Annotated in this window: 98 protein-coding genes and 1 pseudogene (1 of these 99 running past the window's edge); 43 read left to right on the top strand and 56 right to left on the bottom strand. The window is 70.6% G+C overall.

Annotated features, from left to right (window positions below; translation table 11 throughout):
- Positions 1-879: the final stretch of an AfsR/SARP family transcriptional regulator gene (locus FXO23_RS21030; RefSeq protein WP_158887088.1), read on the top strand. The gene continues 2166 nt to the left of window position 1, outside the view; the window shows 879 of its 3045 coding nt (coding positions 2167-3045); its start codon lies beyond the left edge, outside the window; the stop codon is at positions 877-879.
- On the opposite strand, the gene FXO23_RS21025 is transcribed toward FXO23_RS21030, so the two are convergent.
- Complete coding sequence (locus FXO23_RS21025) at positions 851-2656, bottom strand: elongation factor G (RefSeq protein WP_158887087.1); 1806 nt, start codon at positions 2654-2656, stop codon at positions 851-853. The genes FXO23_RS21030 and FXO23_RS21025 overlap by 29 nt on opposite strands.
- A gap of 250 nt (positions 2657-2906) precedes the next feature.
- Here FXO23_RS21025 and FXO23_RS21020 point away from each other — a divergent pair, with 250 nt between their 5' ends.
- A complete protein-coding gene (locus tag FXO23_RS21020; protein ID WP_158887086.1) occupies positions 2907-3116 on the top strand; it encodes a hypothetical protein in 210 nt (69 codons plus the stop codon).
- Entirely contained in the window at positions 3113-4951 is a 1839-nt protein-coding gene (locus FXO23_RS21015) for an HEXXH motif domain-containing protein (RefSeq protein ID WP_158887085.1), read from the top strand. Before FXO23_RS21020 ends, FXO23_RS21015 begins: the two co-directional genes overlap by 4 nt.
- A 111-nt stretch (positions 4952-5062) precedes the next feature.
- Here the strand turns inward: FXO23_RS21015 and fxsT are convergent, their stop codons facing one another.
- The 7 genes from fxsT to FXO23_RS20980 all read right to left on the bottom strand — a co-directional run bounded on the left by fxsT (position 5063) and on the right by FXO23_RS20980 (position 15428).
- Positions 5063-9544 (bottom strand): FxSxx-COOH system tetratricopeptide repeat protein, encoded by a 4482-nt coding sequence (gene fxsT, locus FXO23_RS21010; RefSeq protein ID WP_158887084.1) that lies wholly within the window; start codon positions 9542-9544, stop codon positions 5063-5065.
- Complete coding sequence (locus tag FXO23_RS21005) at positions 9541-10602, bottom strand: AAA family ATPase (RefSeq protein ID WP_158887083.1); 1062 nt, start codon at positions 10600-10602, stop codon at positions 9541-9543. The genes fxsT and FXO23_RS21005 overlap by 4 nt, the downstream gene beginning before the upstream one ends.
- Positions 10599-12101 (bottom strand): VMAP-C domain-containing protein, encoded by a 1503-nt coding sequence (locus FXO23_RS21000; RefSeq protein WP_158887082.1) that lies wholly within the window; start codon positions 12099-12101, stop codon positions 10599-10601. The genes FXO23_RS21005 and FXO23_RS21000 overlap by 4 nt, the downstream gene beginning before the upstream one ends.
- Before the next feature lie 182 nt (positions 12102-12283).
- Complete coding sequence (locus tag FXO23_RS20995; protein WP_246257620.1) at positions 12284-13243, bottom strand: effector-associated domain 2-containing protein; 960 nt, start codon at positions 13241-13243, stop codon at positions 12284-12286.
- A 96-nt stretch (positions 13244-13339) separates the two neighbouring features.
- A complete protein-coding gene (locus tag FXO23_RS20990; protein ID WP_158887080.1) occupies positions 13340-13819 on the bottom strand; it encodes an OsmC family protein in 480 nt (159 codons plus the stop codon).
- 11 nt (positions 13820-13830) lie between these two features.
- A complete protein-coding gene (locus FXO23_RS20985) occupies positions 13831-14610 on the bottom strand; it encodes an isocitrate lyase/PEP mutase family protein (protein ID WP_158887079.1) in 780 nt (259 codons plus the stop codon).
- Positions 14607-15428, bottom strand: coding sequence for a cytochrome P450 family protein (locus FXO23_RS20980; RefSeq protein WP_158887078.1), 822 nt, complete (start codon positions 15426-15428; stop codon positions 14607-14609). The genes FXO23_RS20985 and FXO23_RS20980 overlap by 4 nt, the downstream gene beginning before the upstream one ends.
- 63 nt (positions 15429-15491) lie before the next feature.
- On the opposite strand from FXO23_RS20980, the gene FXO23_RS20975 reads away from it, so the two are divergent.
- Positions 15492-16199, top strand: coding sequence for an ArsR/SmtB family transcription factor (locus FXO23_RS20975; protein ID WP_246257611.1), 708 nt, complete (start codon positions 15492-15494; stop codon positions 16197-16199).
- A gap of 197 nt (positions 16200-16396) precedes the next feature.
- A complete protein-coding gene (locus tag FXO23_RS20970) occupies positions 16397-17035 on the top strand; it encodes a DUF4360 domain-containing protein (RefSeq protein WP_158887076.1) in 639 nt (212 codons plus the stop codon).
- A 68-nt stretch (positions 17036-17103) separates the two neighbouring features.
- Here FXO23_RS20970 and FXO23_RS20965 read toward each other — a convergent pair whose 3' ends face one another.
- Both FXO23_RS20965 and FXO23_RS20960 read right to left on the bottom strand, forming a co-directional pair.
- On the bottom strand, positions 17104-18435 hold the full coding sequence (locus tag FXO23_RS20965) for an APC family permease (RefSeq protein WP_218952113.1): 1332 nt from the start codon (positions 18433-18435) through the stop codon (positions 17104-17106).
- Entirely contained in the window at positions 18432-19313 is an 882-nt protein-coding gene (locus FXO23_RS20960; RefSeq protein WP_158887075.1) for a carbon-nitrogen hydrolase family protein, read from the bottom strand. Before FXO23_RS20960 ends, FXO23_RS20965 begins: the two co-directional genes overlap by 4 nt.
- Before the next feature lie 106 nt (positions 19314-19419).
- On the opposite strand from FXO23_RS20960, the gene FXO23_RS20955 reads away from it, so the two are divergent.
- From FXO23_RS20955 to FXO23_RS20940, 4 genes are all read left to right on the top strand, one after another.
- Positions 19420-20157, top strand: coding sequence for a FadR/GntR family transcriptional regulator (locus tag FXO23_RS20955; protein WP_158887074.1), 738 nt, complete (start codon positions 19420-19422; stop codon positions 20155-20157).
- A 4-nt stretch (positions 20158-20161) separates the two neighbouring features.
- A complete protein-coding gene (locus FXO23_RS20950) occupies positions 20162-20893 on the top strand; it encodes an IclR family transcriptional regulator (RefSeq protein WP_158887073.1) in 732 nt (243 codons plus the stop codon).
- 152 nt (positions 20894-21045) lie between these two features.
- Entirely contained in the window at positions 21046-21867 is an 822-nt protein-coding gene (locus tag FXO23_RS20945; protein ID WP_158887072.1) for a S1 family peptidase, read from the top strand.
- 97 nt (positions 21868-21964) lie between these two features.
- Positions 21965-22387, top strand: coding sequence for a VOC family protein (locus tag FXO23_RS20940; RefSeq protein ID WP_158887071.1), 423 nt, complete (start codon positions 21965-21967; stop codon positions 22385-22387).
- Positions 22388-22462: 75 nt separating this feature from the next.
- Here the strand turns inward: FXO23_RS20940 and FXO23_RS20935 are convergent, their stop codons facing one another.
- Positions 22463-23740: an aminotransferase family protein gene (locus FXO23_RS20935; RefSeq protein ID WP_246257609.1), complete on the bottom strand. Its 1278-nt coding sequence runs from the start codon at positions 23738-23740 to the stop codon at positions 22463-22465.
- Between the two features lie 133 nt (positions 23741-23873).
- Between FXO23_RS20935 and FXO23_RS20930 the strand changes: the two genes are divergently transcribed.
- Positions 23874-24815 (top strand): ribose-phosphate diphosphokinase, encoded by a 942-nt coding sequence (locus tag FXO23_RS20930; RefSeq protein WP_158887070.1) that lies wholly within the window; start codon positions 23874-23876, stop codon positions 24813-24815.
- Positions 24816-25153: 338 nt separating this feature from the next.
- Here the strand turns inward: FXO23_RS20930 and FXO23_RS20925 are convergent, their stop codons facing one another.
- Complete coding sequence (locus FXO23_RS20925) at positions 25154-25585, bottom strand: nuclear transport factor 2 family protein (protein WP_246257606.1); 432 nt, start codon at positions 25583-25585, stop codon at positions 25154-25156.
- Positions 25586-25759: 174 nt separating this feature from the next.
- Between FXO23_RS20925 and FXO23_RS20920 the strand changes: the two genes are divergently transcribed.
- Both FXO23_RS20920 and FXO23_RS20915 read left to right on the top strand, forming a co-directional pair.
- Positions 25760-26611, top strand: a complete 852-nt coding sequence (locus tag FXO23_RS20920) for a helix-turn-helix domain-containing protein (RefSeq protein WP_179956826.1) — start codon at positions 25760-25762, stop codon at positions 26609-26611.
- Between the two features lie 11 nt (positions 26612-26622).
- Positions 26623-26820 (top strand): DUF397 domain-containing protein, encoded by a 198-nt coding sequence (locus FXO23_RS20915; protein WP_158887068.1) that lies wholly within the window; start codon positions 26623-26625, stop codon positions 26818-26820.
- On the opposite strand, the gene FXO23_RS20910 is transcribed toward FXO23_RS20915, so the two are convergent.
- The 10 genes from FXO23_RS20910 to FXO23_RS20865 all read right to left on the bottom strand — a co-directional run bounded on the left by FXO23_RS20910 (position 26817) and on the right by FXO23_RS20865 (position 39322).
- Positions 26817-27983: an acyl-CoA dehydrogenase family protein gene (locus FXO23_RS20910; protein WP_158887067.1), complete on the bottom strand. Its 1167-nt coding sequence runs from the start codon at positions 27981-27983 to the stop codon at positions 26817-26819. The genes FXO23_RS20915 and FXO23_RS20910 overlap by 4 nt on opposite strands.
- On the bottom strand, positions 27983-29161 hold the full coding sequence (locus FXO23_RS20905; protein WP_158887066.1) for a CaiB/BaiF CoA transferase family protein: 1179 nt from the start codon (positions 29159-29161) through the stop codon (positions 27983-27985). The genes FXO23_RS20910 and FXO23_RS20905 overlap by 1 nt, the downstream gene beginning before the upstream one ends.
- An 86-nt stretch (positions 29162-29247) precedes the next feature.
- Positions 29248-30690: a M20/M25/M40 family metallo-hydrolase gene (locus FXO23_RS20900; RefSeq protein ID WP_158887065.1), complete on the bottom strand. Its 1443-nt coding sequence runs from the start codon at positions 30688-30690 to the stop codon at positions 29248-29250.
- Between the two features lie 144 nt (positions 30691-30834).
- On the bottom strand, positions 30835-31788 hold the full coding sequence (locus FXO23_RS20895; RefSeq protein ID WP_158887064.1) for an ornithine cyclodeaminase family protein: 954 nt from the start codon (positions 31786-31788) through the stop codon (positions 30835-30837).
- Positions 31785-32495: a GntR family transcriptional regulator gene (locus FXO23_RS20890; RefSeq protein WP_218952112.1), complete on the bottom strand. Its 711-nt coding sequence runs from the start codon at positions 32493-32495 to the stop codon at positions 31785-31787. Before FXO23_RS20890 ends, FXO23_RS20895 begins: the two co-directional genes overlap by 4 nt.
- Before the next feature lie 5 nt (positions 32496-32500).
- Entirely contained in the window at positions 32501-33292 is a 792-nt protein-coding gene (locus FXO23_RS20885) for an SDR family NAD(P)-dependent oxidoreductase (protein ID WP_158887063.1), read from the bottom strand.
- Between the two features lie 2 nt (positions 33293-33294).
- On the bottom strand, positions 33295-35043 hold the full coding sequence (locus FXO23_RS20880; RefSeq protein WP_246257603.1) for a hydantoinase B/oxoprolinase family protein: 1749 nt from the start codon (positions 35041-35043) through the stop codon (positions 33295-33297).
- On the bottom strand, positions 35040-37103 hold the full coding sequence (locus FXO23_RS20875; RefSeq protein ID WP_179956825.1) for a hydantoinase/oxoprolinase family protein: 2064 nt from the start codon (positions 37101-37103) through the stop codon (positions 35040-35042). The genes FXO23_RS20880 and FXO23_RS20875 overlap by 4 nt, the downstream gene beginning before the upstream one ends.
- The gene (locus tag FXO23_RS20870) at positions 37100-38731 is read right to left on the bottom strand and encodes a thiamine pyrophosphate-binding protein (RefSeq protein ID WP_158887062.1); all 1632 of its coding nucleotides are present in this window, start codon (positions 38729-38731) and stop codon (positions 37100-37102) included. Before FXO23_RS20870 ends, FXO23_RS20875 begins: the two co-directional genes overlap by 4 nt.
- Before the next feature lie 123 nt (positions 38732-38854).
- A complete protein-coding gene (locus FXO23_RS20865; RefSeq protein WP_158887061.1) occupies positions 38855-39322 on the bottom strand; it encodes a MarR family winged helix-turn-helix transcriptional regulator in 468 nt (155 codons plus the stop codon).
- An 81-nt stretch (positions 39323-39403) separates the two neighbouring features.
- On the opposite strand from FXO23_RS20865, the gene FXO23_RS20860 reads away from it, so the two are divergent.
- Positions 39404-39814 carry a nitroreductase family deazaflavin-dependent oxidoreductase gene (locus tag FXO23_RS20860; protein ID WP_158887060.1) on the top strand — a complete coding sequence of 137 codons (411 nt, stop codon included), beginning with the start codon at positions 39404-39406 and terminating at the stop codon, positions 39812-39814.
- A gap of 12 nt (positions 39815-39826) precedes the next feature.
- Here FXO23_RS20860 and FXO23_RS20855 read toward each other — a convergent pair whose 3' ends face one another.
- The 3 genes from FXO23_RS20855 to FXO23_RS20845 are packed head-to-tail and all read right to left on the bottom strand — an operon-like array spanning position 39827 to position 42612.
- Positions 39827-40444, bottom strand: coding sequence for a pyridoxamine 5'-phosphate oxidase family protein (locus tag FXO23_RS20855; protein ID WP_158887059.1), 618 nt, complete (start codon positions 40442-40444; stop codon positions 39827-39829).
- Positions 40445-40459: 15 nt separating this feature from the next.
- On the bottom strand, positions 40460-41614 hold the full coding sequence (locus FXO23_RS20850) for an NAD(P)/FAD-dependent oxidoreductase (protein ID WP_158887058.1): 1155 nt from the start codon (positions 41612-41614) through the stop codon (positions 40460-40462).
- Positions 41611-42612, bottom strand: a complete 1002-nt coding sequence (locus FXO23_RS20845) for a glutathione S-transferase family protein (RefSeq protein ID WP_158887057.1) — start codon at positions 42610-42612, stop codon at positions 41611-41613. Before FXO23_RS20845 ends, FXO23_RS20850 begins: the two co-directional genes overlap by 4 nt.
- A gap of 89 nt (positions 42613-42701) precedes the next feature.
- Here FXO23_RS20845 and FXO23_RS20840 point away from each other — a divergent pair, with 89 nt between their 5' ends.
- Positions 42702-44069, top strand: coding sequence for a WS/DGAT/MGAT family O-acyltransferase (locus tag FXO23_RS20840; protein WP_158887056.1), 1368 nt, complete (start codon positions 42702-42704; stop codon positions 44067-44069).
- A 447-nt stretch (positions 44070-44516) separates the two neighbouring features.
- On the opposite strand, the gene FXO23_RS20835 is transcribed toward FXO23_RS20840, so the two are convergent.
- Positions 44517-45515 (bottom strand): PQQ-dependent sugar dehydrogenase, encoded by a 999-nt coding sequence (locus FXO23_RS20835; protein ID WP_158887055.1) that lies wholly within the window; start codon positions 45513-45515, stop codon positions 44517-44519.
- Between the two features lie 328 nt (positions 45516-45843).
- On the opposite strand from FXO23_RS20835, the gene pqqA reads away from it, so the two are divergent.
- The 5 genes from pqqA to pqqB are packed head-to-tail and all read left to right on the top strand — an operon-like array spanning position 45844 to position 48933.
- Positions 45844-45942: a pyrroloquinoline quinone precursor peptide PqqA gene (gene pqqA / locus FXO23_RS20830; RefSeq protein ID WP_158887054.1), complete on the top strand. Its 99-nt coding sequence runs from the start codon at positions 45844-45846 to the stop codon at positions 45940-45942.
- A 60-nt stretch (positions 45943-46002) separates the two neighbouring features.
- Positions 46003-46704, top strand: a complete 702-nt coding sequence (pqqC, locus tag FXO23_RS20825) for a pyrroloquinoline-quinone synthase PqqC (protein ID WP_158887053.1) — start codon at positions 46003-46005, stop codon at positions 46702-46704.
- Entirely contained in the window at positions 46701-46973 is a 273-nt protein-coding gene (gene pqqD, locus FXO23_RS20820; protein ID WP_158887052.1) for a pyrroloquinoline quinone biosynthesis peptide chaperone PqqD, read from the top strand. Before pqqC ends, pqqD begins: the two co-directional genes overlap by 4 nt.
- On the top strand, positions 46964-48043 hold the full coding sequence (gene pqqE, locus FXO23_RS20815; RefSeq protein WP_158887051.1) for a pyrroloquinoline quinone biosynthesis protein PqqE: 1080 nt from the start codon (positions 46964-46966) through the stop codon (positions 48041-48043). Before pqqD ends, pqqE begins: the two co-directional genes overlap by 10 nt.
- Positions 48040-48933: a pyrroloquinoline quinone biosynthesis protein PqqB gene (gene pqqB / locus FXO23_RS20810; protein WP_158887050.1), complete on the top strand. Its 894-nt coding sequence runs from the start codon at positions 48040-48042 to the stop codon at positions 48931-48933. Before pqqE ends, pqqB begins: the two co-directional genes overlap by 4 nt.
- Positions 48934-49067: 134 nt before the next feature.
- On the opposite strand, the gene FXO23_RS20805 is transcribed toward pqqB, so the two are convergent.
- Genes FXO23_RS20805 through FXO23_RS20795 form a run of 3 tightly spaced genes read right to left on the bottom strand, consistent with a single transcriptional unit; the run spans position 49068 to position 52437 of the window.
- Complete coding sequence (locus FXO23_RS20805) at positions 49068-50042, bottom strand: aldo/keto reductase (protein WP_158887049.1); 975 nt, start codon at positions 50040-50042, stop codon at positions 49068-49070.
- Positions 50043-50101: 59 nt separating this feature from the next.
- Positions 50102-51511 carry an amidase gene (locus FXO23_RS20800; RefSeq protein ID WP_158887048.1) on the bottom strand — a complete coding sequence of 470 codons (1410 nt, stop codon included), beginning with the start codon at positions 51509-51511 and terminating at the stop codon, positions 50102-50104.
- An 8-nt stretch (positions 51512-51519) separates the two neighbouring features.
- On the bottom strand, positions 51520-52437 hold the full coding sequence (locus FXO23_RS20795) for a D-2-hydroxyacid dehydrogenase (RefSeq protein WP_158887156.1): 918 nt from the start codon (positions 52435-52437) through the stop codon (positions 51520-51522).
- Positions 52438-52601: 164 nt separating this feature from the next.
- Between FXO23_RS20795 and FXO23_RS20790 the strand changes: the two genes are divergently transcribed.
- The 3 genes from FXO23_RS20790 to FXO23_RS20780 all read left to right on the top strand — a co-directional run bounded on the left by FXO23_RS20790 (position 52602) and on the right by FXO23_RS20780 (position 54923).
- Positions 52602-53342, top strand: a complete 741-nt coding sequence (locus FXO23_RS20790) for a maleate cis-trans isomerase family protein (protein WP_158887047.1) — start codon at positions 52602-52604, stop codon at positions 53340-53342.
- A 63-nt stretch (positions 53343-53405) separates the two neighbouring features.
- Positions 53406-54125, top strand: coding sequence for a maleate cis-trans isomerase family protein (locus FXO23_RS20785; protein ID WP_158887046.1), 720 nt, complete (start codon positions 53406-53408; stop codon positions 54123-54125).
- A gap of 3 nt (positions 54126-54128) precedes the next feature.
- A complete protein-coding gene (locus FXO23_RS20780) occupies positions 54129-54923 on the top strand; it encodes a GntR family transcriptional regulator (RefSeq protein ID WP_158887045.1) in 795 nt (264 codons plus the stop codon).
- A gap of 629 nt (positions 54924-55552) precedes the next feature.
- On the opposite strand, the gene FXO23_RS20775 is transcribed toward FXO23_RS20780, so the two are convergent.
- The 4 genes from FXO23_RS20775 to FXO23_RS20760 form a co-directional block, all read right to left on the bottom strand.
- Entirely contained in the window at positions 55553-59890 is a 4338-nt protein-coding gene (locus FXO23_RS20775) for a cation-translocating P-type ATPase (RefSeq protein WP_158887044.1), read from the bottom strand.
- A 71-nt stretch (positions 59891-59961) separates the two neighbouring features.
- On the bottom strand, positions 59962-60369 hold the full coding sequence (locus FXO23_RS20770; protein ID WP_158887043.1) for a nuclear transport factor 2 family protein: 408 nt from the start codon (positions 60367-60369) through the stop codon (positions 59962-59964).
- Between the two features lie 48 nt (positions 60370-60417).
- Complete coding sequence (locus tag FXO23_RS20765; RefSeq protein WP_158887042.1) at positions 60418-61476, bottom strand: tartrate dehydrogenase; 1059 nt, start codon at positions 61474-61476, stop codon at positions 60418-60420.
- Positions 61473-62936: an NAD-dependent succinate-semialdehyde dehydrogenase gene (locus FXO23_RS20760; RefSeq protein WP_158887041.1), complete on the bottom strand. Its 1464-nt coding sequence runs from the start codon at positions 62934-62936 to the stop codon at positions 61473-61475. The genes FXO23_RS20765 and FXO23_RS20760 overlap by 4 nt, the downstream gene beginning before the upstream one ends.
- 117 nt (positions 62937-63053) lie before the next feature.
- Between FXO23_RS20760 and FXO23_RS20755 the strand changes: the two genes are divergently transcribed.
- The 5 genes from FXO23_RS20755 to FXO23_RS51630 all read left to right on the top strand — a co-directional run bounded on the left by FXO23_RS20755 (position 63054) and on the right by FXO23_RS51630 (position 68667).
- Positions 63054-64307 (top strand): aspartate aminotransferase family protein, encoded by a 1254-nt coding sequence (locus FXO23_RS20755; RefSeq protein ID WP_158887040.1) that lies wholly within the window; start codon positions 63054-63056, stop codon positions 64305-64307.
- Between the two features lie 15 nt (positions 64308-64322).
- A complete protein-coding gene (locus tag FXO23_RS20750; RefSeq protein ID WP_158887039.1) occupies positions 64323-64823 on the top strand; it encodes a DUF3830 family protein in 501 nt (166 codons plus the stop codon).
- Positions 64824-64972: 149 nt separating this feature from the next.
- The gene (locus FXO23_RS20745; RefSeq protein WP_158887038.1) at positions 64973-66361 is read left to right on the top strand and encodes an FAD-binding oxidoreductase; all 1389 of its coding nucleotides are present in this window, start codon (positions 64973-64975) and stop codon (positions 66359-66361) included.
- A gap of 7 nt (positions 66362-66368) precedes the next feature.
- Positions 66369-67922 carry an acetolactate synthase large subunit gene (locus FXO23_RS20740; RefSeq protein WP_158887037.1) on the top strand — a complete coding sequence of 518 codons (1554 nt, stop codon included), beginning with the start codon at positions 66369-66371 and terminating at the stop codon, positions 67920-67922.
- Between the two features lie 97 nt (positions 67923-68019).
- Positions 68020-68667, top strand: coding sequence for an arsenate reductase/protein-tyrosine-phosphatase family protein (locus FXO23_RS51630; RefSeq protein WP_158887036.1), 648 nt, complete (start codon positions 68020-68022; stop codon positions 68665-68667).
- Between the two features lie 10 nt (positions 68668-68677).
- Here FXO23_RS51630 and FXO23_RS20730 read toward each other — a convergent pair whose 3' ends face one another.
- The 8 genes from FXO23_RS20730 to FXO23_RS20695 all read right to left on the bottom strand — a co-directional run bounded on the left by FXO23_RS20730 (position 68678) and on the right by FXO23_RS20695 (position 76760).
- Positions 68678-69880 (bottom strand): eCIS core domain-containing protein, encoded by a 1203-nt coding sequence (locus tag FXO23_RS20730; RefSeq protein ID WP_218952111.1) that lies wholly within the window; start codon positions 69878-69880, stop codon positions 68678-68680.
- Positions 69881-70120: 240 nt separating this feature from the next.
- Positions 70121-70873 (bottom strand): endonuclease/exonuclease/phosphatase family protein, encoded by a 753-nt coding sequence (locus FXO23_RS20725; RefSeq protein ID WP_158887035.1) that lies wholly within the window; start codon positions 70871-70873, stop codon positions 70121-70123.
- Positions 70874-70885: 12 nt separating this feature from the next.
- Complete coding sequence (locus tag FXO23_RS20720) at positions 70886-71206, bottom strand: helix-turn-helix domain-containing protein (protein ID WP_158887034.1); 321 nt, start codon at positions 71204-71206, stop codon at positions 70886-70888.
- Positions 71187-71552 (bottom strand): hypothetical protein, encoded by a 366-nt coding sequence (locus FXO23_RS20715; RefSeq protein ID WP_158887033.1) that lies wholly within the window; start codon positions 71550-71552, stop codon positions 71187-71189. Before FXO23_RS20715 ends, FXO23_RS20720 begins: the two co-directional genes overlap by 20 nt.
- Entirely contained in the window at positions 71549-71863 is a 315-nt protein-coding gene (locus FXO23_RS20710; protein WP_246257600.1) for a hypothetical protein, read from the bottom strand. Before FXO23_RS20710 ends, FXO23_RS20715 begins: the two co-directional genes overlap by 4 nt.
- 116 nt (positions 71864-71979) lie before the next feature.
- The gene (locus FXO23_RS20705; RefSeq protein WP_158887032.1) at positions 71980-73179 is read right to left on the bottom strand and encodes a helix-turn-helix domain-containing protein; all 1200 of its coding nucleotides are present in this window, start codon (positions 73177-73179) and stop codon (positions 71980-71982) included.
- A gap of 179 nt (positions 73180-73358) precedes the next feature.
- Complete coding sequence (locus FXO23_RS20700) at positions 73359-75530, bottom strand: 3-hydroxyacyl-CoA dehydrogenase NAD-binding domain-containing protein (protein ID WP_158887031.1); 2172 nt, start codon at positions 75528-75530, stop codon at positions 73359-73361.
- A gap of 18 nt (positions 75531-75548) precedes the next feature.
- Positions 75549-76760: an acetyl-CoA C-acetyltransferase gene (locus FXO23_RS20695; RefSeq protein WP_158887030.1), complete on the bottom strand. Its 1212-nt coding sequence runs from the start codon at positions 76758-76760 to the stop codon at positions 75549-75551.
- A gap of 113 nt (positions 76761-76873) precedes the next feature.
- Between FXO23_RS20695 and FXO23_RS20690 the strand changes: the two genes are divergently transcribed.
- From FXO23_RS20690 to FXO23_RS20670, 5 genes are all read left to right on the top strand, one after another.
- Complete coding sequence (locus FXO23_RS20690) at positions 76874-78079, top strand: TetR/AcrR family transcriptional regulator (protein WP_158887029.1); 1206 nt, start codon at positions 76874-76876, stop codon at positions 78077-78079.
- Between the two features lie 217 nt (positions 78080-78296).
- Positions 78297-79592: an acyl-CoA dehydrogenase family protein gene (locus FXO23_RS20685; RefSeq protein WP_158887028.1), complete on the top strand. Its 1296-nt coding sequence runs from the start codon at positions 78297-78299 to the stop codon at positions 79590-79592.
- Between the two features lie 31 nt (positions 79593-79623).
- Positions 79624-80832: an acyl-CoA dehydrogenase family protein gene (locus tag FXO23_RS20680; protein ID WP_158887027.1), complete on the top strand. Its 1209-nt coding sequence runs from the start codon at positions 79624-79626 to the stop codon at positions 80830-80832.
- A 236-nt stretch (positions 80833-81068) separates the two neighbouring features.
- Positions 81069-81599 carry a hypothetical protein gene (locus FXO23_RS20675; protein ID WP_158887026.1) on the top strand — a complete coding sequence of 177 codons (531 nt, stop codon included), beginning with the start codon at positions 81069-81071 and terminating at the stop codon, positions 81597-81599.
- Positions 81600-81760: 161 nt separating this feature from the next.
- Positions 81761-82765, top strand: a complete 1005-nt coding sequence (locus FXO23_RS20670) for an MASE1 domain-containing protein (protein WP_158887025.1) — start codon at positions 81761-81763, stop codon at positions 82763-82765.
- Here FXO23_RS20670 and FXO23_RS20665 read toward each other — a convergent pair.
- From FXO23_RS20665 to FXO23_RS20625, 9 genes are all read right to left on the bottom strand, one after another.
- Complete coding sequence (locus tag FXO23_RS20665) at positions 82762-83271, bottom strand: MarR family winged helix-turn-helix transcriptional regulator (protein ID WP_246257597.1); 510 nt, start codon at positions 83269-83271, stop codon at positions 82762-82764. The genes FXO23_RS20670 and FXO23_RS20665 overlap by 4 nt on opposite strands.
- A 351-nt stretch (positions 83272-83622) precedes the next feature.
- Positions 83623-84681, bottom strand: coding sequence for an alpha/beta fold hydrolase (locus FXO23_RS20660; protein WP_158887023.1), 1059 nt, complete (start codon positions 84679-84681; stop codon positions 83623-83625).
- Between the two features lie 138 nt (positions 84682-84819).
- The gene (locus tag FXO23_RS20655; RefSeq protein ID WP_158887022.1) at positions 84820-85686 is read right to left on the bottom strand and encodes an SDR family oxidoreductase; all 867 of its coding nucleotides are present in this window, start codon (positions 85684-85686) and stop codon (positions 84820-84822) included.
- 105 nt (positions 85687-85791) lie between these two features.
- The gene (locus tag FXO23_RS20650) at positions 85792-86304 is read right to left on the bottom strand and encodes a GNAT family N-acetyltransferase (RefSeq protein ID WP_158887021.1); all 513 of its coding nucleotides are present in this window, start codon (positions 86302-86304) and stop codon (positions 85792-85794) included.
- Positions 86301-86810 (bottom strand): M24 family metallopeptidase, encoded by a 510-nt coding sequence (locus FXO23_RS20645; RefSeq protein WP_158887020.1) that lies wholly within the window; start codon positions 86808-86810, stop codon positions 86301-86303. The genes FXO23_RS20650 and FXO23_RS20645 overlap by 4 nt, the downstream gene beginning before the upstream one ends.
- A gap of 55 nt (positions 86811-86865) precedes the next feature.
- Positions 86866-88017, bottom strand: a complete 1152-nt coding sequence (locus tag FXO23_RS20640; RefSeq protein ID WP_158887019.1) for an acyl-CoA dehydrogenase family protein — start codon at positions 88015-88017, stop codon at positions 86866-86868.
- Positions 88017-89999, bottom strand: coding sequence for an acetyl-CoA carboxylase biotin carboxylase subunit (locus tag FXO23_RS20635; RefSeq protein WP_158887018.1), 1983 nt, complete (start codon positions 89997-89999; stop codon positions 88017-88019). The genes FXO23_RS20640 and FXO23_RS20635 overlap by 1 nt, the downstream gene beginning before the upstream one ends.
- Before the next feature lie 5 nt (positions 90000-90004).
- The gene (locus FXO23_RS20630; protein WP_158887017.1) at positions 90005-91618 is read right to left on the bottom strand and encodes a carboxyl transferase domain-containing protein; all 1614 of its coding nucleotides are present in this window, start codon (positions 91616-91618) and stop codon (positions 90005-90007) included.
- Between the two features lie 106 nt (positions 91619-91724).
- Positions 91725-92534: an SGNH/GDSL hydrolase family protein gene (locus tag FXO23_RS20625; RefSeq protein ID WP_158887016.1), complete on the bottom strand. Its 810-nt coding sequence runs from the start codon at positions 92532-92534 to the stop codon at positions 91725-91727.
- A gap of 148 nt (positions 92535-92682) precedes the next feature.
- On the opposite strand from FXO23_RS20625, the gene FXO23_RS20620 reads away from it, so the two are divergent.
- Both FXO23_RS20620 and FXO23_RS20615 read left to right on the top strand, forming a co-directional pair.
- Positions 92683-93309, top strand: a complete 627-nt coding sequence (locus tag FXO23_RS20620; RefSeq protein ID WP_179956824.1) for an SACE_7040 family transcriptional regulator — start codon at positions 92683-92685, stop codon at positions 93307-93309.
- A 7-nt stretch (positions 93310-93316) separates the two neighbouring features.
- On the top strand, positions 93317-93817 hold the full coding sequence (locus FXO23_RS20615; RefSeq protein ID WP_158887014.1) for a hypothetical protein: 501 nt from the start codon (positions 93317-93319) through the stop codon (positions 93815-93817).
- A gap of 76 nt (positions 93818-93893) precedes the next feature.
- Here the strand turns inward: FXO23_RS20615 and metX are convergent, their stop codons facing one another.
- Positions 93894-95021: a homoserine O-acetyltransferase MetX gene (gene metX / locus FXO23_RS20610; protein ID WP_158887013.1), complete on the bottom strand. Its 1128-nt coding sequence runs from the start codon at positions 95019-95021 to the stop codon at positions 93894-93896.
- A 14-nt stretch (positions 95022-95035) separates the two neighbouring features.
- Positions 95036-96352: a bifunctional o-acetylhomoserine/o-acetylserine sulfhydrylase gene (locus FXO23_RS20605; protein WP_158887012.1), complete on the bottom strand. Its 1317-nt coding sequence runs from the start codon at positions 96350-96352 to the stop codon at positions 95036-95038.
- Positions 96353-96575: 223 nt separating this feature from the next.
- Between FXO23_RS20605 and rdmE the strand changes: the two genes are divergently transcribed.
- The gene (gene rdmE / locus FXO23_RS20600) at positions 96576-98168 is read left to right on the top strand and encodes an aklavinone 12-hydroxylase RdmE (protein WP_158887011.1); all 1593 of its coding nucleotides are present in this window, start codon (positions 96576-96578) and stop codon (positions 98166-98168) included.
- Between the two features lie 76 nt (positions 98169-98244).
- Here the strand turns inward: rdmE and FXO23_RS20595 are convergent, their stop codons facing one another.
- On the bottom strand, positions 98245-98631 hold the full coding sequence (locus FXO23_RS20595) for a glyoxalase superfamily protein (protein ID WP_158887010.1): 387 nt from the start codon (positions 98629-98631) through the stop codon (positions 98245-98247).
- Positions 98632-98704: 73 nt separating this feature from the next.
- Here FXO23_RS20595 and FXO23_RS20590 point away from each other — a divergent pair, with 73 nt between their 5' ends.
- The 3 genes from FXO23_RS20590 to FXO23_RS20580 are packed head-to-tail and all read left to right on the top strand — an operon-like array spanning position 98705 to position 101063.
- Positions 98705-99061: a PadR family transcriptional regulator gene (locus FXO23_RS20590; RefSeq protein WP_158887009.1), complete on the top strand. Its 357-nt coding sequence runs from the start codon at positions 98705-98707 to the stop codon at positions 99059-99061.
- The gene (locus FXO23_RS20585; RefSeq protein ID WP_158887008.1) at positions 99058-99507 is read left to right on the top strand and encodes a VOC family protein; all 450 of its coding nucleotides are present in this window, start codon (positions 99058-99060) and stop codon (positions 99505-99507) included. Before FXO23_RS20590 ends, FXO23_RS20585 begins: the two co-directional genes overlap by 4 nt.
- The gene (locus FXO23_RS20580) at positions 99507-101063 is read left to right on the top strand and encodes a PucR family transcriptional regulator (RefSeq protein WP_158887007.1); all 1557 of its coding nucleotides are present in this window, start codon (positions 99507-99509) and stop codon (positions 101061-101063) included. The genes FXO23_RS20585 and FXO23_RS20580 overlap by 1 nt, the downstream gene beginning before the upstream one ends.
- A 42-nt stretch (positions 101064-101105) precedes the next feature.
- Here the strand turns inward: FXO23_RS20580 and FXO23_RS20575 are convergent, their stop codons facing one another.
- Positions 101106-102050 carry a zinc-binding dehydrogenase gene (locus FXO23_RS20575; RefSeq protein ID WP_158887006.1) on the bottom strand — a complete coding sequence of 315 codons (945 nt, stop codon included), beginning with the start codon at positions 102048-102050 and terminating at the stop codon, positions 101106-101108.
- A gap of 194 nt (positions 102051-102244) precedes the next feature.
- Here FXO23_RS20575 and ald point away from each other — a divergent pair, with 194 nt between their 5' ends.
- From ald to FXO23_RS20550, 5 genes and pseudogenes are all read left to right on the top strand, one after another.
- Positions 102245-103360: an alanine dehydrogenase gene (ald, locus tag FXO23_RS20570; RefSeq protein WP_158887005.1), complete on the top strand. Its 1116-nt coding sequence runs from the start codon at positions 102245-102247 to the stop codon at positions 103358-103360.
- A 765-nt stretch (positions 103361-104125) separates the two neighbouring features.
- Positions 104126-105241 carry an ABC transporter ATP-binding protein gene (locus tag FXO23_RS20565; protein ID WP_158887004.1) on the top strand — a complete coding sequence of 372 codons (1116 nt, stop codon included), beginning with the start codon at positions 104126-104128 and terminating at the stop codon, positions 105239-105241.
- 2 nt (positions 105242-105243) lie between these two features.
- Positions 105244-106128, top strand: a complete 885-nt coding sequence (locus tag FXO23_RS20560) for an ABC-2 transporter permease (protein WP_158887153.1) — start codon at positions 105244-105246, stop codon at positions 106126-106128.
- A gap of 58 nt (positions 106129-106186) precedes the next feature.
- Positions 106187-109981: an ABC transporter ATP-binding protein gene (locus tag FXO23_RS20555; protein ID WP_158887003.1), complete on the top strand. Its 3795-nt coding sequence runs from the start codon at positions 106187-106189 to the stop codon at positions 109979-109981.
- Positions 109978-110586: pseudogene (locus FXO23_RS20550) on the top strand (DUF4291 domain-containing protein). The gene FXO23_RS20555 and the pseudogene FXO23_RS20550 overlap by 4 nt, the downstream one beginning before the upstream one ends.
- A gap of 25 nt (positions 110587-110611) precedes the next feature.
- Here the strand turns inward: FXO23_RS20550 and FXO23_RS20545 are convergent.
- Both FXO23_RS20545 and FXO23_RS20540 read right to left on the bottom strand, forming a co-directional pair.
- Positions 110612-111079, bottom strand: coding sequence for a hypothetical protein (locus FXO23_RS20545; RefSeq protein ID WP_158887002.1), 468 nt, complete (start codon positions 111077-111079; stop codon positions 110612-110614).
- Between the two features lie 6 nt (positions 111080-111085).
- On the bottom strand, positions 111086-114911 hold a 3826-nt coding region (locus tag FXO23_RS20540), incomplete at its 5' end, for an RHS repeat-associated core domain-containing protein (RefSeq protein ID WP_158887001.1).

The following is a 114911-nucleotide window of genomic DNA, read 5'->3' as shown; positions in this document are numbered from 1 at the left end:
ACGCTGTTCGGCCCGGACGGCTGGGCGCAGGCGTTCAAGCGGCTCGGCCAGGGCCTGACCCATCTGTTCGGCGGCGAAATAGCCGAGGCCGAAACGGAATTCCGCGCGGGCGCCGACGGGTTCCGCGCGGCCGGGGACCGCTGGGGCGTCGCCAACGCGCTCGACCACCTGGCCGGGCTCGCCGACTGGCGCGGCGACCGGTCCGGTTTCCGCGCGCTGATGGACGAGGCGCTCACCCTGGTCGAACGGCTGGGCGGGGCCGAGGACACCGCCGAACTGCTGTGCCGCCGGGCGAGCGGGCTCGCGCGCGGCGGCGATTTCCCGGCCGCACGAGCGGATTTCGAGCGCGCGGCGGCGTTCGCGCGCCGGGTCGGCACCCCGGACACCCTGGCCGAGGCCGAGCGCGGGCTCGGCGAGGTCGCCCGCCTCGAAGGCGATCTGCCCGGCGCCGCGCGCCGGTTCGAAGGGGTCCTGCGCGGCGAACCGAGCCCGTCGGTGAACGCCGAGGCGACCCGCGCCCGCGCGTTCCTCGGCCTGGGCCGGGTCGCCGAAGCGCGGGGAGATTCCGCGTCCGCGCGCACGCGGTACCTGCGGGCGCGGGCCCTCGCGGTCGCCAACCGGAACTTCCCGGTCGTGGCCGAGGCGGTGGAGTGCCTCGCGGGGCTCGCCGCGGACGGCGAGGAGGCCGCGCTGCTGTTCGGCGCGGCCGCCGCCCTGCGCGGCACGGCGGTGGCCGGTGACCCGGACCTCGAGCGGAGCACCGGCCGGATCCGGGCCCGCATCGGCGAACCGGCGTACGCCGCGGCCTTCGCCCGCGGCGCGGCGCTGTCCCGCGAGGACGCGCTCGCCCTCACCGACGTTCCGGAACCCGGCCGGTGACCGGGCGGAATCCGGCCGCCTGGGTCAGCAGGACCGCTTCGCCCCGGGCCAGCTTCGGCAACGCGCGTTCCAGCTCGGCGACCCGCTCCGCCGGGAGCACCCCGGTCAATACGCCGGTTTCCGGTTCCACCACCGCTTTCCCGGGGGTGGCGCCGAGTTCGGTGAGTTTCGCCAGCACCGCGGAAACCGTGTCCGAAGGCAGTTCCAGCTCGTACCGGCTGACCGGTTCGTACACCCGGGTCCCGGCCGCGCGCAGCGCCCGTTCCAGCACGATCGGGGTGAGCGCGCGGAAATCCCCGGCGACGCTGACCGGGGCCGCGTACCCGGACCGGATCAGCGTCACCACGCAGTCGGTGACCTCCCAGCCGTGCGGGCCCCGCCGCAGGGTGCGGTGGACCGTTTCCTCGATCGCCGTGCGGAACGCCGCAGGCAGCGAACCCGGTTCGACCTCGAGCCGGTAGCGGATCCCGGAATCCACCGGGCCCGGTTCCACCCGGAGCCCGATCGTGGCCCAGTGGAAGTTCGGGCCCCGTTTGGCTATCTCGTGGACCGATTCGCCGGTGCCCACGGGTTTCTCCAGGTATCGGGTCCGGGTGTCGGCGAAGTCGACGTCGACGCCGAACTCGTCGGCCAGCCGCGAGGACAGCACCTGCAGCTGCACTTCCCCGTACAGCAGCGCGGAAAGCTCGCCGTCGTCCGCCCGCGATTCGATGAGCGGATCCTGCTCGGCGAGGTCGCGCAGCGCGGCGGCGAGTTTCGGCGCGTCCGCCGGATTCCGCGCGCGGACCAGGGTCCGCAGCGTCGGCCGCGCGAACTGCTCCGCGCCCGGTGGTTCGCCGGGATCGCCCAGCCGGTCGCCGATCCGGATCTCGGCGAGCCCGTGCAGCCGCGCGATGTCTCCGGCGACCACCCGGGACGCCCGGACCGTGGCGCCGTTTTCGGGCACCCCGATCGCGGTCACCTTGCCGCGGTACGCGCGCACCTCGCCGGAGCCGGTCCACCGGTACCAGGTGAGCGGCTGCCGGAGGCCCAGCGCGCCGGAGAACAGCCGCGCATACGCGACCTTCTCGCCGGAGGCGGTGCGTTCGATCTTGAACACCGTCCCGGTCGGCCTCCCGCCGGACCCGCTGGTCGCGGGCAGCAGTTCGCGGATCCCGCGCAGCAGCTCGCGCACGCCCGCACCGGTGAGCGCCGAGCCGAAGAAAACCGGATGCACCAGGCACTTCCGCGTCTGCGCGCGCAGTTCGTCCCGGAGTTCCGGATCGTCGAGCCAGGCTCGATCGTCCACAGAGGACTCTCGTGGTACTCCGCCGACGGCGAGCACACCGGGCGTGAGCCGGGCGGCGATGTCGTCCAGCAGCGCGCCGTACCGCGTACCGGGACGATCGGTCTTGTTGACGAACAGCAGTGCCGGGATCCGCAGCCGGAGCAGCGTGCGCATCAGCACGCGCGTCCGCGCCCGCACCCCGTCGATCGCCGAGACGACCAGCACGGCGCCGTCGAGCACCCCCAGCGCGCGTTCCACCTCGGCGATGAAATCGGCGTGGCCCGGAGTGTCGATCAGGTTGACCTTCCGGCCGTCGAGCGGGAAGGAGACCACACCGGAGCGGATGGTGATTCCCCGGCGGCGCTCCAGTTCCATCGAGTCGGTGCGGGTGTCGCCGCCGTCCACACTGCCGAGTTTCGCGATGGCGCCCGTGTCGAACAGCAGGCGCTCGGTCAGGCTGGTCTTCCCCGCGTCAACATGCGCGAGAATCCCGATGTTCAAGATGTCCATTCGTCCCCGGAAGAGTCGTCGAGTGATCCGTGCTGAAGACCGCTGACGACTGGCGCATTCGGGGACTCCTCGTTCGGACGAATGGGGCAACGACATCCCGGTAACCGGGATTCCGGCGCACGGTAGCACCGCGGTACTCCGCCGGTCAGCCGATTTATCCGCGCTCGGAGTATTTCGTCACGTACCGGAGTCCGGCATCATGGAACGTATTCACCCGGTTACGGCCGGGACACGCAGAGGGGCGGGCCAGGTGACCAGTCAGGGATTACACGGAATACGTTCGGAACTGCTCGACCTGAGCCCGGTTACGCTCGGCGAATTGCGGCGGCTTTCCGCGCCCGAACTGACCAGCGCGATCCAGATCGCGCTCGCGGCGGTGGCGGAAGGCAGCTACGACGACGTGCAGGGCCAGCGAAGGATGCCGCTCGCCGCGACCGGGTCGCCGGGTATCGCCGGTTGACCCGGCAGGAGCCGGGAACCGGGCCGCCGAACGGGCTGGACCGGCATACGCTGCCGTCCGAGGTCTTCCACGCGCTCTGCGCCGGCCCGGTGCCGCCCGAGTCGCTGGCGGTGCTGCGCTCGGCCGAGTACAGCAGGCGCAAGCTCCTGCTCCGGACCCTGCTGGACCTGCTCGCCGACGCCCCGGACGCGGCGGGCCCGTTGACCGGCCCCGAAGACGCCTGGCGGGTACTCGCCCTGGCCGACCGGCGTGCGCCGGAGATCGCCGAAGACGTGCTGATGTACCCGACCGTGGGCGTCTGGGCCGCTCGCGTGGTGGCCCGGCTGATCGGCGCGGAAACCAGTCCCACTCCACTGTGGACGGAGATCGGTTACCTGCATTCGCTGGCGGCGGCCGCGGCGATCCGCGCGAACGTCCCGTGCGCGGTGCGCGTGCCCGTCCTCTACGGGGCGATCAACCTGCCGACCCTCGGGCAGCTCCGGGTGCCCACCGATTTCCCGGTGGGGACGGCGGAGCTGGCGCACGGCGCGGACGGGGTGCGGCTGCGGGCCGGTTCCGTCTCGCTCGCATTCCCCTTGTCCGGGGAAACCTTTCTGTTCCGGCCCACCCGGTCGCACACCAGCACCTGGCGGGGCCTCGCGCTGCGGGTACGCGTCGACGACACCGATCCGTACCGGGAATACTCGTCCGCCCTGCCACCGGCCCGGCTGGGCGGCAGCGAGTTCGCGGAATGGGGCAAGCTGCTGGACGAGGCGTGGCGGATCCTCACCGAACGGCATTCCGCCTACGCCGCCGAGATCGCGGCCTGCCTGAACACGCTGGTGCCCACCGATCCGGCGGGCGGGCTCGTCGCGGCCTCCGCGTCCTCGGCGTTCGGCGCCGTTCTCCTTTCCCCCAAGGCATCCGCCCCGCACCTCGCGGAAACCCTGGTGCACGAGATCCAGCACGCCAAGCTCAACGCGTTGCTGGGCCTGGTGGTGCTGGTCAAGGGCGCCCGGGACCCGGTCTGCTACGCCCCCTGGCTGGACGAGCCGCGGCCCTCGACCGGCCTGCTGCACGGGGTCTACGCGTTCACCAGCGTGGTCGAGTTCTACCGGACGCAGCGTGCGCAGGCCGACCAGGCGGAGGCGCGGGCGGCGCAGTTCCTGTTCGCCTACCGCCGCGCGCAGGTGCGCGAAGCCCTCGCGGAACTCGCGCGGGCCCCCGGGCTCACCGAACTGGGCCGCTCGTTCGTCGCCGTGGCCGGTGACCGGATCGCCCGCTGCGCGGCTGACCCCGTCGACGCCGATCTGCTGGACGTGGTGACCGAGGTGACCGCCGACCACCGGGCCGGTTGGCTGCTGCGCCACCGGCGCCCCGACGACCGCGCGATCCACGAGCTGGCCTCGGCGTGGCTGCGCGGCCATCCGGCGCCGCGGCTCCCGGAGTTCGCGGTGACGCCGAACCAGCGCCGCGTGCACCATGCCGCGCGGGCCACCCTGCTGGAGACGAACGCGGTGGCCCCGACCGAGTTCGCGCAACTCGCGAGCCGGGAACACACCCGGCTCCCCCGCGGCGACCTCGCCTACGCCCAGGGCGACCACACCGCGGCGGCCGCCGCCTACACCGAACGCATCGCCGCCGATCCGGCGGACGGCCAGGCCTGGATCGGGCTCGGCCTCTGCCTGCGCGCCCGGGGCGAAGCGGTCCCGGCCCGCGCGCTCCTCGAGCTGCCGGACGTCACCGTCGCCGTGCACGAACGCCTCCGCGGCCTGACCGCCGCCGAGGTCGACCCGATCCCGCTCGCCCGCTGGCTGGGCGAACGGCTCCAGGTCGTGAGCCGACCGGCTGGTTAGCCCCTGTCTTCGATCCCGATGGGTCAAACTGGGGGTCGTGAGTGTTCAGACCGGTTCCAACCGGCCCAAACACTCACGACCCGCCCCACGACGGAGGACCGAAGACGGGCGCTAGAGCTGCATGGTGTCGGTGTCGCAGTCGGCGCGGACCAGGCGTTCGGCGGAAACCGTGGCCGGGTGTTCGGCGCCGAGCACCTCGCGGAAGCTGCTGGTGGTCTTGGTGTGCAGGATCGCCGCCTCGTCGCTGCGGCCGAGCTGGTTGAGATCCAGGGAGCGGTTGAGGGCCACGGCCAGGGTCGACGGGTGCCGGGCGCCCAGCACCCGCTCCGACCGCTCCAGGGTGTCCTCGTCCATCTCGCCCGCCTCGGCGACCTCGCCCACCTCGGCGAGATCGCTGGCCAGGTTCGTCGCGACCACCAGGGTGAACGGGTGGTCGGCGCCGAGGTTCTCGCGCAGCCCTTGGTACACCGACTTGTTGATCTCCTGGGCCGCGTCCACCCGTCCCATCAGCCGCAGCGTCACGGCCAGGTTGGACGCGGCGATCAGGGTGAAGGGGTGCTGCTTGCCCCGGATCTCGCCGAACAGCTCGAAACTGCGCTCGGCCAGATCGCGCGACTTGGTCAGCTCGCCGCCGTGCCGCAGGTCCGCGGCCAGCCCCATCATCGCGGTGACGGTGTCCAGGCTCCCGTCGCCGTACCGCCGCCGGTACCGGTCGAGGCATTCCTCGGCGAGGTTCCGCGCGTCCTCGTGCAGGCCCGCCTTCCGCTTGGCGACGGCGAGGTTGCGGATTCCGCCGATCGTGTTCGGGTGGTCCTCGCCCAGGATCACCCGCTGCCGGTTGAGGGTGTCCTCCTGCAGCCGCGCCGCCTCGACGTACAGCCCGCACTCGCGCCGGTCGAGGGCGACGGCGTTGAGCGTGAGCAGCGTGGTCCGGTGGTTCTCCCCGAGCACGAAAGCGTTGCGCTGCAAGGTGTCCTCGTCGAGCCTGCGCGCCTCGAAGAAGTCGCCGACCAGCCGCAGGCAGCCCGCCAGGTTCGTGGCGTACTCCAGAGTGGCCGGATCGTCGTCGCCGAGGATGACCCGGGCGCGCTCGAAGACGTCCTTCTGGGTCTCCATCTCCCGGTGGAACAGGCCCTGCGACCGGAAGTCCGCGGCCACGGTGTCACCCATGCGCAGCACGGCCTCGTGGTCCTCGCCGAGCCGGTCCCGCAGCAGGTCGAAGGTCCGCTGGTTGAGTTCCTGCGCCTCGTTGATCCGGCCCATCCGCCGCAGCGAGACCCCGCACAGGCGGGCCAGGCCGAGGGTGTTCTCCTCGTTCTCGCCGAAGTTCTCCCGCCAGACCTCGAGCCCGCGCTGCGCGACGTCCCGGGCCCCGGCGAAGTCCCCGGCGTTGAGCAGGTACCGGACCAGGTTGATGATCAGGGTCCGGACCCACGGGTCCCGGCAGTGCAGCGCCAGCGACGTGGTCATGTGCGGGAGCAGTTCGGCGTACCGCGGCCAGTTCGGGGTGGCCTCCGGGTCGCCCGGGTCGCCGTTGACCAGGAGGATGTGCACCGCGTGCCGCATCCGGTCCTGGTCCTCGTCGCTCAACTGGTTCTTCAGCACGGCCTGCACCAGGCGGTGCAACTGGAACGTGTTGGTGCGGTAGTCGATCTTCGCCAGGCTGTACCGGCTGATCTCGCGGACCGCGCGGTTGAGCTTGATCGGGTCGCGGAACGCCTCGTTCAGCGCGTCCGGCACCGGCGCGTCGCGCACCCCGGTGAACAGGCTTCGCGAAATCGGCTCCGGTCCGAAGAAGGCGCACAGCTGCAGCAGTTCCAGCGCGGCCGGATGCTCGGCGCGCAGGCGGGACAGCGGCACGTTCCAGGCCGCCGCCACCGGCAGCCGGTAGTCCGACGGCGCGCCGGTCTCCAGCAGTTCGGTGCGGTTCTGCTCCAGCAGTTGCACGTACTCGTCGGTGGGCATCCCGGTCTGGGCGCGCCAGGACGCGGCCTGTTCGATGGCCAGCGGCAGGTCGCCGAGCACCGAGGCCAGTTGGTCGGCGTCCTCGTCGCTGATCTCCCCGCCGCGGCGGCGCAGCAGTTCCTTGCTCTCCTCGCGGGTGAACAGGTCGACCTCGACCGTGCGCGCGACCCCGGCCCACTGCGAGTTGCGGGAGGTGACCACGATGTGCCCGGACCCGGCCGGGAAGAACTGGCTCACCGCTTCCGGGCGGTCGGCGTTGTCGAAGACCAGGAGCCACCGGCTGAACGGTTCGCCCTTGCGCAACGCCTCGAGGACGGCGGGGACCGCGGTCTCCGCCGAACCGGCCGCGGACACCCCGATCTTCTTCGCCAGCTCCACGAAACTGCTTCGGATCTGCGCGGAATGCTCGGCCGGAATCCACCAGATCACGTCGTACTCACCGGCGTGCTGGTAGATGTATTCGACGACGGTCTGGGATTTGCCCACACCGCCCATCCCGTGCAGCGCCTCCGGAAGCACCGCCGTGGTACCCGGCGTCTGCAGCCGGTCCCGCAATCGTTCCAGCAAATCCTCGCGGCCGACGAAGTCCGGATTGCGCAGCGGAATGGCGCCCCAGATCTGCGGCTGACTCGCGCCACTGCGCCTGACTTCTACCGACAATGGGGAAACAGGCGTGCTCACTTCGTCTCCTCCGGATGAGCCCGGAGCGTGTTCGACACCGGGTGTGGACGGTAGTTCTGTTGCGGTCAACGAAAAATCCTCAGCCGAATCGGGTACGCCTGGCGACGGCCGCCCGGTAGGCTGAACCGATTTCTGTACCGATTCAGAGGCGCCGCTCGCGCCTACTGTAGCGTGGATCACTCCGGCTTTGGGATCGGCCTGAACAATCCGTCGCCGGAGCCGCTGACCACGTTTTGAATAACGACCGCTCAGCGCCCGGAAGACGGCTTCCTGGACGCGCAGATGCGGCAGATTCTCCTCGGACACCTCGGGGAGATCGGTGCTGTCCGGATCGCCGAGGGCGTCCCGGAAGTTGCGCAGCACCGCGGACGCCCGGCCGGAGTGTTCGGAAATGATGCGGGCGACCCGCACGGTGTTGTCCCGGCGCTCCCGCGCCAGCAATTCCTCGCGCACCCCGTCGTGGAATTCGTAGGCCACCGCGGTGGAGTCATCGGCGGCCGCGCGCCGCTCGGTCCGCCGCAGCAGGCCGCCGAGGAGCACTTCGGCCAGGGTGGCCAGGCTCGACCCCGGCAGCAGCACCCGTTGCACCAGTTGCATCATCGGCATGTTCAGCGGCGCCGCGGCCAGCAATCCGGCGAGCTGGAACGCCTGCACCGACGCGATCGTCCGGAACCGCAGCACCCGCCCGCGCGGGGTGTCCGGCTCGGGCAGTTTCTCGTCCAGTTCCGCGGATTCCGCCTCGAGATCGTGATCCGGGCGGACCCGCACCGCGGTCAGCTCCACCCGCCCCATGCGCAGCCCGGTCACCAGCCCCGCCCAGCTCGACAGCCATTCCGGGGCGAGACCGAGCACCGGGACCACCACGCCGTTTCCCGGATCGGCGAGCGGCAACCGGTGCGGGGTCTCCACCCGCAGTTCCGCGTTCGCCACCCCGGGCGCGGCCGCGCTCAGCCGGAGCCGGTGCGGGGACAGCGCGCCCCAGTGCCACAACCGCTGCGGCAGCATGTGCACCAGCGCGACCGGCATGACCTTCGCCCATTTCGCGGTGAGCCGGGTCGCCGCGCCGGCGCGCCAGGCCGGGCCGACCGCGTCGGTCAGCACCAGCACGATCCGCCGCCCGGTGGTGTCCACCAGGTCGCGCCAGTTCCGGGTCATCCCGCTGGGCCCCTCGCACCGCAGCACGAGTTTGTCGTCGTCGGGCTGATCGCAGTCGAGCACGCAGGTGCGCACGTTCCGGAACGCGCCCTGGCGTTCCAGCACCGCGCGGAACTCGCTCACGGTGTGCCGCCAGATCTCCATCGACGCCGAGGTGTCCACCACCAGCACGACCTCGAACCGGTGCCACGGCGCCGGCCGCCACTGGGGAATCCACATCCGGTCCTGCGCGGCGCGGTCCGCGGTGCCCTCCTCGTCGAGCACCTGGCGCCACGGGGAGGGCGAAGTCTTGTTGAACGGCCGCAACGACCGCGCGATCAGCCGCGAGTCCGGCAGGTCCGGCACCGTCGGCCAGGCCAGCGGCGCGGTCTGCTCGGCCATTCCGGCCTCGGCCTCGACCGCCCGTGCCCGCTTCGGGGCGCCGACCGTCCAGTTCTGCCATTTCCGCGCCGCCACCCCGGGTCCGCCGTCCTGGGCGTCCGTGGCGGCCCGGCTCTCGGCGCCGTCGGTTTCCCCGGGTTCCCCCGGCTCCTCCGCCGGATATTCCGGTTCCGCGGTGGTCCCGGCCACCGGTGGCTCCGGCGGAGGTTCCGGCGGCATTGGCGTTTCCCCCGGCGGGCGCAGCGAACGCGCCAGCCACAGCGCGTCCCGCACCTCCCGCCAGTCCAGATCCTCGGTGCCGATCCGCTCCGCAGCCGGGTGAGCGGGCTCGGAGTGTTGCAGCACAAGGGAATCCACCCGTGCCGCGAAAGGGGGCGGCACGGGGTTCCCGTCGGCGGCCGGCCGGCTCATCCCGGCTCCGTGGTGGACAAGGGATGCCAGATGGCCTTGAGCAGATCCTTCCACTCGTCGTCGCTCTGGTAGGCGCCCGAGGTGGCCAGTTCGGTGGCCAGGTGCACGGCGTTGAGCAACTGATCCGACGCCAGGCCGCCGAGTTCCGCGCTGCGCTCCAGGAAGTCCTGGATCAACCGGGCGATGTCGACCTTGTCCGCACCGCCGAACTGGGCCGCCACCATCGCGCCGAGCTGCTCGAAGTCCGGCGGCTCCACCCGGAAGTTGAGGCAGCGCCGGAGGAACGCCGGTGGAAACTCGCGCTCCCCGTTGCTGGTGATGATCACTATGGGGAACGACCGGCACCGGACCACCCCGTCGCGCACCATCGCGCTGCCGTGCCGGTCGTGGGTGAGCACCGAGACCTCGGACTGCCGCTTCGCCAGCCGGACCAGCTCCGGGATGTCGTACTCCCCTTCTTCGAAGACGTTCAGCAGATCGTTCGGCAGATCGATGTCGCTCTTGTCCAGCTCGTCGATCAGCAGGACCCGAGGCGTGTCGTACGGCAACAGCGCGGTCCCGAGCGGGCCCAGGTGCACGTAGTCGCCGATGTCCGGCGCCCCGGGACCCTCCCCGCGGGCGCCGGCGTCCTGCACGCGCCCGATCGCGTCGTACAGGTACAGCCCGTCCTTGAGCGTGCTGCGGCTGGTGATCGGCCACCGCAGCACCGGACCGAGCCCCAGTTCCCGGGCGATCAGGTAGGCCAGGCAGGACTTCCCGGTGCCGGGTCGCCCGGTCACCAGCAGCGGCCGCCGCAGGTACAGCGCCGCGTTGACCATCGCGACCTCACCGCGGTAGGGCCGCCGCCCGTTGTTCCGCATCTTGCCGATCCGGCGATCGCTCTCGCCGCCGTCGTCGGCGGGCCGGTCCGCGGCGCCCTCCCCGCCGAACCGGCGCCAGGGCGGGGCCTCGGGCAGCCGGGGCGTGCCCTCCCCGGAGGGCCATCCGGTGCCGCGGTACACCCGCCAGTCCGCGGGGGTGCTCAGGTCGACCGGTTTCCCGTCACCGTTGCTGTTCATGTGCGGACCACCCCCTCGGGCGGCGCGGGATCCCGCGGCACGACCACCCGCTCCGGGTCGTCCCACAACACGGTCAGGTGGTTGCCGACGTGCGCGGTGTCCGGCCCGCCCTCGAACGCGTTGGCCCGGACGTACCGGACGCGCTCCAGCACGTTGCCGGGCGCCTCCTCGTGCAGCAGCTTGGCCACCGTCTGGGTGAACTCCGCCAACCGGCAGTCCTGGCGGTGCCAGAAGATCACCGGGATTCCCGCCCGCAGCCCGACGAGCACCTGATCGCGCCCGGTGCCGTCACCCGCCGGCGGTTCGCCGAGGACCAGGGAGACCAGCCGGCCTTCCCGGGCGAACACCGAAGTCAGGGTGCGCAGGCCGTCCTCGTCGCGGGCCGGGTGGCAGTAGTTCGACTCGACCGCGATCGTTCCGTCCTCTTCCAGCTGGTGATTGAGCTCCTTCCACCGGCTCCGCCAGGAGCGGTGCCATTTCCCGGCCTTCATCCGTTCCAGGCTGCGGATGGCGACCGGGAACCGGCAGCCGACCGGTTCCGGTACCGATGAATCGGTCTCCCACTGCCACTGGTCCACGTCCAGGTTGAGCAAATCACTCGAAAGAACGAATTCGACGCAGATCTCCGGTTCGTACTGCGCCCAGTTGGCCTCGGTCGCCTCGGCCAGTTCCGCGACCCGGTATTTGATCTCGTCCAGGGGGCCGACGAAATCGGGGCCGTGCTCGGGATACCAGCCCTGCGTCACGTCCAGCTGGGTCCAGTGGGACAGCCGGAAACGATCCCCCGACGGCCCGTCCAGTTGCAGCAGCAGCACCAGGTACGCCTGGGATCGCGGCGGCGGCGCGGGCATCGGCACGTGCACGAACTTCCGGCGCACCGCCTGCAGTTCGTTGACCACGCCGAACCGGGTCGCCTGCCGATCCGCCCACCGGCGCAGTTCCGAGGCCAGGTCCAGCCGGACACGGGTGGCCAGGTACTCCACGAAGACCAGCGGTTTGGGCAGGCCGTCCGGATCCGCGTTCAGCGTCTCCAGCAACAGGAAGACCTCGGGAAACGTGGTCTGCCCGAGCAGGCCGGGCGCCCCCGGGCCGGCCACGAACCGGTAGATGTCGCCGATGTCCGGGACGACCACCCCGCGCAGGAGTTCGAAGAGCAGATCGCGTTCGTCGTCCGGCCACATCTCCAGCGCGGTCATCTGCGTGATGATCGCCCGGACCCGTCGCATCGGCTTCGAACCCTGCTCGATCCGGTCCAGAACCTCGCGCAACGCCGTCAACCCGTTCGGGCGCTGGCGGCACGCCTCCACGATGCCGTAGAGATGCCGTACCGCGATCGGGTGCTCCTCCACCGGCAGATGCGCGCCGAGCATTCCGGAGAGCATCCGGACCACGAAATTCCGATCGCCGACTTCAGCCAGGCAGGACAATTCTCGCAACGCCTCAACCAGCGGCCATAACGCATCGTGGCCGCTGCCGTTCGAGCCGTCCGCGGTCGTCATCCGTGGTTCCCTCCTGGGGGGCCTAGGCATGGTAGCGATCACCACGGCGTCCCGGCGAGGAGTTGCGCTATAGAGTCCGTCAATCGTTGTAACGCCGGTAATTCCGTTCCGGCGGCGGTGGGGATTTCGCTCGGTTCCCCGCGAGATCGTGGGCTGCGCACAATGGTCCACAAACATGGCCGTCACCAGGAACTTCCCGGGTAAACCTGGGAAATCGTCTTGATCAGTCGGCGCACCGGCAACGACTCCTCGCCTTCGATCCGCGTGATCAAACCGACCAGCTCGGCGAGCCCGCCGTCGTAGTCCAAACAGGTGTTGAGCATTTCCATCACATGCATTCGCCGGCCGGGGTGCTCGCGGATCGCACCGGAAACGGCCGGGCGCAACAACCGGATGAGCGCCCGCCGGGACTCGGTCGCGGCGACGCATGGTACGGATTCGAGTGCGTCGACCACCCGGAAATACTCCGAAGCAGGGGGAGAATCCCTCGAACGGCCGATATCGGGGTCGAATTTCGCACGCAGCGCCGGATAGTAGGTGGCGACCACGTCGAGCGGAATCATCCAGCAGACCTTCGCGGCCGGATCGGTGAGCGCCGCGACGAGGATCCCGGCCACCCGGTCCCGCGCGTCGACCGCGCCCGCGCCGGAAAACCCCCGCACGATCGGCGAACCGGTCGGGCCCAGGCCGTCGAGCTGGACCCATTCGCCCCGGGGGCCGCCCCGGCCGAGCACCCGGGATTCCGCCCACACCGCCGCTCCGCCGCCGTGCGGGTAGCCGCGGGCGCGCAGCAGGTCGCCGGGGGCCACGGCGGACGTGCCCAGTGCGGCGGGCCGGGCGCCCGGCGCCGGATCCGCCGCCAGTTCCAGCACGGCGACGTCGCCGCCGTCCTCGGTCACCGGCGCCCAGTACTCGACGGTCGCCGGAACGCGTTTCTCCCCGCTGTCCGGGAAATCGACCGACACCTCGTCGACCGGGCGCGGTCCGCGCGAATCGATGCCGAGCACACCGGCGACGACGTGCGCGCAGGTGAGCACGCGCCGTTCCGCCACGAGCACCCCCGCTCCCCCCACGACATCCCCATCCCGGTCCAGGACGCGTGCCTGCCACCCGCCCGCTCGATCGGTTCGCCCGTTCGCCATGTACGGGCGATCGGGTGACCTCTCTTCCCTGTTACTGGATGGAGAAAGGAAAGCAAAAGGAAAGTTCGGGTTACACCGCCGATACTGGTGCTGTTCCTAGATCGATTTCGCCGGGGATCGGAACTCCGGCTCGTGCTCGACCGGGAAGTTGACCGAGCGCGCGATGAAGCATTTCGCCGACGCCTTCTCGTGGAGTTCCCCGGCCTTCGCCGCCATCGCCGGGTCGGCCAGGGTCACCACCGGCCGCAGCACGACCCGGGTGAACCGGCCGCTGCCCCCGGCCGAGTCCATCGCCATGGTCCCGAGCGGATTGTCGGTGTACGCGGTGACGACGACCCCGGCCAGCGCCGCCAGGTGCAGGTACCACAGCATGTGGCATTCCGACAGCGCGGCGACGAGCAGTTCCTCGGGGTTCCAGCGGGTCGCGTCGCCGCGCAGGGCGGGATCGGACGAGGCCGGGATCGGCGGTTTGCCGTCGGCGCGGATCTCGTGGGCGCGGTCGAAGTCACGGACCCCGGTGGTGCCCGGGCCCCGGTTTCCCCGCCACTCCACGGTGAGCCGGTACTCGTGATTCATTGATCGTCTCCTCAGTCCCCGATGAGTCGCTGGATTTCGGCATAGGAAGGGATGTCCGCCGGAACCGGTGCGCCGTCGCGGAAGGCCGCGGCGGCGGTGACCGCGGCGTGCACGCTCGCCCGGAACAGCAGGGATCCCGTGCTGACCCGCCGCACGCCGAGTTCGGCCAACCGGCCCGCGGTGTGCCGGCCGGGGAGGAAGAGCACGTTGAGCGGCGCGGGAATCTCGGTGACGAACACGCGAATGTCCCGTTCGTCGGCGACTCCGGGCACGAAGATGCCGTCGGCCCCGGCCGCGAGGTAGCGCTCGGCCCGGGTGAGCGTGGTGCCCGGATCGCCCTCGCCGAGCCAGTAGGTGTCGACGCGCGCGTTGACGAACAGGTCCGGGGCCCGGGACCTGACCGCCGCGATCAGTTCGGCCTGGCGCCCCGGATCGGCGAGCGTCCCGCCGGGGCGGCCGTCCTCGAGGTTGATCCCGGCGGCCCCGAGCCCGGCCAGTTCGGCGGCCAGGTCCCCGACCTCGGCCGGATCGGCGCTGAACCCGGCCTCGATGTCCAGCGAGAACAGGCAGCCCAGCCGGGCGAGCCGGTGGGCGAGCGCGACCGTCTCGTCCCGCGCCAGCCCTTCCCCGTCGGGCACGCCGCCCGCCGCGGCGACCCCGAGGCTGGTGGTGGCGATCGCGGGGAAGCCGTGCGCGACGAGTGCCGCCGCCGAGACGAAGTCCCAGGCGTTGGGCAGCAGCAACGGTTTCTCGCCGTGGTGCAGGGCGCGGAACTCCTCGGCATTACTCATCGGGCACACACCAGCAGGGCGGCGGGCATCCGCAGATTCGGCGAAGGCTCGTACTCGATCTCCGCCTCGACCAGTTCGCACGCGCCCACGACATCGAGGATGCCGCAAGCGAGCGCGATGGCGTGGCCGCGGCCGGGGCACCGGTGCGATCCGGCGCCGAACGCCAGCCCGCCCGCGGCCAGCTCGACCGTCACCACGGTCCCGCCCGCCTCCCGGCGGGTGCGCCGCACCGGCGGATCGCGCCGCAACGTCTCGGCCACGACCTCGTCGACGGGAATCCCAGGGGCACGCAGCAGGGCGAGCGCCGCGTTGCCGACCAGCCCGGCGGTCGCGTCGCAGGCCTGCACGAGCAGCCCGGCCAGCGCGGCGGCCCGCTCGTCGGCGACCCCGCCCGCGGCTTCGACCAGCCGCCCGACCGCCCGGTCCGCGCCGATTCCGGTTTCGGCACCGGGGTGGTACGCCCGCGCGACCTCGGCCACCATCGCGCCGGTGACCCCGGTCATGCCCAGGGCCTCGGCGAGGACCTCGACGGGCACGGTCCGGGCGACCTCGGCCATCAGGTCGATCGGCCTTCCCCCAGCAGAACCCACCACGGCGGTGGCGCGGGCGAAGGCCTGGGCGCGGAGCGGCGCGGCATCGGCGACCCGGGCCAGCGCGGCGGTGGCCAGGGAGCGCCGCCGCGCATGGCCGGTCCCGTTGGAGAAGCGGGCGACGTTCGCGCGCAGCCAGGCGATGCCACCGGGTTCGGCGGCCGCGGGTACGGCGGGTACGAGATGAGCCGGGTCTTCGAGGAGGACGCGGGGGTCGGTGCGGTGCATGCGGCCACGGTAGGGGCGGGTCGTTTCGGTGGCCGCCGAAACGTCGGCGGGCAGAATGGACCGGTGACCACCCGCAGCGTCGAGCTCGCCCGCCTCGCCGGGCTGCTCGCCGACCCCACCCGCGCCGAGTTCTGCCTCGCGCTGCTCGACGGCCGCGCGTGGACCGCGGGGGAACTGGCCGCGCACGCGGGCGTCGCGCCGTCGACCGCGACCGAGCACCTGCACCGGCTCACCGAGGGCGGCCTGCTGGTCCAGCGGAAGCAGGGCCGCCACCGGTACGTCCAGCTCGCCGGGCCGCGGGTCGCCGAACTGCTCGAAGACCTCATCAGCCACCTCGGCCCGGTGCGGGAGAAACCGCGGTCCCTGCGCTCGGCCACCGCCGGGGCCGCGCTGGCCCGGGGGCGGACCTGCTACGACCACCTCGCCGGTCGCCTCGGGGTGGCGATCACCGACGCGATGACCCGGGCCGGGCTGCTCAACCAGGCCGACGGGTTCGCGCTCACCGGCGCGGGCCTGGACTGGCTGACCGGGCCGCTGGGCATCGAGCCCGGGAGCCTGCGTTCCGGCCGCCGGCCGCTGGCCCGCGCGTGCCTCGACTGGACCGAGCGGCGCTCGCACCTCGCCGGAACGTCCGGGGCGCGGCTCTGCGCGCGGCTGAAGGACAACGGCTGGGTGGTCCGCGTCGGCAGCGGGCGGGCGGTCCGGCTCACCCGGGAAGGCGAGTCGGCGTTACGCGATCTGCTCGATCTTGATTCCGCGGAACTGAATTGATCCGATCAATCAACGAATCCTGTTGACAATTCACACATCCCATTCACCAAAGCAATTTGTAACGAAGACATAAACTGTTAAAACGTTGCTCCTCCCGGCGTGCGAGTTGCTCCGTTCAGTGGGCCTTCGAAAGCGAAGCTCGACTTACCGTGTTGACACCTGCGAGCAGCTTCGAATTATTCCGGAAAGGAGCCCCCATGCTCACCGCGATCGCCGCGGCCGGCCTGGCCCTGTCCACCCTGACCGCACCGGCGGCGAGTTCCTGGCCGGCCGATCCGCCCCCGGACAAGATCGTCATCGATGTCGTCACCGTGAACGGTTCGGGCTGCCGGCCCGGCACGGCCGCGGTCGCCGTCTCCTCCGACAACACCTCCTTCACCGTGACCTACAGCGAGTTCCTGGCCCAGGTCGGTGTCGGCGCCAAACCGACCGACTTCCGGAAGAACTGCCAGCTGAACCTGCGCACGCACGTTCCCCAGGGGTTCACCTACGCGATCGCCCAGGCCGACTACCGCGGCTTCGCCAGCCTGCAGAAGGGCGCCACCGCCCTGGAACGAGCGAACTACTACTTCTCGGGAATGTCCCCGACCGCCTATATCTCGCACCCCTTGAAGGGCCCGTTCGCCGACGACTGGCAGAACACCGACAAGACCGACATCGCCCAGGTGATCTGGAAGCCTTGCGGCGAGGAACGCAATTTCAACATCAACACCGAGCTGCGCGTGGACGCGGGCACCTCGGACCCGAAGAAGACGACGAGTTTCATCACCATGGACTCGACCGACGGGAACATCAGGACCACGTACCACTTCGCGTGGAAGAAGTGCCCCAAGTAACCGATTGACGGGGGTCGTGAGTGTTCCGTCCGGTGCTGACCGGTCCGAACACTCACGACCCCGTTGTTTCAGCCCACCTTTTCCAGACCTGGTTCCGCGAAGGTCAGTTCCGGCGGCGGGACCCGGAAGAACCGGGTGAGCCAGGCCAGGTAGGCCACGCCGAGCGCCAGCCAGACCAGGCCCAGCACCAGCGCGGCGCCGTCCAGGTTGGCCAGCAGCCACACGTTCACCAGCGCGCCGATCGCCGGGCAGACCACAGTGGACAGAACCGGGCCGCGATGCCGGACGTACCGGGCGATCACGCTCAGGTTGACGAAGGTGAAGGCGGTGAACGCGCCGAAGTTGATGAACGACGTCGACGTGGACACGTCCAGCCCGAGCGCGATCAGGCCCACCCCGCCGGTCAGCGCGATCGCCACCGCCGGGGTGCGGAACCTCGGCTGCAGCACCCCGAACACCCGGCGCGGCAGCACCCCGTCCCGGCCCATCGCGTACAGCAGCCGGGACGCGCCCGCCTGCGCGGCCAGCCCGGCGGCGAACTGGGCGATCACCAGCCCCGCGAGCACGATCGCGGCGAAGAGGTTCCCGCCCAGGGCGACCGCGATCTCGAATCCGGCCGAGGACTCGTCGGTGAACGCGGCGCCGGGATGCACGAGCTGGACGGCGTAGGCCAGCACCACGAAGATCCCGCCGCCGATGAGCGCGCTGAGCACGATCGCGCGCGGGATCGTGCGGGCGGGATCGTGCGTCTCCTCGGTGAGCGTGGTGACCGCGTCGAACCCGAGGAACGAGTACGCGGCCAGCGCGGCGCCCGCGGAGATCGTGGCCACCGACGAACCCTGGTGGACGAACGGCGTCGCGCTGACCAGCGTTCCGCCGCCCGCGAGCACCTGGCGCACCGAGAGCGCGATGAAGAAGCCGACCACCAGGATCTGCCCGGCCATCAACAGGAAGTTGGCCTTCGCGGCCACCCGGATGCCCAGCACGTTCAGGACCGTGGTCAGCACGATGTACCCGATCAGCCAGGTCCAGCGCGGGACCCCGGGGAACTGCGCCGAGAGGTACGCCGTGCCGATCAGCCAGATGACCATCGGCAGGAAGAAGTAGTCCAGCAGCACGGCCCAGCCGACCAGGAAACCGAGCCGCGAATCGAGCGCGCGCCGGACGTAGGTGTAGGCCGATCCGGCGACCGGGTACGCCGCGGCCATCTTCCCGTAGCTGGCCGCGGTGAACAGCACGGCGACCAGCGCGAGGAGGTACGCCGTGGGCACGGTCCCGTCCGTCGCGCCGGCGACCACCCCGAACGTGCCGAGCACGATCAGCGGGGTCATCAGCCCGACGCCGAACAGCACCACCCCGCCGAGCCGCAACTGCCGGACCAGGCCGGGCTGGTCGCTCACCGGTCACCACCTCCCTGCGGATGCCACCGTGCCGGGTCGATTCTTCCTTGGTACAGCGGAAGTTCCACCGGCGAGTCGGCATCGGTGAACTGGTCCCACATCCGGTTCACCCCGGCGGTCCCCTCGGCGCGCACCCGGGAAACCTCGGCCAGGTCGAGCACATCGGTCAGCACGGCCGGTTCGTCCCCGGCGGTCTCGGCGCGGACCCGGCCCTCCGGATCGACGATCAGGCTCTGCCCGGTGCCGACCGGACCGGCGGTGTTCACGCTGACCACGAAGACCTGGTTGATGATCGCGTTCGCGCGGGCGAGCACCAGTTCCTGTTCGCGGTCCGGAGAGGTGGTGTGCACCGGGTTGATCACGACCTCGGCGCCGAGCCACGCGACGTGCCGGGTCAGCTCGGGGAACCACGAGTCGTAGCAGATCGCGAAGCCGACCCGCCCGGCCTCGGGCAGTTCGAAAACCACGAACCGGTCGCCCGGGGTGTACCGCTCGTACGGGCGCCACGGGAAGATCTTGCGGTAGGAGGCCACCAGCTCGCCCTCCGGGGAGAACGCGAGCGCGGTGTTGAAAACCTCGCCGCCCGCGCCGCGTTCGCACACGGTGCCCGGCACCAGCCAGACCTTCAGGTCACCGGCCAGCTCCGCGAGTCTGCGCGTTCGCGGGCCGGGGATGGGCTCGGCCGCGTCCCGGAGCCGTTCCCACTGCTCGGCGGGGGTGCCGCTGACCCCGCACAGATGCAGTTCCGGGTAGACGATCAGGCGCGTTTCCCCCTGCTGGGCCAGCAGGTTCGCCACTTCGGCGGGAAAGAGGTCCAGCGCCTGACCGGCGGGCAAGGCGGCCTGCTGGACGAGCGCGACGGGCAGTGGGCGCGGCATCGGTTACCTCCTGGCGACAGGTGAACAGAAAATAGTTCACTTTGATCACTTATACAAGAGTGCTCAAAATGACCTGTTTACGGACAGGGGTCGTAGAGTGGGCACCATGGCTGGTGTCGCCGAACTCGCAGCCGGCCTCAGCGCTCCCGCGCTGACCGGCATTCGAAGACTGTCCGCTTTGGACACCGTGCGCGCGCGGATCGCGATGGCCGTCGAGCTGGGCCTGCTCGTGCCCGGCGAACGGCTGCCGCCGAACGCGGACATCGCGCGGGCGCTCGACGTCGGTGAGATCACCGTGCGCCGGGCCCTGGTCTCGCTGTGCGAGGACGGGGTCCTGATGCGCAAGCGGGGGCGCGGCGGCGGCACCATGGTCGCCTCCGAACCGGCCCGCGGCAGGGTGCGCGAGATGGCCGCCTACCAGGAGGCGACGCAGGAGGTGCACGAGCTGATCGACCATCGGCTCGCGCTGGAATGCGGGCTCATCCACCTGGCCGCGGTCCGCGGCGAACCGGACCGGCTGGACGGGCTGCGCGATCTGGTGCGGCGGATGGACACCGCCACGAGCTGGGCCGAGTTCCACGAACTGGACGCGGAATTCCACCTCGCCGCGGCGGCCACGAGCGAACTCGCCTCGGCGCTGAAGCCGTACGCCGCCGTCCTGCGCGAGCTGTACCGCTACTTCTTGCCCTATCCGGTGGAATACCTGCACGAATCCAACACCGAACACGCCCAGCTGGTGGACGCGCTGGCCGCGCGCGATCCGGCCGCCGCGGTACGGATCGCCAGTGCCCACGTGGAAACCCTGCACGAAAGCATGTTCGTCGGGCTGGTGGGCAAGGGTTGACTCGGTGAGCACGGAAGAAACCGCGGCCCGCGAACATCGCACCGTTTCGCGGGTCACCACGATCCTGGAGGCCGTGGCCGCCGAACCCGGCGGGGTGCGGCTCGGCGTGCTCGCCGGGGCGCTGGACGCCCCGAAATCCTCGGTGCACGGGCTGGTCAAGGGGTTGGTGGCCACCGGATACCTGCGCGAACACGACGGCGGCTACCTGATCGGGCCCGCGTTGGCGGCGCTGCTGTCCACCGGGCGGCCCTCCCTGGTCGACGCGGCGCGCCCGGCGCTGGAGGAACTGCACGAGCGGTTCGACGAGACCGTGATGCTCGCGGCCCTGGTCGGCAGTTCCGTGGTGTACCTGGACACGATCGAATCGACCCGGCTGATCCGGTACTCGGCGCCGCGGCGCCGGCGGCGCCCGGTGTACCCCACCTCGTCCGGGAAGAGCCTGCTCGCGAATCTGGGCGAACGCCGGATCGACGCCTATTTGCGGGAACATTTTCCCGATCCCATTCGGGCCGCCGAAGTGGCCGCGGAATTGGCGCGAGTGCGGGCGGACGGAGTGGCGTTCAATCGCGGTGAGACCGCGCCGGATGTGTCCGCGGCGGCGAGTGTGGTGCGCGAGCACGGGCGGGTCGCGGCCAGTATCGCGGTGGCCGGTCCGAGCACCCGGATGGCCGCGAAACTCGACGTGATCGCGGTGGCGGTGCGCGAGGCCGCGGCCGGGGTGTCCCGCGCGCTGTGATCACGCGAATACGCGTTATTCATTCTGGTAAACGGGAAAATGGCAACTGGTAACGGGCGCCGACTTTCGTCGGGTACCAGGATTCGGTCATAACTCGCACCCTTCTTCACCAAGGCCGGCGAAAAGCGTCGGCAGGTGGGAGGAGATATCGGATGAGGACACGTTCTCTCGTCGCCGGTGTGCTGGCGGGTGCGGCCGCCGTGCTCGGCATGATCGCCCCTGCGTCGGCCGCGCAGCCGGGTGCCGGTGCGCAGCCGTTGATCGTGGGCGGTGAGGACGCGACGGAAACCTACAGCTTCATGGGCTCCATGCAGACCACCGACGGCGACCACAACTGCGGTGCGTCGCTGATCAACTCCGAGTGGCTGGTCACCGCCGCGCACTGCGTGACCGACCCGTCCACCAACAAGCCGCACGACCCGAGCCAGTGGCAGTACCGGATCGGCACCACCGACCGCACCCAGGGCGGCGAGGTGGCCAAGGTGGACAAGTTCATCGCGCACGAGAAGTGGGACTGGAACGGGCCCGGCCAGTACGACATCGCGGTGGCGCACCTGGCCGCGCCGGTCAAGGCGGCGCCGATCGAGATCGGCAAGTCGCCGGCGCCGGGCGCCGACGTGCGGGAGATCGGCTGGGGCCTGACCTGCCCGAACCGCGGCTGCGGGGACGCCCCGGTCAAGCTGCAGCAGCTCGACACCAAGATCGCCGAGGACGCGAAGTGCGGTTCGCAGTACGACGCGGAGAGCGAACTGTGCATGGACAACAAGGGCGGCAAGGCCAGCGCCTGCTACGGCGACTCGGGCGGCCCGGCGGTGGTCAAGGACGGCGACAAGTGGACGCTCGTCGGCGCGACCAGCCGGGGCCAGACCGCGAGCTGCCCGGAGAAGGAAGGCATCTACACCGACGTTACGGCCTACACCGACTGGATCTCGCAGCAAACCGGTAAGCAGGCCGGTACGGCACAGCGCGGCTAGCTGGTTCCGTATCGGTCGCAGGCGGTGGATGCCCTCCCACACCCGGGCATCCACCGCCTGTCCCATTTCTGTCGGTGTGCCGGGTTACCGTCCCGGCATGGCTTATGACTTCCAGGTCGTCATCGACTCCGCGGACCCGCACACCCTCGCCGACTGGTGGGCCGAGGCGCTCGGCTGGGCGGTGGAGCCCACCGACGAGGCGTTCATCCGCCGGATGGTCGCCGAGGGCCACGCCGCCGAGGACGACACCACGACCCACCACGGCAAGCTCGTCTGGGCGGTGGGCGCGGCGATCCGCCATCCGGAGTCCGGGCGGCGGATCCTGTTCATGCGCGTGCCGGAGCCGAAGACGGTGAAGAACCGGGTCCACCTGGACGTGTCCGTCGGCGCGGACAACCAGGAGGCCGAGCTGACCCGCCTGACCGGCCTGGGCGCGAAGTTCTCGCACCGGGGCAGTCAGGGCCCGTACACCTGGATCACGCTCACCGACCCCGAGGGCAACGAACTCTGCCTGACCTAGCCGGGCGGAGTCGTGAGTGTTTGGACCGGTTCCAACCGGCCGGAACACTCACGACCCCCACTTCGGCTTGCTCGCCTAGAGGTCGGCTCGCAGCCGGTCGAGGCTCGCGGGGATCGCGGTGGCGAGCAGGTCCAGCTCGGGCTCGCCCGCGATCAGGGGCGGGGAGAGCGCGATGCCCTTCGCCAGCGGGCGGACCAGCACGCCCTCCGCGCGCAGGGCGCGCTGCCACCGCTGCGGTGCGCCGGGGTTCGCCTCGAGCACGTCCGGCGCCAGGTCGACGCCCGCGACGAACCCGAGCCCGGACCGAACGTCCCCGACGAGAGCGTGGTCGGAGAGCCCGGAAAGCGCGTCGGCCAGCGGTTTCTCCAGTTCCCGCCCGCGCGGGATGAGGCCCTCGCGTTCGTAGATGTCCAGCGCGGCGAGGCCCGCGGCGCACGCGGCCGGGTGTCCCGCGTAGGTCGGGCCGTGCCGCAGCACCGGCGCGCCCGGCTCCCCGGTGAAGAACGGTTCGGCGACGTGCGGCGCCACGATCGTCGCGCCGAGCGGCACGGTTCCGCCGGTGATGCCCTTCGCCACGGTGATCAGATCCGGTTCGACCTGCCACCGGTCGACCCCGAACCAGGTGCCCAGCCGCCCGAATCCGGTGATGACGCAGTCGGCGACGAACAGCACGCCGTGGCGGCGGCAGATCTGGGCGACCGCGTCGACGTACCCGTCCGGCGGCAGCAGCACCCCACCGGCCCCGATCACCGGCTCGCAGAAGAAGGCCGCGACCCGGTCCGCGCCGAGCCGCTGGATCTCGGCCTCCAGCGCGGCCGCGTCGTCGTGCGGAACGTGCGAGAAGCCACCGGGCAACGGCCCGATCCCGGTGCCGTTGGCCGCGATCCCGCCGACCGCGGTGCCGAACCCGTGCGTGCCGTGGTAACCCTGCGTCCGCCCGATGACGTGCGTCTTCTCCGGCTCGCCGCGTTGCACGAAGTACGCGCGGGCGATCTTCACCGCGGTGTCGATCGCGTCGCCGCCACCGGACACGAAGAAGACCTTGGAGTCCCGGACCGGCGCGAGCGCGGCGACCCGCTCGGCGAGTGCGAGCGCGGGTTCGTTGGCGTAGTAGCCGAAGATGCCGTACGCGTCCAGGGTGCGCAGCTGGCGCCCGACGGCCTCCGCGATCTCCGCCCGGCCGTGGCCGAAGTTGGCGTACCAGAGCGACGCCGTCGCGTCGAAGTACCGCTCGCCCGCGGTGTCCCAGACGTAGGACCCTTCGCCGCGCGTGAGCACGAACCGGTCCCCGTCGACCGCACCCATGTCCGCGAACGGATGCCACAACGGGTTCGTCGATTGTGCCGTCGTCATCGGTGTTCCTCCTCGGCTTCGGGCGATCATGGTCTATCGTCGCGCACGAGGGCGCCGATCATGAACACTCCATCGTGCACAGAATCGGCGCGAGGATTGGCCAATCCGGCCCTACCGACGAACGGGAGATCCCGTGCGGGAAATCGTCATCTTCAGCGGTTCGGCGCACCAGGAACTGGCGGAGGAGATCTGCGGCCACCTCGACGTGCCGCTCTCCCCGACCCGGGTGACGCGTTTCGCCAACGACTGCCTCGAGGTGCAGTTGCAGGCCAACTGCCGCGAGCGGGACGTGTTCCTGATCCAGCCGCTGGTGCCGCCGGTGCAGGAGAACCTGGTCGAACTGCTGCTCATGCTGGACGCCGCGCGGGGCGCGTCGGCCGCGCGCACCACCGTGGTGATGCCGCATTTCGCCTACGCGCGGTCGGACAAGAAGGACGCGCCGCGGATCTCCATCGGCGGGCGGCTGGTCGCCGATCTGCTGGTCACCGCGGGCGCGGACCGGGTGCTCACGATGACCCTGCACGCGCCGCAGGTGCACGGTTTCTTCAGCGTGCCGGTGGATCACCTGCACGCGCTGAGCGAACTCGCCGAGCACTTCCGCGGCCGCGACCTGAGCGACACGGTCGTGGTGTCGCCGGATCTGGGCAACGCGAAGGCCGCGTCCGCGTTCGCGCGTCGCCTGGGCGTGCCGGTGGCCGCGGGCGCGAAGCAGCGGTTCGCCGACGACAAGGTGGCGATCAGTTCGATCATCGGCGACGTCGAGGGCCGGGACGTGATCGTGCTCGACGACGAGATCGCCCGGGGCAGCACGATCATCGAACTGCTGGACCGGCTCCGGGAACAGAACGTGAAGTCGATCCGGGTCGCCTGCACGCACGGCCTGTTCGCCGCCGGAGCCCTGGACCGCATCGGCGGCCAGGCGGACGTGCTGGAGATCGTGTGCACGAACACCGTGCCGATCCCCGCCGAGAAGCGCTCGCCGAAACTCGAGGTGCTGTCCGTGGCCTCCGCCCTGGCCGAAGCCATGAGCCGCATCCACAACGGGGAATCCGTGAGTTCGCTGTTCCACGACTGAGCCCGCGAGTCGACTCGGAGTAGCTCCCCCAATGTGGCTTTCGGGGCGTTGAGGGTTACGAACGCCGCATTGGGTACACGGCTTGCCGGGGACCCGGCACTTTGGGAGAAGAGTGCCCTCGTTGCATGCGCAAGCACCCGCACTTCGCCGACGAAGTGCGCCCCCACCCGGTACCGAAGTCCCCCAATGTGGCATTGGGGGCGTTGAAGGTACCCAACGCCGCATTGGGGACATCCGAACACCACCGCAGAAGCCCTGCCGAGAAAACCGCACTCGGGCACGCGAGTTCCCCGTTCCGGTCGCCCGAGTCCCGCATTTCGGTCGCGCGAGTTCCCCGTTCAGGTAGCCGCGAGCGTCGCCGCAACGGCGGCGGGATCCCAGTAGTAGGGCCGGAACTCGGTCACCAGGCCGTCCCGGACCGTGTTCAGCTGCAGCAGTGTCGTGTCGATCGCCCGGCCGGTCGCGCGGGCGGTGAAGCACACCCGGAGGAACACCGCGATCCGGTCACCCTCGGCCACCTGCCGCTGGTCCAGGAAGTCGATGGACGCCCACGCGTCGCTCATCGCACCCAGGAACCGCTCGATGCCCGCGTGCCCGCGCCAGATCCCGCCATAGGGCAGACCCGGCTGGGAATACAGCACCACCTCCGGATCCAGGCAGGCCGCGATACCGCCGAAGTCCGCCCTGCCGGGCCCGCCCGCGGCCACGTAGTCCCGTTCGGCCGCATAGAAGCGGTCCAGCACCGCCATCGCGTCACTCGCCAGCGTCATGTGCCCAGCCAACCCGATTCCCGCCAGAAGAACCGGCGCTTTTCGGACCTGTACTTCGGTCCGGGGAGCCGAAAGTGGCAGCACTTTCGGGTTTCTGTACGGAATACCGGAAATTCCGGTTCTGTCGGGGGTGGATGAAACAATGGGCCACCCTTGCACAGAGAGGTTTCTGCGTTGTCCGGAAAGAGCAACACCAATCGGAACAAGCGCCGCCTGGGACGCAAACTCCGCGAGATGCGGGAACGCGCCGACATGACCTTGAACGAAGCCGCGGCCAGACTCGACAAGACCCGCACCAGCATGCACCGGATCGAAACCGGCGAGACCCTGGCCGACGTGCACCTGATCCGCACCATGATGGACATCTACGACGAGCGCGACGACAGCCTACTCGACCTTTCCCGCGCGGCCAGGAAACGGGGCTGGTGGTACCCCTACCTCGGCCCCACCACCGAACCCAGCTATGTCGAAGACGAGGCAGCGGCCAGCCGCGTGTTGTCCTTCGCGGTGACCACCATTCCCGGACTGCTGCAGACCGAGGACTACACCCGCGCGCTCTTCGCCGGTTTACACAATTCCTTGCGGGAATCGCGAGTCGAGGACCTGGTGACCGTGCGACGGATTCGCCAGGAACGCTTGTCCGACGAGGAAAACCCGCTGCACGTGCACGCGGTGATCGACGAGTTGGCGCTGCTCCGGCAGGTGGGCGGGCGCGAGGTGATGCGCGACCAGTTACGGCACCTGATCGAGATGGCCAACCTGCCGACGGTGACACTCCAGGTGCTTCCGTCACGCCTCGGCGCGCACAGCTCCATGGAAGGCGCGTTCACCGTGCTGAGCTTCCCCGAACCCGACGAACCCGATGTGCAGTACGTGAGCTACCGAGGCGGCAGAGCGCGCATTGATAAACCCGATCGGGTGAGAGAGACTAGATTGGTCTTCGATCACCTGAGCGCGATCGCCTTGGCTCCGGAGGAGTCGGCCCGGCCGCTCGAGGAGGTGATCGCCGAACGGTACGACGCCTGAAGGGAACGGCAATGCCAGCAGCCGCCGATCTGACCACTGCGGTATGGCGCAAGAGCAGCCGGTCCAGCGCCATCTCAGATCAAGACGAATGCGTCGAGGTGGCGTTCGTCGAGCCTGCCGTCGCGGTGCGGGATTCCAAGCGGCCCGAGGGTGGCGCGCTCGTCCTCCCGGCCGCCGCGTGGCGGCACTTCGTCCGCGCGCTGGCCTAGTACGACTTGGGCAACCCCAGCACGTGCTGGGAGACGTAGTTCAGCACCATCTCCTGGCTCACCGGGGCGATCCGCATCAGCCGCGCCTCCCGGAAATAGCGTTCCACGTGGTATTCCTTCGAATACCCCATCCCGCCGAGCGTCTGCAGCGCACGATCGGTGGCCTGGAAGGCCGCGTCGGCGCACAGGTACTTCGCCGTGTTCGCCTCCGCACCGCAGGACATCCCGTTGTCGTACCGCCACGCCGCCTGCCGGGCCGCCAGCCGCGCCGCGTCCAGCCGCATCCACGCGTCCGCCAGCGGGAACGCGATGCCCTGGTTCTTCCCGATCGGCCGACCGAACACCTCGCGCTGCCGCGCGTACTCCGCCGCCCGCTCCAGCGCGACCCGCCCGATCCCCAGCGCCTCGTGGGCGAGCAGGATGCGCTCCGGGTTCAGCCCGTCCAGCAGGTACCGGAACCCCGCGCCCTCCTCGCCGATCCGCGCCGTCGCGGGCACCCGCAGCCCGTCCAGGAACACCTCGTTGGACGCCACCGCGTTGCGCCCCATCTTCGGGATCGGGCGAATGTCCACAGCGGACGGATCGAGATCGGCCAGGAACAGGGTCATCCCGTCGGTGGGCTTGGCGACCTCGTCGCGCGGGGTGGTCCGGGTCAGCAGCACGATCTTCTGCGCGTCCCCGGCCTTGGTGATCCACACCTTCCGCCCGTCGATCACGTAGTCGTCGCCGTCGCGCCGGGCGAACGTGGTCACCCGCGTGGTGTCGGTCCCCGCGTTCGGCTCGGTGACGCCGAAGCACACGTGCAGGCTGCCGTCCACCACTCCGGGCAGCACTTCCGCGCGCAGCCGGGGCGTGCCGTGCTTGACGATCGTGTTGATGCCGAAGATCGTCAGGTGCATCGTCGAGCAGCCGTTCATCGCCGCCCCGGACGCGGCGACCTCCTCCAGCAGGATCGCCGCCTCGGCGACGCCGAGCCCGCCCCCGCCGTACTCCTCCGGGATCGCGATGCCCAGCCATCCGGCGTCGGCGAACGCCCGGTAGAAATCCCAGGGAAACTCGTGCTTCTCGTCCTTTTCGGACCAGTAGTCGTCGCCGAACTTCCCGGCGAGTTCGGCGACCGCCGCCTGGATCGCCCGCTGGTCCTCGGTGAGCCGGAAATCCATCAGTCCTCCCCGAATTCGGCGATTTCCGCCGCGCTGTAGCCGATCTCGGCGAGCACCTCGGCGGTGTGCTGCCCCAGCATCGGCGGCGGCGCGGACGGCCGGGCCGGGGTTTCCGAGGCCTTCACCGGGAACCCGGTGCCGTAGTAGGTGCCCACCCCCGGATGCGGCAGTTGCACGATCTGCTCGCGCTCGGCGGCCCACGGATCGGCGTACACCTCGTCGATCGTGCTGATCGGACCGGCGGGAATGCTGGCCGCGTCGAACGTCTTCAGCCAGTCCGCGACGGTCCTGGTGACCAGGACCTCGGAGAGCAGCCGGTTCAGCTCCTCCCGGTGCGCCGCGCGATCGGCGTTGCGGGCGAACCGCGGATCCTCGGCGATGTCCAGTCCGAGCACCGCGCAGAACACCCGCCAGAGCTTCTCGCTGCCGACCGCGATGATCAGCCAGCCGTCGGAGGCCGGATACGCCTGGTACGGCACGATGCTCGGATGCGCCGAGCCCATCCGCCGGGGCCGCTCGGCGTCGTAGAACGTGGCGCCCGCCGCGTACACGTGCCACGCGAGTTGCGCGTCGAGCAGCGACACGTCCAGGTACTGCCCGCGGCCGGTGGTGTGCCGCGCCTGCAACGCCATCAGCACCGCGATGATCGCCCAGGTGCCCGCGTTGAGGTCCGCGACCGGCAGGCCGACCTTCGCGGGCGCGCCGTCCGGCTCCCCGGTCAGCCCCATCACGCCGCCCATGCCCTGCGCCACCAGGTCGTATCCCGGCCGGTCGCGGTACGGGCCGGTCTGCCCGAACCCGGTGATCGAGACGTGGATCAGCCGCGGGTTCAACTCGGCGAGCGAGTCGTACCCGAGCCCCCACTTCTCCAGGGTGCCCGGCCGGAAGTTCTCCACCAGCACGTCGGCGCGGGCCACCAGGCGGCGGACCGCCTCGCGCCCGCGCTCGCTCTTCAGGTCGAGCACGATCCCGCGCTTGTTCCGGTTGGCGGCGAGGAAGTACACCGCCTCCCCGGCCTCGCCCACGAACGGCGGCCCCCACAGCCGGGTGTCGTCGCCGTGCCCCGGCGGTTCCACCTTGATGACGTCCGCACCCATCTCGCCGAGGTACTGCGTGCAGTACGGCCCGGCCAGGATCCGGGAGAGGTCGAGCACCCGCAGGCCGTCCAGCGGTCGCACCGGCCGATCACCTCCTGTTCGTATATACGAACGCAAGTTCGTGACTCAGAACGAGGCTAGCAGGAGGTGATCGGCCCGCGGCGTGCTCAGGGTGCGGGTATCGGGAAACTCACCGGGCTGCGGCGCCCGGTCCGGTCGATCGCCCGGACGCCGAAGAACACGTTGTCCTTGGACAGCGGCACCGAGTACGCGGTGACGTCACCGACCGGAATCCGGTGGGTCCAGTCCGCGGCCGTGGTGGGCCGCCACACCACCTCGTACCCGGCGAGATCGGCCTCGGCGCCGCGCTCCCAGACCAGCTCGGTGGCGTTGGTCAGCGCGCTCGTGCGGATCCTGACCCCCTTCGGCGTGCCCGGCGCGTTCGCGAGCGACCACAGCACGGCGGCGTTGACCCGGGTGACCCCGGCCAGGTAAGGGAAATCGCAGAACTCGATCAGGTCGCCGTACTGGATTCCGTTCTCCACCCGGACGTCCTGGTGCTGGTGCGCGTAGTTCTCGTGCGGTTCGGTGAACCGGGCCGCCGGGAAACCCTGTTGCAGGAACGGAATGTGGTCGCCGCCGCGCAGGTAGCGGTCCCGCCGGTAGACGACCCGCACGGTCATCCCGGTCACGCCGTTCGAAGCCACGTCCACGGCGAACCGGGCCAGCTGCCGGGAAGGCGAATCGTTCTCCCCGCCCACCGACTGCCGGGTCGCGGCCTGCTCCGGGGTTTCCGAGGTCGGCACGCCTTCGGCGAACAGCCGCACCACGCCCGGCTCGCGGGTGCCGTCGTCCGCGGTCGGGCTGCCGACGATGTCGTTGGTGAACATCGCCTGCACGTCGCTGCCCGCGCCCTTGAGTTCCTTGGCGAGGTGCGCGGCGCCGTAGAGCCCCTGCTCCTCCCCGGCGACCGCGACGAACAGGATCGTCGCCTCGGGGGCGCGGGTGGCCATGATCCGCGCCATCTCCAGCACCGCGGCCACCCCGGACGCGTCGTCGTCGGCGCCGGGCGCGTCGCTCGTGGCGTTCATCGGATCGCCGCACCGCGAGTCGTAGTGCCCGGAGACGACGTAGATCCGGCCGGGCGAACCGGTTCCGCGCAGGGTGGCGAGGACGTTGGTGATCCGCGTCGGCTCCGGGACGCGGGGCGACGGGGGCTGGATGAACGACTGCTGCCGCACGGTCATCCGCCCGCCGGAAGCCGCCGCGTAGCGCTGCATCTCGGCGAACAGCCAGTCCCGGGCGGCGCCGATGCCGCGCACCGGGTCGGTCTGGCTGGACAGCGTGTGCCGGGTCCCGAAGGACACCAGCTTGCGCACGGTCGCCTCGAGGCGGCGCGGGTCGACCTCGGCGAGGATGCGGCGCAGTTCCTTGTCCGGGGTTTGCTTGCGGATCCGCTCACCCGGCCCGTCGGGCCAGTCGCGGCCGCCGGTGAGTTCCGCGGGCTCGGCGGTGGCCGCCGGGGTGACGGCGGTGGCCGCCCCGAGGGCGGCGGAGGCGGTGAGGAAGGTTCGTCTGGTCGTGCCGGTTTTGCCAGGATTTTCGGACATTCTTCGGGTTGTACGCCGGTCCCCCGGCCACGTCCAGAGACGTCCGTAGGGTCGCGGGGTTCCTCCTCCCCATGTGTCATGAGGGGACCCCTCCAGACAAATTTTGTCCGGAGGGGTCCCCTCATGACAGTCGCCGAGGAGGGGTCAGGGGTGGGCGTGGACGACGGCCCAGGCGGCGGCCGCGTCCTGCACGCCCACGCCGGTGCTGTTGTAGAAGAGGATGTCCCGCGACCGCACCCGGGCGGTGGCCTTGCCGAGCAGCACCTCGCCCAGCTGCACCAGATCCGGCTCCCGCAGCAGCCCGGCGGACAAGGCGTCGATCACCGGGCCCGCGTGGGTGACCGCGGTTTCCGCGTGGTCCACGGCGATCGCGTTCGCCCGGGCCAGCACGCTCCGGTCGACCTCGCGGCGGTGCGCTTCGAACGAACCGACGGAGAGCACCGTGCAGCCCGGCGCGAGATCCTCGGCGCCCAGCACCGGCTCGGTGCTCGTCGTGCACAGCGCGATCAGATCGGCGCCGCGCACCGCGTCCGCGACACCGGCGACGGGTTCGACCTCGAACCCGAGTTCCTCGGTCAGCGCCGCCGCCGCGGCCACTCGCCGCGATTCGCTCCGCCCGCAGATCCGGACGCGACGGGGTTTGCGCACCGCGGCCAGCGTCCGCACGTGCGCGACGCCCTGCGCCCCGCAGCCGATCACGGCCAGGTCGTCGGCATCCGGATTGGCCAGGACGTCCGCCGCGACCGCGCTCGCCGCCGAGGTCCGGATCGTGGTGATCGCGCCGCCGTCGAGCACGGCCACCGGCACCCCGGTTTCCGGGTCCAGCACGATGATCAGGCCGTTGATGCTCGCCAGCCCGCGCCCCGCGTTGCCCGGGTTGAAGCTGATGAACTTGCACACCGGACCGGTGTCCGCGGACACCCGCGCGGTGTAGGTGAGCGTCCGCGAACCGTCCTCGGCGGGCATCATGGTCTTCTCCGGCATCCGCGCGGATCCGCTGCCCAGCGCGGCGAACGCGCGCCGCTGCGATTCGATCGCCCGGGGCACGTCGAGCACGGCCTGGATGTCGGCGGCGCTGTAGAAGCGCGGCGAGTTCATGGGCCCGCCCTCCGTTCGTAGGCCGCGAGCAGCTGCTTTTCGGCGGCTCGCAGGTACGCCTCCAGCGCGCGTTCGGCGAGATCGAACCGGCCCCGGTCGAGGTGGCTCACGATCCGCTGGTGGCGTTTGATGTAGGGCTCGAAGAACGCCCGCGTGTGCTCGGCGAGCACGAAGAACAGCCGGGTCTCGGCGAGCACCTGGCGCGCGGTCGCGCTGATCCGCTCGCTTCCGGCCAGATCGGCGACGGCCTGGTGGAAGTGCATGCTCGCGGTGCCGACCGCCCGCCACTGTTCGGCCTCGGCCGCGCTCCGGCCGTCCGCGACCGCGAGCGCCAGCGCGGAGGTGTCCACGTGTTCGCGCTCGGCGGCCTGCCGGATCGCCGCGCCTTCGATCATCCGGCGGGCCTGGTAGAGATCCCGGATGTCGGCCGCGGTCAGCTCGCGGACGAACACCCCGCGGTTGAGTTCGTGCACGGCGAGCCGCTCGTGCGCGAGCAGCTGGAACGCCTCGCGCAACGTGTTGCGCGAGACCCCGAGTGCGGCGCCGATCGCGGGTTCGGAAAGCCTGGTGCCGGGCGGGAAAACGCCCTCGGTGATCTGGCGGCGCAGGATCGTGGCCACCCGCTCCGCGGTGCCGCTGCGGGCCAGCAGGTGTTTTTCTCCGCGCAGCGGTTCGGCGAAGTCCATTGTGGACACTGCGTCGCCCATCGCGGTTACCGGACCCCGAGTTCGAAATCGAGGCTGTACCGGTCACCCGGCATCGCGCCCGCGGCCTTCGCCCCGTCGATCGGCAGCGCGACGCCGTTGACGAACCGGGATTCGTCGCTCGCCAGGAACACCACGGCCTTGGCGACCTCCCACGCCTCGCCGACCCGCGCGGCCGGGGTGCTGGCCACGAGCCGGTGCTGCTTCGCCTCGAACTCGTCCGGCGAGGCGAGCGTGGCGCGCAGCATGTCGGTGTCGATCGCGCCCGGATTCACCGTGTTGGCGCGGATTCCCTGTGCCGCGTGCGCCACGGCGATCGATTTCGTCAGGCCGACCAGCGCGTGCTTGGTCGCGTTGTACACCGGATCGCCGGGACGCCCCATCACGCCGCCGTTGGACGACGTGGTGATGATGCTGCCCGACCGGCGTTCGAGCATGTGCGGCAGCACCGCCCGGGTGCCGAGGAAGGCCGCGCGCACGTTCAGGGCGAAGATGTTGTCGAAGTCCTCGAGCGTGGTCTCCACCAGGGGCTTGCCGAGGTGGATCCCGACATTGTTGAACAATACGTCGATCCGACGAGTCTCCCGGAGGACTGTCTCCACGAAGGATCCGACCTGGTCCTCGTCGGTCGCGTCCACAATGGTGTGCGAGTAGTTCGCGGCGTCCAGCCGTTTCGCGGGCTCGCGGATGTCGCTCGCGTACACCGTCGCGCCCTCGGCGAGGAATTCCTCCACGGTGGCCAGGCCGATCCCCCGGGCACCCCCGAACACCACCGCCACCTTGCCGGCCAGCCTCGCCATGCCTACCCCTTCGCTCGAAGTCGCGCGGTCTCTTCATAGTCAACCCGGTAGTCACCGGGCAACCGGACCAGGGCGTCCGGGTGGCCCAGGTAACGCACTTCGACGCCGTAGTGCGCCCGGGCGGCGGCGCGGGTGACGTATCCGGCCACGACGTCGGCGAGCACCGCTGCCGGGTCCCGGGTGAACGGATCGCCGTAGCCACCGCCGCCGGGCAGCACCACGTCGACCTCGTCCCCGTGCCCCAGGGTGACCCGCCGCTTGGCGGGCAGATCGGGTCCACCGGCCAGGCCGAAGCGTCCGGGCGCCCCGGCTCCGCCCCCGTCCGCCCCGGCCGCCGGATGCCAGGTGCGGTCCACGTTTCCGTTGACGCTCCAGGCGAATTCGCTCCGCGCGGCCATGCGGGTGGACTGGCCGAGCCCGCCCCGGTAGCGCCCGGCGCCGCCGGAGTCCGCGCGCAGCACCCGCTCGCGCTGCACGAGCGGCGCCATCGTCTCGATCACTTCCGCCGGGGTCGAGCGCAGCCCGCTGGGGAAGCCGATGGTGTTCAGGCCGTCCTTGGCCGACCGCGCGCCCATGCCCCCGGTCTGGAACACGTTGAGCATGAACTCGCCGCCGGGCGCGCCACCCCGCCAGATGATCATCCACAGCGCGTCGGCGCTGTGCGCCGGACCGGTTCCGCGCAGCGTGCCGATCAGCAGGGACGGCAGGAAGTGCCCGATGAGGTGCCGGGACGCCACCGGGGCGGGCGGGCGGCAGTTCAGCACCGAGCCGGGCGGGGCGGTCACGTGCACCGGCCGGAACGAGCCCGCGTTGTGCGGAACCCCGGGCGCGATCGCCGCCTTGACCGCGAAGGAGGCGTAGGCCCGGGTGTAGTTGAGCACCACGTTGATGCCGTGGCGGCTCTGCGGCGACGATCCCGCGAAGTCGATGTGCAACTCGTCGCCCGCGACGGTCACGGTCGCGTTGAGCACGACCTCTTCGTCCGCGAATCCGTCGGTGCGCAGCTCGCCGGCGCGGACGCCGTCGGGCAGTGCGCGGATCGCGTCCCGCAGCGCGCGTTCCGACCGGTCCATGATCTCCGCGGCGATCGGGTCGATCGAGTCGAGGCCGAACTCGTCCAGCAGCCGCAGCAGGCTCGCCGCGCCGACCTCGTTCCCGGCCACCTGCGCGTAGAGGTCGCCGATGGTCTCCTCGGGGGTGCGCACGTTCGCCCGGATCAGGCGTTCCAGCTCGGTGTCCACCTCGCCCGCGCGGACCCATTTCATGATCGGCAGGCGCAGGCCCTCCTCGTAGACCTCGCTCGCCTCGGCGGAGACCATCCGGCCGCCGATGTCCGGGGCGTGGCAGCAGGACGCGAACCAGGCGACCAGCGCGCCCCGCAGGAAGACCGGGGTGGCCACGGTGATGTCGTTGATCTGGCCCGCGGTCTGCCAGGGATCGTTGGTGAGCAGCACGTCCCCGGGTTCGAGCCGCTCCGGCGGGTACTCGGCGACGAAGTGGCGCATCCCGGTGGCCATCGCGTTGATGTGGCCGGGGGTGCCGCCGATCGACTGCCCGATCATCTCGCCCCGGGAGTCGAACACCGCGCACGCCAGGTCCAGCGATTCCCGGACCACCGACGAGAACGCGGTGTTGACCAGGGCGTTCTGCTGTTCGGTCAGGATCGAGTGCAGCCGGTTGGCGATGACGCCCACCAGGATCGGATCCACCGCGCCGGGCGCCTCCCCGGGAGGAAGCACGTCGGCGCTCACCAGGTCACCACCAGGCTCGCGTCCGCCCGCACCGCGCACCGCGCTCCCGGCGGAACGACCACAGTGGACTCCCGCTCCTCGACGATCGCCGGGCCGTCGATCCGGTCTCCCGGGCGCAGCCGGTACCGGTCGTACACCGCCGTATCGACAAATCTACCTTCGAAGTAGGCGGGCCGGGCGCCCTTGCGCGCGTCCCCGTCCGCCCGGTCCGCGCGGAGTCTCAGGGTCACCTCGGGCGCGGGTCCGCTGGAGACGACCCGCCAGTTGAGCACCTCGACCCCGACCGCCGGGCCCGGCCGCCGGTACCGCTCGCGATAGGCGCCGGTGAACGCGTCCACCAGCGAATCCGGCCAGCGCGCCCCGGCCGCGGCGGGCACCGGCACCCGGACCTCGTGCCCCTGCCCGGCATACCGCATCTCGGCGATCCTGGTGTGCGTGATGCCGCCAGCGTCCACTCCGGACTTCTCCAGCAGGGCCGCGCCCTCGCCCTCCATCTCGGCGAACAGCGCGTCGACCCGCTCCCACGGCAGTTCGCGCAGGCTCGCCCGGGACGAACGCACGAAGTCGAAGGCCAGCGGAGCGGTGAGGAACCCGACCGCGCTCATCACCCCGGCCGCGGGCGGCGCGACGACCTCCCGGGCGCCGAGCGCGCGGGCGACCCCGGCGCCGTGCGCCGGGCCCGCGCCGCCGAAGGTGAACAGCGGCAGCCGGGCCGGGTCCTTGCCGCGTTCGGTGGCGTGCACCCGCGCCGCGTTCGCCATGTCCTCGTTGACGCTCGCGTGGATGCCGTACGCGGCCCGTTCGAGTTCGACCCCGAGCGGTGCGGCGATCCGGCGGGCGATCACCTCGCGGGCGGCTTCGAGGTCCAGTTTCATGGCGCCGCCGAGGAAGTAGCCGGGATCGAGGTAGCCGAGCACCAGATCGGCGTCGGTGACCGTCGGCTCGGTGCCGCCGCGGCCGTAGCAGACCGGGCCGGGTTCCGAGCCCGCGGAATCCGGCCCGACGGTGAGCAGCCCGAGCGGATCGATCCGCGCGATCGAACCGCCGCCGACCCCGATCTCGATCATGTCGGTGACCGGGATCTTCACCGGCAGCCCGGATCCGGGCAGCAGCCGGTACACCCGGTCGACCTCGAACTCGTGCGTCACCAGCGGGGCGCCGCCGGAGATGACGCACAGCTTCGCGGTCGTGCCGCCCATGTCGAAGGCCAGCAGCTCGGTTTCCCCGGCCGCGGCGCCGAACGCGGACGCGGCCAGCGCCCCGCCCGCCGGACCGGATTCCAGGATGCGGATCGGGTACCGCGCGGCGGTGTCCACCGTGGCGATGCCGCCGTGGGACAGCATGATGTGCGGCGCGGGACGCACGCCGCCCCGGTGCACGCGGCGTTCCAGATCGCGCAGGTAGCGCTCGGCGAGGTCCTGCACGTAGACGTTCGCGACCGTGGTCGAGGCCCGTTCGAACTCGCGGATCTCCGGCACGACGTCCGCGGACAGCGCGACCCGCAGGCCCGGCGCGACCCGGGCGAGCACTTCGGCGGCGCGGCGTTCGTGCGCGGGATTGGTGAAGGCGTGCAGGAAGCAGATCGCGACGGCGGTGATGCCGCGCTCGGCCAGTTCCGCGCCGAGCCGGGCGACGAAGTCCTCGTCGAGCGGTTCGGCCACCGTGCCGTCGGCCAGGATCCGCTCCGGGACGTCGAACCGGAGATGCCGCGGCACCAGCGGTTCCGGCAGTTCGAGGTCCAGATCGTAGAGCTCGTAACGGTGTTCGCGGCGCATCTCCAGGACGTCGGAGAACCCGGCGGTGGCCAGCAGCGCGGTGGCCGAACCCTTGCGTTCGATCAGCGCGTTGGTCACCAGCGTGGTGCCGTGCACGAGCTGGGTGACCTCCTCGGCGGCCAGGTCCGCGGCGCGCAGGGTCTCGGTGAGCACCGCCTCGACCGCGCTCGCCGGTTCGGTGTGCGTGGTGAGCACCTTGCCCACGGCCACCACCCCGGTGTCGTCCAGCACGCAGAGATCGGTGAACGTCCCGCCGATGTCCACGCCGATTCGCAACGGTTTCATCGTTCCCCCTTCCGATACCACCGCGGTGAGGTGTTGACCGGCGGGCGCAGCGCCGCGCCGACCACCAGCACCGCGGGTTCCCCAGTGCGCACGAACTCGTCGAGCTTGCCGCGGAACTCCGCCCCGAATCCCTCGACCCGGTGCGCGCGGATGCCGAAACTCCTTGCCAGGGCTGCGAAATCCGGGGTGGTCAGGTTGACACCCCGGTGCGGCAGACCGGCCTGGTCCTGGTCGAAGCGCAGCATCCCGTAGCCGCCGTCGTCGACGATGATCACGGTGAGCGGCAGGCGTTCCTGCGCGAGCGTGGCCAGATCCCCGCAGCCGTAGAGGAAACCGCCGTCACCGCTCACGCAGACGGCCGGCGCGGCGGTCGCGGCGCCGAGCGCGGCGGGGAAGCCGAAGCCGAGCGTGCCCCAGCCCATCGGGTAGGCGAACGTGCGCGGCGCGCGGACGCGGTGGAACCCGCCCGCCCAGTACCCGGCGACGCACATGTCGTTGACCAGCACGGTGTTCTCCGGCAGCGCCGCCAGCGCGGCGAGGAGATCGGCGGCCCCGGGTTCCTCGTCGCGGACGCGCCGCCGGACCCGCTCGTCCAGGAGCTTGAGGCGGGCGGTCAGCTCGGCGAGCCCGGCGCGCGGGGTGAGCCCCTCGGCGAGCCGCTCCGCGGTTTCCCGGGCGTCGCCGAGCAGGAGCCGATCGGGCGGGTAGTTCTTCGCCGCGTCCCGCGCGTCGAGGTTGATCGCGATCAGGGCGGGCGGCGGGGGCATCAGCCAGTTCTGGGTCATCAGGCCGTCGAAGTCGGTGCCGATGCCGAGGACGACGTCGGCTTCGTCCCAGAGCGCGCCGATTTCCGGTGCGTGGACGGGATTCGGCGCGAGGCAGGGGTGTTCCGGGGGCAGCAGGCCGCGGGCGGCGAAGGTGGTGACGACCGGGGCGGCGAGCCGGGTCGCGAGTTCGCCGATCGCCGCGCCCGCGCCTGCGCGCAGGGCGCCGCCGCCCGCCCAGATCAGGGGCCGTGCGGCGTTCGCGAGGACTTCCCGCGCGCGGCCGAGTTCCTCCTCGGTGGGCGAGGGCGGCGGGGCGGGCGGTTCCCGGTCCGGGCCGGGAACCGCCTCCTGGCGCAGGAAGTCGGCGGGAACGCCCAGGTAGACCGGTCCGCTCTGCGGCCGGAGCGCCTCGGCCGCCGCGTGCCGGACCAGGGGCGCCAGCTCCGCCGGACTGTCCACTGTGTACGAAGACTTGGTGATCGGTGCGAAGAGCGCGCGCTGGTCGCTCGTCTCGTGCAGCACGCCGCGGACCACGCCGGGGCGGCGGAGCGCGGCGGGGATGTCGGTGGCGAGGACCAGGACCGGCGAGGCCGAGGCGTGCGCCTCGCCGACCGCGGCGAGGGTGTTCGCGGCGCCCGGGCCGGTGGTCACGACGGCGACGCCGAGCCTCCCGGTCGCGCGGGCGTAGCCGTCCGCGGCGTAGGCGGCGGTCTGTTCGTGGCGCACGCCGACGAGCCGGATCGGGGTGTCGGCGAAGGCCTCCCAGATCGGGAGGTTGTGCACGCCGGGAAGGCCGAAGGCGGTGTCGACGCCGAGTGCGGTGAGGGTGTCGGCGAGGTGGCGGGCTCCGGATGAGGGCACGACCTCCAGGCTATGGATCGTTCAACGATCCGACAAGACCGCCAAATGGGGCAATGGCCGGACCAGAATTGCGACAGACGTGTACAGAATCCGGAATATCAATTCGTTATCGCGGTCGCCGAATTAATCGCAGGAGCCTTCGCAGATCGCGTGTTCGTAGGTCCGGAGCGTGTCGATGAACAGCCGCCGCTGCTCGGGCGTCAACGGCGCCAAGGCGGTCCGCCACGCCCGCGCGCCGTGCGCGAGCCAGCCGTCGACGGCTTCCCGGTGCTCGTCGGCGATGCTCACGATCGTCCGGCGGCGGTCGCCGGGATCCTCGCGCCGCTCGAGCACGCCCTGGCGGCTGAGGTCGCCGACCATCAGGCTCACCGTCGCGGGGGCGACCTCGAGGCGGGCGGCGAGTTCGTTGACGTTCATCGGACCGTCGAACAGCAGGTACGACAGCAGGGAGAGGTGCCGGGGAGCCAGCGAGAAGGACCGGAGCTGTTCGGGGACGGGCAACCGCTTGGCCCGGCCGACCAGGCGCGGCATCAGCAGGAGCATCGTCCGCACCCCCTCGTCGACCGTCGGCCCGCCACCTTCGGTTGACATGCCTGCGCCTCCAAAGTAGCTTTGCTTTCAAAGCAAATGGCTCCGGGTAATCGAGGTTACCCGACGGAGAAGGGGGCCTGAGTGGCCGCGGACTGGAACCAGCAGATCATCGAGGAATTCCGGGCCAACGGGGGCAAGGTCGGCGGTCCGTTCGAGGGCGCCACCCTGCTCCTGCTGACCACGACCGGGGCCAAGAGCGGCGAGCGCCGCGTCAGCCCGGTCGCCTACCTGCGCGACGGCGACCGGCTCGTGATCATCGCGTCCTACGCGGGGAGCCCGAAGAACCCGGCCTGGTACCACAACCTCAAGGCGAATCCCGAGGTCACCGTGGAGATCGGCACCGAGACCCACCAGGCGGTCGCGACCGAGGTGACCGGTGCGGAGCGCGACCGCCTCTACGCCGCCATGGTGGAGGTCATGCCCGGGTTCGCCGAGTACCAGGAGAAGACCACCCGCGTCATCCCGGTCATCACGCTGAAGCTCACCGACTGATTCCGGGGCGGGTCAGGGCGGGTAGAGGCGTTCGGCGTAGGCGGGGCCGTAGTAGGCCTCCAGCTCGGCGAGGGGTTCCTCGGGGCGTTCGAAGGTTTTCGCGATGAGGGCGCGGGCCGGGGCCGCGTCCGGCCGCCAGTTCTCCGGTTTCCACAGCGCGGACCGCAGGAACGCCTTGGCGCAGTGGTAGAAGACCTGTTCGACGTTCACCACGATCGCCACCTTCGGCCGGTGGCCGCGCACCACCATCCGGTCGAAGAACGGCGCGTCGCGCACCAGCCGCGCGCGGCCGTTGATGCGCAGCGTGTCGCCGCGCCCGGCCACCAGGTAGAGCAGGCCCACCCGCGGATTCGCCAGGATGTTCCGGAAACCGTCGGCCCGCTTGTTGCCGGGCCGGTCCGGGATCGCGATCGTGGTGTCGTCGAGCACCGCGGTGAACCCGGGCGGGTCGCCCTTGGGCGACACGTCGCACGAGCCGTCCGCACCGGCCGTCGCGATCAGGCAGAACGACGATTCCGCGAGCCACCGCCGGTCCAGTTCGTGCAGCGTTTTCCGCTCCTTGGCCACGGCGCGCGGCAACGGCGTGCCGATCAGCTCGGCCAGCTCGGCTTCCGAGGTGATTTCCCGCATGCGGCGCCCCCAGATTCAGACGATGTTGTGTTCGGGTTCCGAACTCCTGGTTCCACTGAACCGCCGGACGTCGAGTTCGGCAACGTCGATCTCCGGTTCGCGGCCGAGGTACAGGTCGCGCATGATCGCGCCGACCGCCGGGCCCATCTGGAAGCCGTGCCCGGAAAACCCTGTGGCGTAAAGGAAACGCGAAACGTCGGCGGACTCGCCGAGCACCTGGTTGTGGTCCGGGGTGATTTCGTACAACCCGGCCCAGGCGGTCCGGATGCCCGCGTCGAGGACGGCGGGCGCCCGGCGCTGCGCGAGTTCGGCGAGCCGGGGCAGCCAGTCGCCGGCCCGGTAGCGCTCGTCGAATCCCGGTTCGATCCGCGGATCGGAGAACGACATCGCCAGGCCGTCGCCTTCGCGGTGGAAGTAGAAGGTCGACGGCATCTCGATGGTCAGCGGGATCGACGCGGGCAGCCCGGCGATCGGTCCGGTGAACACGACCTGGCGGCGGTACGGCTCGACCGGCAGGCCGACCCCCGCGAGTTCGCCGATCCGCCGCGACCACGCGCCCGCGGCGCACAGCACGGCGCCGGTGCGCACGTTCCCCGCGCTGGTGCGCACGCCGGTGATCGTGTCGCCGTCCCGGGTGACGCCTTCGACCTCGACCCGCTGGCACAGGGTCGCGCCGTGCCGCCGGGCGGCCCGCGCGTAGCCCTGCACGGCCGAGTCCGGGGTGGCCTTCGCGTCGTCCGGCGACCACAGCGCGGCGACCAGCCCGGCGGTGTCGATCAGCGGCGACACCCGTCGCGCCTCGGCGGGTTCGACCAGCCTGCTGCGCACCCCGTAGGAGTTCTGCAGCGCGACCCCGCGTTCGAAGGCGGGCAGATCGGCCGGATCGGTGATCAGGTACAGGTATCCGTCCCGCCGGAAGTCGATCTCCTGGCCGAACCGGCTCGCGAAGCCCTCGAACTCGGCCAGCCCGCGCAATCCGAGTTCGATGTTGACCCGGCTGGTGAAGGAGGACCGGATGCCCCCGGCCGCCTTCGCGGTCGATCCGGCGCCGAACGCGCCCCGCTCCAGGAGCAGCACGTCGACGCCCGCCTCGGCGAGGTGGAAGGCGCAGCTGACGCCGATGATCCCGCCGCCGACGATCACGATGTCGGCGTGGCCGGGGAGGGTCACCACTGCGGGGGCACCGCTTCGGCGTCCGGCGGCGGGCCGGGCGGGGTTCCGTCGCCGAACGGCCGGCCGCCGAGCGCTTCGCGCCCGTGCGGGGTCGCCCACCGCGAGAGATCGGGGCCGTTCGGGACGATCCGCGTCGGGTTGACCTGCTCGTGCACCTGGTAGTAGTGCCGTTTGATGTGGTCGAAATCGACCGTGTCGCCGAAACCGGGCGTCTGGAAAAGGTCCCGCGCATACGCCCAGAGCACCGGCATTTCCGCGAGCTTTTCCCGGTTGCACTTGAAATGCCCGTGGTAGACCGGGTCGAAGCGGACGAGCGTGGTGAACAGGCGGATATCGGCTTCGGTGATCGTGTCGCCGACGAGGTAGCGCTGGTTCGCCAACCGGGCGGACAGTTCGTCGAGTTTCGCGAACAGGCGGGCGTAGGCGTCGTCGTAGGCGGACTGCTTGGACGCGAATCCGGCTTCGTAGACGGCGGCGTTCACGTCGGCGTGCACGCCCCGGTTCACCTCGTCGATCTCGTCGCGCAGCCGCTCCGGGTACAGGTCGGGCGCCCCGGCGCGCTGGTGCGCGGTCCATTCGGTGGCGAAGTCGAGGGTGATCCGCGGGTAGTCGTTGGTGACGAGCTTGCCGCTGGGCACGTCCACCACCGCGGGGACGCTGATGCCGCCGGTGTAGTCCGGATCGGCGGCGTGGTAGGCCTCGGCCAGGTAGCGGATGCCGAGCACGGGATCGCGGCCGTCCGGGTCGAGGGTGAACCGCCAGCTCTTCTCGTCCTGGATCGGGTCGGCGATCGCCAGCGGGATCGCCGACTCCAGGCCGAGCAGGCGGCGCGTGATCACCCCGCGGCTCGCCCACGGGCAGGCCCTGCTGATCACCAGCCGGTAGCGGCCGGGCTCGACCGGCCAGCCGTCGCGGCCGTCGGCGGTGATGCGGGCGGCGAAATGATTGGGAGCCCGGACGAACTCGCCCGTCTCGGGGTCGGTCGGGATCGTCATGCCACCCACCCTAGAGCCTTATTTACCGGGCGGCATTATGCGTACACTCGGCGCTCTCGGCGCGTTCGCGGAAGGAGAGGTGGTCGGAAATGCCGTTGATGCCAGTGACCGACTCGATGTTCCTCCTCGTGGAGTCCCGTGAGCATCCGATGCACGTGGGCGGGCTGCAGCTGTTCGAGAAACCCGAGGGCGCGGGGCCGGACTATCTGAGCGATCTCCGGCGGGAACTGATCCAGGGCGAGAACATCCGCGATCTCTTCCGGCGCCGGCCGACCCCGCCGGTGAACACGATGGGTCACCTCGCCTGGTCGACCGATCAGAATCTGGAACTGGACTACCACTTCCGGCATTCGGCGTTGCCGCAGCCGGGCCGGATCCGCGAACTGCTGGAGCTGGCCTCGCGCTGGCACAGCACCCTGCTCGACCGGCACCGTCCACTGTGGGAGATCCATCTGGTGGAGGGCCTGCGGGACGACCGGTTCGCGATGTACAGCAAGATCCACCACGCCCTGCTGGACGGGGTGTCGGCGTTGAAACACATGCAGGGCACGCTCAGTGACGATCCGGCGGACCGGGACTGCCCGCCGCCGTGGGGATCGCGCCACCCGCGGAACGGCAAGCGGAACGGCCGGGCGCCGCTCAGCGTCTTCGGGACCGCGCGCCGGACGTTCGGCCAGCTCGCCGGGATCGCCCCGGCCGCGTTCCGGGTCGCGAACGAGGCGTTCCGGGAACACACGCTCACCCTGCCGATGCAGGCGCCGAAGACCATGCTGAACGTGCCGATCGGCGGCGCGCGCCGGTTCGCCGCGCAGTCGTGGCCGCTGGACCGGGTCCGCGCGATCGCCACGAACGCCGGGGTGTCGCGCAACGACGTGGTGCTCGCGATGTGCTCCGGCGCGCTGCGCGACTACCTGATCGAGCAGCGCGCCCTGCCCGACGAGCCCCTGGTCGCGATGGTGCCGGTGTCCATGCGCAACCGCGCGGACGCGGCGGAGGCGGCCGGGAACAACATCGGCGCGGTGCTGTGCAACCTGGGCACGCACAAACCGGATCCGGGCGAACGGCTCGCGGTGATCCACCGGTCGATGCGCGACGCCAAGCGGATCTTCAAGGAGCTGACCCCGTTGCAGGCGTTGCTGCTGTCCGGGATCAACGTGGCCCAGCTCGGCATCTCGCCGATCCCCGGGGTGGTGGCGAACACCCGCCCGCCGTTCAACATCGTCATCTCGAACGTGCCGGGCCCGCGCAAGCAGTTGTACTGGAACGGCGCGAAACTCGACGGGATCTACCCGGCGTCGGTCCTGCTCGACGGCCAGGCCCTCAACATCACCCTCACCAACAACGCCGGCAACCTGGACTTCGGCGTCACCGGCTGCCGCCGCAGCGTCCCGCACCTGCAACGCATCCTCACCCACCTGGACACCGCCCTGGCCGAACTCGAATTCGCCACCCGGTAACGGACCCCGGAAAGTGCCGCCACTTTCGGCATCCCCGCACCGAAGGCCACATTTGACACCCGCCAACTCCCGAAACGGGGAACTCGGGCTACCGAAACGGGGAACACACCCGACCAAAACGGGGAACTCGCGACAACCCAACCCCGCCCACGCCCCCGCCCCCGCCCCCGCCCCCGCCCCCGAAACTGTCAGCCCCCCGAACTACCGTTGATTCCGGGGGCTCCCAGCAACGCGAAGGACCCATTCGGGACATGGTGCCCCGAAACTGTCGGTCCTCCGCGTTACTGTTGATTCAAGGGGTTCCCCCTAGCGGTGTGAAGGGCGCGTTCGGGGCATCGGTGGGTGTCGCGGGTGGTCGGCGGGGCGGTCCCGGGGTGGTCCAGGGGCGGGGCCGTCCGGGTGGCCCAGGGGTGGGCGGGTGGGGTCAGTTGCCGTCGGCTGGATGGGTCAGTTGCCGTCGGCGGTGTGGATGGCGCTCGGGGTGACCACCCAGAGTTGGCCGTCGGGGCCCGCGACCTCGTCCCGGGTGCGGCCGAGCTGGGTGTAGATCTTGCCGCCGCTGCCGTTGGTGTCCAGTTTGTACGTTCCGCCCTTGAGTGCGGCCATGTACAGCTTGCCCTGGTAGAACGCGATTCCGCTCGGGGTCGCCGAGGACGTCGGCCACTGCTTGACCGGATTGGTCATCCCCGCGACATCGCAGTTGCCCTCGCATTTGGGCCAGCCGTAGTTCTTCCCCGCGTCGATCTTGTTCAGCTCGTCGTAGGTGCTCTCCCCGATCTCGGAGCTGTAGAGCTGGTCGCCGACCCAGGTCAGCCCCTGCACATTGCGGTGGCCGTAGGAGTAGACGGCGTTGCCGAACGGGTTGCCGGGCGCGGGCTTGCCGTCGGCGGTGATCCGCAGGATCTTGCCGCCGAGCGAATTCTTGTTCTGCGCGTTGGCGCTGTTCTTCGCGTCGCCGGTGCCCGCGTAGAGGTACCCGTCCGGGCCGAACTTGATCCGCCCGCCCTGGTGGTACTGGGCGCCCCGCGGGATCCCGGTGAGGATCGGCTGGGGCGTCTCGCCCAGCTTCAGCTTCGCGATCCGGTTGTCGGAGCCGCTGGTGTAGTAGATGAAGACGGTCTGGTCCTGGGCGTACTTCGGGGACACGGCGAGCCCGAGCAGCCCGGCCTCCTTGGTCACGCTGACCCCGGGGACCGTCTGGACGTCGGAAACCTTGCCCGCCTTGTCGATCTTGCGAATCTTCTTGGAATCCTTCTCGGTGAACAGGGCCGTTCCGTCGGGGAGGAAATCGACCGCCCAGGCTTCCTTGAGCCCACCGGCGACCTGTTTGATCGCCATCGCGGTGACATCGGACGGGACCTGTTCACTCGCCGTGGCCGTACCGGTGGCGACCACCACGGCCAGCGCGGACGCGGCGGCGAGGACGAGGCTGCGACGTGGGGACATCTCTGTGGGCCTCCTTCGAGCTGACGGGGAGCTTCAGGCGGCGGAGGCGGGGATACACCCACCCGGACGCATACAAGCACGGAAGGTAGCGGACAGGGCACCACCAATCGGGTGCCAGAAAGCGCATACATCAGATGTATGTGAGATACAATAGGTAACCCTCTTTACAAAGGGGTTCGGCCAGCAAGGCGACGTACGGTGGATAACCCCGTTTCATACCTGTCAGCTATGGCGTCCGATGGGGCAAGGCTCCTACTGTCGTCATGCCCCCATGGGCTCGCAGGTAGACGGTCCAGCGCTCGACCGTCATTGATCCGAGGAGTGCACTATGGAAAACACTACCCAGTGCGAGGTCTGGACCACACCGGACTTCGTCGAGTACGAAACACCGATGGAAGTGACCGCGTACGCGGCTCGCATGGAGTGAATCCTGCGACCGGCGGGGATCGGGCACCCCGATCCCCGCCGCCACCAGTGGAGGCAGCGCATGAACCCGCCCGTCCGCCCCCTGAACGAAACCGAGTTCGTCGCCGCGTTGCGCGGACTCTCCCACCGGTACTGGGGAACCCATCCGTTCCACCACCGCCTCCACGACGGCAGCCTCAGCGAGCACGAACTGAAGATGTGGGCCGCCAACCGCTGGTACTACCAGCGCATGCTGCCGCAGAAGGACGCCGCGATCATCGCCAACTGCCCGGTGCCCGAGGTGCGCCGGGCCTGGATCGACCGGATCCACTACCACGACGGCCGCGACGGGGACGAGGGCGGAACCCGGCGCTGGCTGCGGCTGTGCGAGGCGGTGGGGCTCGACCCCGATGAGGTCCTCGACGAACGGCATGTCGCGCCCGGGGTCCGGTTCGCGGTCGACGCGTATGTCACCTTCGCCCGCACCAGACCCTGGGTGGAGGCGGTCGCCTCCGGGCTGACCGAGATGTTCGCCGGGCACCTGATGCGCCGCCGGGTCAGCGACATGCTCGCCCGCTATCCGTGGATCCGCGCCGAGGACCTGGCCTACTTCACCAACCGGATCGACGCGGTCTCCGGCGAAGGAAAGTCCACAGTGGACATCGTCGTGCGGTACTCGGTGACGCGGGAGCAACAGGACGCCGCGGTGGCGGCGCTGTCGTTCAAATGCGACGTGCTGTGGTCGATGCTGGACGCGATCGAACGGGCGGCGAGCAAACAATGACCGCCCCCGGCACGGACGCGAAACCCCGGCTGTGCCACGGTGTGCGGCTGACCTACGACCACGTCCGGGAAACGCACGTCCTGCTGTTCCCGGAAGGTGTGCTGGTGCCCAACGCGACGGCCGCGGCCGTCCTGGAACTGTGCGACGGCGAGGCGACCGTCGAGCGGATCACGGCCGCGCTCGGCGCCCGCTACACCGGGGTGCGCGGGCAGGACGTGCTCGACGTGCTGGCCCGCCTCGCCGACCGACGGGTGGTGGAATGGACGTGACAACCCAACCTCCGCTGGGCTTGCTGGCCGAGCTGACCCATCGCTGCCCGTTGCACTGCCCGTACTGCTCGAACCCGGTCGAACTCGCCGCGCGCGACGTCGAACTCGGCACCGCGGAATGGCGTTCCGTATTCGACCAGGCCCGCGAACTCGGGGTGCTGCAAGTACATCTGTCCGGCGGCGAGCCCCTGGCCCGGCCGGACCTGCCCGAACTCGTCGACCACACGACGCGGCTGGGCTGCTACGTCAACCTGGTCACCAGCGGGCTCGGCCTGACCGCGCCGCGACTGGCCGATCTCGTCGACCGCGGCCTCGCGCACGTGCAACTCTCGGTCCAGGCCGCGGATTCCGCGCGCGCGAACCTGATCGCCGGGACGCGGGCCCACGACCACAAGCTCGCCGCGGCCCGGGTGATCAAGGAATCCGGATTGCCGCTGAGCGTGAACGTGGTGCTGCACCGGGCGAACCACGACCAGCTGGCCGAGATCATCGCGCTGGCCGAACGCCTGGGCGCCGACCGGCTCGAACTGGCCAACACCCAGTACTACGGCTGGGCGCTGCGCAACCGCGCGGCGCTGATGCCGACCCGCGAGCAACTCGCCGCGGCCGAACCGATCGTCCGCGCCGAGACCGCGCGGCTGCGCGGGCGGATGGAGATCATCTACGTGGTCGCCGACTACTACGAGCCCTACCCGAAACCGTGCATGTACGGCTGGGGCGCGCGGCAGCTGACCGTCGCGCCGGACGGGACCGTGCTCCCCTGCCCGGCGGCGAGCGCGATCGACACGCTGACCCTGGACACCGTGCGGCGGCGGCCGCTTGCCGAGATCTGGTACGAGTCCGATTCCTTCAACGCGTTCCGGGGCGAGGACTGGATGCCCGCGCCGTGCCGCACCTGCGACCGCCGGACCGTCGACTTCGGCGGCTGCCGGTGCCAGGCGTTCCTGCTCACCGGGGACGCCGCGGCGACCGATCCGATCTGCTCGCTGTCCCCGCACCGCGCACTGGTGGACGCCGTCCTCGCCGAACCGGCCGGTTCGCCGGAATTCGTCATGCGCGGCGCGCGATGAGGGCGGTACTGCTCGGCACGGCGGCCGGCGGCGGCTTCCCGCAGTGGAACTGCGCCTGCGCCCGGTGTGTCTCCGGCGCCCCGCCGCGTGCCCAGGACTGCCTGGCCGTCAGCGCGGACGGCCAGGCCTGGTACCTGGTCAACGCCGCACCCGACCTCCGCGCGCAGATCCTGGCCACGCCCGAACTCGCCGCGGGCCCGGGCCCGCGGGACACCCCGATCCGCGGCGCCCTGCTCACCGACGCCGAGCTGGACCACACGCTCGGCCTGCTCCTGCTGCGCGGCGCCGCCGGGCTACGGGTGTGGGCCCCGAAAGCCGTCCTGCACGCGGTGCGCGACGAGTTCCCCCTGCGCGAGATCGTCGACGCGTACGGCGCCTGGGACTGGCTGCCCGTGGAGTCCGAAGTGGACATTGGCGATCTCCGCGTCAGCGTGCTGCCGGTCAGCGACAAGCATCCCAAGTACGCCGCCACGTCCACAGTGGACGGACCGTGGGTGGTCGCGTACCGGATCGAAGACCCGGCGACCGGTGGTGTGCTCGTCTACGCGCCCTGCCTGGCGGACTGGCCACCCGGTTTCGACGAGTTCGCGTCGGGCGCGAGTTACGCGCTGATCGACGGAACCTTCTACGCCGCGGCGGAAATGTCCGGCGCGACCCGGTCGGGAGTGGCCGACGGCGTCCAGCACGCCATGGGTCACCTCCCGATCGCCGGTGACCACGGCAGCCTGGCCCGCATCCGGCGCGCACTGCCCGGCCACCGCGGAGTCCGCTGGGCCTACACCCACCTCAACAACACCAATCCCCTGGTGGATCCCGCCACCCCGGAACACGCCGAGGTGCTCACCTTCAATATCGACCTCCCTCCTGATGGCACCCGCCTCGACCTCTGACCCGTGATCGGGCGGGGCCGATTCCCCGCACCACCACGAGTGAATCGGGTTGCCGCGAGCACCGCAAGGAGTCGGCGTCGTGAAGGACTCCTTCGGGTCGCCAGGCGTCCCGAAGGAGTCCTTCACGACACCCGCTACGCGACGCCTTCCGGGCTCGCGCCGTCAACCTGGACGCCCTGCGCGGTGATCCGCTCGATCTCGGTGACGTCCTCGGCGGAGAGGTCCAGTTCGGCGGCCGCCAGGCTGTCCTCGATGTTCTTCGGCTTGCGCGCGCCGACGATCGCCACGTGCACCCCCGGTTTCGCCAGCGTCCACGCGATCGCCAGCTGGCTGACCGTCGCGTTCCTGGCCGCGGCGAAAGATTTCAGCTCGTCCACGACCGCCACGTTGCGCCGCAGGCTCTCGCCCTGGAACGCGGTCGCCTTGGACCGCCAGTCACTCGGCTCGAACGTGCTCTCCGGCGTGAGCGCGCCGGTCAGCAGCCCGCTGCCGAGCGGGCTGTACACCAGCACCCCGATGTTGTGTTCCCGCGCATACGGCAGCGGGTCGTCTTCGATGGCCCGGCGGAACAGGTGGTACGGCGGTTGCAGCGTCTCCACCGGCCGGGTCCGGTCGAAGTCGGCGAGCTGCGCGGCGTTGTAGTTCGACACGCCCACGTGCCGGATCTTGCCTTCGTCGACGAGCTCCTGCAGCGCGTTCGCGGTCTCCTCGGCCGGGGTGTCCACGTCGGGCCAGTGCACCTGGTAGAGGTCGATGTGGTCCAGCTCGAGGTAGCGCAGGCTCTCCTCGACGCCCTTGCGCAGGTAGGCGCGGCCCGCGTCGCGCGGCCGCTCCCCGCCGGGGTCGATCCCGCCCTTGGTGGCGATCACCAGGCTGTCCCGGTCGCGCTTGAGCTCGTCCCGCAACGCCTTGCCCAGCAACGCCTCGGACTTGCCGAAGCCGTAGGCCTGCGCGGTGTCGAAGAAGTTCACGCCGAGTTCGCGCGCGTGCCGGATGGCGCCGATCGCCGTTTCCTCGTCGAACGAGCCCCAGTCGCCACCGAGCTGCCAGGTCCCGAAGGCGATCCTCGATACGTCCAGTCCGCTCTTGCCCAAAGTCGTCCTACGCATGGTTCCAGCAGATCACATGTGCTGGATCGATGCATCGTGGAGTAACTCCAGCTGCCGGGTCAGCGCGAACCGGCGGGGCGGTCGGTGGGCCACGGGCGGATCTCCTCGACCAGTTTGGCCACCGCGAGCACCAGATCGTCCGAGTGCCGGGGACCGACGATCTGCAGGCCGACCGGCAGCCCGCTCGCCGTGACCCCGGCCGGAACGCTGATCGCCGGCTGTTGCGTCATGTTGAACGGGTAGGTGAACGGGGTCCACTCCGGCCAGCCCTTCAGCCCGCTGTCCACCGGCACCTCGTGCCCGGCCTCGAACGGCGGGATCGGGACGGTCGGGGTGAGCAGCACGTCGTGGCGGGTGTGGAACTCGCCCATCTGGATGCCCAGCGCGGCGCGTTCGGCGTTCGCCGCGAGGTACTCGCCCGCGGAGTAGGTCCGCCCTTCCGCCCACACCCGGCGCAGGCCCGGATCGACCTGCTCGGCGGCTTCGGCCGGGAAGGTGTCCAGCCACTTCGCCGCGCCGGTCGACCAGAGCACGTCGAAGGCTTCCTTCGGGGCCGCGAAACCGGGGTCGGTCTCCTCGATGTGCAGCCCGGCCTCGCCGAGCGCGGCGACCACCGACGCGACGATCCCGGCGACCTCCGGATCGACGTGCACGTAGCCGAGCGTCGGCGAGTACGCGGCGTTGAGGCCGCGCACATCCCGGCGCACCGCTTCCCGGAACGGGCTCAGGTTCGGCGGGAGGGCGCTCGGATCCCGGTAGTCGGGCAGCGCCAGCACATCCAGCATCAGGGCCACGTCGTCCACCGACCGCGCCATCGGCCCCGCGTGCGAGAGCGGGCCGAACGGGCTGGCCGGGAACAGCGGGATCCGGCCGTGCGTCGGTTTGAACCCGACGATCCCGCAGAACGACGCGGGGATCCGGACCGAACCGCCGCCGTCCGTGCCCACGGAGAGCTCGCCCATCCCGGCGGCCACCGCGGCCGCGCTGCCGCCGCTGGACCCGCCCGCCGTCTTCGACGGATCCCACGGGTTCCGGGTGATCCCGGTCAGCGGGCTGTCGGTCACGCCCTTCCAGGCGAGTTCCGGGGTGGTGGTCTTGCCGAGGAACACCAGGCCGTTCTCCCGCAGGCGCGCGGTCACCGGGCTGTCGACGTCCCACGGCTGCTCCGGATCGATCGCCCGGGAACCCCGCAGGGTGGGCCAGCCCTGGGTGAGGAACATGTCCTTGATCGAGGTCGGCACCCCGTCCAGCCAGCCGATCGGATTGCCCTCACGCCACCGGATCTCCGACGCGCGGGCCTGTTCGAGCGCCACCTCGGGGTCGACCAGGCAGTAGGCGTTGCATTCGCCGTCGCGGTCCTCGATCGCCTGCAGCGCGGCCCGGGTCGCTTCCACCGGGGACAACTCGCCGGTGGAATACGCCGCGACGAGCTCGCTCGCCGTCAGCAGGGTGCCCGTGTTCACGGCCATGTTCCTCCTCACCGTGCCGAGGGCACGTAACCCAGGCGCTTGTCCACGACATTACGCAGTGGCCGACCGGCCAGCCACCGGTCGAAGTTGTCCCGGAACACCTCGACCAGCGTGGTGCGCCAGCCGATGAAGTCGCCGGACATGTGCGGCGACACGAGCACGTTATCCATAGTCCAGAGTGGACTGTCGACGGGCAGCGGTTCGGTCTCGAACACGTCCAGCGCAGCCCCGGCGATCCGCCCGGCGCGCAGGGCCTCGACCAGGTCGCCGGTGACGACGAGCTCGCCCCGCCCCACGTTGACGAACCGGGCGGACGGTTTCATCGCGGCGAACGCCCGGGCGTCGAACAGGCCCTTGGTCTGTTCGGTCAGCGGTGCCACGGCCACCACGTAGTCGGCGCCGGGCAGGTGTTCGGCGAGGTCGCCGGAAGCGTGCACGGTGCCGAAGTCCGGGTCGCCCTCGCGGGCCCGCCTTCCGGCACCGGAGACCCGCATTCCGGCGGCCCGCAGCATCCGCGCGATCGCCCGGCCGATCGGCCCGGTGCCGACCACCAGCGCGTGCCGATCCGCGATCCGCTCGGTTTCCCGGTGGTGCCAACAAGAATCCTCTTGCAGGGCCCACGATCGGGCGAAATCCTTGGCGAAGGTCAGGATCACCCCGAGCACGTACTCGGCGATCGAATCGTCGAAGACGCCCCGGGAGTTGGTCAGCACGACGTCGCTGTCCCGCAGTCCGTCGAACAGCACCGGGTCCACCCCCGCGCTCGCGATGTGCAGCCAGCGCAAGCGATCCGCCGCGAGCCAGGCGCCGGGCACGGCGGTGGAAAGGAAGTCGTAGACAAAAAGGACATCGGCTCCGGCCAGCGCCGCTTCCAGGCCGCCCGCGCGGGTGTAACGAACCACCGCGGCGCGTTCGATGGGGTGCATGTCCGGGGGGTGCTGATCACCGCACAGCACCGCCACCACCGGACCTTCCGGAGCGAATTCCTCGGTGCCAGCCACGTTGACACGGTATGAGTCGGTCGTATGATTGTCAACAATCCGAGGACTCACCCCGGAGGCACTCCTCAAGAACGTCACGGGAGCTGACCTTGGATTTGGACCTGCTCGACTTCGACGGGCCGCTCGCGCAACGGGGAATCGGCGTGATCGCGCCGTTCGACCTCGCCCTGGAGCGGGAACTCTGGCGCTGGGTGCCGATGGAGGTCTCCCTGCACCTGGCGCGCACCCCGTACGAACCGGTGCCGGTCAGCATGGAGATGGCGCAGCTGGTCAGCAACAGCCAGCACCTGGCGGCCGCGACCCGGGACGTGCTGCACGTCGAACCGGAGGTCGTCGCCTACCTGTGCACCTCGGGCAGTTTCGTCAACGGCATCGACTACGAACGTTCGCTGTGCAAGGCGATCTGCGACGCGGGTGCGCCGGACGCGGTGACCACGTCGGGCGCGCTGGCCGAGGTGCTGCACCAGCTCGACGTGCGCCGCGCCTCGGTGATCACCCCGTACGACGCGGACCTGACCGGGAAGCTGCACGACTTCCTGGGCGAACTGGGGGTCCGGACGGTGGCCAGCGAGCACCTCGGGCTCGGCGGCGGCATCTGGAAGGTCAGCTACCGGACGATCGCCGAGCGGATCCTGGCCGGTGACCATCCCGACGCCGACGTGATCTTCGTGAGCTGCACGAACCTGCCGACCTACGACCTGATCGAACCGCTGGAGAAGAAGCTGGGCAAACCGGTGCTGACCGCCAACCAGCTCACCATGTGGGCCTGCCTCAAGCGGATGGACCTGCCGATCGTCGGCCCCGGGGAGTGGTTGCGCGAGGTGCACTAGGTGACTTGACAGTAGTCTTCTACTAGGATTGTTGACAATCTTCTTCCACTCGGAGGTGCGCGCATGCCGACGATCGGGTTCATCTACCCCGACCACGCCGCCGAGGACGACTACCCGCTGGCGGAACGGCTGCTCGGCCCGGACGTGCGGCTGCCGGTGGAGCACATCTACGGCACGGATCTGCACGCGGTGCCCGAACTGCTCGACCTGGGCAGCGAGAAACGGCTCGCCGAGGGCGCGGCGCTGCTGGCGAAGCACCAGCCGGACGCGGTGGTGTGGGCGTGCACGAGTGGGAGTTTCGTGTACCGCTGGGGCGGCGCCGAGGACCAGGCGGCGAAGCTGGCGATCGACGCGGGTGTCCCGGCGACCAGCACGTCGTTCGCCTTCGTGCGGGCGGCCGAAGCGCTCGGGCTGCGCCGGGTGGCGGTCGCGGCGAGCTATCCGGACGACGTCGCGAAGCTGTTTGTCGAGTTCCTCGGCGCCGGCGGCGTCGACGTGGTGGCGATGTCGAGCGAGGACATCGACACCGCCGCCGAGGTGGGGCAACTCCCCCCGGAAGCGGTCGTCGAACTGGCGCTGCGGCATGATTCCCGGGAGGCCGAGGCGCTGCTGATCCCGGACACGGCGATGCGCACGCTCGGCGTGGTGAACACGATCGAGGAGCGGCTGGGCAAGCCGGTGCTCACCGCCAACCAGGTGACGATCTGGGCGGGCCTGCGGCTCGCCGGAGACACCCGGACGTCGGCGGAGCTGGGTGCCCTGTTCCGCAGAGGGGATGCGTGAGCCGTGCCGTTGGCCGATATCGAACCGGTGAGCCGGGAGTCGACCGCGGGGATCATCGCGCGTCAGCTGCGTGACGCGATCATGAACGGCTCCCTGCCGCCGGGGGCGCAGCTCGGGGAGACCGAGCTGGCCGCCCAGTTCCAGGTGTCCCGGGGGCCGCTGCGGGAGGCCATGCAGCGGCTGGTGTCCGAGGGGCTGCTGCGCAGCGAACGGCATCGCGGGCTGTTCGTGATCAACCTCGAGCCGGGGGACGTGTACGACATCTATTCGGCGCGGTCGGCGATCGAGCGGGCGGCGGCGATCCGGATCCTGCGGGGCGATCGGGAACGGGTCGCCGAGCAGTTGGACGAGACCGTCCGGGCGATGGCGGCCGCGGCGGAGTCGGGCGATCCGACCGCGCTGTCCGAAGCGGATCTTCGATTTCACGAGGTGCTGATCAACGCCTCCGGCAGCCGGCGGCTGGTGCGGATGGCGCGGACACTGCTCATCGAGACGCGGATGTGCCTGTCCGCGCTGCAGGCGACGTACCAGGCCATCGAGGAGCGGGTGGTCGAGCACAACCGGATCATCGAGGCGATCCGGGCGGGCGACGAGGACTTGACCGTGTCGCTGCTCGAGGCGCATATGGAGGACGCGGTGCAGCGGCTCGTGCCGGGAGCGAGCCTGCATTCCGGCGCGGCGCCGGGTGTCCCGGCCGACGGCCTGGACATTGTGTCCGATGTGGATGGTCAGGGAAACCTGGTGGTGGCCAAGAAGCGGTCCGCCGCGCGGAAAACCCGCAAGCCCCGGAAACGCTGAGGCGGTCTTCCGGTGTGCCCGGTCCGGCGTGGGCCCGGATGGCGAACTCGCTTGCCCGAATGTAGAACTCGCTTACCTGAGTGTTGAATTCGCTTACCTGAACGTGGAACTCGCTTGCCCGAGTGTTGAACTCGGGTGCCCGAACGTAGAACTCGGCGGACGAAATGGGGAACACGGGCTACCGAAACGGGGGACTCGCGCGACCGGAACGGGGAACTCGCGGCAGCCGGGGCGCGAGCCCGAAATTGTCGGTCGCTGAGGCTACTCTTAAAGCAAGGGGTTCCCCCGGGGGCGTGAATGGTCCGTTCATGGCGTTTGGTGGTGGAATGGGGTGGCTCGCGGAATTGTCGGTGCCCGGGCGTACGCTTAAAACAAGGGGTTCCCCCGAGAGTGCGAACGGGACATTCACGCGGGGCGGCGGGGCGGCGGGGTGACGCGCCGGGGTGGCAAGGCGGGGGGAGAGAGATGAGGTGCTCGGGGCAGGGGTTTCGGGGGCGGTGTGCTTGGGGTCAGGGTGCTTCGGGGCATCGTGTTTAGGGGCAGGGTGCTTCGGGGGATTGTGCTTGGGGACAGGGCACTTCGGGGCATTGTGCTTGGGGACAGGGTGCTTCGGGTCGGAGTGTTTGGGGTTAGGTGAGGAGGGGGCCGAGGAGGGTGGCGGCGGAGGCGCTGCCGAGGGCGATGGTCCAGCCTGCCGGGCCCAGCGGGGTGCAGCCGAAGAACTGGCTCACCCCCGGCGTCTGGATCACCGCGGCCAGCAGCGCCGCCGAGCCCAGGCCGGTCGCCAGGATCGACGGGCTCCGGCCGCCGGTCAGCAGGGTTTGCCCGAGCTGGGTGCCGACCAGCGCCGCCAGCGCCACGGTTCCGGCCCGGCGCCGCCGCCCGGTCAGCCGGGCGATCGTCCACGCGGTCGTCGCGCCCACCGTGGTGATTCCCGCGCGCAGCCCGATATCCCGGTGCAACGGCCTGCCCAGCGAACTCTCCGGCCCCTCACCCAGCAGGTCCTCCGCCGCCGCCGAATCCGGGCGGCGCAACGCGATCGCCAGCGACGGGGCCAGATCGGTCAGCAGGTTCACCAGCAGCAACTGCCGCGCGGTCAGCGGCGACCGGCCGGTCAGCACCGAACCCAGGACGCTGAACGCGATCTCCCCGAGGTTCCCGCCCAGCAGGATCCCGAGCGCCTCGCGCACCGAAGCCCACATCGCGCGTCCCTCCACCAGCGCCGCGATGATCGTCTCCAGCCGGTCGTCGGTCACCACCAGATCCGCCGCGGCCCGGGCGGCGGGCGTGCCGCGCTCGCCCAGCGCGATCCCGACGTCGGCGAGCCGGATCGCGGGCGCGTCGTTCGCCCCGTCACCGGTCATCGCCACGGTCCGGCCGAGCCGCTGGTACGCCTTGATGATCCGCACCTTCTGCGCCGGGCTGCACCGGGCCACCACATCCGCCTTCAGCAACCGCTCACCGAGCGCCTCGTCGTCCAGTTCGTCCAATTCGGACCCGGTGACCACGTGCAGCTCGCCGTTGTCCGGGCTGACCTCGCCCGCGATCGCCTCCCCGGTGGCCGGATGGTCCCCGGTGATCATCACGATGTGCACGCCCGCCGCGCGCAGCCGGGCCGCCGCGGGCGCCGCGCTCCCCCGCACCGGATCCGCGATCGCCACGAACCCCAGGAAAGTCAGCTCCTGAACGTCCTCTTCGGACACTTCGGCGGTCGCCAGCTTCCGCTCGGCGACCACGAGCACCCGCTGCCCCGCCTCGGCCAGCCGCTCGGCCCGGCCCGCGAGCCGCCGCCGGGCCCGCGCGTCCAGCGACACCTCCCGGCCGCCGGAAAAACGCTTGGCGCACCGGGGAAGCATCGACTCGGGCGCGCCCTTCACGCTGAGCAGCAACCGCCGCCCCGATCGGCCGACCGCCGCGTGGTATCCCCGCGACGGTTCGAACGGCACGGAATCGACGAGCTCCCAGCTTCGCGTGCCGACCCCCGCCCGGTGGCCCGCCTCCAGCACCGCCCGGTCGGTCGCGTGCGGCAGATCCTCGGGATCGTCCGCGGGCGGGGTGGCCCGCACCGCCGCCGCCAGCACCGCACTCGTCCGCTCGTCCAGGCCGTCGATCCGGCGCCGCGTCCGGCCGTCGTCGACCTCGCTGACCCGCAACCAGCCCTCGGTCAGCGTTCCGGTCTTGTCGAAACACAGCACGTCCACCCGGCCGAGCGCCTCGATGCTGCGCGGATTCCGCACCAGCGCGCCGTGCTCGGCCAGCCGCCGCGCGGACGCCAGCTGCGCCGCGTTCACCAGGAACGGCAACCCTTCCGGCACCGACGCCACGGCCAGGTTGACCGCGGCCGACAGGCTTTCGGTCAGCGGCACCCCGCGCAACAGCCCCGCCCCGGCGACCGCCGCCGCCGAACCGATCGCCAGCGGCAGGCTCTTCTCGGTCAGCTCGGCCAGCCGCGTCTCCACCCCGGTCGTCGGCGCGCCCTCCCGCGCCATCGCCATCCCGCGGCCCGCCTCGGTGTCGTCGCCGACGGCCACCACGATCCCCACGGCCCGCCCGGCCGCGATCGTGGTGCCCTCGTAGAGCATCGACGAACGCCCGGCGACCTCGGCGGCCACGACCGGCGCCGCGTCCTTGGCCACCGGCAGCGATTCCCCGGTGAGGGACGATTCGTCGGCCTCCAGCCCGTCCGCCTCCAGCAACCGGCAGTCCGCGGGCACCACGTCCCCCGCCGCGAGTTCGACGACGTCACCGGGCACCAGTTCGTCCGCGCTGCGGTCGGTGACCTCCCCGTCCCGCCGGACGTGCGCGATCACCGCGGACCGGCTCAGCAGCTCGGCGAGTTCCCGTTCGGTGCGCACCTGCTGCAGGCTGCCGATCAGCGCGGACAACCCGGCCACCCCGGCGACCAGCGCGGCGTCGACCGGCGAGCCCACCGCGGCGGACAGCGCGGCGCCCCCGGCGAGCACCGGGGTCAGCGGATTCGCCAGTTCGGCGAGGAAAGCACTGCCCAGGCTGGTGCCGCCGCCGTGGTCCCCGGTCCGGCCGCGGCCCCGCCGCCGGGCCGCCGCGCCGCTCAGCCCGTTCCCGCTGGTGTCCAGCCGGTCCAGCACCGCGTCCGCGGGCATCAGGTGCCACGGCACGATGTCCGGTTTCTCCACGACTTCGGGGGTGCGCAGCCGCCGCGCGTGCCGGTGACCGTTGATCATTCCGAGCGTCGCGCCCGCGTTCGCCGCGCGCAGGCTCCGCGCGGCCTGGCCACGCCGCCGCCGCACCGCGCTGACCACCCCCACCCCGGTCGCCGCCTGCGCGAGCCGGATGTCCTCGCGGCCCAGCGCGCGGGCGGCGGCCACCGCCTCGACGAGCAGCGCGGCCGAGGTCAGGTCCTCGCCGACGAGCACGTGCGCGCCCCACGGCGGCGCGTCCCCGTCCCGGTGGGCGCCCACCCCGCAGTCGGCGGCGCCGAGCGCGCGACGGTTCCCGGACACCAGCAGCACCCCGTGCCCGTCGGCCTGCAACTCCCGCACCGAGGCCACCAACCGGTCCCCGCCCGGTACGGCCCGATCGGCGCCCCGCGCCCTGGAGGCGTCCGGGCCGTTGGCGCTCACCACCTCCAGCCCGGCCCGCCGGGCCGCGGTGACCAGGACCGCCACCCCGGGCGACGGCTCCTTGCCCAGCGCGAGCACGGCTTCCAGGTGCTCGCCCCGCGCCAGGCCGAGCACGAGCACCGCGCCCCGCTTCGCCAGCCGGGCCCGCTCCCGGGCCCCGTGGCGGCCGTGCAGGTCCAGCTCGTCCAGCGGGCCCAGGCACCAGCCCTCGGCCCGCCGGACCGCCGACGGGTTCCGGGAATCGAAGAGCCGCCAGGTGTGTTCGGCCACCGCGCGCGGATCGCTCCCGGCCAGCGGTACGAGGTCGTGCGGCACCAGCCGCCCGGTGTCCAGCGCGTGCTCGTCGAGCACCAGCACATCCAGCACGTCCAGGTGGCGCAGCACCGCGCGGTCCATCACCAGCGCGCCCCGCCGGGCCAGCACGCGGCCGAGATGCGCGCCGAACGCGCCCCGGCCCGCCTCCACCGCCTTGGGCAACGCCGCGAACACCAGCGCCGCCGACCGCCTCGGCCCGCCCAGCGGCAGGACACCCGCGCCCGCGGCGAGGCCCAGGTTCATCACCCTGCGCTCGTACCGTTCGGCCGCGGTCTCGGGCACCGGCACCGGGCGTTCGCACACCACCGGTTCCGCCGCCGCGTGCTCCGGCTTCGCGATCAGGCCCGCCTCGGCCGCGCACCAGGCTCGTTCGTGCGCCCGGGCCTCGCGCCACTGCTCGACCCGCTGCGCGGTGTCCAGCAGCGTGCTCTCGCTCCGGGAGGCCAGCCCGTGCGCGAACGCGCCCGTGATCGAGGTCGCCGAATCGGCGCGCTCATGGCCACCAGCCCGCCGCGCGGCCAGCTCGCGCAACCGGGGGTGGTGATCGACGACCGAGGGCAGCGCGGCCAGTTCGGCCGGCAGCGGCGCCCAGGGCAGCAGCTTGGTGAGCAGGGAAAGTCCCAGTCCGGCCAGGTCCCCGGCGAGCGTCGGCGCCAGCCGGGTGCCCCGCGCCCCGTCCGCGGGGTGGTGCAGTTCGTCCTCGGCGGCGCGCTCCTCGGGATCGGCGGGCTCGGCCTCCGCCCGCTCGACCACCCGGATCAGCTCCGCCCGGCGCGGCGGCCGGTCCCCGACCGCCACGATCACCCGCGACGACGGCGCGTTCACCCGGGCCCACAGCACCCCGGGACGCGCTTCCAGGGCCCGTTCGATCCGGGCGGCCACCTTCCGGCCACCCGGACCGTGCACACCGTGCGCCTCGATGTGCAGGCGGCCGGGACAGGACCACACGTTGCGCCGGGCCCGGGACACCGGCGCCAGCACCACCCGGCCCACCGTCTGGGCCGTGCCGATCGCGGCGCCCAGTGCGAACAACGGCCCCGGTATTCTCATCCCCACTCCGTTCGCGAACGACGACACGTTCGCGTTCAGGAGTGCCCAATTCCCGGCCGGTTATGCCTCGCCTAGGCAAAAGCCCTGGCCACGGCCAGGCTGTCCTCGTACACGTGGTACCGGCTGATCAGTCCGTTCTGGACGGTCAGGTGCAGGGCGAACATCATGGTGAACCGCTTCCCGGTCGACCGGAAGGTCCGCGCGGTCTCGCCGAGGACCACCGCGTCCGGGCCGTCGACGAGAACGCGTTCGACGGACACCGCGTCCTCGCCGGGCACGAAGGCGGCGGCCAGCGCGCGGTGGAACTCGGCGATGTCCGCCCGGGTCGACCAGTCCCGGATCCACGGGATCGCCGCGGCCTCCCCGGCGGGCCAGTTCACCTTCCAGTCGACCCGCTCCGCGTGCAGCGCCGCGATCCCGTCCGGATCACCCGCGCCCATCCGGCGGAACAACTCCTCGATCGTGTCTCGCGTGTTCATGGGCCCCACCCTGCCGAGCCGCGCGCGCCACGTCGATTACCCGGGAGGTCATGCCACGGCTTCCGCGACGGCGTCGCCGAGTTCCGCGGTGGTCGACTTCCCGCCCAGGTCCGGGGTCGCCACCGCGCCCTCGGCGAGCACCTCCTCCACCGCCGCGCGCACCGCCCGCGCCGCGCCCGCCTCGCCCAGGTGCTCGAGCATCATCGCCCCGGCGAGCACCTGGGCCACCGGGTTCGCGATGCCCTGACCCGCGATGTCCGGGGCGCTGCCGTGCACCGCCTCGAACATCGACGGGTACTCGCCCGGCGGGTTGATGTTGCCCGAGGGCGCCATGCCCAGCCCGCCGGTGACCGCCGCGGCCAGATCGGACAGGATGTCGCCGAACAGGTTCGACGCGACCACCACGTCCAGCCGGTCCGGCTGCTGCACCATCCGCGCCGCGAGGGCGTCCACATGGCACTGTTCACTGTGGACATCGGGGTACTCGGCGGCGACCTCGGCGAAGATCTCGTCCCAGAACGGCATCGAGTGGATGAGCCCGTTCGACTTGGTCGCCGAGCACACCCGCCCGGTCCGGGTCTTCGCCAGTTCGAAGGCGTACCGGACGATCCGCTCGACGCCGACCCGGGTGAACACCGACTCCTGCAGCACGAACTCGTCCGGCCGCCCGGAATTGTGGCGCCCGCCGATCGCGGAGTACTCGCCCTCGGAGTTCTCCCGGACGATCACCATCTCCAGGTCCTCGGCCGACCGCCCGGCCAGCGCGCTCGTGGTGCCCGGCAGCAGCCGCACCGGCCGCAGGTTCACGTACTGCGCGAACGCGCGGCGGACCGGGATCAGCAGGCCCCACAGCGAAACGTGGTCCGGCACCCCGGGAAACCCGACCGCGCCGAGGAAGATCCCGTCGAACGCCGACAACCGCTCGACGCCGTCGTCCGGCATCATCTTGCCGGTCTCGGCATACCGCTCGCAGCTCCAGTCGAACTCCGTCCACCGCAGGCCGAAACCGTGCAGCGCGGCGGCGCGGTCGAGCACCTTGCGCGCCTCGACGGTGACGTCGACGCCGATCCCGTCGCCGGGAACGCTCGCGATCCGGTATTCCGTCACAGGCTCACCGCGATGTACTTGGTCTCCAGGAACTCGTCGATGCCGACGGTGCCGCCCTCGCGGCCGAGCCCGGACTGCTTGATCCCGCCGAACGGCGCCGCCGGATTGGACACGATCCCCTGGTTCAGCCCGATCATGCCCGCCTCCAGCCGCTCCGACACCCGCAGCGCCCGCTTGAGATCGCTGGTGTAGAGGTAGCTGACCAGGCCGTACTCGGTGTCGTTGGCCGCCGCCACCGCCTCTTCTTCGGTGTCGAACACCGAGATCGGCGCGACCGGGCCGAAGATCTCCTCGGACGCCAGCTTCGCCTCCGGCGGGACGTCGGTGAGCACGGTCGCCTGGTAGAAGTTCCCCGGTCCGTCCACAGTGGACCCGCCGGTGAGCACCTTCGCGCCGCGGTCGGCGGCGTCGGCGACCAGGCTGCTCACCTTCTCCACCGCGGCCCGGTCGATCAGCGGGCCGACGATCACCCCGTCCTCGGTGCCGCGGCCCATCGGCAGCGCCTCCATGCGCTCGGTCAGCCGCCGGGCGAACTCGTCGGCGATCCCGCGCTGCACGTAGAACCGGTTCGCTGCCGTGCACGCCTCGCCGATGTTGCGCATCTTCGCCTGCATCGCGCCGTCGATCGCGGCGTCCAGATCGGCGTCGTCGAACACCAGGAACGGCGCGTTGCCACCGAGTTCCATCGACGTGCGCAGCACCTTGTCCGCGCACTGCTCGAGCAGCTTGCGCCCGACCGCGGTGGACCCGGTGAACGACAGCTTGCGCGCGCGGCCGTCGCGGATCATGGGTTCCATCACCGAGCCGGAGGAACTCGTGGTCACCACGTTGAGCACGCCCTCGGGCAGCCCCGCCTCGGCCAGGATCCCGGCCAGGGCGAGCATGGACAGCGGGGTCTGCGCGGCGGGCTTGATCACCGACGTGCACCCGGCCGCGACCGCGGGGCCGATCTTGCGGGTGCCCATGGCCATCGGGAAGTTCCACGGCGTGATCAGGATGGCCGGGCCGACCGGCTGCTTGGTGACCAGGAACCGGCCGACGCCGTTCGGGGCCACCGCGTAACCGCCGTCGATGCGGACGGCCTCCTCGGCGAACCAGCGGAAGAACTCGGCGGCGTAGGTGATCTCGCCCCGCGCCTCGGCCACCGGCTTGCCCATTTCCAGGGTCATCAGCAGCGCGAGGTCGTCGGCGCGGGCGAGGAGCAGATCGTAGGCGCGGCGCAGGATCTCCCCGCGTTCGCGCGGCGGGTGGTTCGCCCAGTCGGCCTGCGCGGCGACGGCGGCGTCGAGTGCCGCCTTCCCGTCCTCCGGCGACGCGTCCGCCACCTCGCAGAGCGTCGCGCCGGTGGACGGATCGAGCACCGGGAAGGTCTTCCCTCCGGTCGCGGGGACCCATTTGCCCCCGATGAACAGCTCCTTGCCGACCGCTTCGACCACGGCGGTTTCCCTGTCAGCACTCATGCCCGGCGCTCCTCGTCAAGTCACCTGTTTGCGCGGCTCCAGCGGCCATGCTATGCATATTGTTGACAATCTACAAGGCCGCACGCCCCACCCTAGTGCGTTAGGAGCAACGCTGCCATGGCTCAGCTCTCTCCGCTGCTCAAGCAGGCAACCCCGGTCGTCGTCGACCACGGCGAGGGGACCTATCTGTTCGACTCGAACGGTCGCCGGTTCCTCGATTTCACCGCCGGAATCGGGGTCACCAGCACCGGGCACTGCCATCCCCGGGTCGTCGCGGCCGCGCGGGAACAGATCGGCAAGCTGATCCACGGCCAGTACACGACCGTCATGCACCAGCCGTTGCTGCGCCTGACCGAACGGCTCGGCGACGTGCTCCCGCCCGGGCTGGACTCGCTGTTCTTCAGCAACTCCGGCAGCGAGGCGGCCGAGGCCGCGCTGCGCCTGGCCCGGCAGTCCAGCGGGCGGCCGAACATCATCGTGTTCCAGGGCGGTTTCCACGGCCGCACGGTCGCCGCCGCGTCGATGACCACCTCCGGCACCCGGTTCAGCGCGGGCTTCTCGCCGCTGATGGGCGGGGTGCACGTGGCGCCGTTCCCGTACGCCTACCACTACGGCTGGGACGAGCCGACCGCGACGAAGTTCGCGCTGCGCGAGCTGGACTACCTGTTCGCCACGGTGAGCGCGCCGAACGAGACGGCCGCGTTCTTCGTCGAACCGGTGCTCGGCGAGGGCGGCTACGTCCCGGCCAACACCGAATTCCTCGCCGGGCTGCGCGAACGCGCCGACGAGCACGGGATCCTGCTGGTGCTGGACGAGATCCAGACCGGGTTCGGGCGCACCGGGAAGTTCTGGGGCCACGACCACTTCGCCGTGCGCCCGGACGTGGTGCTCATCGCCAAGGGACTGGCGAGCGGGTTCCCGCTGTCCGGCATCGCCGCGTCGCGGGAACTGATGGCCAAGGCGTGGCCCGGTTCGCAGGGCGGCACCTACGGCGGCAACGCGGTGTCCTGCGCGGCGGCCGTGGCGACCCTGGACGTGATCCAGGAGGAAGGCCTGGTGGCCAACGCCGCCGAACGCGGCGAGCAGTTGCTGAACGGGGCCCGGCTGGTCGGCGACAAGACCCCGGCGATCGGCGACGTGCGCGGGCTCGGCCTGCTGGTCGGCTCGGAGTTCACCACGGCCGACGGGAAACCGGACACCGCCACCGCGCAGGCCGCGCAGGCCGCGGCCGCCGAACGCGGCCTGCTGCTGCTCACCTGCGGCGCGTTCATGAACGTGGTGCGCATGATCCCGCCGCTCGTGGTGACCGCGGAGCAGGTCGACGAGGCCCTCGCGATCTGGTCCGACGTCGTCGCCTCCGTGACCAAGTGACCCGCTAGGAGAACCGTGGCCCGCTACATCACCATCACCCTGGACAAGCGCGGGGTGTCCTGCCGCGCCCGGCTGCTCGAGGCCGAAGCGCCGCGCACGTGCCAGGCCGTCTGGGACGCGTTGCCGCAGAGCGGTTCCGCCTACCACGCCAAGTACGCGCGCAACGAGGTCTACACCCTGGTGCCGCCGTTCGCCGAGCCGAAGCCCGGCCGGGAGAACCCCACCGTCACCCCGATTCCCGGGGACGTCGTGTACTTCGGCTTCGAGGCGTGGGAGATCGGGAATCCCGCGTACGGCTACGAGGAAGGCAGCGAGGCGCACGCCGACCAGGGCGCGACCGACCTCGCGATCTTCTACGGCCGCAACAACCTGCTGATCAACGGCGACGCGGGCTGGGTGCCCGGCAACGTGTTCGCCACGATCGAGGAGGGCCTCGCCGAAATGGCGGCGGCCGCGCAGGACCTGTGGCTGCGCGGCGTCGAAGGCGAAACCCTTTCTTTCGCCCGCGCCGAATGACCCCGGTGCCCGGGGTCCCGAAAGTGTCGCCACTTTCGGGGCCCCCGGGGCGCCATACGTGAATCTTCTTCATAGCCGGACCCCCGCGAGACGTACTACGCTGCCGGACAACAGGCATGCGCGGGCACGAAAGGGCGGGTGGCATCGTCATGGGCGACGAGGTCCCGAGCGGCACAGCGACGCGGTTCGCCGAGGTCGTCGGCAAGCAGCACCTGCTGACCGGGGACGAGATCTCCGCGGACTACGCCAGCGACGAGGCGCTGACCGAGTCCCCGCGGAAACCGCGCTACCTGGCCAAACCCGGTACCGCGGAAGAGGTCGCCGCCCTGCTCGCCGCCGCGGCCGAGCACCGCGTCCCGGTCACCGCGCGCGGTTCGGGCAGCGGGCTCTCCGGCGCCGCGAACCCGCGCGAGGACGGGCTGCTGGTCTCCTTCGAACGGATGAACGCGGTGCTCGAGGTGGACACCGAAAACCACGTGGCAGTCGTGCAGCCCGGCGTGACACTGTCCGAACTGGACGAGAAGACCGCCGCCGCGGGCCTGGCCTACACGGTGTACCCGGGCGAGCTGAGCGCGAGCGTCGGCGGCAACGTGGGCACCAACGCCGGGGGCATGCGCGCGGTGAAGTACGGCGTCACCCGGCACAACGTGCTCGGGTTGCAGGCCGCGCTGCCGTCCGGGGAGCTGATCCGCACCGGCGGGAAGATCGCGAAGATCTCCACCGGATACGACCTCACCCAGCTGATCATCGGTTCGGAGGGCACCCTCGCACTGGCCACCGAGGTCATCGTGAAGCTCTACCCCCGCCCCGCGCACGGCGCGACCGTGCTCGCCCCGTTCAACGATCTCGACCAGGTGATGCGGGCCGTTCCGAAGATCCTCTCCAGCGGGCTGGCGCCGAGCATCCTGGAGTACATCGACACGCTGACCATGGCGGCGATCTCCTACAACGAGAAGCTCACCCTCGGCATCCCGGACGCCATCCGCGACACCGCGCAGGCGTACCTGGTGGTGGGCCTGGAAAACCGCGACCACGACCGGCTCGACGGCGACGTCGAACGCCTCGGCGAACTGCTCGGGGAACTCGGCGCCGTGGACGTCTACGTCCTGGAAGGACCTTCGGCGCGCTCGCTCATCGAAGCGCGGGAGAAGGCGTTCTGGACGGCCAAGGCCGCCGGCGCCGACGACGTCATCGACGTGGTCGTGCCGCGCGCCGCGATGCCCGAATTCCTCGCGAAAACCCGGGAACTGGCGGCCGCCGCGGAGTCCGGCGCGCTCGGTTGCGGGCACGCCGGCGACGGCAACGTGCACCTCGCCATCTTCTGCAAGGACCCGGCGAAGCGCCGGAAGCTGCTGCACGACATCTTCGCCGCCGGCATCGCCGCGGGCGGCGCGATCTCCGGCGAGCACGGCATCGGACAGTCCAAAAAGGACCACTTCCTCGAGCTGGAGGATCCGGTGAAGGTCGAGCTGCTGCGCCGGATCAAACAGGCCTTCGATCCGCACGGGATCCTCAATCCCGGTGTCCTCTTCGACTAGGAGCACTATGAACGGCGCGCAGTCCCTGATCCGCACGCTCGTCGACGCGGGCGTCGACGTGTGCTTCGCCAACCCGGGCACCTCGGAGATGCACTTCGTGGCCGCCCTGGACACCGTGCCCGAGATGCGCGGGGTGCTCGGCCTGTTCGAGGGCGTGGTCACCGGCGCGGCGGACGGTTACGCGCGCATCGCGGACAAACCCGCCGCGACCCTGCTGCACCTCGGCCCCGGCCTCGGCAACGGCCTGGCGAACCTGCACAACGCCCGCCGCGCGGGCACCCCGATCGTGAACGTGATCGGCGACCACGCGACGTACCACAAGCGGTACGACGCGCCGCTGGAATCCGATATCGAGGCGCTCGCGGGCTGGCTGAACGGCTGGGTCCGGCATTCGAAGAGCACCGCCGACGTCGGCGCGGACGCGGCCGCCGCGGTCGCCGCCGCGCAGGACGCGCCCGGCCGGGTCGCCACGCTGGTCCTGCCCGCGGACGTGTCCTGGGGCGACGGCGGCCAGACCTGCGCGCCGGTCCCGCCGCGGACCGCGAAACCGGTGGGCGAGACCACGGTCAAGGCGATCGCCGAGATCCTGCGCACCGGTGAGCCCGTCGCGTTGCTGATCGGCGGTCGGGCGTGCCGTGAGGCCGGGCTGCGCGCGACGAGCCGGATCGCGGCCGCGACCGGCGCCAAACCGTTCGTCGAAACCTTCCCCGCGCGGCTGGAACGCGGCGCCGGGCTGCCGGACATCGAGCGCCTCGGCTACCTCGCCGAGCAGGTCAGCTACCAGCTCACCGGCATCAAGCACGTGATCGTGGCCGGCACCCGGGCGCCGGTGTCCTTCTTCGCCTACCCCGGCAAACCCAGCGATCTGGTGCCCGAGGGTGCGCAGGTGCACGTCCTCGCCGAGGCCGATCAGGACGTGGCGGGCGCCCTGGCGGACCTCGCCGCGCTGGTCGCCCCGGACACCGAGCCCCAGCTCGCCGAGGCCGCCCGGCCGGCGTTGCCGAGCGGTCCGCTGACCCCGCAGAACTGGGTCGACGTGATCGGCGCGCTGCTGCCCGAGCGCGCGATCATCGCCGACGAGTCCAACACGTCCGGCCTGCTGCTGCCCGCCGCCACCGCGGGCGCGCCCCGGCACGACGTGCTGACGCTGACCGGCGGCGCGATCGGCTACGGCCTCCCGGTCGCCACCGGCGCGGCCGTCGCCGCCCCGGACCGGCCGGTGATCGGCCTGCAGGCCGACGGCAGCGCGCTGTACACGATCTCGGCGCTGTGGACCCAGGCCCGGGAGAACCTCGACGTCACCACGGTTCTGCTCAACAACCGCGCCTACGCGATCCTGCGGATGGAATTGCAGCGCGTCGGCGCCGAGGGCTCCGGTCCGAAGGCGAACGAACTGCTCGATCTGTCCGGCCCGGACCTGGATTTCGTGCGGATCTCCGAGGGGCTCGGCGTTCCCGCGACCCGGGCGACGACCGCCGAGGAACTGGCCGAGCAGTTCTCCCGCGCCCTGGCCGAACCCGGCCCGCACCTGATCGACGCGCACGTCCCGCCGCTGCTCTAACCAGGCGATCATCCTCCGAAAGATTGTCAGTTTTCCACCGATTACTGTCACAGTCGGTACCCTCGTCAGTTACGAGGATGCGGGAGGAGGCTGGGCGATGCCGCATGCCCCGGGCGAGAACAGACAGGTGGATCTGGACCGATCGGTCGCGGAACTGGCCGATCTCTTCGCGGACTGCTTCTCCTTCGAGAGCGTGCGCGAGGTCGTCGACGAATGCCGTGACCTGCTGGCGAAAACCGGGCACCACCGCGACGACCTCGAGCAAGTGACGGTCCGGTTCGCGCGCGACCAGCTCGCGTCGATCGCCAAGAACCGCGGATTCCTGTCCACCGAGCGGCCGGAGGTCCTGTTCGTCTGCGTGCACAACGCCGGGCGCTCGCAGATGGCCGCCTGCCTGCTCGACCACCAGGCCCGGGGTCAGGTGGTCGTGCGGTCGGCGGGTTCGGAGCCCCGCGGTTCGGTGCACCGCGCGGTGGTCGCCGCGATGGCCGAGGTCGGCCTCGACCTGAGCACCGCGTTTCCGCGCCCGCTCACCGACGCCGCGGTGCGCGCGGCCGACGTCGTCGTCACCATGGGCTGCGGCGACGCGTGCCCGGTGTACCCGGGAACCCTTTACTACAACTGGGAACTCGACGATCCCGCGGACCAGCCGCTGGACCGGGTCTGCACGATCCGCGACGAGATCGCCCGCCGCGTCGAGGGCCTGGCCGCCCTGCTCATTCCGGCGCAACGCACCCCGGACTGACTCACCGCGCCTACGACAGGCGGCGCAAGCGCGCCCGCTGGCCGTGGCCGGACGGCAGGTTCGCGGACGCCACCGCGCGCAACGCCTCGCGCCCGGCGGGACCGGCCAGCCGGTAGAGCTTTTCGAACGCGTCGATGTCCGCGTCGGACACCCAGCCGCTCAGCAACCGCGTGCCCAGCCGCGCCATTTCCGCGGGGAGGATGGCCTGGATGACTTCGTCGCGCTGAACGTCCACGAACTCCCGGATCTCCGAATCACCGGTCAGGCCCGCCGCACCGCGATCGAACGCGGGCCCGCCGATCGTGGCGCGGCGCGGATCGTCCTCGTCGAGGGAGAACGGGAACGAGCGGTCGGTGCCGGCCAGCTCGGGGATGTGCGGGATGAGCGCGACCGCGGTCCGGTTCTGGTTCAACGGTTCTCCGGTGGCCGATCGCGCGCTGTAGAACTGCACGAGGTCCGTTTGCGACTTGGGGCTCAACCCGCCGAAGTCCACGGGTCCGCTCCGCTCCAGCGTCGCCCGGATCGTCGCGATGAGATCGTCGCGCTGCGGGATTCCCGCCAGGCGGGTCGCGGTGAACGCGCCGAGGGCGTTCGAGGTCAGGTCCTCGGGCGCGTACCGCGAGGTGGCCTCGGCCTTCTCCTCGTGTTCGACGCCGCGACGGGTCGCGCCCCGGGCCGCCATATCGGCGGAACCGGTGTTGGTGAACCAGGAGATGTACATGAGTTGCAGGAAATGCCGCATGTCGATCAGCCCGGCCCGCCGGGTGAACAGGTACCGCAGGCTCAGCATGGAGCCGACTGGCGGCTCGGCCGAACGGATGGCCTTCGGCAGCGCGGCCATGGCCGTCTGCCCGCCCGCCAGGCGGACCAGGGTGTCCATGTTGACCCGGGAACCGTCGCTGCTGGCGGCGACGATCGCCGCGATGACCGCCATCATGGCGCCCAGGTTGGGGGCGATCTGCGGCTTTTCCGCGGCGGTGAAGAACTGGAGTCTGGGACCGAACCGCTGCTGCTGCGCGACGTGGGTGAGTTCGTGGGCGAGCAGCCGCCGACCGGCGGTGGTCGACAGGCCGGGTGCGCCCGCCGAGAAGTAGATGTTGCGGCCCGCGGTGACGGCGGTCGCGCCCAGCGCCGCGGTGAGGTCGTCCGCCCGCCGGTCGCGGTGCAGGCGGACGCCGTCGAGCGCCGAATCGGGGCGTTGGGCCTCGGTCACGTCCTGCTCCACCCGCGCGGCAGCTCGCTCAGCCTCTTCCTCCGAGGTGCCCTCGATCTGGTGGCGCACCCGCACCCGGCTGAAGTCCTGACCGAATCTCGGCGTTTCGGCACGGCTTCGCGGGGCCTGCTCGACAGTCCTGGAATCGCGGCCGGACACGACGCCTCTCGGCCGACGTACCGGCTCGGCGTTGCTGCGCTCCACGATTGTCTTTCCTACCCGGGCCGCGTCACCGTCGCGTCACCGCGACAGCGATGTGGTGACCAGCCAGCCGGGGTGGTCGGTGGTGCCCTTCATGTCGAACTTGGTTCCGCTCACGAAACCCAGGCTCGTCGTGGCGAACACGTGCTGCAGGTCGCCGTCGCCCTTGCGGTAGAACCCGGTGCGGTTGCAGTCCTGCACGTTCGGGCTGCCCCGGTACTTCAGGTTCATGTCGCCGGACACGACCGTGGGCGCCTGCTTCGCGTAGTCGGCGGCATGGCCCATGAGTTCCTCGCACTGGGCGAGCGCGGTCGTGCCGTCCTTGGCCGACAGGTGCGTGGTGCACGCGGTCACCTTCCCGCCGGACAGGCACGCCCACACCCGCTTCTCGTTCCCGCTGTCCTGCGCGGAATACCGCCCACTGGCGCCCGTCGTCCCGGCGAGCGCCTCCGCGACCAGGATGGCGTTCCCGTAGTCCTGCCCGTTCTCGCACTTCACCGGCGAGCCGTCGCTCCGCTGCGCCGCGACGAACCGGGTCTTCGCCGCGCCCATCGCCTGCCGCAGCGGTTCCACGTCACCCGAACACGCCTCGTTGACCGACAGGACCTGCGGTTTGGCCTCCCCGATGACCTCCTTGGCCCGGGCCATCACCCGGTCCCCGGTGAAGCACCCCGCCAGCCCGCTGTGACAGATGTTCAGCTGCAACACCTTCACCTGCGTCGCCGCCGCGGCCGACGCGGGCATCAGCGCGGCCACCACCCCGAGCACGACCACCACCGCGATGCGTTTCATGCCCCGAGGATGTCATGAGGGGACCGGATCCGCAGGGGGCTCGAGGAGGGCCGCGACATCACACCGAGCGACCGGGTCGAGCGTCGCGCGGCACGCCTGGTCCAGCAGTTCACCGGGAGAGGTATCGAGCGCCGCGCAGAGCGCGACCAACCGCCGGACCGTGATCGGCGTTTCGCCGTTCAACATCCGGCACAGGCCGGAAGGCAGCAGGCCGTCATCGATCAGGCCGCACAACTTCCGGAGGCTCACCGCCCGCTCGCGGCGCCGCCACCGCAGCGCCGCCGCGAGTGCGGCTTCCAGGTCGGCCAGTTGTTCACCAGTCGGTCGCGTCATGATTCTCCCGCGGCAGGCGCTCGGCGACGCGTTTCAGGTGGGCGGTCATCTGCCGGTACAGCAGATGGGTATGCGGGGATTCGGACTCGGCCGCGAACCACACGTCATCGAGCCATGCGGTGAGCCAGTTCCTCGCCTCCCCGAGGAGCGTTCCGGCGAGCGACCTCCGGCGAACCCGACCGAGCGCCGCGACCACGGCCGCCCGCGCGTCCACAACCTCGCGGATCACGGAATCGCCACCATCCGGCGCCCCGGGATCGAGCGGGGGAAGGCGCACCAGAGCCGCCCTGGCTTCGCCGACAGCCACGGCCCGCCGTTCCCGCCTGCGGCGAAAGAACCCGATCACGCCGACACCCGGAACAACCCCGGCACCAACCGCGGACGCGGGCCGAGAACGACCGGCGAATCGTCCGGCACCGGTTCCTTTCGCGGTCCCGGTAACAGGAAAAGGCAATCCTCACACGGCATCCCGATCGGCTTGCCCAGCCGCTCGACCTCACCCTGCTGGAATCGCTGACCACACAAGGCGATCAACACCGCGGTCTCGGGCGACTGGGTCAGCACGATCCCATCCGGAATCTGTACGAAGTGGACAGTCCGCCGAGCCGCGCCGACGACCTCGACACGGAAACGGACCATAAGCAGAAGATCGAACACGCGACGAACGTAGAAAACGCGACATGGAAATCAGTAGGACAGAGCGTCCGACTACCCGATGGACGGTAGTACGCGGCGTACCAGTCGCCAGGGCGAACTCAGTGATATGCGCCGGGTTAACTCGTTCGCGCGGCACCTATTCGAGTGGCAAGCTCGCGCAGACGCGTCGACTTGCGCTTCTCCCGGGTGAGCAACTCGCTGGTCACTTGCCGGGGAAGTGTTTGATACTTCACCACATCCGGCGCCGACGCCTCCGCGGACAGCAATGCGTCGATCGATTTCTGGTCTTCCCCCAAACGCAGATAGGTGAGCGCGAGGCTGCTCATAAAGGCAGTGCGCGAGGCTGGAGGCAAGTACGCGTCTCGCGGAATCTTCCTGGCAGCACGCAGAGCTGAATCAAGCTCATCCAGCGCGTTGAACAGCCCAGCCGCCAGCATGGAAACCTTCGTGGGGCCGAACGTCGTCTCGTGTTCCTTGTGCTCGTAGCCGACTCGATCGGCTACCTTTTGAGTTTCCGCCAAAAGCTCTGCCACAGTCCCCTTGTCGAGCTTCCGCGCCGCGGCCATCGCCGCGGTTATCGTCAGCAGGCCATAGGCCGAAAGCTCGGCGTTCGAAGCGGCATTGTCTGCCCGCACCCGGTTCGCGGCAGTCAAGGCGACATTGATGCAGTCGTCATAACGACCTTGGCCGATCATCTGGTCGGCCATGGACATGTGCGTCGCCAAGTAGAGGAGTTCGTCGTCGCTGTTCTTCGCGGTGGCGAGCGCTTCGCGGGTCGCCAGGAAGGAGGCATCCCGCTGACCCATGATCACAAGGGCTTCCCCGGTGAGGTTGTAGGCACGTGACAGCACGTGAGCCGCGCGCGCCTTCTCGCCGATGTTCGCCTCTCGATAGGTGGCGCGAAGCTGCGCGAGAGCATTCGGGATCAGCGAAGGAAGCAGCTCGTAACGACCCGCCCAACGCGCGCCCCACAAGTAGGAAACCGTGCGTTCCGCTTCATCCAGTGAAATCGGCTCGACCGCATCGCTCACGTTTTCCACCAAGTCGTCCACGGACGTGAGCACCCGGCGAATGGCGAGCACCCCGGAATTAGGGTCGCTACTCGGCGGCCGCACCGGCTTCGCGAACAACTGGGTGATATCCACGTCCAGTGCGGTGGCGATCTTCTGCAGATTGGCGACGCTGGCGGTATGCCGCTGGCCCTGTTCCAGCTTCCGCACCAGCTCGACACTCACCCCGGCCGCCGTCGCCAACTCCTGCTGCGAAAGCCACCCATTGCGCAACTCGCGAATACGCTCGCCGATCGTGGTCACCATGCACCCCATCCGCCGTCTTACCCCATGGTAGGTGCGTTCGCATGCCCACACCTCAGTGATCCGACGACCACCCGGACGGCTCAGCCGCTTCTCACCGAGCGCAACTGCCTGTCATGAGGGGACCCCTCCAGACAAATTTTGTCTGGAGGGGTCCCCTCATGACACCAAGCGGGGGTGGGTTACTCGTAGATCTCGCCCTTTTCGGCCTTCTCGACCAGGGACTGCGGCGGGGTGAAGTGGTCACCGTAGCGCTCGGCGAGTTCGCGGGCGCGGGCGACGAAACCCTTCAGGCCGCCTTCGTACTGGTTGATGTACTGGATCACGCCGCCGGTCCAGGCGGGGAACCCGATGCCGAAGATCGACCCGATGTTCGCGTCCTGCACCGAGGTGAGCACGCCCTCGTCGAAGCACTTCACGGTTTCCAGCGCCTCGGCGAAGAGCATGCGCTCCTTGAGGTCCTCGAACGGGACGTCCCCCGAACCCGAGTTGAACGCCTCGCGCAGGCCGGGCCACAGGCCGGTCCGCTTGCCGTTCTCGTCGTAGTCGTAGAACCCGGCGCCGGTCGAGCGGCCCTTGCGGTCGTAGGAGTCGAGCATCTTGTCGATGACCGCCTCGGACGGGTGCGCCTTCCAGGTGCCCCCGGCCGCCTCGATCGCGGCGCGGGTCTCCTGGCGGATCTTGCGCGGCAGGGTCAGCGTCAGCTCGTCCATCAGCTGCAGCGGCGGCGCCGGGTACCCGGCCTGCGAACCGGCCTGCTCGATGCTGGCCGGTTCGACGCCCTCGCCCAGCGCGGCGACCGCCTCGTTGATGAACGTGCCGATCACCCGCGAGGTGAAGAAGCCGCGGCTGTCGTTGACCACGATCGGGGTCTTCTTGATCTGCAGGGTGTAGTCGAAGACCTTGGCCAGCGTGGCGTCCGAGGTCTTCTCGCCGCGGATGATCTCCACCAGCGGCATCTTGTCCACCGGCGAGAAGAAGTGGATGCCGATGAAGTCCTCCTGCCGCTGCACGCCCTCGGCCAGGCCGGTGATGGGCAGCGTGGAGGTGTTCGAGCCGAGCACCGCGTCCGGGTTGACGACGCCTTCGATCTCACCGAAGACCTTGTGCTTGAGGTCCTGGCTCTCGAACACCGCCTCGATCACGAAGTCCACGCCCGCGAAGTCCTTCGGATCCGCGGTCGGCTTGATCTTGGCCAGCAGGGCGTCGGACTTCTCCTTAGTGGTCTTGCCCCGGGAGAGCGCCTTCTCCTCCAGCTTGACCGCGTAGCCCTTGCCCTTCTCGGCGGCTTCCTGGGACACGTCCTTGAGCACGACGTCGATCCCGGCCTTCGCGGACACGTAGGCGATCGCCGCGCCCATCATCCCGGCGCCGATCACGCCCACCTTGGTGGCGGTGAACTTCTCGTACCCGTCCGGGCGCGAACCGCCCGAGTTGATGTGCTGCAGGTCGAAGAAGAACGCCTTGGTCATGTTCTTCGCCACCTGACCGGTCGCCAGGTGCACGAAGTACCGGGTCTCGATCTGGATCGCGGTGTCGAAGTCGACCTGCGAGCCCTCGACCGCCGCCGCCAGGATCGCGCGCGGCGCGGGCATCGGGGCGCCCTTGAGCTGCTTGCGCAGGTTGGCCGGGAACGCGGGCAGGTTCGCCGCGAACGCCGGGTTCGACGGGGTGCCGCCGGGGATCTTGTACTTCTCCTGGTCCCAGGGCTGCACGCCGCCCTCGGGGTTGGCCTTGATCCATTCCTTGGCCTTCGGCAGCAGCTCGTCGACCGAGCCGACGACCTCGTGCACCAGGCCGAGTTCCAGCGCCTTCGCCGGGCGGTGCCGCTGGCCCTGGACGAGCACGTTCATCACGGCGCTCTGGATGCCCAGCAGCCGCACGGTCCGGACCACGCCACCGCCACCGGGCAGCAGGCCCAGGGTGACCTCGGGCAGGCCGAGCACGGCGCCCTGTACGTCCGCGACGATCCGGTGGTGCGTGGCCAGGGTGATCTCCAGGCCGCCGCCGAGCGCGGCGCCGTTGATCGCGGACACGACCGGCTTGCCCAGCGTCTCCAGGCGGCGCAGCTGGGCCTTCATCGCGTTGGTGCTCTCGGTCAGCTCGGCGGCGTGCTCCGGCTTGGCCTGGATCAGCTCGTTCAGGTTGCCGCCCGCGAAGAACGTCTTCTTCGCGCTGGTGATCACCACACCGGTGATCGAGTCCTTTTCGGACTCCAGCCGGTCCACGATCACGCCGAGGGACTCGCGGAAGTCGGCGTTCATCGTGTTCGCGGACTGCTCGGGATCGTCCAGGGTCAGCACGACGATGCCGTCGGCGTCCTGCTCCCAGCGGATGGTTTTCGCTTCAGCCATGGTGGTTTCTTCCTCGCCTCAGACGCGCTCGATGATGGTGGCGAGGCCCATGCCGCCGCCGATGCACAGGGTGACCAGCGCGCGCCGAGCCTGGCGGCGCTCCAGTTCGTCGACCATGGTCCCGAGGATCATCGCGCCGGTCGCGCCGAGCGGGTGGCCCATGGCGATCGCGCCGCCGTTGACGTTCACCTTCTCCTCGGGGATCTTCAGGTCCTTGATCCACTTCAGGACGACCGAGGCGAACGCCTCGTTCAGCTCGAACAGGTCGATGTCGTCGATGGTCAGCCCGGCGATGTCGAGAACCTTCTTGGTGGCCGGGGTGGGACCGGTCAGCATGATCGTCGCGTCCGAACCGGTGACCGCGGTCGCCACCACCCGCGCCCGCGGGGTCAGCCCGAGGTCCTTGCCGACCTGCTCGTTGCCGACCAGCACGATCCCGGCGCCGTCCACGATGCCCGAGGAGTTGCCGCCGGTGTGCACGTGATTGATCTTCTCGACCTGGTGGAACTTCTGCAGCGCGACGGCGTCGAAACCGCCGAAGTCGCCGATCCCGGCGAACGCGGGCTTGAGCTTCCCGAGCGTCTCCACGGTCGAACCAGGACGGCGGTGCTCGTCGTGGTCCAGGATCGTCACGCCGTTGATGTCCTTGACCGGGACCACGGACTTGGCGAAGTAGCCACCCGCCCACGCGGCCTCGGCCTTGTCCTGCGAGCTGACCGCGAACCGGTCGACGTCCTCGCGCGAGAATCCCTCGATCGTGGCGATCAGGTCCGCGCCGATGCCCTGCGGGGCGATGTAGAGGTCATAGGCGGTGGCCGGGTCGGCGAACATCGCGCCGCCGTCGGAACCCATCGGCACCCGCGACATCGACTCGACACCACCGGCGATCAGCAGCTTGTCCCAGCCCGCGCGCACCTTCTGCGCGGCCTGGTTCACCGCCTCCAGCCCGGAGGCGCAGAACCGGTTGATCTGCGTGCCCGCCACGGTGTCCGGCAGCCCGGCGGCCAGCGCGGCGGTCCGGCTGATCACCGAGCCCTGGTCGCCGACCGGGGAGACCACGCCGAGGATGATGTCGTCGATCAGCGCCGGGTCCAGCCCCGGGTGCCGGGCCTTCAGCTCGTTGATCAGACCCACCACGAGGTCGAGCGGTTTGGTCCCGTGCAGGGAACCCTTCTTCCCCTTGCCCCGAGGCGTGCGGATCGCCTCGTAGATGAACGCCTCTGTACTCACAAGGTCTCCTCGCGCAGGTCTGCTCGTGCTAATTGCCACTAACATATGCCGGTCGAACCCCATACTGTCAATGGGTTGTCATCGATTCAACTCCAGCTAGAGTGGCTTCACCTATGGAGCACTCCACCGAGCGTCCCCGCCGCCCGCGCGACCGCAAGAGCCAGCTGGCCACGGTCGCCGCGGAGCTGTTCCGCGCCCGCGGCTTCCATGGTGTCGGCATCAACGACATCGCCGCCGCGGCCGGGGTGACCGGGCCCGCGCTGTACCGGCACTTCGCCGACAAGCGGGCGATCCTGGCCTACGTGCTGCTCTCCGGGATCGCGGACATGGAGTCGGCGACCGCCGAGGCACTGTCCACCCTCGACTCGTCCGGGCCGGACCGGATCGACGCGCTGCTCGGCTCGCTCGCCGCGCAGGCGGTGGAGCGGCGCGAGGTCGCGGCGCTGTGGCGCTGGGAGGGCAAGCACCTCGCGCCGGAGGACCAACGGGAGATCCGGCGGCGCTCCGGCGCGGTCCTGCAGGCGTGGACGAAAGCGCTGCTGACCAGGCGGCCCGACCTCGATCCCGCGGACGCCGAACTGCTGTGCTGGGCCGGGCTGAGCGTGTACGGCAGCGTCTCGGTGCACCACACCACGGTCGCCAAGCGGCGGTTCGGCGCGCTCCTGGTCGAGATCGCGCAGCGGGTGCTGCACGTCACGCTGCCCGCCCCGCCCGGCGAACCCGAACCCGCACCACCCCAGACCGGCCTGGGCACGCCGTCCCGGCGGGAACAGCTCCTGGAGGCCGCGACCGAACTGTTCCGGCGGCGCGGTTTCCACGCGGTGAGCATGGAGGAGATCGGCGCGGCCACCGGGATCGCCGGGCCGAGCGTGTACCGGCACTTCCCGAGCAAGGCCGGGCTGATGATCGCGATCTGCCAGCGCGCGGCCGACCGGCTCGCGCTCGGCGCCGAGTACGCGCTGCGCAGGAGCTCCCCACCGGACGAAAACGAGGCGCTGCGGCGGCTGACCGAGTCGTACGTGCACACCCTGACCGTGTCCGGTGAGCTGGCGGTCGCCTTCTCCGGCGACCTGAACGGCATTCCCGAGCGGGACCACGCGGAACTGGTCCGGGTGCAGCGCGACTACGTGGCCCAGTGGGTGCGGCTGCTGTCCGCGGTGCACCCCGCGCTGAACGCCCGCGAAGCCAAGATCACCGTGCACGCGGCGCTGACCATCGCGAACGACCTGGCCCGCACCCGCCGGTTCGCCGCCCGCCCGAACCTGCGCGCCGAACTGGTGGCTCTCATGGGCGCGGCACTCGATATCAATTCGAGGTAATCGACCGGTACGCGACCCGGCCTGTGCTGCGCTTGTCGGATTCGAACGAATCCGGTTCGGCGGTTGGTGCGCGATGGCACAAGAACGACACCCGGTGAGCGGGGCCACTGGCGAATCGGATTGACACGGGTTAACCTACTCGTGAGTAGGTAAGCGAGGCCGTTCCACGGCTGATGGGAGAGGCGACGTGGGTACGCCGCAGAAGAAACGAGACGCCATGGGCATTGGCCTGGCTGCGCTCACCAAGATCGCCGGGAGCAAGGTGGTCAACCGGTCCGGCCTGCGCAAACCGGTCGAGAACCTGGTGTCCACGGCGGTGAAGAACGGGTTCCGGGCCGCGGGCGCGGCGAGCCGGTCGTTCAAGTCGGCGCAGCGGCTGGGCAAGCCGGCCCGGCTGGCGCCGACCCCGGACAAGGGCCTGTTCGATCTGACGCCGTCCGAAGAGCAGCAGATGATCGTGGAGACGGTCGGCGAGTTCGCCGCCGAGCAGCTGCGGCCCGCCGCGGCCGACGCGGACGCGAAGCTGCAGCCGCCCGAGGGCCTGCTGAGCCGGGCCGCCGAACTGGGCGTCACCCAGATCGGCATTCCCGAGGAGCTGGGCGGGGTCGGCACCGAACGGTCCGTGGTGACCGGCGCGCTGGTGGCCGAGGCGCTCGCGCACGGCGACCTGGGGCTCGCGGTGGCCGTGCTCGCGCCGTCCGCGGTGAGCACGTCGCTGGTGCTGTGGGGGAACGAGCAGCAGCAGGCGGACTACCTGCCCGCGTTCACCGGCGAGGACGTGCCCGCCGCCGCGCTCGCCCTGCTGGAACGGGCGCCGCTGTTCGACCCGTTCAAGCCGAAGACGAAGGCCAAGCGCACCCCCAAGGGCTACCAGCTCGACGGCGTGAAGTCGCTGGTGCCGCGGGCCGCGCAGGCCGAGTTGTTCGTGGTCTCCGCGGATCTGGAGGGCCGGGGCCCGGCGCTGTTCATCGTCGAATCGTCGAACCCGGGCGTGACGATCGAATCCGAGCCCGCGATGGGGCTGCGCGGCGCGGCGACCGGGAAGCTGCACCTGGAGAAGGTGTCGCTGCCGTCGAACGCGCTGCTCGGCGGCGGCAAGGCCGAGGTGTTCGCGGAAACCGTGCGGCTGTCCCGCCTGGGCTGGGCGGCGCTGGCCGCCGGCACCGCGAAGGCCGTGCTGGACTACGTGATCCCGTATGTCAACGAGCGGCAGGCGTTCGGCGAGCCGATCAGCCACCGGCAGGCCGTGGCGTTCTCGGTCGCCGACATCGGGATCGAACTGGAGGGCCTGCGCCTGGTGACGCTGCGCGCCGCGGCCCGGGCCGAGCAGGGCAAGTCGTATGCGCGCGAGGTCGCGCTGGCTCGCAAGCTCGCCACCGACAAGGGCATGCAGATCGGCAACGCGGGCGTCCAGCTGCTCGGCGGGCACGGCTTCATCAAGGAGCACCCGGTCGAGCGCTGGTACCGCGACCTGCGCGCCATCGGCGTGATGGAAGGCGCCGTCCTCCTCTGAGTTTCTTTGCTTGCTGCGAAAGGCAAACCCCATGATCAACCTGGAAGTTCCCAAGAAGGCCGGCGCCCTGGTCAACCAGGCGTACCAGGCCGCGGCCGAGGTTTTCCGGCCGATTTCCCGGAAGTACGACCGGGCCGAGCACACGTACCCGACCGAACTGGACATGTTCGCCGCCCTGCTGGACGGCCTGAACTCCTCCGGCGAGGGCGGCGGGGGCGCCGCGGGCGTCCGGCGGGACGACAACGGCGACAAGAAGGGCAACCGCAACGGCGCCAACCTGAACACCGTCCTCGGCACGATCGAGCTGTGCTGGGGCGATGTCGGGCTGCTGCTGTCCATGCCGCGCCAGGGCCTGGGCAACGCGGCGATCGCCTCGGTCGCCAGCGACGAGCAGTTGAAGCGGTTCGGCAAGACCTGGGCGGCGATGGCGATCACCGAACCGGGCTGCGGCTCGGACTCGGCCGCGATCACCACGACCGCCAGGCTGGACGGCGACCACTACGTCCTCAACGGCGAGAAGATCTTCGTGACCTCCGGTGAGCGCGCCGATTCGGTCGTCGTGTGGGCGACCCTGGACAAGAGCGTCGGCCGGGCCGCGATCAAATCGTTCGTGGTGGAGAAGGGCACCCCGGGCTTCGAGGTCATCCGCGTCGAGCACAAACTCGGCATCCGCGCCTCGGACACCGCGGTGCTCCGGTTCGAGAACTGCCGGGTGCCCAAGGAGAATCTGCTCGGCACCCCGGAGATCGACACCAAAAAGGGTTTCGCGGGGGTCATGCAGACCTTCGACAACACCCGCCCGCTGGTGGCCGCCATGGCGATCGGCGTGGCCCGGGCCGCCCTGGAGGAAACCGCCCGGGTCCTCGCCGAGGCCGGGATCACCGTCGACTACGACCGCCCGGCGAACACCCAGCACGCCGCCGCCGCGACCTACCTTCAGCTCGAGGCCGACTACGAGGCCGCGTACCTGCTGACCCTGGAATCCGCGTGGATGGCCGACAACCGCCAGCCCAACTCGCTGCAAGCCTCCATGGCCAAGGCGAAAGCGGGCCGCTCGGTCGTCGACATCACGCTCCGCTGCGTGGAACTCGCCGGCACCCTGGGCTACACCGAAGAATCCCTCCTGGAAAAGTGGAGCCGCGACGCGAAGATCCTGGACATCTTCGAAGGCACCCAGCAAATCCAGCAGTTGATCGTCGCCCGCCGCCTGCTCGGCAAGTCCTCCGCCGAACTGCGCTAGCCCGCGTCGCGCCAAGCCCGGCCGTCATCGCCCCTCCGGGCGGTGTGGCCGGGCTTGTTGACTGCTGTCACCTGTCGAATAGGCTCGGTCCACATCGGTCTGCAGATGGGGTAAAGACGATCACCGACTTCGACGAATGGCGGCGGACTCTCCAACGGATCACCTCCTCCGAGGCGGCTTCGCGCGCGTGGCGTGAGCGGCGCTACGAATTCGCGCACCAACTCGGACGTTCTCTGGTGGTCGGCCATGACGGGCCGAACATGACCGGTCAGGTCGTATACGGTGTCTGGCTTCGCTGGGGACTGCTGTACGTCGGTCAGACCGCCAATGCCGAACGCCGATTGCGGGACCTGCCCGTTGGCGAAAGCCATCACCTCGCAAACACCTTTCCGCCCGAAATCTGGCATCGGGTCGTGGTCGTTGCCTGGCCGCGACTGCCAGAGGCGGCTCACCTGCCATCGACCATCGATCCGAACGCGGCCGGGTTGGCGCTGGAGTACCGGTTGCAGGCCTGGCTCCGTCCACTCGTGAACGCATCGCGGCGGACCACCGAGGGAGGATGGCGCGATGTGAACTGGCAGAAGAGCCGATCCACCGGAGCGCGTGCGGCCGGACAGATCGACGGGTTGTTCGCGGCCGTGCAACGGGCTTGGCAGAAGGCGGCGACCAGCGGCCCCAATGCAACGGAAAGGTCGGGAATCTGGCGAGTCGTATCGCCGAGCGACCTGCTCGACCAAGATCAGCAGCTGCCAACCGATCGGCCGTAGTGTTCCACGTTCCGAATAATCCATTCACGGCATTTGAAAATATCAAACCGGCCAACACCGTTCCACGGTTGCAATTGACCAGGTTCATGGAGCGATTTTGCTGCACAATTGGTGGCATCCGTTGCTCCGACCGGCCATCCCCGCGCGAAGAAGTGAGGCTCATGATCGCTGTGGTGCGCAACCGGAAGCCGCCGGCCCAGGCGGTCACCGGGATGTGGATGCTGGTCGTCGGTGGCGCCTATTTCGTCGCCGCTGAGCTGGGACTTCAGCTCGCGCTGGTGCGCGGGCAGGTGACGCCGCTGTGGCCGCCGACCGGGATCGCGCTGGCCTGCCTGGTGTTGCTCGGCATCCGGGTGTGGCCGGGGATCGCGGTCGCGGCATTTCTGGTCAACTTGGCCGCCGGATCGTCGGCGCTCGCCTCCGCCGGGATTTCGGTGGGCAATACACTCGCGCCGGTTTGCGCTTATCTGTTACTCAAACGGGTGAAATTTCGGCCCGAACTCGATCGGTTGCGGGACGCGCTCGCACTCGTCTTCCTGGGTGCGTTCGGTGGAATGCTGATCAGCGCGGCGATCGGCACCGGGGTGCTCGTGCTCTCCGGTGGAATTCCGGCGGGGCATTTCATGTCGGTCTGGTCGGTGTGGTGGACCGGCGACGCGATGGGCGTGCTCACCGTGGCGCCGCTGCTGCTCGTCGCCCGGTCGACCCGCTGGCCGAGGGGCGCGCGTGCGATGCGCTGGAGTGAAGGGGCGGCGTTGATCGCGGGCACCTTCGCGGTCGCGCTGATCGCCACGACCGGGCCGGTCGACCTGAGTTTCCTGGTGTTCCCGTTCCTGATCTGGGCCGCCCTGCGGTTCCAGCACATTGGCGCGCTGCCCTGCGCGCTGGTCGCGTCGACCGTGACGATCCTCGCCGCCGCGCACGGGACCGGGCCGTTCGCCGACCTCGGGCTCACCACGAAGATGATCACGCTGCAGGCGTTCAACGGCTCGGTCGCGCTGACCGCGTTGCTGCTCGCCGCGGTCATGAGCGAACGGAACCAGGCCCGGCTCGAGGTCGAACGCGCCTGCGACGAACTGTCGGGGCTGGTGAGCCAGCTCGCGCCGGGCTGGGCGCTGGACGGCCTGGTGATCGGCGCGCACCGGAACCGGAGCCGAGCGGGCTAACCCGCGAGCTGGGCGCGTTCGGCCGCGCCGACCGGGCAATCCCAGCCATCGGCGACGCAGGCCGCCCGGTCGCACAGGCGGCAGAGCCGTTCCGAGCTCCGGACCTCCTCGTAGGCGCCGGTGAGGAGTTTGCCGAGCAGGCGGTCCAGGGTTTCCCGCTCGGACTCGTCCAGCTTCGCGACCAGCCCGGCGAGGCGGCCGCCGCGCGCGGACAGGATCCGGTATGCGGTGTTCAGGCCGCCCTCGGTGGCGCGCACGGCGACCTCCTTACCGGCTCCGCGTTGCCGTTCGACCAGGTCACGCGCCTCGAGCGAATCCACCATCCGCGCCGCGGCGGGCTGGCTCAACCCGATCCGCCGCCCGAGTTCGGTGACGCTGAGCCCCGGCGACGCCCGCAACACGATCAGCGCGGCCGCCCCGCTCGCACTGATCCCGCTCGCCCCGGTCACCCCGGCGAGCAGAAGATCACTCACCGCCAACGCCGCCGCCCCCAGCACGTTCCCCACCCGCTCATCATGCATCACTCATGCATACGCCACCACCACGGCGGGAGCAAGGGACCTTTACTCCAGTTGAACCGTAGTAAATCTCCCTCGCTGCGGTTGAACCGTAGTAAAGCTCCCTTCCTGCCGCCGGTGACGGCGTGGAGGTGGGGGCTGCGCGTCCGCGAGTCCCGCGTTCCGGTCGTGCGAGTTGCCCGTTCCGGTCCACCGAGTTCCCCGTTCCGGTAGGCGAACTCCACATTCGGGCACGCGAACTACACGCTCAGGCACCCGAACTACACACTCAGGCACGCGAACTACACACTCGGGCACGCGAGTATCGCGTTCGGGCACGCGGCAGCCGGGCGCTCGGGGTCAGCCGGCGGCGATCTGTTCGGCCAGGAAGTCGTCGACGTACTTCCACGTCGTGTGGCGGGCCTTGCGGCCGGTGAGGACGCCGAGGTGCCCGCCGGGGGCGGTCTTGAAGGCCACCGAGGGGGCGTTGTCCAGCAGGCCGACCAGGCGTTCGACGGCGGGGCGCGGGGCGATCGTGTCGTTCTCGCCCGCGATGACCAGGGTCGGCACCTTCACCCCGGCCAGCGAGATGATCCGCCCGTTCAGGTCCACGGTGCCCTCGGCCAGGTCGTTCGCGCGGAAGAACCGGTGGTAGAGCTGCCCGAACGTCCGCCCCGGGTAGGCGATCATGTTGTCCATGAAGTGGTCGACCGCCTCGATCTGGGCGAGGTAGTCTCGGTCGTCCAGGTTTTTCAGGATCGCGAGCGGTTTGGTGATCTCCTTGTTGATCCCGGTCACCCGGAACGCCCGGCTGACCAAATAGGACGGTGCCCCGCCGAGCAGCCGGTAGAACGGGGTCAGCACGTGCCCGCCGGTGAGGTCGATCAGCGGCCGGAACGGGGCGACCAGGGGGATCGCGGTGAAGTCGAACGGCGCGGCGATCGTCGCGATCGATTCGATCGGCAGTTCCGGCTGGTCGGCGGTGGTCAGCAGGGAGAAGATCCCGCCGAGGCACCAGGCCACCAGGTGCACGCCCTGCCCGCCGGCGTCCTCGCTGACCTTGCGGATCGCCCGCGGCAGCACCTCGTCGATCCAGTGCTCGACGCCCAGCCGCCGGTCCGAGAACGCCACGTTGCCGTAGTCGACCAGGTACGTCCGCCGCCCGCCGTCCACCAGGTGCTCGGCGAGGCTGCAGCCGCGGCGCAGGTCGAAGCACAACGCGGGCGCGGCCAGCGGCGGCACAAGCAGGATCGGCGGCCCGGACGCCCCGCCGTCCGGCGCGGTGAGCCGGTATACCGACCGGTTGGGTCCCTGGTCGATGAGCACCCGCGGCACCGGCCGCAGATCGGCCACGCCCCCGCGCAGCTTTCCGACCACGTTCGATGCCGCGGCGGCCAGCCGAGCGGGGGGTGATGCCATTTCTCGCCTCCAGGTGACAAAAATCCGGTAATGGCATCTTGCCCGGCGACGACCCCCGACTCAACAAGCGACTCCAGCAAGCGCCCGGCAAGCAAGTCCACTTCGGACGGTCCGGCGGCGTGGATTACGCCATCAGGGCTACGAATCCCGCTCGCCCTCTACCGTAGGTGCGCTGTGGGCGGCCCGGGCCTCGTAGTCCGCGCGTGCGGAAGAATGGGCCGCTGAAGCCAGAATCTGGTCTCCACCCAGGGAACGCACGATCCATTCGCCGACCCGGCGCGGCAGCAGCCGTGTGATCCTGCCCATGGCGTCCAACGATTTGGGAACATAGACGTCGAAACGCGGGCGCAGGAGCGCGCCGACGATCGCGTTCGCCACCTCCTCCGGCAGCACCGATTTGATCATTTTCGCCTCGCCCAGCCCGCTGGCGAGTTCGGTCCGCACGATCGCGGGCATGACGCAGGACACCTCGACGCCGGTGCCGTGCAGTTCCAGGTGCACCGCCTCGGACAGCCCGACCACGCCGTGCTTGGTCGCGCAGTAGGTCGCCCCGCCCGGAAAACCCGCCTTGCCGGCCATGGACGCCACGTTGACGATGTGCCCGGTTCCCCGCGGCCGCATCCGCCGGACCGCCTCGCGCGTGCCGTGGATGACCGCGTGCAGGTTGATCGCGAGCTGGCGGCGGGTGGACGCGTCGTCCTCCTCGTCCAGCGGCGCGAGCGGCATGATCCCGGCGTTGTTGATCAGCACGTCGATCGGCCCGAGGCGCCGTTCGACCTCGTCCAGGAACTCGGTGAACCCCTGGGTGTCGGTGACGTCGAGCGGCAGCGCCACGGTGTCCACGCCCAGCTCGCCCGCGGTCTTGTCCGCCCGGACCTGGTCGAGGTCGCCGATCGCCACCCGGGCCCCGTGCCCGACCAGCGCCTGCGCGGTCTTCGCCCCGATCCCCTGCGCACCCCCGGTCACCACGACCACCTTGCCCCGCAGCGAACGCACTCGCCCCATGACGCTGGCTCCTTCCGTCGGCGCTGACCCGAAACCGCACCCTGTTGGCACGTCGCCAACGGGTGCGCTCATGGTCCCCCGAAACGGGCCCCCGCGCCAGCCCGGTCAGCGGACGCGCTGCTCGAAGACCTGGCCGATCCAGCCGTTGACCTCGAACTGGACGGTCGGCGTGAAGCCCTGACCGACGTAGTAGCGGACGAGATCCCCGCCGCCCCCGGCCCAGCAGTCCACGCGCAGCAGCGAGATCCCGCGGCGGCGGGTCTCCTCGCGAGCGTGCTCGATCAGCGCGCCGCCGACCCCGCGGCCGGTGTGCTCGCGCGCGGTGATCAGCAGGTCGATGTAGAGCTCCCGCTCGGCGACCGGCGGGATGTGCGCGGGCGGCGTCTCGACGAGGCAGGTCGCGCCCGCGGGTTCGCCGCCGATCTCGGCGATGGCCAGCCCGCCACTGGTGGCCATGCCGTGCACCCGCTTCTCGCGCTTGGGGTTCCCGCTGAACGGCTCGGTGCCCCACTGCCCCGGGCGACCCCGCTCGACCAGCCACGCGACGGCGCCGTCGAACATCTTCATCAGGGTGGGGAAGTCCTGCTCGCCGCCGGGGCGGATCGCGATCTCACTCATAATGTGGTGAGAATACGGGGACCTTCCTCGGTGATCACGATCGTGTGTTCGGCGTGCGCGGCCCGGCTCCCGTCGGCGGTGTGCACGGTCCAACCGTCCTCGCCATGCCGGTAGTCGTCCGATCCGCCGAGGACGAACATCGGCTCGATGGCGAACGCCATGCCCGGGCGCAACCGCAGGCCCCGGCCCGGCCTGGCCTCGTTCGGCACGTGCGGATCCTCGTGCATCGCGCGCCCGATGCCGTGCCCGCCGTGGCCGTCGACCAGGCCGTAGCCCGCGCCGCGCCCGACCAAGCTGATCGCGTGCCCGACATCGCCGAGCCGGTTGCCCGCCCGGGCCGCTTCGATCCCGGCGGCGAGGCCGCGTTCGGTGGTCTCGATGAGCCGCAGATCGGCCGGATCCGCCTCGCCGACGACGAAACTGACCGCCGGGTACGGCGGCGGCGCCCAGCGCGGGTGGTAGCCGAGGAACGACGACTTCGCCCCCGCGGTTCGATCGTGCTCCACTCCGGCACAACCGGGATGGTTATACCGGTATTTCTATCACAGAAGTGCGCGGAGGCTACAACCCCAGCTCGCGGGCGATGAGCATGCGCTGGACCTCGCTGGTGCCCTCGCCGATCTCCAGGATCTTCGCGTCGCGGTAGAACCGGCCGACCGGGAACTCGTTCATGAAGCCGTACCCGCCGAAGATCTGGGTCGCGTCGCGGGAGTTGTCCATCGCCGCGTTGGAGGAGACCAGTTTCGCGATCGCGGCCTCCTTCTTGAACGGTTCGCCGCGCAGCATCTTCGCCGCGGCCGCGTAGTAGGCCAGCCGGGCGGTGTGCGCACGCATCTCCATGTCCGCGATCTTGAACTGGATCGCCTGGTACTCCCCGATCTTGTGGCCGAACGCCTCGCGCTCACCGGCGTAGCGCACGCATTCGTCCACACAGCCCTGCGCGAGCCCGACGCTCAGCGCGGCGATGGCGACCCGCCCTTCGTCCAGAATGGACAGGAACTGGGCGTAGCCCCGGCCGCGCTCGCCGACCAGGTTCGCCGCGGGCACGCGGCAGTCCGCGAAGGACAGTTCATGCGTGTCCGAGGCGTTCCAGCCCACCTTGGAGTACTTGGGCGCCACCGAAAAGCCCGGTGTCCCGGACGGCACGATGATCGCCGAGATCTCCTTGCGCCCGCCCGCGCGCTCGCCGGTCACCGCGGTGACCGTGACCAGCCGGGTGATGTCGGTGCCGGAGTTGGTGATGAACGACTTGCTGCCGTTGATCACCCACTCGTCGCCGTCGAGCTTCGCCGTGGTCCGGGTCGCCCCGGCGTCGGAGCCACCGCCGGGCTCGGTCAGCCCGAACGCGCCGAGCGCCTCGCCCGCGCACAGGGCGGGCAGCCACTCCCGCTTCTGCTCCTCGCTGCCGAACCGGTAGAGCGGCATCGCGCCCAGCGAAACCCCGGCTTCCAGGGTGATCGCGACCGAGGAGTCGACCCGCGCGAGTTCCTCCAGCGCCAGGCACAGCGCGAAGTAGTCGCCGCCCATCCCGCCGTACTCCTCGGGGAACGGCAGTCCGAACAGCCCCATCCGCCCCATCTTCGCGACGAGTTCGTACGGGAACTCCTCCCGCTCGTAGAACCCGCCGATGACCGGGGCCACCTCGGACTGCGCGAAATCGTGGACGGTCTTGCGGAGCGCTTCGTACTCGTCGTCGAGCCGGAAGTCAATCATCAGTTCTCCTCGTGCGGGGTCACCACGGCAAGGGGTTCGTCCAGCGCGACCTGTTGGCCCGCTTGGACGTGCAGTTCACTGACCACGCCGTCGACCGGCGCGGTGATCGTGTGTTCCATCTTCATCGCCTCGACGACCAGCAGCGGCGCGCCCGCGCTCACCCGATCGCCCCGGGCGACCTTGACCACCAGGACACTGCCCGGCATCGGGCTGGTCACCGGGCCCGCTTCGGCCGTTTCCCCTTGGCTGAGCTGGAGATTCGGCCGTTCACCGACCGCGACGCAGGCGCCGTCGCGGGCCAGCCACAGCAGCCCGTCCGGCCCGAGCGCACGGCGGTACCGGCGCAGCCCGGACTCGTCGCGGATCTCGAGCAGCCCGGATTCCTCGCGGCGCGCCGAAATCCGGACCGGCTCGCCGTCGTCGACGGTCACCACCGCGTCGCCCGGCGGCCCTTCGACGCGCACCACCGCCTCGGCTTCCCCCGCCCGGAGCCGGAACACCACGCCGCCGGGCGCGCCGAGGCGCCAGCCGGTCGGCACCTCCCACGGGTCCACAATGGACGTACGCGGTTCGAGTTCGAGCAACCGGTCCAGCGCGGCCACCGAGTAGAACTCCTCGTCTCCCGGGGAAACCAACGTGGCGAGCCTGCGCTCGACCAGCTCGGTGTCCAGCCGCCCGGCCCGGACCTCCTCGTCGGCCAGCAATCCGCGCAGGAACGCCACGTTGGTGGTCACGCCGAGCACCGCGGTCTCGGCCAGCGCCAGGTCCAGCCGGTGCAGCGCCGCCGCCCGGTCCGGCCCCCAGGCGATCACCTTGGCCAGCATCGGATCGTAGTTCGACCCGACCACGGTGCCCTCGGTCAGCCAGGAGTCGACGCGCACGCCCTCACCCGCGGGTTCGTGCAGGGCGAGCACGGTGCCGCCGGTCGGGATGAACCCGCGCGCCGGATCCTCGGCGTAGAGCCGGGCCTCGACGGCATGCCCGTCCAGCCGGACGTCTTCCTGGGCCACCGAAAGCCGTTCCCCGGCCGCGATCCGGAGCTGCCATTCGACCAGGTCCAGCCCGGTCACCAGTTCGGTCACCGGGTGTTCGACCTGCAGGCGGGTGTTCATCTCCATGAAGAAGAACTCGTCCGGCGCGGTCGACGACACGATGAACTCGACGGTCCCCGCGCCCACGTACCCGACCGACCGCGCGGCTTCCACGGCCGCGGCGCCCATCCGCTGCCGCGTCTGCTCGTCCAGCAGCACCGACGGCGCCTCTTCGACGATCTTCTGGTGCCGCCGCTGCAGGCTGCACTCGCGCTCGCCGAGGTGGATCACGTTGCCGCGGGAGTCGGCGAGCACCTGGATCTCGATGTGCCGGGGCGTGGTGACGAACCGTTCCAGCAGCAGAGTGTCGTCGCCGAACGCGCCGTTCGCCTCGCGCCGAGCCGATTCCTCGGCCGCCGCCAGCTCGCCGGGCGAGGTGACCAGCCGCATGCCCTTGCCGCCGCCACCGGCGGACGGCTTGAGCAGCAACGGATACCCGACCTCGTCCGCGGCGGCCGCGAAGCCACCGGCCGGAATGTCCACATCGGACTTGCCGGGCACGACCGGAACGCCCGCCGCGGAAACCGTGGCCTTGGCGCGGATCTTGTCGCCCATCGCGTCGATCGCGCGCACCGGCGGGCCGATGAACGCCAGCCCGGCCGCCGCGCAGGCGCGGGCGAACTCCACGTTCTCGGAGAGGAACCCGTACCCGGGGTGCACGGCCTGCGCGCCGGTGTCCTTGGCCGCCTTGATGATCGCCGGGATGGACAGGTAGCTGCGCGCCGCCTCGGCCGGGCCGATCCGGACCGCGAGATGCGCCGCGCGCACGTGCGCGGCATCCGCGTCCGCGTCGCTGTACACCGCGACCGAGCGGATGCCCATCGCGTGCAGCGTCCGGATCACCCGGACCGCGATCTCGCCGCGGTTCGCGACCAGCACTGTGTCGAACACGTTCATCACATCCGGAAAACGCCGTAGCCGACAGGTTCCAGCGGCGCGTTGGCCGCGACGGACAGTGCGAGCCCGACCACGGTGCGCGTGTCCGCCGGATCGATCACGCCGTCGTCCCACAGCCGCGCGGTCGAGTAGTAGGGGCTGCCCTGGTGCTCGTACTGCTCGCGGATCGGCGCCTTGAACGCTTCTTCGTCCTCAGCGGACCATTCGCCGCCGCGGGATTCGATGGCGTCCCGGCGAACCGTGGACAGCACCGACGCCGCCTGCTCGCCGCCCATCACCGAGATCCGGGCGTTGGGCCACATCCACAGGAACCGGGGCGAGTAGGCCCGCCCGCACATCGAGTAGTTCCCGGCGCCGAACGACCCGCCGACGATCACCGTCAGCTTCGGCACCCGCGCGCAGGCCACCGCGGTGACCATCTTCGCGCCGTGCTTGGCGATTCCCCCGGCCTCGTACGCCTTGCCGACCATGAACCCGGTGATGTTCTGCAGGAACAGCAGCGGGATGGACCGCTTGTCGCACAGCTCGATGAAGTGCGCGCCCTTCATCGCCGATTCGGCGAAGAGCACGCCGTTGTTCGCGACGATCCCGACCGGATGCCCGTGGATCCGCGCGAACCCGGTGACCAGGGTGGCGCCGTACTCCTTCTTGAACTCGGCGAACCGGCTGCCGTCGACGATCCGGGCGATCACCTCGCGCACGTCGTACGGGGTGCGCGAATCGGTCGGCACCACGCCGTAGAGCTGCCCGGGATCGACCGCGGGTTCCTCGGCGGGCAGCACCTCCCACGGCCGCGGGGCGCGCGGGCCGAGCGTCTCGACGATCGACCGCACGATCCGCAGGGCGTGCGCGTCGTCGGTGGCCAGGTGGTCGGTCACGCCGGACTGCCGGGCGTGCACGTCCCCGCCACCGAGCTCCTCGGCGGTGACCACCTCGCCGGTCGCGGCCTTCACCAGCGGCGGGCCGCCCAGGAAGATGGTGCCCTGGTTGCGGACGATCACGGCCTCGTCGCTCATCGCCGGGACGTACGCGCCGCCCGCGGTGCACGAGCCGAGCACGGCGGCGATCTGCGGGATGCCCCGGGCGGACATCGTGGCCTGGTTGTAGAAGATGCGGCCGAAGTGCTCGCGGTCCGGGAACACCTCGTCCTGGCGCGGCAGGAACGCGCCGCCGGAGTCGACCAGGTAGACGCAGGGCAGGTTGTTGTGCAGCGCGACTTCCTGCGCGCGCAGGTGCTTCTTGACCGTCATCGGGTAGTAGGTGCCGCCCTTGACGGTCGCGTCGTTCGCGACGATCACGCATTCGCGCCCGGACACCCGGCCGATGCCGGTGATGATCCCGGCGGCGGGCGCCTCGTCGTCGTAGAGCCCGGTCGCGGCGAGCGCGGACAGTTCCAGGAACGGCGAACCGGGGTCGAGCAGCGCGTCGACCCGGTCGCGCGGGAGCAGCTTGCCGCGTTCCACATGGCGGACGCGCGCCTTCTCCGGGCCGCCCAGCCGCGCCGTGGCGAGCCGCTTGCGCAGATCCTCGACCAGCTCGGCATGCGCGGTCACATTACGCGAATACTCTTCACTCCGCGGGTCCGCGGAGCTTCCCAGCACGGGCGTATCCATGGCTCCTCGAAGTCAACCACCGGACAATATGAAGTCAGGTTAGCAGCCGTTAACCCCACGCGGGATGTTAGCGACCGCTAACCTGACTATCCAGCGGGCGGAGCCCCTATCCGGTGACGGCGGTCAGGCCGGGCAGGTAGCCGAGCTTCTGCCCGTTCTGGTTGGGGTGGTAGGACTCGTCGACCGGCCAGCTGAGGCTGCGCAGCCACCAGTCGCTCGAGCAGATCTCGTGCCCGGTGAACGGCCCCCGGACGTCGACGAACTTGAACCCGGCCGCGCTCGCCCGGCCCGAGGTGACCTGGGCCAGCGTGTCGGCGCCGCCGTTGATCGCGCTGCGCTTGGTGTCGCTCAGCCCGGCGTTGCAGGAGCCGCCGATCTTGTAGAAGCGCGGGTACCCCAGCACGACGACCTTCGCGTTCGGCGACTTCTGCCTGATCTTGGCGTAGACCCCGTCGAGCAGGCCCGGCAACGTGCCGGTCGCGTAGCTCTTGGCCTGGTTGACCCGATCGATGCAGGACTGGTCGGACCCCAGTGTGCAGTCGGTCATCACGTCGGCGAATCCGGCGTCGTTGCCGCCGACCGACACGGTGACCAGCGTGGTGGCCGAACTCAGCGAGTTGGCCTGGTTGAGCACGTCGCCGGTCCGGGCGCCGGAGCAGGCGACGAAGGTGAACCGCGTTCCGGAATGCGCGTTCGCCCACAACTGCGGGTAGGCGTTGGCGCTGCGCTTGCAGTTTCCGGAGTCGCCGTAGGAACCGGCCCCCACTCCCGAGGAGTAGGAGTCACCGAGGGCGACGTAGTTGGCGGCCGCCGCGGCGGCCGGGACGGTCAGGCCGAGCGTCGCCAGCAGGGCGATCGCACCGGCGGTGACTGTCCGTAGAAAAGGAAGTGAGAGTTTCCGAGCAGGGACGGACATGAGTCACTCCTTCGTGACGTATCAACGCGAAATATCACTACCACGTGTGTTGCTCACGAAGAAGTCTTGTCGCCAATGGTGACCGGACCGGTGCAACCAGGAGACCGTGAGGTTAGCGCTCGCTAACATCACCGCTTAGGATGAAACGATGCCGCCCCCTCAGACTCCCCTCGTGAACGGCGAAAAAGCCAGCCGCCGAGAGCAGATCCTGGCCGCGGCGGCCGAGCTGTTCGCGCGCCACGGCTTCCACGGTGTCGGCATCGACGACATCGGCGCGGCGGTCGGGATCTCCGGCCCGGCGCTGTACCGGCACTTCCGGAGCAAGGACGCGATGCTCGGCGAGATGCTGGGCTCGATCAGCAAGTACCTGCTCGACGGCGGCACCGCGCGGGAGGAGGCCGAGGACGACCCGCAGCGCGTGCTGGCCGAACTGGTGCGCTTCCACGTCGACTTCGCCCTCCAGCACCCCGCCCTGATCACCGTGCAGGAGCGCAACCTGGCGAACCTCACCGACGCCGACCGCAAGCAGGTCCGCGCCCTGCAACGGCGGTACGTCGAGGTCTGGGTGCGGGCGATCCGCGACGCGGTGCCCGGGGTCGACGAGAAACGCGCCCGCTCGTCGGCGCACGCGGTGTTCGGGCTGATCAACTCCACGCCGCACAGCCGGCATCTGGGTGATCTCGAACTGGCGGAGCTGCTCGAAACTCTGGCACTCGGGGCGCTGCGCGCCGCGGCGCCAAGCGAGTCCCCCAAATCGCGCCGGGCTGGTGTTTGATAGGCACGTGCAGTCCGACAGGAGCGGTGAGGAGCGCCGGCGGCTCGTCGAGAAGGCGCAACGCGCGCTTGTGGCGATGCAGCTCGGCGAGGACGAGGAAGCCCTGGAGCAGGTGGCGCCGACCGGGGTCGACGAGCCGGACCGGTCGGCCGAGACGCGGGAACTGATGATGCTGCTGTTCGGCGAGTGCAGCGCGATGGTGTCCACGCTCGGCGACGGCGGAAGCGCGCCGGTCAAGGTCCAGGTCTTCGACGAGGCGGGCGAAGAGGTCTCGATCGACCAGGCCGACCCACCCGTGCGCACGGCCGTCCGCACGCTGCTCGCGGAGGTGCACGGCAACACCGAGGCGGCGCAGGAACAGGTGGAGATCGCCCTGGCGAACGCCGCCCCGGACGAAGTGGACAGCCTCGTCCTCCAGGCCCTGCGCTGGACGATCCGCCTGTCCACCGAATGCCTGGAACGCGACCTCCCGGTCACCGCCTGGATCTCCGACGCCCTCACCGACTGACCCGAAGTGTCATGAGGGGACCCCTCCTGACGAATTTTGTCAGGAGGGGTCCCCTCATGAAACGGGGATGGGGAGGTCACCCGATCAGAGACTTGACGAGGGCGGCGATCTGGTCGGTTTCGATGAGGAACGAGTCGTGGCCGTAGGGGGAGGAGATCACCGCGGCTTCGGCGGCGCCCGGGATCCCGGCGGCCAGCTCGCGTGACTGGTAGAGCGGGTAGAGGCGGTCGCTGTCCACTCCGGCGACGACCGTGCGGGCGCGAACCCCCGAGAGCGCGGCGCCGATACCGCCCCGGTCCCGGCCCACGTCGTGCGTGTTCATCGAGCGGGTGAGCAGGAGGTAGCTGTTCGCGTCGAAGCGGTGCACGAGTTTGCGCGCGTGGTGGTCCAAATAGGACTCGACGGAGAAACGGCCGCCGTGTAAGGGTTCTTCGCCGGATTGGGGAACGCGGCCGAAGCGGCGGGTGAGTTCCGGTTCGCTGCGGTAGGTGACGTGCGCGATCCGGCGGGCGATGCCGAGGCCGTGATGCGGCCCGTCGCCCGGCGCGGCGTGGTAGTAGTCGCCGCCGCGCCAGTTCGGGTCGCCGGTGATCGCGTGCAGCTGGGGCGAGGCCCAGGCGATCTGTTCCGCCGAGGCGGCGGCGGGCGCGGCCAGCAGCAGGAGCGCCTCGACCCGGCCCGGATGCGTCACCGCCCATTCCAGGGCCCGCATACCGCCCATGGAACCGCCCAGCACGGCGGCCCAGCGATCGATGCCCAGGGCGTCGGCGAGCACCGCCTCGGCGGCCACCTGGTCGCGGACGGTCAGCGCGGGAAACCTGCTGCCCCAGGGCTTTCCGTCCGGATCGGGGCTCGCCGGGCCGGTCGAGCCCTGGCAGCCGCCGAGCACGTTCGGGACGACGACGAAGAGTTCGCTCGTGTCCAGCGCGCGGCCCGGGCCGATCAGTCCGTCCCACCAGCCGGGGCTCGGGTGGCCGGGTCCGGCCTCGCCCGCGGCGTGGCTGTCGCCGGTCAGGGCGTGCTCGACCAGCACCGCGTTGGAACGGTCCGGGTTCAGCGTGCCCCAGGTCTCGTAGGCGAGTTCGAATCCCGGCAGCGCGCCGCCTGCCTCCAGCCGCAACGGCCAGGCGCTGCGCACCCATTTGCGCCGCCCCGGCGGATCTCCCGCCCGCCACGCTCCGGTGACGGGCGGAAGATCGTCCACTATGGACTCCGAAGTCACAGAGCTGCCTTGGCCGCCCGGAATCCGGCGTCGAGATCGGCCTTGAGATCCTCGATGCCCTCCAGCCCGACCGCGAGCCGCACCAGGCCCGGGGTGACCCCGCTGGCGAGCTGCTCCTCCGGCTGGAGCTGGCTGTGCGTGGTGCTCGCCGGGTGCACGATCAGGCTGCGCACGTCGCCGATGTTCACCAGCTGGCTGTGCAACTCGGTGCCGTCGACGAACTTCCGGCCCGCCTCGACCCCGCCGCGCAGGTCGAACGACAGCACCGCGCCCGCGCCACCGGGCAGGTACTTCCGCGCCGCCGCGTGGTACGGGCTGGACGGCAGGCTCGCGTAGTAGACCTTCTCCACCTCGTCCCGGGTCTCCAGCCACTCGGCGAGTTGCCGAGCGTTCGACACGTGCCGCTCGATGCGCAGCGACAGCGTTTCGATCCCCTGCAGGATAAGGAAACTGTTCAGCGGCGAGATGGCCGCCCCGGTGTCGCGCAGCAGTTGCACGCGCGCCTTCGCCGCGTAGGCGCCCGGCCCGAGCGCCTCCCAGTACTTCAGGCCGTGGTAGCTCGGGTCGGGTTCGCTGAAGCCGGGGAACCGTTCCGGGTGCTCGCCGAAGTCGAAGGTGCCGCCGTCGACCAGCACGCCGGCGATCGTGGTGCCGTGGCCGCCGAGGTACTTGGTGGCCGAGTGGATCACCACGTCGGCGCCGTGCTCGATCGGCCGCAGCAGGTACGGCGTCGGCACCGTGTTGTCCACCACGAGCGGCACGCCGACCTCGTGCGCGACCCCGGCGACGCCCGCGATGTCGAACACGTTGCTGCCCGGGTTGGCCAGGGTCTCCCCGAAGAACAGCTTGGTGTTCGGCCGCGCCGCGGCGCGCCACTGGTTCAGGTCGTCCTGGTCCTCGACGAAGGTGACCTCGATGCCGAGTTTCGGCAGCGTGTAGTGGAACAGGTTGTAGGTGCCGCCGTAGAGCTTCGGGCTGGACACGAAGTGGTCGCCGGAGTTGGCGAGGTTGAGGACCGCCGCGTTGGTGGCGGCCGTGCCCGAGGCGAACGCGAGCGCGGCCACGCCGCCCTCCAGCGCGGCCACCCGCTGCTCCAGGACCTCCTGCGTCGGGTTGTTGATCCGGGTGTAGATGTTGCCCGGCTCGGCGAGGCTGAACAGATCGGCGCCGTGCTGGCTGTCCCGGAAGACGTACGAGGTGGTCTGGTAGATCGGGGTCGCCCGGGCGCCCGTCGCGGTGTCCGGGGCCGCGCCCGCGTGGATCTGCTTGGTCTCGAACGACCATGCGCTCGTGTCGGGTCCATCCGCGGTCATCGGGATTCTCCTTGTGGTTCAACGTGATGAGGAATGCGGGCGCGCGTGTCCAGCCAGGCTGCGGCCGACGCTAGCGACCGTGCGGGCCCCGCCCAACGGCTCCCAACCCGTGAGAGCCGCGCGGACACCGCCGGGAGGCCTCTCTGCCAGATTCCACTTGCCTGCCGAATATCTCTGTTGCTAAGATACTTTGTAGTTCGAACATCGCAGACAGGGAGAGATTATGGCCGAGGAACGCGTCGAGGTGCTGGTCGCAGGGGCGGGGCTGGGTGGGCTGTCCGCCTCGATGTTCCTGGCCCAGCACGGCGTGGACGTGCTGACCGTGGAGCGGCACCCGGGCACCGCCATCCATCCGAGAGCGACCGGGCAGAGCTGGCGGACCATGGAACTGTTCCGCTGGGCGGGAATCGACCAGCGCGTGCTGAACGCCAGCGGCCGCGCTTCGCTGGGGCTGCGGGTCACCGTCGCGTCCAGCCTCAACGGCCGGATCTTCCACCAGATCGTGGAGGACGGCGACGAACTCGCGGTCGCTCCGGTCGTCGGCGTCCAGGCCGGGATGGCGGGCCAGGACGTCGCGGAGCCGATCATGCTGGAGCGCGCCCGGGAGCTGGGCGCACGGGTCCGGTTCTCCACCGAACTGGTTTCCTTCGAGCAGGACGCCGAGGGCGTGCACGCGGTGCTCCGGCAGCGCGACACCGGCGAGGAAACCGCCGTGCACGCGCGGTACCTGGTGGCCGCGGACGGCGGGCGCAGCCCGATCCGCGAGCGGCTGGGCATCGCGACCGAGGGCGTCGGCACCATCGGCAACCAGATCGGTGTCGTCTTCGACGCCGACCTGGGCGACCGGCTCCGGCCGAACGTCACCGAGCTGTACTACCTGCAGAACGAGCACTTCACCGGCGCCCTGGTGAACACCGACATCCCGGGGCGGTTCGTGTTCGCGCCGGACTACCACCCGGAGCGCGGCGAAACCCTGGCGGACTACCCGCCCGAGCGGCTGACGGAACTGATCCGCATCGCGACCGATCTGCCCGAGCTGGCACCGGACATCGTCTGGACCGGCGCCTGGGAGATGGCCGCGCGGATCGCCACCGACTTCCGCGCGGGCCGGGTGTTCCTGGTCGGCGACGCGGCGAAGGTGACCCCGCCGACCGGCGGCATGGGCGGGAACACCGCGGTCGGCGACGGGCACGACATCGCGTGGAAACTCGCGGCCGTGCTGCGCGGCGCGGCGGGCCCGGGGCTGCTGGACACCTACCAGGCGGAGCGGAAGCCGTATGCCGAGAAGGTGGTGAACACCTCGCTGCACTACGCGAAACACCGCATGGTGCCCGACCTGGACACCAGCGAACTGCCGCCGCCCAGCGACCCGTTCGGGCTGCTGCTCGGTTTCCGCTACCGGTCGGCGGCGGTGCTCCCGGCCGACGACGACCCCGAGCCGACCGAGGACCCGATGAAGCCCAGCGGCCGCGCGGGTTTCCGGGCGCCGCACGTGCCGATCACGGTCGACGGCGAGGCGAAGTCCACAGTGGACTTGCTCGGCCGCGGCTGGGTGCTGTTCGGCGGGTCCGGCGGCGAGGCCTGGCGCGAGGCGGCGGCGAAAGCGGCCGCGGAAAGCGGTGTGCCGATCGCGTGCCACCTGGCGGGCGTGGACTTCGGCGACCCGGAGGACCACTTCGCGCGGCGGTACGGGATCGGCCCCGAGGGCGCGACGCTGATCCGCCCGGACGGGATCGTGGCGTGGCGCAGCGTCGAGGCGAGCGCGGACCCCACCGGCACCCTGTGGGACGTGCTGGCCCGGGTGCTCGACCGGTAACGCGTCCGGCTGTCATGAGGGGACCCCTCCTGACGAATTTCGTCCTGAGGGGTCCCCTCATGACAACGGTCGGGAGTCACGCCTCGCGTTGCTGGAGGGCGAACCGGTTGCCCTCGGAGTCGGTGAACATCGACGACCAGCCCCAGGGTTGTTCGGCGGGTTCGGCCGGGAAGTCCACGCCCTTCGCGGACAGTTCCCGGTAGGTCTGCTGGACATCGTCGGTGTAGAAGAAGAAGTTCGAGGTCGGCAGGTCGCCGCGAACCGGGAACTGGTCCTCCTCGTCCTCGCTGAGGATCAGTGCGGTCCCGCCGTCGGCCGAGGTCACCTCCACCCACCGTTTGCCCGTGTCGCCGTAGGGAACGTCGGTGGTGACGGTGAAACCGACGGTCTCCGTCCAGAACTTCTTGGCTCGTTCCTGATCCTTGACCCCCACCACGACCTTGCTGACCCCGCGAATCGGCATGGCCCGCTCCTTACTCCATCCGGCCGGTATATCCACATCGGATACAACTATGCCGGAGTGTATGCTTCGGCCCATGGCGGACGGCAACCCACCCCCGCTTACGCCCGCGGCCTTCCAGGTGGTGCTCGCCCTCGCGGGCGGCAAAGCACACGGCTACGGCATCATGGGCTTCGTCAACGAGCTGACCGGCGGCTCGGTCCAGCTCGGCCCGGGCACCCTCTACCGCACGCTCGCGCGGCTGGCCGCCGACGGTCTGGTGGAGGAAATCACCGGCATGCGCGAGAACGAGCCGCACGACGCGCGGCGCCGCTATTACCGGTTGACCGATCTCGGCTGGCGCGCCGCGGTCCGGGAAACCGAGCTGCTCCAACGCCTGCTCGACGCCGCGGCCGACGCCGGATTGTCTTCCCGGCGAGCGGATTCCGCATGAGCGGGAAGCGCAGCCGGACGCTCGGGATCGTGCCACATTTGTTCGTCCAGGATGTAACAACCGCGCTTTCCTTCTACAAAAACGCATTCGGTGCGGTCGAACTGTTCCGCAACGTGCTTCCGGATGGCACCATTCTGTTTCTGGAGCTCGCAGTAGGGGACGCGCGGCTCCTGATCAGTGAGGAGATTCCGCAACTGGACGCGTTGGCACCGACCACCCTCGGCGGCAGCCCGATGCTGCTCGTACTGGAGACCGCGGATCCCGACGACCTCGCTCGCCGGGCGGTTTTCGCGGGCGCCACGATCGAAGCGCCGGTCGAGGAGATGTTCTTCGGCGAACGCTACGGCCGCGTGGTCGACCCGTTCGGCCACCGCTGGGCGCTCACCACGAAACGCGAGCAGCTGACCCCCGACGACATCGACGCCCGCACCCCGCCCGAGGTCTGATGGTTTCGGTACGCAGCGTCGTCGACCGGGTGGGGCCGACCCTCCTGCAGGCTTTGCAGCTGCCGGAGCACTGCCCGGCGGCCGCGGACGTGGTCATCGCCGAACCCGGGGCGCCGAGTCATCTGGCCGCGGGCGATCTCGTGCTCGCGGTCGCCACCGCGGACCTCGACGAGGCCGTCGCCCTGGTGCGCGGCAGCGCGGAGCACGGCGCCGCCGCGGTGCTGTTCAAACCGCCGCTGGCCGGGAAACCCGCGGTCCGCCGCGCGGCGAAGGCCGCCGACATCGCCCTGATCGAGGTGAGCGCGGCCGCCTCCTGGGCGCAGCTGGTGTGGCTGCTGCGCACCGTGCTGGACGCGATCGCCGACGAATCCGAATCCCTGGAGAACGGCGCGGATCCCGGCGCCAGCGATCTGTTCCGGCTGGCCGACGCGGTGGCCTCGGTCGTCGACGCGCCGGTGACCATCGAGGACACCAATTCGCGCGTGCTCGCCTATTCGGCGCGCCAGGACCTCACCGATTCCGCGCGCGTGTCCACCATCATGGGGCGCCGCATCCCGGACGACGTGCTCGCCCGGTTCCGCTCACGCGGCGTCTTCCGCGAGCTTTCCCGTGGGCGGCAGACGATTTTCGTGCCCGCGCAGCGGGACGGCACGCTGCCGCGGCTGATCGTGCCGATTCGGATGGGCGGCGAACTGCTCGGCTCGATGTGGGCCGTGGTCGCCGGTCCGGTGTCCGACGAACGAGCCGCGGCGTTCGCCGACGCGGCGCCGGTGGTCGCGCTGCACCTGTTGCGGCGGCGCGCCCACGCCGACGCGCAGCGGCGGGCATCGGCGGAACTGCTGCGGGCGGTGCTGGAGGGGAAGGCCAGCCCGCGCAAGGCCATGGCCGAACTCCAGCTGACCGAGGAACCGCATCGCGTGGTCGTGGTCGACACCGAGGCCGAGGGGTTGCGGTTGTCCTTGCTGGAACGGGTTTCCCAGGGCGTGGGGCGGCGTCCGGTGGCCACCGAACTCGGCGGGCGGCTCTACGCGGTGGTGCCGGACGGCGAAGGCAGCGGCACCTGGGGCGAACTGCGCGCGGCGCTGTCCGAGGTCCCGGCGAACGGGAGCCGGGGCGCCGAATCGCTGCGCGTCGCCGCCGGGGGCGCGGGTGAGATCGCCGAACTGGCCCGTTCGCGGGCACAGGCCGAGGAAACGCTCGGGGTGCTGCGCGCGGGACTGGTCGAGGGCCCGGTGGTGAGCTTCGACGAGGTGTGGACCGCGCTGACCCTGCACCGGACGGCCACCGCCGCGTCCGCGGCGAAGATCACCGATCTCGGCCCGCTCGAGAAATTGCGCGCCCACGACGAGGCGCACGACACCGGGTACGCGGAAACGCTTTACGAATGGCTGCGGCACCCGGCGAATCCGCGGGCCGCAGCGAAGGCCCTGCGGATCCACCCCAACACCCTGCGGTACCGGATGCGCCGCCTGCTCGAACTGGTCCCGCTGGATCTCGAGGATCCGGATGTGCGGCTCGCCCTGCTGTCCCAGCTGATCGCCGCGCGCTGGGCGTGAGCGAACCGACCACAATGGACTAACCGGCGGTCCCGACGGTCGTCACGGGACGAGCAGGGTCTTGCCGACCGCGGCCCGCGTTTCGATGGCGGCGTGCGCGTCCGCCGCGCGGTCCAGCGGGAACCGTTGCCCGATCAGCGGTTTCAACCGCCCGGTCGCGGCCCCGGCCAGCGCGCTCTCGGCGAACTCGCGCAGTTCCTCCGGTGACCCCAGCGGCCCGTTCAGCAGGGTGACCTTCCGCTCCCGGGCGAGTTCGTCGGCGATGTCCGCCCACGCGCCGCTGGCCAGCCCGTAGCTGAGCATCCGCCCGCCGGGCGCGATCAGTTCGAACGCGGCCGCGCCGATCTCGCCGCCGACCCCGTCGAACACCACGTCGACCTCGCCGACCCGGTCCGTCCAGCCCGCTTCCCGGTAGTCGACGACCTGGTCGGCGCCGTGCTCGCGGGCGACGTCGAGTTTGCGCCCGCCGCCCGCCGCGCCGACCACCCAGGCGCCCTCGGCCTTGGCGAGCTGGACGAGCAGGCCGCCGACCCCGCCCGCGGCGGCCTCGACCAGCACCCGGTCCCCCGGTTTCAGCGCCGCCTTCCGGATCAGCCCGGTGGCCGTGCGCCCGTCGGCCAACAGCGCGACCGCTTCGTCGAGTTCGACCCCGTCGGGCACGCCGAACACCCCGGCCGCGTCCACCACGACCCGCTCCGCGTAGGCGCCCGATCCGCCGGTCGCGGTCACCACGCGGCGGCCGAGCAGTCCCCGGTCGACCCCGTCCCCGACCGCGCTGATCGCCCCGCCGACGCCGTTGCCCGGGATCATCGGCAGTTCGGGCCGGTACGGCCCCTGGCCGGTGGCGCGGAACTGGGTTTCCACGAACGTGATGTTGACGAACGCCACCTCGACGAGCACCTGCCCCGGCCCGGGGACCGGATCCGGCGCCTCCCCCGGTCTCAGCACCTCGGGACCACCGAACTCCGCCAGCCACACCGCGCGCATACCCAGGACCCTCCCTTCACCATTTCGCCCCACCAGCCTGCTGGCTCTACCTAACTTGAGGTCAACAAGTTGTCCCGCGATGACGATCACTCCGGGGTAAGATTGTCTTCTCGGCACGATGACACCGCCGTCCGGGTGGTTCACGGTGGGCAGCAACACGCCGTCCACAGACACAGGCAACGCAGGAGGCAGCCGTGCGGATCGCCGTCCCCCGGGAAATCAAGAAGCACGAATACCGGGTCGCCCTGACCCCGGCCGGCGTGCACGAACTGGTCGGCCGCGGGCACGACGTGTTCATCGAGACCGACGCGGGCCTCGGCTCCGCGATCACCGACGAGGAGTACCTGGCCGCCGGCGCCAAGATCCTGGCCACGGCCGAGGAGACCTGGGCCGAGGGCGAGCTGGTGCTCAAGGTCAAGGAGCCGATCGCGGCGGAGTACGGGCGGCTGCGCTCGGACCAGGTGCTGTTCACCTACCTGCACCTGGCCGCGGACCGCGCGCTGACCGACGCGCTGCTCCAGGCGGGCACCACCGCGATCGCCTACGAAACCGTGCAGACCCCGAACCGCGCGCTGCCGCTGCTCGCCCCGATGTCGGAGGTGGCCGGCCGGCTGGCGCCGCAGGTGGGCGCGTACGCGCTGATGAAGCCGAGCGGCGGCCGGGGCGTGCTGCCCGGCGGGATCCCCGGGGTGCACCCGGCGCGGGTCGTGGTGATCGGCGGCGGGGTGGCCGGGCTGAACGCGGCGCGGGTCGCGCTGGGGCTGGGTTCGGACGTGGAGATCCTGGACACCAACGTCGACCGGCTGCGCCAGATCGACAACGACTTCGGCGGGCGGATCCGGACGGTCACCTCGAACGCGTTCTCGGTCGAGCAGGCCGTGCTGGAGGCGGACCTGGTGATCGGCGCGGTGCTGGTGCCGGGCGCGAAGGCGCCGAAGCTGGTGTCCAACGACCTGGTGTCCCGGATGAAGCCGGGCAGCGTGCTGGTGGACATCGCGATCGACCAGGGCGGCTGCTTCGCCGACTCGCGGCCGACCACGCACGACGAGCCGACCTACCAGGTGCACAACTCGGTTTTCTACTGCGTGGCGAACATGCCGGGCGCGGTGCCGCGGACGTCGACCTACGGGCTGACCAACGTGACCCTGCCCTACGCGGTGCAACTCGCCGACCACGGCTGGCACGCCGCCCTGAACGCCGACCCGAGCCTGGCCAAGGGCCTCAACACGCACGCGGGCTCGCTCACCAACGAACCGGTCGCCGTCGCCCACGAGCTGCCGCACACCCCCCTGGCCACCGCGCTCGCCTGAGCCACACCACGCAGGAGCGAGGGACCTTTACTCCGGTTTATCGGTAGTAAAGGTCCCTCGCTCACGTCTCCCGGCAGCAAACCTCCCTTCCTGCCGCCACACGGCCCAGCCACCCCCGCACGCCTGAACGTGCAACTCGCGCACCTGAACGTGCAACTCGCGTGCGCGAACGTGCAACTCGCCGACCGGCACGCAGAACTCAGGCGACCAAAACGGGCACTCGCACACCCAGAACGAGAACCCGACGCTGGTCCAAACCACCGCGCCAGCCCACGCCTACCTACTCAGCGAACCGGCGCTGGTCCACCCCAAACGCGCCCAGCCCACCCAACGCAAGGAGCTCGTAACGTGGGGGTGTGGGGGGTCGCCCCCCCACAGGGAAACGGGACACCGGGAAGGGAGCCGAAGGCCTCCCGAACAAGGCAAGGGCGGCCCGCTCAACCAGCCTGGGGGTCACTGGGAGCGGGCCGCCGAGTACTAGCTTAGGTGGTCGCGCGCGAGTTCGCTGCATCGCCCCCTCAACTCGAGCGAATTTGTTCAACCGGCGACTCTCCGCGATCGCCTGATCTCCCCCGGTTCGGCCGCCCAGACCTGCGCTTTTGCCGGTCGGCACGGCGTGAGCCACTTCGAGCACCGGCGACGGATCGTGACGAAAATCGCTACCCGCGGGTTGGGCACTTCAGCGTGTCCGGACTGACCCGGTAAGGCAGGATGTCCGCCAGCCAGATCCCCCGGCGGGGATCGCCGACCAAGAAGGGGGCAGGCATGCAGCACGACGGCAGCGGCCGCATCTCCGTACAGAACCTGAGCAAGCGGTTCGGTGCGGTCGCCGCGGTGCAGAACCTGAGCTTCACCGTGGAGCCGGGCACGGTCACCGGTTTTCTCGGGCCGAACGGCGCGGGTAAGACGACGACCCTCCGGATGCTGCTCGGACTGGTGACACCGACCGCGGGCACGGCGACGATCAACGGCCGCCCGCACGACCAGCTGGGCAATCCGGCCCGGGTCGTCGGCTCGGTGCTGGAGAACGAGGGCTTCCACCCGAAGCGGACCGCGCGCAACCACCTGCTGGTGTACGCCGCGGCGATCGGGGTGCCGGATCAGCGCGCGGATCAGGTGCTGTCCCTGGTCGGCCTGTCGTCGGCGGCCAACCGGCGCGCGGGCGACTTCTCGCTGGGCATGCGGCAACGGCTGGCGCTGGCCACCGCGCTGCTCGGCGATCCGCAGGTGCTGGTGCTGGACGAACCGGCGAACGGGCTGGACCCGGAGGGCATCGTGTGGCTGCGCAACTTCCTGCGCGCCTACGCGAACGAGGGCCGGACCGTGCTGGTGTCGAGTCACCTGCTGGCCGAGGTCGAGCAGACCATCGACCAGGTCGTGATCATCAGCGCCGGGATCACCCGGTACTACGGTTCGCTGGATCAGCTCCGCGCGAGCCAGCAGTCCCGCGTCCTGGTGCAGCCGGCGGACGCGAGCGCACTGGTGAAGGCGCTGCAGGAGGGCGGGTTCTCCCAGGTGGAGCCGACGCCGGACGGGCGGGTCGCGGTGATCGGGGCGACGACCCAGCAGATCGGTGACCTGACCGCGAAGTCCGGGATCGCCGTCTACGGCATGCAGGAGGAACGCGCCGACCTCGAGCGCCTGTTCTTCCAGCTCACACAGGGCCAGTACGCCGCGGCACCGCAGTACCAGCAACAGCAGCAGTACCAGCAGCCGCCGCAGCAGGGCGGCTGGGGCGGTCCGCCGCAGCAGGGCTACCAGCAGCCGCCGCAGTACCAGCAACAGCAGCCGTATCAACAGCCGCCGCAACAGCCGTATCAACAAGGTCCGCAGGCCCACCAGCAGGGGCCGCAGGGTGGCGACTGGGGAGGTCAGCGCTGATGATGGGCAACCTGATCAAGGCGGAGTTCCGCAAGACCCTCACCACGAAGAGCTGGTGGGGGCTGATGATCCCGGCGGTCCTGTTCGCCTTCCTGTTCGCGTTGATCTGGGGTTTCCTGACCAACGACATCGCGGACTTCCTGGGCAGCCGGGACACCCGGGAGATCACCGAGGCGCTGGGGATCCAGGCCGGGGAGCTGCCGGTGGGCCTGCTCGCGCTGGGGCACGGCGTGAACATCGGCACGATGTTCCCGGTCATCTTCGGGGTGTTCGCCCTCGCCGGCGAGTACAGCAAGAAGACGATCACGACGACGTTCCTCACCGCCCCGAACCGCGTCTCCGCGCTGACCGCGAAGATGATCACCTACATCGGCTGGGGCCTGATCTACGGCATCGTGATCATCGCGGCGTCCAGCCTGGCCACCGCGATCACCGTGGACAGCCAGCGCCTGCCCACCGCGAGCCAGTGGCTCGGCGTGCTCGGCGCGGGCCTCCTGGCGACCGTGCTGTCGACCCTGTTCGGGATCGGCGTCGGCGCGGTGTGGAACAGCGTGGTGGGCAGTGTGGTCACGCTCACCATCTGGATGCTGATCGTGGAGAACGTGCTGGTGTTCGTCTCCTTCGGCTGGCTCCGGATCGAATGGCTCGGCGGCGTCCTGCCGAACGGCACGGTGAACGGGATCGTCGGCGCGATCGGCGCGGAGGCGTTCGGCGCGGCGGGGGTCAAGGTGCCCGGCCTGGACAAGGAGACCACCTGGTTCCTGCAGTACTTCGCGGGCGCTCCGGGCGCGTTCTCCTGGTGGGCCTCGGCGCTGATCTTCTTCGCCTGGACCATGATCTTCTTCGTCGGCGGCTGGGCCGCGAACCAGAAGCGCGACATCACGTGAGCGCTCCCGGCCGGGTTGTGTCGCGGTGCCTGTCGGTGCCGCGACATAACCTGGTCGAGTGACGACTGCCCCACCACGACCCCGCACCCGCGCGCCGGAAGAGGCCAGCCCCGCCGGGGGCCCGGGCTGGATCCGGCGGCTCGCCGCCGCCTGCTGGCGGCACCGCGCGCTGGTCGTGCTGTCGTTGTGCGCCGCGATGTTCGGCGTCGGCCTGCAGGCGGCGGGCCCGCTGCTGGTGAAGGTCGCGGTCGACGACGCCGTGGCCGGGCACACCACCCGCCTGGTCTGGCTCGCCGCGGCCCTGCTCGGGCTGCAGCTGCTGACCTTCGGCACCGCGTTCATCCGCCGCTACGTCGGCGGGCGGCTCGCCCTGGACGTCCAGCACGACCTGCGGCAGGCGGTGTTCGGCGCGGTGTCGCGGCTCGACGGCGGCAAGCAGGATTCCCTGCGCACCGGGCAGATCGTCTCGCGCGCCATCTCCGATCTGCAGCTGGTCACCGCGATCCTGATGCAGGTCCCGCTGTCCGCGGGCTCGGTGATCTTCGCGCTGCTCGCCCTCGGCGCCATGCTCTGGTTGTCCCCCGCGTTGACCCTGATCGCACTGGTGATCACCCCGGCCGTGGCGTTCGTGGTCGCGCGCAGCCGGAAACGGCTGTTCCCGGCGACCTGGTCGGCACAGCAGCGCGCGGCCGATCTGGCCCAGCACGTGGAGGAGACGGTCACCGGCGTCCGCGTGGTGAAGGGCTTCGGCCAGGAGTCGCGCGAGGTGGCCCGGCTGGAGAAGACGGCCCGGACCCTGTTCGCGGAACGGCTGCGCGCGGCGAAGCTGTCCGCGGTGCCCAGCGCGACCACCGCGGCCCTGCCCGCCGCGGGCCAGGTGGCGGTGCTCGGGGTGGGCGGGATCCTCGCGCTGCGAGGCGAGGTCAGCCTCGGCACGTTCCTCGCCTTCGCGACCTACGTGACCAGCCTGATCGGTCCCGCGCGGATGCTCTCCGGCCTGGTCGTGCAGGCCCAGCTGACCCGCGCGGGCGCGGACCGGGTGTACGAGCTGATCGACGCGCAGCCGGAGGTGCGGGACGCACCGGACGCGCGGCCGCTGCCGGACGGGCCGCTGGAAGTCCGGCTGGACGACGTGCGCTTCGGCTACACCCGCGCCGAACCGGTGCTCGACGGGCTTTCGCTGCACGCGCGCCCGGGCGAGACGCTCGCGCTCGTCGGCACCGCGGGCTCCGGGAAGTCCACGATCTCCTTGCTGCTGCCCAGGTTCTACGACGTGCACTCGGGATCGGTCCGGGTCGGCCCGCTCGATGTCCGGGACGTGAAGCTGACCGAGCTGCGGCGGGCGATCGGCGTGGTGTTCGAGGAGGCGTTCCTGTTCTCCTCGTCGGTGCGCGACAACATCGCCTACGGGCGGCCGGACGCGAGTGACGAGGAGGTCGTCGCCGCGGCGAAGGCCGCCGAGGCGGACGACTTCATCCGCGCGCTCCCGGACGGCTACGACACGGTCGTCGGCGAACGCGGGCTGACCCTGTCCGGCGGGCAGCGCCAGCGGCTCGGGCTGGCCCGCGCGCTGATCACCGATCCGCGGGTCCTGATCCTCGACGACGCCACGTCGGCGGTGGACACGGTCACCGAGGCGGCCATCCACGAGACGCTGCGCTCGGTCACCGCGGAACGCACCACGCTGCTCATCGCGCACCGGCGTTCCTCGCTCGCGCTCGCCGACCGGATCGCGGTCCTCGACGAGGGCCGGGTGGTCGACGTGGGCACGGCCGAGGAGCTGGAAGCGCGGTGCGAGTTGTTCCGCGATCTGGTCGCCGGGCCCGGCGAGGGCGTCGAGAACGTGCACCACCGCGACTGCCGGATCCGCGACGAAACCGGGACGACCCCGGAACTGTGGCCGTCGGCCGAGGCGGCCGACGAGGTCGCCGAGCTGGCCGGGTCGGCGCGGGAGCGCACGCGGCCCGCCGGGGAGGCCGGCGGGGCCGGTGGTTCGCGCGGCCAGGCCGCGCTCAGCGTGCCGCCGACCGAGGAACTCCTGGCAGGGGTGCGGAAGCTCCCGCCCGCCACGGACACGCCCGCGCTGAACGGCACGGACGTGACCGCGCCGGATCCCGGTTTCCGGCTGCGCGGCATGCTGCGCCCGGTGCGCGGACTGCTCGTGCTGGTGGTGGCGCTGGTCGCGCTGGACGCGCTCGCTTCGATCGCGTTGCCCGCGCTGTACCAGCAGGGGGTCGACCACGGCGTGCGCGCGGGCGTCGAACCGGTGGTGTGGCTGGCCGCCGGGGTCGGCGCGCTGGTGATCGCGCTGGACTGGCTGGTCGTCGCGGCGCAGACCCGGCTCACCGCGCGGACCGGCGAAACGGTCCTCTATTCGCTGCGGGTGCGCAGCTACGCGCATCTGCAGCGGCTCGGGCTCGACTACTACGAGCGGGAACTGTCCGGCAAGATCATGACCCGGATGACCACCGACGTCGACGCGCTGTCCACGTTCCTGCAGACCGGGCTGGCCAACGCGGTGGTCAGCGTGCTCACCCTGGCCGGGATCACCGCCGCGCTGGTGCTCACCGACGGTTCGCTCGCGCTGTACGCGTTGTCCGTGGTGCCGGTGCTGATCGTGGCCACGGTGATCTTCCGGCGGCTCGCGTCCGCCGCGTACACCGAGGCGCGGGAACGGGTGAGCCTGGTGAACGCGGATATGCAGGAGAACGTCTCCGGGCTGCGGGTCGCGCAGGCGTACACCCGGGAGGAACGCTCGGCCCAGGCGTTCGCGTCCCGCAGCGACGACTACCGCCGGTCCCGGTTGCGCGCCCAGCGCTACGTGGCCACCTACTTTCCTTTCGTGACCCTGCTTTCCGGGGTCGCGGAGGCGATCGTGCTGGTCGCCGGCGCGAACCGGGTCGCGGACGGGACGCTGTCCCCCGGCGTGCTGCTGGCGTTCCTGCTCTACCTGGGCCTGTTCTTCTCGCCGATCCAGCAGCTGTCCTCGGTGTTCGACGGCTACCAGCAGGCGCGGGTCGGGCTGCGCCGGATCGGTGACCTGCTGCGCACCCCGACTTCGGTGCCCGCGGCCGAGCGACCGGTCGCGGTTCCGGACCAGCTGCGCGGCGAGGTGAACTTCTCGTCCGTCGACTTCGCCTACTCCGGCACGGATTCCCTGGCACTGCGGGACATCTCCCTGAGTGTCCCTTCCGGACAGACGGTCGCGCTGGTCGGCGCGACCGGCGCGGGAAAGTCCACAGTGGTCAAACTGGTCGCCCGGTTCTACGATCCGACCGGCGGCGCGGTGCGGATCGACGGCGTCGACGTGCGCGAGTACGACCTGCCCGGCCTGCGCGCGCGGATGGGCGTGGTGCCGCAGGAGGCGCACCTGTTCTCCGGCACGGTGGCCGACAACGTGCGCTACGGCCGTCCGGCGGCGACCGACGCGGAGGTCGAAGCCGCCGTGCGCTCGGTCGGCGCGCTCGACGGCGTGGCCGCCCTGCCCGCCGGATTCCACCAGCCCGTGGGCGAACGCGGCCGCTCGCTGTCCGCCGGGCAGCGGCAACTGGTCGCCCTGGCCCGCGCCGAACTCGTCGACCCGGACGTCCTGCTCCTCGACGAAGCCACCGCCGCGCTCGACCCGTCCACCGAAGCGGCCGTGCTCCGGGCCACCGAACAACTTTCCCGCCGCCGCACCACGTTCGTCGTCGCGCACCGCCTGGCCACCGCCGCCAAAGCGGACCAGGTCATCGTCCTCGACCAGGGCCGCGTGGTCGAACACGGCACCCACGCCGAACTCCTCGCCGCGGACGGGCACTACGCGAAACTGTGGCGACTCGGCAGTGGCGAGGCCGAGACCAGCCAACCGTGAACAAGTTTCCCCGACGGCAGATCCGGGCCCGCTACACCGAAACGACCATCCGGGTCTACCAGGCCTACTCGCCCGCGATCGCCGAACCCGCCCTGCGCGCGGGCACCTTCGTGCCGCCGTTCAAACGGGAACGGATGACCTGGATCAAACCTTCGTTCTTGTAGATGGCCTACCGCTGCGGCTGGGCCGCGAAGCCCGGCCAGGAACGCGTGCTCGCGATCGACATCACCCGGGGCGGTTTCGCCTGGGCCCTCGAACATTCCGCCCTCAGCCACTTCGACCCCGAAATCCACGCGGACGAGACGTCCTGGTCCGCCCAGGTCGAGCATTCCCCCGTACGCATCCAGTGGGACCCGGAACGCGACCTGCACCACCGCCCCCTGGACCACCGATCGATCCAGATCGGCCTGCGCGGCGAGGCCGTCGACGCCTACGTCGAGAAGTGGATCGTCACCCTGACCGACATCACCGCAACGATGCGCGAGATCGCCACCCACCTGCAAACCGGCAACCTGGACGCGGCCGCGGCCCTGCTGCCGGAAGAACGGCCCTACCCCGTGCCGGAGGAACTGGCCGAGGCGGTGGGGACGACCCCGGTCCGCTGAGTCCGGCCACGGCCAAGGGCGCGCGCTACGCGTCGTAGTCCTCCACGAATTCGATCATGTCGGGATCGTCCGACTTCCGGCCCGCCGTCACCAGCCGCTGGACCAACTCCTCCCGTCCGAGATCTTCCAGCAGTTCGGCCGCACGGCGGAAATCCCAGTAGTCGGCCTCCGGGTCGTCGATCACCCGGCCGACGAAGCCCGGCAACTCCTCGTCCAGCACCTCCACCGGCAGTCCCCGGATGACCTGGCGAACCCAGGCGAGTTCGCCGGGGCCCCCGCGGGCCAGTTCGAGCAGTTCCGGCACCGCCGGGCGCTTCGCCTCGTCCCAGACGTCCGCCAGCACCAGCAGGGCGGTGTCCCGCGACTGGGGTTTCCGCAGCGTTTCGGCCAGGATCTCCCCGATCGGAAGCACGGAAAGCCGGGCAAGGGCTTGCCGATACTGGCGCACCGCCGCGACCGTCGCGTCCCATGCTTCGGACGAATCCGCGTCCACTCCTGCTCACCTTCTCTTCTTGGGAATGTTCCCGGCGTGCTGGGTCTCGATCTCGGCCAGCTTCGCATTGAACTCGTCGCGCGTCATCGGCCGGGTCGCGTAGATGGTGTGGTGCGTCGCCGCTCGCGGTGACCCCTGCACGACATCCCGGCCGTCCGCGACCACGGCGAGGCCTTCCGGGAGCTGGGTTCCGGCCGGAATCCGGTAGTGGTGCCCGGTCAAGGGCGCGTTGCTGATGTCGGAGAACGACGAGGCACCGGCGGGCATGTCCTCGTTCGGGATGGTGCGGCCGGTACCGGGGATGATCGTGCCGTCCTCGGTCATGTTGAAGTCCTTTTCCCGCGCCGGGCGTGGGCCTGGGCTCGGCCCGTCCGGGCTGCCCCCGAACATGTGCAGATCGGTTGGGGTGGTCGTCTGGTGACCGTCATCGTGCCCGCCGCCGGGCGCTGGCGTGAGGCCGAACTGGTCGGTCCACCCGGTCGGGTTCTGCACATAGGCATGCGGGTTGAGCGCGGGCCGCAGTCCGAGCGGGTCGTTGGACACGTACCGCCCGGTCGTCGCGTCGTAGTACCGGTGGTAGTTGTAGTTCATCCCGGTTTCGGGATCGAAGTAGTGCCCGGGGAACCGCAACGGCATGAGCGCGCTCTCGGCACCTTCGTCGCGGCTTCGGCCCCACAGCGTGGTGTTCGCCCGCCACGCCACCTCACCGGCCGGATCGATCAGTTCTTTGGGCGTGCCGATCACATCGGTGACGATCGAATAGAACGCCTCATCGATCGCCGATTGCGGGGTGTCCCGCCCGATGCGCCGGCAGGTCTGGGTGAGTGGTCGCGTGTTCGACGGTTCCCAGTCCCAGGTGATGTTCCGGCCAGACGACTCGATCTGCTCCGCGAGAACACCACCGTCCCAAACGAAATCGACCCGCTCCTCGACCGATCCGTCCTGGGCGGAGAGGCGCTGCTTCGAAGTACGGCGTCCGAGTGCGTCGTAGGTGTACCGCCAGCGGGTGCCGTTCGGGGTGACCACGCCGACCAACCGATCGTCGGCGTTCCACTCGTAATGCCAGGTGTCGGGCTTCGCGGACAAGCGCTTCCGCGAACGCACCACGACCCGGCCCTGCGCGTCGTGACCGTACCGGACCGAACCGGCACTCCGGATCAACGTGCCGCTGTACTCCCGGACGCCCTGGAGGTCGGGCTCGCCTTCGCCCCAGAGACCGGCGGTGATGTTCCCGGATTTGTCGTAGCTGTACCGTTCTCGCGTCCGAGTCCCGTCCACAGCGGTCACGCGGCCGACCGGATCGGTTTCGAACCGTTCCTCGCCACCCAGCAGGTCGCTGAGGACGGCCAGGTTGTCGTCCGGACGGTACCGGTAGGTGCGCCGGTTGACGACCCGCGCCTGCCGGGCACCGGAACCCGCGACGGTCGACAAGGTCTGCGCCGTGAGCCGGTGGTTGACGTCCCAAGACTGCGCCAGGATCGCCCCGGTGTCCAGGAGCCGCTCGACCTCGCGTCCCGCCTCGTCGAAGCGGAAGTGCATCTGCCTGCCCGCGGTCCGCAGGGTGACCGGTCGGGAGGCGGCGTTGTACTCCCACAGGCTTTCCACCCCGGTGGCCGTAATCCGGCGGATACGGCGGCCAAGCCGGTCATAAGTGGAACGCACGGTCCGGCCGTTGACCGTCTCCGCGAGCACCCGGCCGAGCGGATCGCGCTCGAACACGACCTCGGCGTCGTCGTTGACCGCACGCAGGATGCGACCCACCCGGTCGTATTCGAACCGCGTAGACGCGCCTTCCGGGGTGCGGCGTTCGAGCAGGCTGCCCAACACGTCCCGGTGGAACGTCGTCCGGGCGCCGGTACCGTCGACGCGCTCGAGCAGTTGACCGGCCGCGTCCCGGACGTAGGAGAGGGTGCGGCCGTTGAAATCGGTCTCCCGCACCAGGTTTCCGTTGGCGTCGTACTCGTACCGCCAGACCAGGCCTTGCGGGTTGGTCACCGAAATCGGGCGCAGTTCCGAGTCGTAGGCGAATTCGGTCCGCGCACCATCGGCGTTCGTGCGAGCGGAAACGAGATCGAAATGGGTCCGCTCGAGGCGAGTCACGCCACCGGCCGGATCGACGTGCTCGATCTCGTTGCCTTCGCCGTCATAGCGCCAGCTCTCCGTCGAACCGTCGGGACGGGTGCGGGACAACAGCTTGCCTTCCACCGTCCACTGCAGCCTGGTGACACCGCCGACGGGATCGGTGATCGCGCTGACCCGCCCGAACTGGTCTCGGTCATACCGCGTCGTGGCACCGAGCGGATCGACGACCGAAACCGTCAGCCCGGCATCATTGGCCTCGATCCGGTACACGTTGCCGAGCGGGTCAACAACGGAGCTGCGACGCCCCCGTTCGTCATAGGTCGTCGTGGTGGTCGCGCCGGCGGGATCGGTTGTGCTGACGAGGTTCCCGCGCTCGTCGTACCCGTACCGCCAGACCGCGCCGTCCGGATCGATCACCACGACCGGCTGGCCCGCCTCGTCGTACTCGGTGAGCGTCTGGGCCCCATCCGGGCGCGTGATCGCGACGGGGAGCCCGGACTCGTTGTAGAGGAATCTGGTGGTGCGGCCAACGGCGTCGGTCTGCGCGACCAGCCGGTCGTAGCGATCCCACTCGAATCTCGTCTCGCCACCCATCGGGTCGCGTTCGAGCACGATCTGGTTGTGCTCGTTGAAGTAGTGCTTCGTGACGTGACCGAGGGAGTCGGTCTCCGTCGTGACGCGCGCGTCGAGGTCGTACTCGACCGTACCCGCCAACGCGTTCCCCGAACCGTCGGCGCGGACGCAGCGCCCGTCCGGGTCGTAGTGGTATCCGTACCATTCGCCGTTGCGGTCTTCCCAGCGGACCACACGGCCCGCCGCATCATAGGTAAACCGCATCGCCGCGCCCGAGGAGTTGACGACCGCGGCGAGTCGCCGTGCCTCGTCGTACTCGTACCGGACGAGCACGATGTCGGCGCCGTCGGGGTTTCGCAGGCTCACACTCGTGATCCGGCCCGACGCGCTGGCGGTGTCCAGGTGGTACCCCCCGGAATGCCGGATCGCGGACACAAGCCCGTCATCCGTGTGCTCGAGGGTGATGTGGTTTCCGTTGGCGTCCCGGATTTCCCGCAGGGGAACGAACTGCCCTGCCGAACCGGGTCCGAAGTGGAGCGTGCGACCGCGATCCGGTTGCCGGATGAGATACGAACCGTCCGCCAGCCGGCCCAGCGGCCACCTCGCCCCCTCTGCGGGGAGGACCTCCGGGCCGCCGGTCTGCGGGCTGGGATAAACGAGAATGACGCCGTCGGCGCCCGCGAAGCAGACACCTTGCTCGTCGATCTCCAGCCGTTGGTCAAGGGTCGAAGACCAGGAGGGGCCGAACGACCTGCCCGCGCGGTAAGAGGACACGTGGGTTCGTTGCAACAGCAGCGGAAGCGCGGCGTCCAGCCGCACGTCCGTCTGGAGCATGTACATCTCGCCGGTGGCGAGGTCGATGGGTTCCCGCCCCTCGCACCGCTGCTTCGGTTCCTGCGCGCGGTCCCGCGGATTCTCCGCATCCTTGCGCAGAGAGCCGTCGGTTCCCTTGCCACTCGACGTGCCGTCAGGACTCTTCGACGTGCCAGGCGTGTCGGCGCTGCCGGGGCTGGTGCCGTCCGGGCTTTTCGTGCCGTCCGGTTTCGTGTCTGGGGTGTCGGTCTTCGTGCCGGACGGGGTGGTCGATCCGTCCGGTGAGTGGGTTCCGGAGGGGGTGGTGTCGCCCTTGGGGGCGTTGACGTCGGGGCCGTCGATCTTCTTGCCCGCCTTGGCCGCC

It is taken from the genome of Amycolatopsis anabasis (assembly GCF_009765355.1).
GTDB lineage: Bacteria > Actinomycetota > Actinomycetes > Mycobacteriales > Pseudonocardiaceae > Amycolatopsis > Amycolatopsis anabasis.
This window is presented reverse-complemented; position numbering and strand designations above follow the sequence as displayed.

What these genes read in the sequence shown, in the direction of transcription:
- FXO23_RS21025 (WP_158887087.1), bottom strand. Translation starts at nt 2,656, where the DNA reads ATGGACATCTTGAACATCGGGATTCTCGCGCATGTTGACGCGGGGAAG.
- fxsT (WP_158887084.1), bottom strand. Translation starts at nt 9,544, where the DNA reads ATGAGCCGGCCGGCCGCCGACGGGAACCCCGTGCCGCCCCCTTTCGCG.
- FXO23_RS21005 (WP_158887083.1), bottom strand. Translation starts at nt 10,602, where the DNA reads ATGAACAGCAACGGTGACGGGAAACCGGTCGACCTGAGCACCCCCGCG.
- FXO23_RS21000 (WP_158887082.1), bottom strand. Translation starts at nt 12,101, where the DNA reads ATGACGACCGCGGACGGCTCGAACGGCAGCGGCCACGATGCGTTATGG.
- FXO23_RS20995 (WP_246257620.1), bottom strand. Translation starts at nt 13,243, where the DNA reads ATGGCGAACGGGCGAACCGATCGAGCGGGCGGGTGGCAGGCACGCGTC.
- FXO23_RS20990 (WP_158887080.1), bottom strand. Translation starts at nt 13,819, where the DNA reads ATGAATCACGAGTACCGGCTCACCGTGGAGTGGCGGGGAAACCGGGGC.
- FXO23_RS20985 (WP_158887079.1), bottom strand. Translation starts at nt 14,610, where the DNA reads ATGAGTAATGCCGAGGAGTTCCGCGCCCTGCACCACGGCGAGAAACCG.
- FXO23_RS20980 (WP_158887078.1), bottom strand. Translation starts at nt 15,428, where the DNA reads ATGCACCGCACCGACCCCCGCGTCCTCCTCGAAGACCCGGCTCATCTC.
- FXO23_RS20970 (WP_158887076.1), top strand. Translation starts at nt 16,397, where the DNA reads ATGCTCACCGCGATCGCCGCGGCCGGCCTGGCCCTGTCCACCCTGACC.
- FXO23_RS20960 (WP_158887075.1), bottom strand. Translation starts at nt 19,313, where the DNA reads ATGCCGCGCCCACTGCCCGTCGCGCTCGTCCAGCAGGCCGCCTTGCCC.
- FXO23_RS20955 (WP_158887074.1), top strand. Translation starts at nt 19,420, where the DNA reads ATGGCTGGTGTCGCCGAACTCGCAGCCGGCCTCAGCGCTCCCGCGCTG.
- FXO23_RS20945 (WP_158887072.1), top strand. Translation starts at nt 21,046, where the DNA reads ATGAGGACACGTTCTCTCGTCGCCGGTGTGCTGGCGGGTGCGGCCGCC.
- FXO23_RS20940 (WP_158887071.1), top strand. Translation starts at nt 21,965, where the DNA reads ATGGCTTATGACTTCCAGGTCGTCATCGACTCCGCGGACCCGCACACC.
- FXO23_RS20935 (WP_246257609.1), bottom strand. Translation starts at nt 23,740, where the DNA reads ATGACGACGGCACAATCGACGAACCCGTTGTGGCATCCGTTCGCGGAC.
- FXO23_RS20925 (WP_246257606.1), bottom strand. Translation starts at nt 25,585, where the DNA reads ATGACGCTGGCGAGTGACGCGATGGCGGTGCTGGACCGCTTCTATGCG.
- FXO23_RS20915 (WP_158887068.1), top strand. Translation starts at nt 26,623, where the DNA reads ATGCCAGCAGCCGCCGATCTGACCACTGCGGTATGGCGCAAGAGCAGC.
- FXO23_RS20910 (WP_158887067.1), bottom strand. Translation starts at nt 27,983, where the DNA reads ATGGATTTCCGGCTCACCGAGGACCAGCGGGCGATCCAGGCGGCGGTC.
- FXO23_RS20900 (WP_158887065.1), bottom strand. Translation starts at nt 30,690, where the DNA reads ATGTCCGAAAATCCTGGCAAAACCGGCACGACCAGACGAACCTTCCTC.
- FXO23_RS20895 (WP_158887064.1), bottom strand. Translation starts at nt 31,788, where the DNA reads ATGAACTCGCCGCGCTTCTACAGCGCCGCCGACATCCAGGCCGTGCTC.
- FXO23_RS20890 (WP_218952112.1), bottom strand. Translation starts at nt 32,495, where the DNA reads ATGGGCGACGCAGTGTCCACAATGGACTTCGCCGAACCGCTGCGCGGA.
- FXO23_RS20885 (WP_158887063.1), bottom strand. Translation starts at nt 33,292, where the DNA reads ATGGCGAGGCTGGCCGGCAAGGTGGCGGTGGTGTTCGGGGGTGCCCGG.
- FXO23_RS20875 (WP_179956825.1), bottom strand. Translation starts at nt 37,103, where the DNA reads ATGAAACCGTTGCGAATCGGCGTGGACATCGGCGGGACGTTCACCGAT.
- FXO23_RS20865 (WP_158887061.1), bottom strand. Translation starts at nt 39,322, where the DNA reads ATGTCAACCGAAGGTGGCGGGCCGACGGTCGACGAGGGGGTGCGGACG.
- FXO23_RS20855 (WP_158887059.1), bottom strand. Translation starts at nt 40,444, where the DNA reads ATGCGGGAAATCACCTCGGAAGCCGAGCTGGCCGAGCTGATCGGCACG.
- FXO23_RS20845 (WP_158887057.1), bottom strand. Translation starts at nt 42,612, where the DNA reads ATGACGATCCCGACCGACCCCGAGACGGGCGAGTTCGTCCGGGCTCCC.
- FXO23_RS20840 (WP_158887056.1), top strand. Translation starts at nt 42,702, where the DNA reads ATGCCGTTGATGCCAGTGACCGACTCGATGTTCCTCCTCGTGGAGTCC.
- FXO23_RS20835 (WP_158887055.1), bottom strand. Translation starts at nt 45,515, where the DNA reads ATGTCCCCACGTCGCAGCCTCGTCCTCGCCGCCGCGTCCGCGCTGGCC.
- pqqA (WP_158887054.1), top strand. Translation starts at nt 45,844, where the DNA reads ATGGAAAACACTACCCAGTGCGAGGTCTGGACCACACCGGACTTCGTC.
- pqqC (WP_158887053.1), top strand. Translation starts at nt 46,003, where the DNA reads ATGAACCCGCCCGTCCGCCCCCTGAACGAAACCGAGTTCGTCGCCGCG.
- pqqD (WP_158887052.1), top strand. Translation starts at nt 46,701, where the DNA reads ATGACCGCCCCCGGCACGGACGCGAAACCCCGGCTGTGCCACGGTGTG.
- pqqE (WP_158887051.1), top strand. Translation starts at nt 46,964, where the DNA reads ATGGACGTGACAACCCAACCTCCGCTGGGCTTGCTGGCCGAGCTGACC.
- pqqB (WP_158887050.1), top strand. Translation starts at nt 48,040, where the DNA reads ATGAGGGCGGTACTGCTCGGCACGGCGGCCGGCGGCGGCTTCCCGCAG.
- FXO23_RS20805 (WP_158887049.1), bottom strand. Translation starts at nt 50,042, where the DNA reads ATGCGTAGGACGACTTTGGGCAAGAGCGGACTGGACGTATCGAGGATC.
- FXO23_RS20800 (WP_158887048.1), bottom strand. Translation starts at nt 51,511, where the DNA reads ATGGCCGTGAACACGGGCACCCTGCTGACGGCGAGCGAGCTCGTCGCG.
- FXO23_RS20795 (WP_158887156.1), bottom strand. Translation starts at nt 52,437, where the DNA reads ATGCACCCCATCGAACGCGCCGCGGTGGTTCGTTACACCCGCGCGGGC.
- FXO23_RS20785 (WP_158887046.1), top strand. Translation starts at nt 53,406, where the DNA reads ATGCCGACGATCGGGTTCATCTACCCCGACCACGCCGCCGAGGACGAC.
- FXO23_RS20775 (WP_158887044.1), bottom strand. Translation starts at nt 59,890, where the DNA reads ATGAGAATACCGGGGCCGTTGTTCGCACTGGGCGCCGCGATCGGCACG.
- FXO23_RS20770 (WP_158887043.1), bottom strand. Translation starts at nt 60,369, where the DNA reads ATGAACACGCGAGACACGATCGAGGAGTTGTTCCGCCGGATGGGCGCG.
- FXO23_RS20760 (WP_158887041.1), bottom strand. Translation starts at nt 62,936, where the DNA reads ATGAGTGCTGACAGGGAAACCGCCGTGGTCGAAGCGGTCGGCAAGGAG.
- FXO23_RS20755 (WP_158887040.1), top strand. Translation starts at nt 63,054, where the DNA reads ATGGCTCAGCTCTCTCCGCTGCTCAAGCAGGCAACCCCGGTCGTCGTC.
- FXO23_RS20745 (WP_158887038.1), top strand. Translation starts at nt 64,973, where the DNA reads ATGGGCGACGAGGTCCCGAGCGGCACAGCGACGCGGTTCGCCGAGGTC.
- FXO23_RS20740 (WP_158887037.1), top strand. Translation starts at nt 66,369, where the DNA reads ATGAACGGCGCGCAGTCCCTGATCCGCACGCTCGTCGACGCGGGCGTC.
- FXO23_RS51630 (WP_158887036.1), top strand. Translation starts at nt 68,020, where the DNA reads ATGCCGCATGCCCCGGGCGAGAACAGACAGGTGGATCTGGACCGATCG.
- FXO23_RS20725 (WP_158887035.1), bottom strand. Translation starts at nt 70,873, where the DNA reads ATGAAACGCATCGCGGTGGTGGTCGTGCTCGGGGTGGTGGCCGCGCTG.
- FXO23_RS20720 (WP_158887034.1), bottom strand. Translation starts at nt 71,206, where the DNA reads ATGACGCGACCGACTGGTGAACAACTGGCCGACCTGGAAGCCGCACTC.
- FXO23_RS20705 (WP_158887032.1), bottom strand. Translation starts at nt 73,179, where the DNA reads ATGGTGACCACGATCGGCGAGCGTATTCGCGAGTTGCGCAATGGGTGG.
- FXO23_RS20700 (WP_158887031.1), bottom strand. Translation starts at nt 75,530, where the DNA reads ATGGCTGAAGCGAAAACCATCCGCTGGGAGCAGGACGCCGACGGCATC.
- FXO23_RS20690 (WP_158887029.1), top strand. Translation starts at nt 76,874, where the DNA reads ATGGAGCACTCCACCGAGCGTCCCCGCCGCCCGCGCGACCGCAAGAGC.
- FXO23_RS20685 (WP_158887028.1), top strand. Translation starts at nt 78,297, where the DNA reads ATGGGCATTGGCCTGGCTGCGCTCACCAAGATCGCCGGGAGCAAGGTG.
- FXO23_RS20680 (WP_158887027.1), top strand. Translation starts at nt 79,624, where the DNA reads ATGATCAACCTGGAAGTTCCCAAGAAGGCCGGCGCCCTGGTCAACCAG.
- FXO23_RS20670 (WP_158887025.1), top strand. Translation starts at nt 81,761, where the DNA reads ATGATCGCTGTGGTGCGCAACCGGAAGCCGCCGGCCCAGGCGGTCACC.
- FXO23_RS20660 (WP_158887023.1), bottom strand. Translation starts at nt 84,681, where the DNA reads ATGGCATCACCCCCCGCTCGGCTGGCCGCCGCGGCATCGAACGTGGTC.
- FXO23_RS20655 (WP_158887022.1), bottom strand. Translation starts at nt 85,686, where the DNA reads ATGGGGCGAGTGCGTTCGCTGCGGGGCAAGGTGGTCGTGGTGACCGGG.
- FXO23_RS20650 (WP_158887021.1), bottom strand. Translation starts at nt 86,304, where the DNA reads ATGAGTGAGATCGCGATCCGCCCCGGCGGCGAGCAGGACTTCCCCACC.
- FXO23_RS20640 (WP_158887019.1), bottom strand. Translation starts at nt 88,017, where the DNA reads ATGATTGACTTCCGGCTCGACGACGAGTACGAAGCGCTCCGCAAGACC.
- FXO23_RS20630 (WP_158887017.1), bottom strand. Translation starts at nt 91,618, where the DNA reads ATGGATACGCCCGTGCTGGGAAGCTCCGCGGACCCGCGGAGTGAAGAG.
- FXO23_RS20625 (WP_158887016.1), bottom strand. Translation starts at nt 92,534, where the DNA reads ATGTCCGTCCCTGCTCGGAAACTCTCACTTCCTTTTCTACGGACAGTC.
- FXO23_RS20620 (WP_179956824.1), top strand. Translation starts at nt 92,683, where the DNA reads ATGCCGCCCCCTCAGACTCCCCTCGTGAACGGCGAAAAAGCCAGCCGC.
- FXO23_RS20605 (WP_158887012.1), bottom strand. Translation starts at nt 96,352, where the DNA reads ATGACCGCGGATGGACCCGACACGAGCGCATGGTCGTTCGAGACCAAG.
- rdmE (WP_158887011.1), top strand. Translation starts at nt 96,576, where the DNA reads ATGGCCGAGGAACGCGTCGAGGTGCTGGTCGCAGGGGCGGGGCTGGGT.
- FXO23_RS20595 (WP_158887010.1), bottom strand. Translation starts at nt 98,631, where the DNA reads ATGCCGATTCGCGGGGTCAGCAAGGTCGTGGTGGGGGTCAAGGATCAG.
- FXO23_RS20590 (WP_158887009.1), top strand. Translation starts at nt 98,705, where the DNA reads ATGGCGGACGGCAACCCACCCCCGCTTACGCCCGCGGCCTTCCAGGTG.
- FXO23_RS20585 (WP_158887008.1), top strand. Translation starts at nt 99,058, where the DNA reads ATGAGCGGGAAGCGCAGCCGGACGCTCGGGATCGTGCCACATTTGTTC.
- FXO23_RS20580 (WP_158887007.1), top strand. Translation starts at nt 99,507, where the DNA reads ATGGTTTCGGTACGCAGCGTCGTCGACCGGGTGGGGCCGACCCTCCTG.
- FXO23_RS20575 (WP_158887006.1), bottom strand. Translation starts at nt 102,050, where the DNA reads ATGCGCGCGGTGTGGCTGGCGGAGTTCGGTGGTCCCGAGGTGCTGAGA.
- FXO23_RS20565 (WP_158887004.1), top strand. Translation starts at nt 104,126, where the DNA reads ATGCAGCACGACGGCAGCGGCCGCATCTCCGTACAGAACCTGAGCAAG.
- FXO23_RS20560 (WP_158887153.1), top strand. Translation starts at nt 105,244, where the DNA reads ATGGGCAACCTGATCAAGGCGGAGTTCCGCAAGACCCTCACCACGAAG.